Origin of the sequence: Peribacillus sp. B-H-3 (assembly GCF_048572925.1) — a bacterium.
Taxonomy (GTDB): domain Bacteria; phylum Bacillota; class Bacilli; order Bacillales; family DSM-1321; genus Peribacillus.
Map to the genome: position 1 here is coordinate 3,237,017 of NZ_CP183879.1, position 115,343 is coordinate 3,352,359.

Below are 115,343 nucleotides of genomic sequence, written 5' to 3' on the forward strand. Positions count from 1 at the left end.
TGCTTCAGAAGGGGGAATATTCATTGCCGCCATCACCCTTACATCCGTTCTGATGCTTTTGCTTCCTCCAATTCTACGTACCATGCCGTCTTCCAGCACCCTCAAAAGTTTGGCCTGCAGGGCAACAGGCATGGATTGAAGTTCATCCAGAAAAAGTGTCCCCCCGTTTGCAAGTTCAAATAATCCCCCGCGTTCCACAGCGCCGGTATAGCTGCCTTTCGCAGTTCCAAACAACAGGCTTTCAAGCAGCGCTTCAGGGAGAGCGGCGCAATTTTGGGCAATAAATGGCCCGTTTTTTCTTTTCGATGCATTATGGATGCTCTGCACAAACAGCTCTTTGCCTGTGCCGCTTTCTCCATAAATAAGCACAGGTGAATCGGCTTGTGCTGCCTTTTTGGCCTGTTCGATTTTTTTTCTGAACTCAGTGTTTTCTGTAAGAATATCCTTAAAAGTGAAGAATGCTCCGCTTGTTCCTGTTTTTATCGCCGGTTTTGTTATTAGTGTATGCTCCAAATCCAAAAGCCGCTCAGAAAGGACTTTCAGCTTGGTGAAATCCTTTGCAATTTCAACGGCACCGATGAGTTCTTCACCTACCTTTATAGGAAGGGTTGTGTTCATGGTTTCTATTTTCCTTCCATGCAGGTTCAGGTAAGTCTGGCTTTTGTGAATAATGGGCTCTCCTGTTTGTAAAACTTGAAGCAGGGTGGAGGAATGCCTGGTCAGGGAAGGAAAAACCGACAATAACGGCTTCCCCAAGACCTCGTTTGCCTTCAGCCCATCATGGTTTGCTGCCACTTCATTATAAAATATCGTCCGCCCGTCTGTGCCGACAACATGTATTCCTTCGTCTATGCTTTTTAATATGGCTTCCAGTACTTCATTCGTATTAAAATCCCCCTGCATGCATGGCCTCCTATCTCTCTTTTTACCAATATATGAGACGATGCCGGAAACTTGCCAATAACATGCCGGATTTTTGGCAGCTATGCTAAATTCTTCACCCAAACATTCATATCTTCCAGCTTGTCAAAAATGTAACAGTTGTTGGCCATTCTTCCTCTATATGTATAATCAAGCTGGTGAAAGGCCGCATTCATACCAAACGAAAGAGAACGCGCTATTGAATACACACAAAAATTCCCGTTTTCAAATAGATGCTTTTCAAGCCTTGAAAGCAATATTTTCATAAGTCCAAATTGCCGATGATCCGGCAGGGTTGCGCAATCTGTCAGTTCCGCATTATGGTACACAGTGCTGCATTCTGCAGAAGCAGCACTGACAATCTTTCCGCCAAATGTGCAAATAAAGAAAACCGTGTCTTTGCCCATGCACTTTTTGATATATTCCGGGTCATTCATAGGGACAGGATATATTTCGAATACAGAAGAATAAAGGAGAGCTAATTCATCGGCATCTTCCATGACGGCTCTTCTTGCGCCATAGCCAGCTGGAAGACTGACAGTTTCAGGCTTCCTTTTAAGCTTTGTTACTTCTTCTAGTATAGAATCCTCCTTTGCCCAGAATCCGCTGTTTCTTCTTTGATCGCTAAAGTACTTGGAGAACAGATAACAGTCACTGCCAAGAAAGTATCCCGGTATACACGCTTCCAGCACGAAACCCTTTTCCAGCAGGTGCTCTGCCTGTTCTTTCCTTGCTTTAAATATAAGTTTTTCAGCGCTCATTTCACGGGCTATCCTGATGGACTCCCCGGATATTGCCGCTATCTGGCCCAGGCAGTCATCTGTTCTTGCTCTTTTGTTAAAAGCGTCTAATGTTATGGAAAGGGAGAATCCAGGTTTCATTATCGTTTTTTCTTCCGGCTGCATCGACAAATCACTCCTTAGTACAGCTTTATTCATCTCTTTGCAGGATTAATCAGATTTTATACCACACCAGTTAATGATCGTAAGCGCAATAACTTCAGCGGCCTGTATCAATTTGTCCACCTCAATATATTCATTCGCTTCATGGGCCTTTTCCGTTACTCCGGGACCAAAAACAATGACAGGCGTTTCCCCCACATTGGAAAGATATCCTCCATCAGTTCCCCACGGCGAAGCCTCTAAAACAGGTTCAGAGCCTAAGGCGCGCCTGTATTCATTCGATATCGCCTGCAATAAGGGATGTTCGAGATCCAAGTTACCCGGAAGCCATCTTGCCCCGAACCATTCCAATTCCACTGGCTTCTTTTGAAACCATTCATGGCTGGCATTGATTTCTGAAACAAAGCGCTCAAGAGCCTGTTCAGCGCTTTCAACCGTTTCCCAGGGAGAAATTCCAAATCTTCCTTCAATCACTGCTTTATCAGGTACAGACGAAGGCCATTCACCGGCAGAAATTTTCCCGATATTGATTGGTATAGGAATAGGTATATTTTCGTACAGACGGCTTTTAATATTTCCATTCCTTTTCTCTTCCAATCTTTTAATCTCCGCCAGTACCTCAGAAGCTAAATCTACGGCGCTCACTCCCTCGTACCTTGTCCCGCCATGCGCTGATTTTCCTTTAATGGTCAGCCTGAACCACATGGATCCCTGCTGTAACGGAAATATTTTCATATTAGTCGGCTCAGGGATGATTGCCCCGTCCGCCTTATATCCTCTCAGCACAGCAGCAAGAGTCCCTGCTCCGCCGCTCTCTTCTTCTATCACACTTTGGAATATTACATCGCCTTTAAGTGGAATATTGAGAGCTGCCAATGCTTCAAGAGCCAGAAGCAAAGAAACCGTTCCTCCCTTCATATCTGATGCTCCCCTGCCATATATCCTTCCTTCATGGAAGTTTCCGCTGTATGGGTCTTCGTCCCAGTCTTCTTCATTTCCTTCAGGCACTACATCAATATGGCCATTCAAAATCAGGGATCTTCCGCCTCCGCTTCCTTTTTTAACGGCTATTAAATTCGGATTCTCACTAAAATCCGTTCGATCACAATAAAAGCGCGGATGATTTCTAAGGGTTTCATCCCCAATTTCCCATAAATCAATTTCAAGCCCCAGTTCCCTGCACTTTTCTACGATGATTGCCTGCGCCTTCCCTTCATTCCCTCTCTTGCTTGGCTCCTGGATGAGCCTTTGAAGAAGTTTAATGGCATTTTTTTTACTGCCGCTCAGCCACCTGCTGATCTCTTTTTGGTATGTCATCAGGCACCCTCCCCTAAATGATCTTTAGTTCTGATGAAACGGTAAATCTGGCTGATGTTTTTTGAACAACATCCGAGACGGAAAATGGCCTGAATAGATCACTTAAAACCAGACCTGCATCATTCACAGAGAAAACACCCATTTCAGTGATGACCATATGTACGCAGCGCTTTGATGTAAGCGGCAGGGTGCAGGTTTCGACAAGTTTGGGAGCCCCCCATTTATCGGTATGGTTCATCAATACAATGACCTTTTTGGCTTTTGAGGCAAGCTCCATTGCCCCACCCATGCCAGGCACTTTTTTTCCCGGAACAATCCAATTTGCAAGATCGCCCTTTTCACTCACCTGAAGGGCGCCGAGTACAGTCACGTCAACTTTCCCCCTCCTGATCATTCCAAAAGCTACTGTACTATCAAAATAGGAAGCACCGTTTCTCACAGATACAGGAAAGCCTCCTGCATTGCATAGATGAGGATCTTCTTCTCCTTTTTTTGGCGTCTGGCCCATGCCTGCTATGCCATTTTCAGCATGAAACATGACTGTGTGATTTTCAGGAAGAAAATCAGGGACCAGGGATGGTATGCCGATTCCTAAGTTCACAAGCATTCCATTTTTAATTTCTTCTGCCGCCCTTTTTGCAAGCTTTTTTCTTATATCTTCTCCCAGGCCCATTTCCAGCTTACCCCCTTGCTTTCAATGATATGGTCGATAAAAACACCCGGTGAAACAATTTCTTCCGGATCCAGGGAGCCCAGCGGAACGATTTCACGTACCTCTGCAATGGTCCTGCTTCCTGCCATGGCAACCAGGGGATTGTTGTTGCGCGCGCTTTTATCATACACAAGATTTCCATAGGGATCCGCTTTTTCGGCATACACAATGGCCACATCAGCCGTTATGGCGGGCTCGACCAAAAATTTTTTACTGTCCACGGTGATCACATCTTTTTCTCTTTTTACAAAATCATCTTCAAGCCCAATATCCGTTAATATCCCTCCGAGCCCCATGCCTCCTGCCCTTATTCTTTCAGCAAGTGTCCCTTGTGGGGAGAATTCAATTTCCATTTCACCGGATGTCATAAATCCTCCCGCATTCGGATTGGAGCCGATATGGGAAACAATCATTTTTTTCACCCTCCTGGCCGTAACGGCCCTGCCGATCCCAATATCGGGGAAGCCCGCGTCATTTCCTATGACAGTAAGATTTTTCACTCCGCACTGTAGGATTAAATCAATCAGGCCAGGCGGGGTTCCAATACCGCCGAATCCTCCGAATAAAATCGTCATTCCATCCTTGAAAACATGTTTGATATCTTCCATGCTGCATATTTTGTTATAAGCATTACTCATTTATACACCCCCCTTAATTGGATTCCATGAATCCCGGCAATGCTGCTTTCGTAAAATCAGAGTATGTCAAATCCAGCCTGAAAAGCAGGTCGTTCATTTCTGCTTCCGTGATGGTTAACGGAGGTGCAATCATGACGGCAGATCCTGTAATCCCATCATGTCCGGATGCGGCCGGATAAAGAAGCAAACCGTTTTTCTGTGCCAGAGAAATAAATGTATTAGTTACCTCTATCGAACGGAGGAACGGCTCTTTCGTTTGCTTGTTCTTCACAAATTCCATCCCTAAGAGCAGGCCTTTCCCCCTGACATCTCCAATAAAAGAATGATCTTCAGCCGTTTTTTTTAATGCCTGTTTCAAAAAAATCCCTGAAGCTGCTGCTTTGGAAGCTACATCATGTTTTTCAACATATTCGAGCACCGCCAATGAAACGGCGCAGGATTGGGGATTAGCACTGAATGTATGTCCGCCCATTATAGATTTAGAACCCTTTAAAATAGGCTGTATAACATGTTCTGCCATCACCGCCGCTGCGATTGGGGTGTATCCGCCGCTCATCCCTTTTCCGAAAACCATGATATCGGGACAGGCATCCCAGTGATCACAGGCCAGTATCTTTCCTGTCCTGCCAAATCCTGTCATCACTTCATCAGCAATAAATAAAATGTTATATTTTTTGCAAATCCTTTTAATTTCCTGGAAATATCCTTCTGGCGGAGAGATCGCCCCGCCAGCTGCACCGATAACCGGCTCTGCAATGAAAGCTGCAACATGATCCTCCCCTATTCTCCTAATAGATGACTCCAGTTCTTTTGCACAGGCCATCCCGCATGTGCCAGGTTCCATTCCGAGCGGGCATCTGTAGCAATATGGAGGAGGCACGGAGGGAAAGGACTCCAGATATTCTGTAAATCGCTCGCGGCGCTGCTGATATCCTGACATGGATAAAGCCCCCATCGTTATGCCATGATAGCTCATCCAGCGTGATATAATCCTGCTCTTTTGCGGTTTCCCTTTTTCCTGCCAGTGCTGAATTGCGATTTTCATGGCCGTTTCAGTTGCCTCTGAACCGCTGTTGACAAAAAAACTCCAGGGCATTTTTCCATCCGTCATCTCCTTGATTTTCGATGCCAGATTTTCGGCTGCATCACTTGTAAATTGCGAGCGGTATACAAACGATACTTTTTTAGCCTGCTCTGCCATGGCTGCTTCTATTTCTTCGACTCCGTGGCCGATATTTGCCGTCACTGCCCCAGAGGAAGCATCCAAATAATCCTTTCCTACATGGTCATACAAATACACGCCTTTTCCATGGCTGATTGTCGGATAGCCGGCATCTAGCACTGGCTTTATCAATGAAGATTGCTGTTTCACCTGGCCCACTCCTTTTCTCTCTTAAAAAACATACCTATAGTGAATTGTATGTGGGTGCTGCGGCAATCTTTCACAGGAAATAAATGAAAGAAACCTTTTTCCTGCTGACATAAAGGGCCAGCCTTTTTATATGAAGCCATAAAAAATAGGAGGTGTCCGCAATGGCCCTCCTTGCTGCTGCAGTTCTATTTTTTGATTAACTGTTAAATATCCCCTTTTATTTCAGGTACATCCAGACGCAAGAACCCTGTGATCGTTAGGTGACTCCCTATAAAGCCTTCCTTAAAAGATAACACCTTGTTATCAATTGATGATTCCATGCTGAATGATGTTCACCTTAATATCGGGGGTAATTTTCACATTGGGATAATCTTTGTCCCAAGTCAGTCGGCTCCATGCATCATAATGAAAAGCATGAAGCTTCTGGCCAATCCCCAAAGCATCACAGTTGGCTTTTTGCAGTTTTTCAATCGTAGTGTAAGCAAGGTCATTCATTTTAGCACTCATTTTTTTAGAAAGTGCATCAACCGTCTTTTTTTCTGTCAGATGGTTTGGAGGGTATTGGCTGATTTCCATATCTACTTTGTAGCTGATCTTTACATGTGCTCCTTGAATTTCATTATATTGGATGTTCATTTTTCCTTTGATTTTTTTCACTCTTGCATTCAAAGCTCTTTCTCCTGCTGATGTTTGCTTTCCAATAATAAATGAAAAATAAGGAGATTTGGTTTTTTTCATTTTTTTCAATAGTGTCAGCATGGATGATTCTTCATAATTAAGCTGCCCTGTCATTTTCTTATGGTGAAACAAAGCTGTACCAATGATGTCTGCCCTGCCTTCTTTTTTCCTTAGCTTAATGAAGGGCAAAACAATGTCTTTTCCTTCCGTGAATATCGCTGTGCATAATGATTGGACGTTATCCAATCGATACATACCCAATTCATTTCCGCTTTGGATCAGCTCTTCATAATTCAGGGAGCCTTTGGGATCACGGTAAATGACATCAAGGCTGTTGTATACATTCTCCTTCGCCAAAGCATCACCATATAAGAAAACCTTTACCTTTGAAGAATCGTAAGTCTGTACCACTTTCCGGTCCATAGCAAGCCTTGCATCCCTTGGAGAATAGTTTATTGTCGAATTAATATTGCTTTGGGGCTGTACGGCAGATAATTCTCCATGTGCCACGACAGGATACCCTACTGACTCCCTAAGCTTATGGTTTTTTTCTTTGTCATAGCCTACGATGCGTATTAAATTGCTTTCTTTAATCAGACGCTGATCCCAGCAGCCTGACAGGATAACGGCAGCTGCCATTATAATCAACAGAGAGCGCTTCATATGGTTATTCCTTTCTCTTTAAGACCAAAGCAAAAATGAGCAGAATCACAGGCAGGATCACAATTAGATAAAGGGACGATACCGAGATAAATTGAGCTGTAGCAGCCAGATCATATTCTCAGTCCGGAATCAGAGATAGACAGTAATCAGCTCGAGCTTTAACGACTTAGACCAAATGATCAATACGCTCAATACACTTAAACAGGCTAACAGCAAGACTAGGAACTCTGAAGCAATGTAACGGAAACAACAGGCCAGAAAAAGCCCCCGCTGCCCGCATAAAGGACATTTCCTTTTGCGGGCAGCAGGGGCTTTTATGGCACTAGATATTTCGTGAATCATGCTGATACATAAAATAAAAGGCTTATCAAATATCTAACTATAACAAAGCAAAAAAGAGAAAAGCAACTCGCACTGCGAACTGCTTCTCCAATTCTTTATTATAATCATTTGAGAATAAGGTGTCCGGTAATAATCAGTGCCTTATCTCTTATTCCGCTTCCTCTAAACCATACATTGTATCAGTGCGCTTAATGCGACAAGGCAGGTTCGGCATTGACTTCTTTTATGCCTGCCAAGAAATCTGCATCTTTTAGGATAGCAAGGGTATCTCTGTAAAATGCCTCTTTATTTATCATTTGTGTGTGGACATATTCGTATTTTTTTAATGATGAGTGGCGCAACACTTTTTGGACACAAGGAATGCAAACACTTTTAGTGCCCAGTTTATAATATTGATTGCCGTTCTCGCCATTTTCAGTATGAGAAAGAGCTGCTGAAGTATCCTGGCCGCATACAAAACATGTATGGCTTACCCTTCCCTTTTTCTTATATGAATCAAGTACTCCTGTTAAACGGATTGAAGCTGGTATTCTTAACAACACGTAATCACCTTTTCTAATTTTTCTCTTCTATTAGTATATCAAAAAAATAATTATAATGTACAATAAGCCAAGTAATGGTTCAATTTCATATATTCTGAATTTTCCCGTCATGTACTTTCAAACAGTTCATGCTGCAATCCGGCACCCAGTCAGCCCGTTGATTTAATGAGAGAAAATTTTTATCACCGCATTATTATTAATATTAATCCGCATTGAACACTTGGCTCCAATTGGGATGGTTGCAAATGGATGCACATGGCCAAAGCTTGCATTTGAAATGACGGGCAGTCCGTGCAATTCTTTCTTGCTGTCTATAATTTTCTGAAGCGCATAATCAGTCATGCCGGATTCTTTTTGAAAGCGTCCAATCACCAGCCCTTTCAAGCCGGATGATTCATGATGCTGCAGAAGAGATTGCAGCCCCCGGTCAAAAGCAGGCGGATGCATTTCTTCGTTTTCTTCAAGAAATAAAATACTATTTGAAAGAGAAGGCATGTATTCTGTTCCCTGCAGTGAGTTTATTCCACTTAAGCTTCCGGCAATAATCACACCCTCTCCTTCTCCAGCACATATAGCATGATACCCGGGATTTTCATGCATTACCCTCTGTTCGTCCTCCAAAAGCCAGGATTCATCATTCCAGATGTCACTTGGATCAAGTTCAAATTCTTCTTGGATCATAATAGCTTTTGCGAAATGCTTCACTGTATAGTCAAAATAAGATTTCATGCCAAACGAAGAAAAATCCGGTCCAGAATATGTGATCATCCCTGTCTTCTTGTAAATAGCCAAGCTCAGCGCTGTAGAATCTCCATATCCGCAGAATACTTTAGGATTGCTTCTTATAAGGTCAAAGTCGAGATATCCCAGCAGCTGATTCGCATTATATCCGCCAGCTGCAGACAGGATTCCTTTTACATTAGGATCTTTGAAGGCATCATGCAAATCTGCTATCCTATCTTCAATAGAATTCGAGAAAAATTCATCGTGATGTAAGGAATTCTTTCCAAACGTTACGGCGAATCCCATTTTATTTAATCTTTCTTCAGCAATTCTCCGCTGTTCGCCTTTAATAATGGCAAGACTCCTGGAGGGAGCTATAATCCTGATTTCATCTCCGACCTTTAATTTTGTCATTGCAATCTCCCTTATCCCTCTTAATAGCTTTCATATATAGCTGCATTATTTTAACAGAACAGCACTCCAAAATAAAGAGGATGGAAATAGTCCCACCCTCTTTTCAATATATTAGTTCCGCATTCAATGGCTCAGCACCGTACGTCTATGGCTTTTTTCACTTTGTGATTTTTCGATAATGTCCCTTGCTATCCAGACACCGCAGGCACTTGCCTGGGCAAGCCCCCTTGTTATCCCTGCACCATCACCGCCAACATATAATCCGGAAATTTCTGTTTCAAAACGATCATTTAATTTAGGACGGGCAGAATAAAATTTCGCTTCCACTCCATAAAACAGGGTATGTTCAGAAGCAAGTCCCGGAGATACCTTATTTAATGCTTCAGTCATTTCAATCAGGCTCTTCATCGTATTATAAGGCAACACCAGTCCTAGATCGCCAGGTACCGCTTCTTTTAATGTCGGTTCAAGAAAACCTTCCTTAATTCTCTTTGCAGTAGACCGCCTGCCTTTAAGGATGTCTCCATACTTTTGGACAATCAGACCTCCGCTCGAAAGCGCATTTGCTAGGCGTGAAACTTCATGTGCATATTCATTTGGCTTATCGAAGGGTTCAGCAAAAGTATGTGATACAAGAAGGGCAAAATTCGTATTTCTGCTGCCGAGCTTCGGATCTTTGTATGCATGGCCGTTGGCAAGCATGATTCCTGAATGATTTTCCACAACCACATGTCCGGACGGATTGCTGCAGAAGGTCCGGACTGTAGTGCCGACAGATGTGTTGAAAATGAACTTTCCTTCGTAAAGGTTTTCATTGATTTCTTCCATGACAATATCTGACGTCTCTACGCGGACACCGATATCCACCTGGTTGTTAATCATTTTAAGACGTCTTTTTTTCAGCATCCTGCTCAGCCATGTCGACCCATCACGGCCAGGAGTGATAACAACCTTGCCTGCGGTAATGCTTTCTCCTGACTTAAGCTGTATGCCTGTTACAAAATGGTTTCCTTCGCTGTTCTTTTCTGTGATCAAATCTTCTACTTCCGTTTTAAACACCATTTCAATTTTTTCATTTAAGTATTCGTATATGCTCTGCATGATTTTCAAGTTTTGCTCTGTACCCAGATGCCTAACCTGTGCGCGAAGCAGCTTCAATCCTGCAGCATATCCCCGCTTTTCAATTTCCTTTACCTTATCTGTAAGCGGATCGGTAATAGTATGTGTGGCTCCATGGCTTAAGTTAATTTCATCGACATATTTTATTAAATTGACGACCTCTGAATCTGGCAAATAATCTGTCATCCAGCCGCCAAATTCGCTTGTGATGTTAAATTTTCCGTCAGAATAGGCACCGGCACCGCCAAAACCATTCGTGATCGAACATGCTGGCAGGCACCCTGCAAATTCCTTTCTTCCAATTGCAGGTGGGCATTTCTCAATTTTATGCTCAAGTATCGGGCAATTTCTTCTATATATATTATGGCCCTTATCTATCAGCAAAATATTTGCTTCGGGCATTTTCAATGTTAGCTCATAGCAGGTGAATATCCCTGCAGGACCTGCTCCTACCACGATTACATCATAATTGGTTTTCATTATAAATTCCTCCCAGGAGAAAATGGATCTTATTTCCCGCTCTCACGGGCAGTAAAGTTTGCGTTTTCATACTTCAAGCTGAACGAAGAAGTATAGCGGATGGTTAACGGCTTTAAAAGCCTGATTTTCCCAAATGATTATCAGTGAATGTTTTTAAACTCACAACTGATGGATGATTGCTTTATCCCTCGGTAAATATATCAAACTTCTCAAGAGAGGTCAAGAAAAAAACGAACTATAATATGTATTAAAATTAAATTGTTCGTATTTTTCGTTATACAAACTATAAATATAGAACGTATTTATAAAAAAATGATTTTATCTCTTCTTTTCAGATTTTTCCGCAGATTAATAGGGCAACTGCAAAGGATATGATTGGTACATGTAGAAACCAGCCTTCGTAAAAAGGCTGGTGTACATTTTTGTTATTACAAACCGTTAAGGACAGCAAAAGGATGCTCCGATAATGATTAAAAGAATGAACAATACTACAATCAATGCAAAGTTCGCACCAAATCCGCTTCCTCCATATCCATATCCGCAGCCGCCATATCCATATCCGTACATGAAAATCACTCCTTTTTTATTCTCAACCTCTCTACATCCTTACCATATGTATATTCGCCCTTTCTGGACTGTGCGAATGCCTATTTTTCATTAAGGTTAAAAAAACATTACATTTTTCTTTCAGGTTGGCGAGATTTGAGATATAATAATGAACTCGAAAGGCAAATCAGCAAAAATATACCAGCTGTAACCTTATTACTTTTATATGGGGGCAAAGAGTGAATTGAAAAAAAGGGCGATTCTGGTTCCTTTTATTATTATGAGTTTGCTGGCACTATTAACAGGTTCCTTGTTTTTTCAAAAAGAGCAAAAAACCTACGGATTTCAAGAAAAAGAGAATGTGTATGAAAAATACAATCATCACACACCTATCCGCTATCTTGTAATAGGCGACAGCATCGGACGGGGTTCTGGAGCTGATCATGCATCACAAAGATGGTTTAAGCTAATGGAAAAAAAGATGTATAAAGAGCGGCATATTGACATGAAAGGCGATTACATTGTTCAAAGCGGTTCAACTGCCTTTGAAGGTTTATATAAACTTAGCAGCCAGCCTGCTGTATCCAAACCAGATCTTATTTTTATTGTGTTTGGGGAGAATGACAGGAAATATATGAATGGGGATGATTTCGGAAAGATATATGAATCCCTGATCAGAAGAGCGAAAAAGGATTATCCATCAGCTGAGATTATTACACTAACAGAAAGCTGTTTAGCTTATGAAGATTTTGCACGGCAGATAGCACTTGTATCAAAGCATTACCAAGCAGTCAATATAGATATGAGACCAGTATTCAAACAAACCGGCCTTCCTGCAGAAAAGCTGACGAGGGACCTTGTACACCCAAATGCCCGAGGATACAGGTTATATGCTGACAGCATCTGTCAGGTAATTAAATTAAATGCGGCCAAACATAAAAAAATAGCTGTCCTTTCTTCTTCCATTTATAAAAATCCTGATCTTCTATTTTCAACGAAAAAGCAAATAATAAATAAAAAGGGATTTATCAAGAATGGTCGCTATTATATAAGCGGCAAAAAGGGAGATTTTCTGGAGTATTCATTCACAGGAAATATGCTGGGTGTTAATCTTCTGAGAAGCCCTGACGGCGGTGAGATAAAAGTATTCATTGACGGCAAGCCTGTCACAGTAATGAGCACCTGGTGGCCCTTCCAAAGAAACAGACCGCTTTATATCACAAGCCAATTATCAAACGGACACCATACAGTCAGATTTGAAACCACCGGCAGCAAAACAGCCAACAACAAAACCAAAAACAGCATAATCAGGATTTCCTCAATAATAACCAATAAAAACACGTATTAACAAAAAGCGGAAGCGCCTGGTCAGCCCGCAAAGCAAATAGGATTTTGCACAGCGGGCTAGGCGCTGCAGCTAGATTAAACAAAAAGCGGAAGCGCCTTGCAGAGGATCAAAGACTAAAAACGCCGCTTCCTGCCGCAACGTCTTTGTGACCCCCATCCTGGGGGCCTAAGCAAATAGGGTTTTGGCCTTGGAAGGCGCTCTTTGCCTTCTGAGGACAAAACATCTTTTGCACAGCGGGCTAGGCGCTGCAGCTGGATTAAACAAAAAGCGGAAGCGCCTTGCAGAGGATCAAAGTCTAAGAAGACCGCGTCCTGCAATATCCTTTTGAATCATGGTCATAGAGACGATATAAAAAAGCCAAATCCCTAAAATAAAAGGAATCTGGCTTTTTTATTTAGTTAATGATAGTGGTTTAATAGCTTAAGGCTGATTGAAACAAAAGGTGCGAGACTCCCGCGGGATCAGCGGGGACAGGTAAAACCATGCGGAAAGCAAAGCATCCTGCAGTGCAAATCAACCGCACATTTTAACACAGGCTACCCTTTAAAGACACTTTTCGGGTCCCATTACCAGACAGTTTTTTTGTCTCATTTCATCGTTACGGTTAAAAAGGAAGTTTCATTGCTCACAACTGCCGCCTGGCTGGTTTTCTCGATGTTCTGAACCATTTCTCCATTGGTGATAATGATGGGAATGACCGTACTTGCCGCTTTTTCTCTTATCAAGCTGGTGTCAAAGCTTACAAGCTTTTGGCCCCTTTTAACGGTATCTCCCTCTTTCACGAATGCTTCAAAGCCTTCGCCCCTCATATTCACAGTATCCAGCCCTATATGAATCAGGATTTCTGCACCATTTTTAGTTTTAAGGCCTATTGCATGCTTAGTCGGGAAAACTTGAATAACAGCTGCGTCACAAGGGGCCCTTACTTCCCCTTCATCAGGATCAACAGCAAGTCCGTCTCCCATCATCTTTTCAGAAAAAACAGGATCGTTTACTTCTTCAAGAGGTATCACTTTTCCGCTCACTGGAGCAAATAAAACAATTTCTTTCTCTTCTTTGTCCTTCTTTCCAAATAAGTTCCTTAACATACAATTTCCCTCCTCAAAACAGCTTAAAGCAACAGGCTAAATTTCATCCGCATCCATTACTGAAACAATTTTTTGTATTCCCCGTATCCTTCTTTCTCGATATCCGCGGCTGGTACAAAGCGAAGTGCCGCTGAATTGATGCAGTATCGAAGCCCTGAAGGACCAGGGCCATCATTAAATACATGGCCCAAATGTGAATCAGCCGTTTTAGAACGCACTTCTGTACGAATCATTCCATAGCTCGTATCATTTTTTTCGATTACTTCTTCATCTTGAAGCGGCTTAGTGAAGCTTGGCCAGCCGCAGCTGGAATCAAATTTATCTCTTGACGTGAATAAAGGATTTCCGGAAACGATATCCACATACAGACCTTCTTCTTTATGGTTCCAAAACTCATTTCTGAAAGCTGGCTCTGTTCCGCTATTTTGTGTTACTTCATATTGAATTGGCGTTAATTTCTTTTTTAGCTCTTCTTTATTTTTCATTGATATCCCTCCATTTATTTTCCAAGAATGTTTGCCTGCCCGAGCCAAAACGGTAAGATGCATAATGCTGAGGCTGCTTTTTATAATAATTTTGATGATATTCCTCCGCAGGATAGAATTCTTTAGCTGGTATAATAGGTGTTACGACCGGCTTTGAAAAGCGTCTGCTTTTATCCAGCTTTTCCTTTGAGCGCAGCGCGATTTCCTTTTGCTCCTCTGAATGGTAAAAGACCGCAGTCTGATAAGAGCTGCCCCGGTCAAAGAATTGGCCGCCTGCGTCTGTAGGGTCAATTTGCTGCCAGAATAATTCTACGAGCTTTTCATATGGAAAAACTTCAGGATCAAATGTAATCTGTACAGCTTCATAGTGGCCTGTTGTTTCAGAACACACTTCTTGATAGGTCGGATTTTCCTTTGTTCCTCCTGTATATCCTGAAATGACTGATTGAATACCAGGCTGCTCATCAAATGGCTTGACCATGCACCAGAAACAGCCCCCCGCAAATGTTGCCTTTTCAAAAGATCCTGTCATTAATATCCTCCTTGCGTCGATCAGATCTAAACTGCAAACTACATGTTTATCCTTAAGATTTTATCCTCTTTTTATGAGTATGTAAAACAATATGCGTGCTGCTCATGGATTTTGCATGACACCAGCCTACCGCAAGCCGCATATGCTGAGTACGTAAAGGCCATATGAATTGGAGTGAAAAAGTTATGCAGAATAATAAGTATCTATATAATGCAGTGCTGTATGATCAGCTGTCACAATTTTATAAATACAGCAACCCGGATCTTTTTGTGCACTATTATTATAAACATTTAAAAAGTATGAATCAGGCAGCATCCCATATACGTGCCTTACAGGGTGCAAAGCCAGACAGTATACCTGCGAGAGTCCGGGTATTGCATGCTTCCCCCGATGCACCGAATGTAGATGTATATGTGAATGAAACCCGGATCCTTCAAAACTTCCCATATAGGGATATCAGTAATTACATGTCGCTTCCAGAAGGAACCTACCAGATTGATATTTATCCCACAGGACAGCAGGTACAAACCGTATTAAGCCAAAAAGTGAGCCCGCAAAGCGGCAAGCTTTATACACTTGCAGCCACAGGGCAAGCAAAAACGTTGAAATTGACAGTGATCGAAGATGACCCGCACGTGCCGAATGATGAAACTAAATTGAGGGTGATCCATCTTTCTCCAGATTCTCCGAAGGTTGACATAGCCGTGAAAGGCAGGGATGTCATTTTTTCAAATGCTGCCTACCGCAAGCCTACAAAGTACTTAGGGCTGACTCCGATGACAGTGGATCTCGAGGTCAGGGCTGCAGGCTCCAAGGAACCAATTTTGCCACTTGATGGAATTACGCTAATTAAAAATACGCCGTATTCTCTCTACCTTATTGGTCTGAGCCAAGGATCGCCTGGTTTAGAGCCGCTTTTCCTGGCTCCTTAAATGGAAAAGAACCGGAGAGCATCCGGTTCTTTTATGGATTTATAGAAGGTACATTGAGAAGAAATGATATTCTGTTGTGCTTTAAATCAAAGGTTTTTGCCTTAACATGTACATCGCTTTTTAATTTCATATCATTTAAGGAGACGTATATCATTTCATTGTTAGGCTGGATATTGACCCAATCCGGGGTTTTGTAGCTTTCATTAATGAAATTCATTACATAAGAAACCGGCAGATTCAGCTGTCCGACAGAGATGGATTTTTGCTTCAGCACCAAGTCCCCGTTTTTTTGTGCCAGCGGTTCAAATGCAAGCTTCATCTGAAGTTCCCTACCGAAAAAAGGGAGTTTTCCGTATAACTCCACATCATCATTCAAATAAACTTCATAGTGAAGGGGGCCATCACTCAGACCTTCCTTTTCAAGGTATTGATTAATCAGTCTATTCATATCTTGTTTATTGGTATCAATCTGAAACTGAATGTCTTTTTCCCTGCTATAGCTTTTAGGGGGCTGTTCATCTTTAGCAGGCAGATTGATGGCAATCAGCAGCCAGATGACCACTGCTGCATTAATCGATAATAATGTAATAAATAAAATCTTCCACTTCTTGCTCTTCATGTTCAGTTATTCCTCATTCCCTTTGGCACTTGCTTCTAATGTATTCTCGCCTAAAGAGTTTTCTTCCATATTCTGATAGATCCTGGAAGCGATTTTTTCATATCCCCTGTCGTTTGGATGGAAATTATCGTCCTTGAACAATAATTTTTCTCCATGCTTGCTGAAAATATCCTCAATTTCAACAAAATGGCTGTCAGGGAATTTCTGCAGCACTTTTCTGCTGCTGTTATTCCAGTCTTCACTGATAACATCGAGTTCCTTGAAAGATGTCAGATAATCAGAAAAAGGATTGTAAACTCCGACTAAATAAATCTGTGCATGCTGATTTTCATCTTTGACTTTACTGATGATTTTCCCCAGTCTTTTTTCATACCCTATTCTTGCTTGTTCAAACTGCTCCATTTGTAAATCCGAAAAATGATTGCGGACTACCTTCATGATATCATTGCCGCCGATCGTAATAACGACACTGTCAGCTTTTTTGATATCACGCTTTGTCTCAGACTGCTCGAGCCTTTTTAGCAATTGGTCTGTCCGGCTGCCCCGTACACCGTGATTGATGATATTAACTGCGGTGATGGAAGGCTCTTTTTCCAGCTGTCTTTGCAGATAAGGAACATACCCCCCTTTATCTGTACTGTCGCCAACCCCTTCAGTCAATGAATCGCCGATTGAAACTATTTGGACCGGATCCGGAAAAAAGGATGCCGGAATATCTTCTTTTTTATCCAGCGTGAGGCTGTTTTTTTGTCCTTCGCTATTTGCAGCAGCAGGAGTTTCTGCTTCACGTGAACAAGCTGATAACCATAGCAGGCATATTAAAAGACAGGTGAATTTTTTGCTCATAACTCCACCTTCCTTTTTTTGCAGAATCTTTATAAGTCTTCTTTTTATTATAACACGGAAAAAGAATAAAAAACTTCCTAACTGATTTCGGTAAAATATCATTATCTGCAATCGTTATCAGGATTATTGTATATTTTTTTGGTGTCATGAATCAAAGTAAAACCCTCGGAAAGAAGTGGGATTTGAAAATTTTTTTTGCTGTCTTGGCAGTATGAGCTTGAAGGCATTTCAGCGGAAAAATTGTACTACAGGCATATTTAACTACATGGACAGTTGCTTTACTAATCCCTTTTTCATATTGACCGCTTTGGGTAAGTGTGTGAAAATGATAATCGTTATCAATTAGATTTATTTTGAAGGAGGATTTATATGTTTATTGAGTTTTTAAGGAACAACCGTTATGTCTCTTATGTCCTTGCCATTATACGCTTGTATCTCGGGGTACAATGGATGAAAGCAGGCTGGGGGAAAATCATCAGCGGAAATTTTGATGCAGCAGGTTTTATGCAAGGAGCTTTAAAACAGGTTTCTGGCGAACATCCAGTGGTACAGCCCTGGTGGGGGGACTTTTTAAAAGAACTGGCCTTGCCAAACATAGAACTTTTTAACACACTTGTCCCATGGGGGGAGTTTTTAGTAGGGATTAGCCTGATTTTAGGTTTATTAACTTCTTTTTCTGTGTTTATGGGGCTCACTATGAATTTTGCTTATATGTTTTCAGGTGCGGTAAGCACCAATCCGCAAATGATTATTATCGGGATTTTCATCCTCATAGCTGGCATGAATGCAGGAAAAGTTGGAGCAGACCGCTGGGTACTACATAGATTATTCCCCGGAAGAAAACACGTGGAGTATATGGCAAAAAGTGCTTAGACATCTTTATGATAATTGCTCTGCCTAAAATTCTTACAATTAAAATCTAAACGGTTAACTGCATTTGTTTGAAAAACCACTGCTGTGAGACAGGCTAACCCCTTTTCCCTCGTCTGAATTTTTGGAATAGGGGTTAGCCTGTCTCAGTTGCTGTCTTGCAATATTTTGATATGCTTTACAATGTCATCAAATGGTGTTCCTTTCACACCATTGTAATACTGAATGACTTTACCTTTTTGATCTATAAGGTAAAAATTGATTCCATGCATGACTTGATCCATATTTTCCGGTTTTTGCACAATGGTATGAAAGCTGTCTTTTGCAAAGGATTCAATCTGGGATTGTTTGTACCCCGTAAGAAAATTCCAGCTTTCAAAATCTGCCTTAAACCTTTGTCCGAATTCCTTCAGAACAGCTGGCTTATCTGTTTTTGGATCTACTGAAAAGGAAACGAATTCCACATTCCTGATTCCTTTCTCCTTTAGCATTTGCTGGAGCTTCACCATATTGGCTGTCATCGGCAGACATACATCCTGGCAGCTCGTGAACATAAAATCAGCAATCCAAACGTTCCCTTTTAAATCATGCTTGGAAATTGTATTTCCATCCTGGTTCGTAAATGCAAAGGATTCAACATCCCAGTTCTTGGCCCCTGGCACACCCTCCGTGCCGCAAGCTGATAAAAGCAGTACAGCAAAAATTCCCATGAGGATGAAAACGGCCTGCAGCTTTTTCATTATACCCCGCCTTTATGTATACAACTGTTAATACAAGCCAAATGTCCGGCTGCATAATTTTGGCTTGTTTTTATTATTTTAACAGATAATAAAAGATGAGGTTATCATTTAAAAGACTTTTTTCATTTTGCACTTCTGTTGCTTCCTTTGATAAATGTTTCTGCAAAGGAATTAACAAAACATGCATAGTCGGCACGGACTGCAATTTTATGAACAGGATATAACGCCTTCTCCCTGATCTTTCTAAAGTCTGCAATACTTTGGCCAAATGCGTCTCCTTCCTCAGTTATCACTTTTACAGGAGCATCAGCGAATATAATGGATTGTTTATCTTTAATGGCCCACATGGTCATTAAATCATGAAGCGGGGTTCCCTGGATGGAAGGAATCTGTTTTTTGTAGGCATTGAAGTAGAAGTCATACATTGGTTTTAGTATTTTTGCCGGTTCCATTTTTCCGCTGTTCATTTCAGAAATAACATAATTCATCACATAAGGTGTGATGATGCTGTTTTGGGTTACATTTAGTGGAAGTATCCTGACTTTTCTGGGAGCTCTGGATAATACGATATTAGCTGCAAGCGGATCTCCATGAAAGTTCGCTTCTGCTACCGGGGTAACATTTCCGGGATAATTGAAGGCGCCGCCCATAATATAAAAATCTTTGATTTTTTTCATTGTTTCAGGAAAAAACACAAATGCCGAGGCCAGGGATGTCAGCCTGCCCACGTTGATTAAAGTCAAATTCCCTGCATACTTATCAATCAGAGGTGCAACTTCAAAGAAATTTTCAAACGTTGAGTTAGGCTCATCCGCTATCGACAAAGGCCCAAGTCCTTCAAGACCATGGATTTCCGGATAATACTCCGGCTCTTTTCCTGTCAGGGGTATCCTGGCCCCTCCCATAACAGGCACATCCATTTTAAAGATTTTTTGAAGGTAGCGGGCATTTTTAACGGCTTCATCTTTCGAAACATTTCCATAATCTGCAACCACACCGACCACTTCAATATTTTCTGAATAGTACGCATAAAAAAGCGCAAATATATCATCGATGCCCAAATCGCCGAAAAAAAGTACTTTTTCACTCAGCCTGCCCACCGCCTTATCTCGAGTTCCTCCTAATATATGTATGTCATACTTAACGTTTAATGATTTATCCCAGTTGAGGGCTACCAGGTGCAAGGAATATGTGAAGCGGGCTCCTATACCTTTTTTCGATCCGCGAGTGACGATCAGCACCATGATGAATGCCCTAAAGGTAAATCAGGAGGTAATTGAGGAAAAGTAAAATTATACGGAATTCAGGGAGGGTGTAAAATGAGTGATTTTGACTTACAAACAACTAATTTGCCATGGCTTGAAGAAAGAACAATCATTCTTTCCCCTGCTGGAAGCTATGCGTATGGAACTAACACAGATACATCAGACAAGGACTTCAAAGGCGTGTGCATTCCGCCTCCTGAGTACTACTTAGGTTTAGAATCTTTTAATGAATATAATACAAGCGGCGGAAAGAATTTTAAAAATACCAAAGATGATGTTGATGTGAATATCATTCATATCAATAAGTTTGTTAAAGATGCTATGGGTGGTGTACCAAATAATATTGATATCCTCTTTGTGAAACAAAGTGATTATTTAAAAGTAACACCATTGGGGCAGATATTAATTGATAACCGGCATTTGTTTTTATCAAAGCATATTCAGAAAAAATTCGGAGGCTATGCTTATTCTCAAATTCAAAAATTGAAAAATAAAAAATTCACTGGTTCTGGAAGGCAGGATTTGATAGAGGATTATGGCTATGATACAAAATTTTTCATGCATAGCATCAGGCTTCTTACAAGTGCTATAGAAATCCTTGAAACCGGCGACTACAGTACATTTAGAACAAATAGGCATTTACTTCTCGACTGCCGCAATGGAAAGTTTTCTTTTGAGCAAGCATTAGAAATGGTTGGGATGTATGATGGCCATTTAAAAGCTGCATTAGAAAAATCACAGCTTCCGGAATTCCCTGACTATAAAAAAATCAATCAGTTATTAATAGGAATCAATAAACAAGGATTGAACCTTTAGTTATCTTAAAATAGCTCTTTTCTTAAAGAATTGTTGTTTTTAATTCGTTCGGTGAGGCGTTCCCATTGTTAATCGGTTTGATTGGAGCGTAAGGTGCGAGACTCCGCGGAACGCGAGCATTCTGGAGCGTAAATCAGCCACCATGTTCCATAGCAGCAAAGTATACGAAAACAGCAAAAAAATAAACCTCCTATCTTCTATTCCTGTAAAAAGTTCCAGAATAGATTAGAAGGAGGTTCATTGAATTATTGAATTATTTAATCCCAATAGTACATGAGTGCCATTGCACCCTCTCCTGTGTGTGTGCTGATTACAGGAGTAGTACCTTCAATAGTGATCGTTTCCAGACCAGTAATGCTGCAAATGGCATCTTTAACTTTAGCAGCGAGCTGATAGCCATTGGCATGCACGATACCAACTCCTGACAGCTTTTTGCCTTCAGTATCGGCTTTAAATCGGCTGACAAGGCATTTAATCGCCTGAGATTGGCTTCTCACCTTTGTAATCGGATTCAAAACTCCTGATTCAAGCTCCGCAATTGGCTTAATATTCAGCAATGATCCAATGAATGCTGCTGTTTTCCCGATTCTTCCGCCCTTTACCAGATTTTCCAGTGTATCAATAACAATGATCAGGCTTGAATTTTTTCTGATTTGGTCTAGCCTGTCCACTATTTCAGCTGCAGTATTTCCAGCGTTGGCCATTTCCGCAGCTTCTATCACCTGAAAAGACAGTGATTTTGAAATGAAACTTGAGTCGATGACCGTTACTTTCGAATCTGACATGGCTGCGGCACTTTCAGCTGTTTTCACTGTTCCGCTCATTCCGCCAGTCATATGGATTGAAACGATTTCACTGCCATCTTCGCCCAGCTTATTATAAACATCCAAAAAAACTCCTGCTGAAGGCTGGGAGCTTTTAGGAAGGTCCTTAGCATTTCTCATTCGCATCAAAAATTCTTCTTGTTCTATTTCAATTTTGTCCAAAAAGGTTTCCCCATCTATGGAAATTGATAAGGGAATCATTGTGATCCCGTATTTTTCAAATTCTGCTGGTGCCATATCTGCTGTTGAATCAGTGACAATTTTGACTTTTTTCAATGTTTCACATCCTTCGGGTGGCAATTCTATTGTATTATACCTTTTCGGCAAGTGCTTTCAAACTGTATTTTATGGTGTAATGGCTGTTTTATTTTTATAATTCACGAATTAGACTTATTTCCAATAATTACAGCGGTGATATAGACAGTCTCCTATATATATAAGAAAAAAAGACCGTCTCCGGCCAGCAGAAGACCGTCCGGAATCTGGCAGCTCAGGAATATTGAATAAGCTGTTTCTTCTGGGCTATTCTGCTGGTCAAGACAGTCTTTTAGTATTAGGCATTGCTTTTCAAGTGTTCCTCTAAAAACATTTTTTGATAATCCGGCCATCTTAAAACGGCAGCTAAATAGTCCTTAAAGGAACAATTCACTGGGCTATCCGTTTTGCGATAAACATGATTCATGAGCATCTCCAGCCTGGCGGTGACCATAAAATAATTGGGGTCGCCTGGCAATAAGACGGGGATATCTGTTATTTTCACCTTATGTCCAATACCATTTTTGAACTCCAGGTTTTTAAAAAGCAAAATATCAATCCTCATTTTCCACCGATTATTATTATTATACACAAAAAAAGAAAAAAATGTATTTCTTTTGCAAAAAATAACTTTTCACTTACCTGTTTCCCGATAATAATGGCTGCCGGCAGTTGGCCCGGTTACCCTCCCATACTGGACTAATAGTCAAGTGAGTTCATGTGAACACTAAACCGGGATTATTAAGAAGTTTGAGTATTGTTCTTCATCCCCGATAGATTAATCATTCAATCCCTTGCCATCAAGAATTTGCTGTATATTTTTTTCAATCCGTGACTGGCGGGTTTTGGATTGTTTGGGATTGGAGAAATAAAGAATATAGGCTCTTTGCCGGCCAGGAGTCAATTGTTCAAAGGCGGTTTTCAAAGCCGGGATTTCACTGAATGTAGTTTTTAGTTCATCCGGTATTATTTCAGTATTCTTTTTAACCACTTCCAATCCGGCTTTTTCCACTTCAATGGCATCCCTTATATAGTCTTTCAAAATGATCTCCATTTTGGCTATTTCTTGAACATCACTGAAACGGATCTGGCGCGCTGCCTGTACATTTTCCGTTTGCTGAACTAAAATCCCGTGCGCATCCTGCAGCAAGGCGCCTTTGTGAAACAGAAGTGCACAATATTCTTTGAAACCATGTATTAACACTATATTTTTTCCCCCGTAAGTGTAACAAGGATGTTTCCATTTATATTCTTCACTTAATCCGCAATCAAGAACGATTTTTCTCATTGCCTCATATTCTGCCTTCCACTTTTTTGCTTTACTTAAAAACTCATCAACCTGAGGATTTATCATGCCATTTCCCATTATGCAGCACCTCTCTCCCATACTTCGCTGGCTTGTGTTTTAAAAAGGCTCTTTTCTTAAAGATTGTTGTTTTTTTAATGTTCTGTGAGGCGATTCCATTGTTTAGTCAGGTTGTGGAGCGTAAGGTGCGAGACTCCTGCTTAGATGTGCGGAACAGGTGAGACTCCGCAGGCTCAAGGGAGTCTCACCGCCCGTCCCGTGGATAGCGAGCATCCTGGAGCGGGAATCAACCACCTTGTTCCATAAGCAACAAAGTTTGAAAGGCTATAATTGAATATTCGCCAAACATGAAGCAATTTCCTTGCAGCTTTTAAAGATTACTTGAAACAGTAAGGGCAGAAAGCCTACTCTGATTTCCAATAATGAAAATGGTGCAAAGCCGCGCTTTGGTGTTAAGTTAACTAGAAATGCAGACGCTCCTGCCGGCCATAAACACACCTCTAATACTATTGTCTTTCTTAATTAAGAGCTTTTTACAAACTGCATTTTTTCGGTAAGCGTCAAGCTGGTATCAGCTTTGCAGAAGGGAATAGTACGGGCTGCCGGGGGAATACATTGAAAGCAAACAGGCAAAAAAGGAGGGCTGCAAAAAGTGAAAATACATGTTGTGCAGGAAGGCGATACGTTATGGCACATTTCACAGCAATACCGTGTGAGTGCAAGCAAAATTGCAGAAGTAAATGCGCTTGAATATCCGGATAAGCTGTTAATTGGCATGGCACTGCTTATTCCAGAACGATATCTTACCTACAAAGTTATGCCAGGAAACACCCTTTATGGTATTGCAGATTATTTCAGCACTACACCCCAGGAAATTCTGCAAATCAACTCACTGTCATCTTTATCAAAGGTTTATCCCGGCCAGAAGCTTAGCATACCGGCAGTTTTTCACAGGGTGAAAAAAGCTGATTCTATCCACAAAATAGCAGGTATGTATGGAACAAGCGTAAAATCGCTTTTGCAGGCCAACAAACTTTCAAGCTCTTCTGTGCTATCAGAAGGTCAAATCATCAAAATTCCACGAAAACCCAAACCCCGGATCGAGGTGAATGCATTTACAAATAGGTATGGCCAAGCCGGCGCAAGGGACGTGAGAGAAGCTGCATACGATTTGACATTTGTTTGCCCGTTTGCCTATCTGATGCGAAGAGATGGGAGCCTCGGGCCGCTTGATGATGTTCCTACTGTTGAGGCTGCACTGTCAAATGGGGTTGTCCCGGTCATGTCCATCACAAATTTTTCTTCTTCTGAAGCAGGTACCGAGCTGGCGCATGCCATCTTATCTGATATGCAATTAACGGAAAAGCTTTTAGTAAATATTCTTGCTGTGATGAAAAAGAAAGGCTACAGGGGTTTGAATATTGATTTCGAAAATACCGCGGCTAAAGACCGGGATTTCTATAATCGTTTTCTCAAGCTTGCTGCTGATAAATTGCATCAGGAAGGCTACTTTGTCAGTTCTTCACTCGCCCCGAAGACCAGCTCGGAACAAAAGGGGCCTTTAGTTGAAGCACATGATTATGCTGCACATGGGAAAATTCTCGATTTTACCGTGCTCATGACCTATGAATGGGGGTACCGAAAAGGGCCTCCGCAGGCCATATCACCGCTGGATCAAATGAAGCGTGTATTGGATTATGCCGTAACAGTCATGCCCGGAAAAAAGATATTAATGGGATTTCAGCTTTATGCCAGAGACTGGCTTATTCCCCATAAAGAAGGACAGGAGGCCGAAACATTTGATATGCAGGAAGCAATCCGCAGGGCCGTAAAATATAATGCAGCAATAAAGTATAATCCAGTCGCCCAATCTCCCTATTTCAACTACCAGGACAGCTCTGGCAGGAGCCATGAAGTCTGGTTTGAAGATGCAAGAAGTGCCAAAGCAAAGTTCGATCTGGTAAAAACCTATGGATTAAGGGGAGTCAGCTATTGGGTACTAGGCTATCCTTTTCCGCAAAACTGGGCATTATTATCAGATACCTTCATTATTGAAAAACGCTGAATGTCTATAAGGGGAAGAAAGCAAAATCGAGTAGAGGGAAAATAAGTCATTTATTTTCGCCCCTCTCACAACACCGTACGTACGGATCGCGTATACGGCGTTTCAATTTATATCACAGTGTGTACTTTTAGAAAATGTTCTAAAGCAGAGGGGACTCCCCTCTGCTTTAGTCTTTTGTTTGAGATTGCTCTTTGGACGACTTTTGATAATCCTATGAATCGGTAACCTTTTCGACAGTAGGTTAATCCTTTCGCTTCTTCCTCCGGAATCCCTAGTTGAATAAGCGATTTGATTTGTTTCTTCGTTACTTTCCATTGTTTCCAGATGATGACCCTAATTCTGGAGCGAAGCTTTTGGTCTATTCGTTTAGTCACCTTTTTCATATTTGCCACTCTGAAGTAGTTTACCCATCCAAGTATCACTTGTTTTAGTTTCAATATTCGGTAGTCTAGTGGAACACTCCAGCTCCGTTTTGTCAGTAGTCGAAGCTTCCTTTGAAACTTCTGTACCGAACTTAGATGAGGTTTCACTTGATATCTCTTGTTTTTAATGTCGTAATAATACCCAAATCCTAAGAATTTTAATTCTTTTGGACGTGAGATTCTACTCTTCTCTACGTTGACTATAAGACCTAATTTCTCTTCTATAAATCTCACGATTGAGTTCATTACTCGGTTCGCTGCTTTTTCACTTTTCACAAAGATAAGGGCATCATCTGCGTACCTCACGAACCTTAGTCCTCTTATCTCTAGTTCCTTATCAAGTTCATTTAACATAATATTACTCAATAGTGGACTGAGGTTTCCTCCTTGCGGAGTACCGACAGGTGTGTCTTCATATTTTCCATTCACCATGACTCCACTGACTAAGTATTTTCTGATTAACGAGATGACATCTCCGTCTTTTATTGTGTTGGATATAATTCGCATGAGTTTATCGTGATGGACGGTATCGAAGAATCTTTCAAGGTCAATGTCGACTACCCAATCATGACTATCATTCAAAAATTCCAGGCTTTTAATAATCGCCATTTCACAACTTCTTTTTGGTCTGAAACCGTAACTGAATTCGCTGAACTGTTCTTCAAATATCGGACTGAGAACTTGATGAATGGCTTGTTGAACGACTCTGTCCACTACTGTTGGTATTCCCAATTTGCGCATCTTTCCGTTTTCTTTTGGGATTTCCACTCTTAAGGCAGCTTGTGGTTGGTATTTTCTTGTTCTGATGCGCTGACGCAGTTCATCCTTTTTCTCTTTCAGATATTGCTTTAGTTCGTCGACTGTCACTCCATCGATCCCACTTGTACCTTTATTTTTATAGACACGTAAGTAGGCTTCATTCATATTTTGATTACTTAGAATTTGTTCTAAAAGTTCCACACTCGTTTCTCCTTCCCTCTCACGTAGTGAGTGCTAACTCCCTTTTAGTTATCTTTTGAGATACGCTCATATTTTCACCATTAACACATTCGGAGTTTTCGTCACTCACGCATTCGTGGTGTTGAAACACTATAAATTGTTCAGCCCTTCATGAGTGTACTCATTACTATGGCTTCTGCTGACTTCTTGCGGCTAACCTTTTTCGACTGTACTTCTGTACATCCGCAAGACCTCCCAGGGTAAGACAACTATCTTTCCTCTTTTGCTCGCCTGATTTACCCTACAAAGTTACGCACATCTTTTGGACTTTAACTTGTTTGGGAGTCTCGTCCCTTTATAGAGCCTTAGTATCAGGTTTCTGTTCGTCGAGTCAAGATTTTATTCCACGCTTCCTCCAGCCCTTACCTCACGATAAGTACCTTGCGCTTCCTTAGTGGTTGGTCGATGTGTACCCCCACAGTGGACTTTCACCACCTAGATAGTTGCCATGCCTGGCACACCAAAAAAAGCATGAGGAGATTTCCTTCATGCTTTGAGGTTTGCTGACAGTGTGTTAAGCAAGCCCTGTTAATTTTTCTGTTATTTCCTGCTCAAAACCTTCTTCCAGCTCTTTAGACATAGTCCTGCATTTCACTTCAATGATTGACAGGTCGTCCTTTACCCTGACATGTGCCAGTTCCTCTTCATAGGAAAAATCAAACAAGACAAACCCCTTTTCTTCCTTAATATTTTTCGCAAAATCTACATGAGTCACTACGGTTTCTGCTGTGATATTCATTTGTTAGATATCTCCCTCACATGATGTTTTATTTATATTCCCTATTTCAGCCGGGGAAAAACACGTTAAATTCAATAGCAGACCCTATTACACTGAATTTTTTATATGCACTGTAAATCTTGTTTGTCGATAATTCCTTATTTTCAAGTCCTGACCGCAGACAGGTGACGTTGCCAAATCCCGTTTTCTATAAACACGATTGTACGAAGACGAGCTTTAAGCCTTAGAGGATTTTTCCATAAAAAAAAGAGGTGCTTTAAAAAAGCCCCCTCTCATGTCTTTAATGGTTTTGCAGACTAAATTCCTGCATGGCTTCCCTTTTTTGTTTCCGCTTGAAGACAATCTTAGAAAGCGAGATGCTGATTTCATATAAAAACAGCAAAGGAAGTGTCACAATGAAGTCTGACATAAAATCCGGCGGTGTAATCACCACAGCGATGATAACTAACACAAAATAAGCATATTTCCTCAGTTTTTGCAGCACAAATGGATTAATGATCCCTATTGACGTCAAAAACATGGTGACCACCGGAAGCTCAAATAAAACCCCAAATGGAAGGGTCATATTCAGAACAAAACGGAAGTACCTTTCTGCTGTGAAAGCAGCGGTGAACATATCTCCCCCTATGTTGAGGAGAAATTTAAAAACCATTGGCAGAATGATGAAATACCCGAAAGCGAGGCCACCAGCAAAAAGAAGAAAAAGGGCCGGAATATATGCTAATGTTGCCCTGAGTTCATTCGGCATAAGTGCAGGCTTCACAAATAGCCATATTTGAAAGGCCAGCACTGGAATGGTTCCAGCTATTGCGATAACTGCCGCAAGAGTGAAGTATATCCAAATAATATCGCTTGGCCCCAGTACGAGCAGTTTCATATGAAGATCCCGGATAAACCACTTATAGATATCTTCCACATAAATGAAAGCCAATATAAAAAAAACAAAAAAAGCAGCAACAGAGATAATGAGCCTTTTTCTCAGTTCCTCCAGGTGTTCAATGATGTGTAAATCCTGGTCTGCCAAAGTTCATCACGCCTTCTCTATTGAATTCAAGTTTCGAATAAAACCAAGGCCCTGATGAGCCCTTACTGCTAAAAAGGTGCAAGATGGCCACATCCCGCACCTATTTTAACCTTCATAGACATGCAGTAATCCCCCTGCAAAATAAGTGAATATTTGCGGTAAAAACACGGGGCCCTTCAATTAACCATCAGCTGGGAGTAAGAACTCCTGCAGCTGGCAGTTTCACTTTATTTCATGATATTTTTCTTTTCTTCGATTTCCTCTTTGCTGTCACTAGTCAATTCACGTGCAGAGTTCTTGAATTCCTTTAGTGTTTGTCCCGCAGCACGGCCGATTTCCGGCAGCTTCTTCGGTCCAAATACAATTAGTGCTAATATAAGAATAATAAATAGGCCCGGCAAGCCAATATTTGAAAGCATAAACACATCTCCTTTGATGTTAAAGCCTCTTATAGGCTTTGCATAATTTCCTCATACTCGTAATTGCGAACGTTAAAAAAATCTTAACTACCTATTCATTTTAACTCAATACACCCTTGTCTTCCATATAAAATTAAAATTTCGGAATAATTAGACCATATTTTAGATTAAAAGGTGAAATAGATTGCTGTCTTTATTCACTTCCACAAAAGGAAATGCCTTTTTCTTCATCCTCTGAATCAGCCCTTCGTAATCATGCCGGCTTTTAAGCTCTACACCCACAAGAGCAGGTCCGCTTTCCTTATTATTTTTCTTTGTATACTCAAATCTGGAAATATCATCATCCGGCCCGAGAACTTCATCAAGGAATTCCCTCAATGCCCCTGCCCTTTGCGGGAAATTCACAATAAAATAATAAAGCAGGCCCTCATACAGCAAAGATTTTTCTTTAATTTCCTGCATCCTGCCTATATCGTTATTGCCTCCGCTGATGACACAGACGACTGTTTTTCCTTTTATCTGCTCTCTGCAGAAATCGAGAGCAGCAACAGGCAAAGCTCCGGCAGGCTCTGCGATGATGGCATGCTCGTTGTACAGTTCCAGGATGGCCGTGCACACTTTCCCTTCCGGAACCTTCAGGATATCAGCGACATTTTCCCTGCATATCTCAAAGGTCTTCCGGCCCACGCACTTCACTGCAGCACCATCAACAAATGTATCAATTTCCGCTAATTCTCTTACTTCTTCCTGTTCAAAAGAAAACTTCATTGAGGCCGCACCTGCAGGCTCTGCCCCCATGCATTTTGTCTCTGGTGAAAGAGCGGAAAAGTATGAAGATAACCCTGCCATCAGGCCCCCTCCGCCTATACTTGCAAAAAGATAATCAATTTTTTCTTCGCAATCGTTTAATATCTCAACGGCAGCAGTTCCCTGTCCTGCAATGACCCATTCATCGTCAAAGGGATGAATAAAGCTTCTTTCTTCTTTATCCGCACAAAGCTTTGCTTCGGCAAATGCATCATCAAATGTGTCGCCAGAAAGAATAATTTGTATTTTATCCCGGCCAAAAAGTTCAACCTGCTTTACTTTTTGCCTTGGGGTGGTGGCAGGCATGAAAATTTTTCCGTGTATACCAAGCTGGCTGCAGGAAAAAGCAACTCCTTGAGCATGGTTGCCTGCACTTGCACAGACTACTCCGTTTTTCGTTTCTTCTTTCCGGAGGCTTTTCATTTTGTAGTAGGCTCCCCTAAGCTTAAAAGAGCGCACATGCTGAATATTTCACGTTTCAAATAAAGGCTGCATTCATATTTCTCTGACAGTCTTTCACTTTTTTGCAGCGGGGTATGTACCACAACCTCTTTTAATTCTTTGTTTGCTATAAGTATTTCTTCAATTCCTATCCGTTTTTTTAAGGATGCTGTCCCGGCCATCATATCCCTGCTTTCCTTTTAATATAATTTTTAAATTATAACACTTCAACGCGATAAATCAATTGATTTTTCTAAAAATTCAAATATTTTTACATATCACTCTTTGCTTCAAATATATCTCTTTAAGAATCTATGATGCTGATTTATATTATTTCTATTTTAAAAAAGGAATGGAAATTCGCACTCATTCTTCACTCTCGTAAGGCAAAAGATAAAAACCCGTACTTAATGGTACCGACCCCCGAAAGTTAGAGTGAAAAAATCTAACTTTCGGGGGTGTTTTTATGGCTAAATATAGTGAAGAATTTAAAATAAAGCTTGTCACCGAGTATTTAGATGGAAATCTTGGCTATAAATCATTGGCAAAAAAATATAATTTGGGCAGCCAGACACCAATCGTGGAATGGGTAAAAGCCTATAAGTCTCAGGGGCTGGAAGGATTAAAACGAAGAAAGACGAAGAAGGAGTATTCTGTTCAATTTAAATTAGATACGATACAATTTATGTTACGTACAGGTGCTTCTTATTTAGAAACTGCTGTTCAATTCAATTTGAACCACCCTTCCTTGACTAGACGCTGGATGAAAACATTTCAAGAACAGGGAGTAGAAGGCCTGAAACTAAAATCAAAGGGGCGGCCTTCTATGTCTAAGAAACCCAATAATCAGAAGAAAAAAGAAGAAAAAAAGGGAACACGAGAAGAAGAGTTAGAACGTGAGAATGAACTACTAAGACTGGAGAATGCGTATCTAAAAAAGCTAAAAGCTTTTCGCGAGAATCCGAACGCCTTTCACGAAAAGCACAAACTAAGATGGCATTCGAACTTAAAGAAGAAGGATTTCGATTAAAAGATATTCTCTTTGTTGTAGGAATTCCAGAAGCAACTTATCACTATCATGTGAAAAGTTTTGGTAAAGAAGGCCCGGATATAAAATTAAAAGAACTCATTGCACACCTATTTAAAAAGTTTTATGAACGCTACGGTTATAAACGTATTTCTACGGAATTAAAGAAACTAGGACACCTTGTCAATCATAAAAAAGTCTATCGTATTATGCGGGAGCTAGGATTAAAATGTGTGAAATTCATGCGAAAATCTCGTACTTATAATTCCTATAAGGGGACGATTGGAAAGGTAGCGAAAAATCGATTATCTCGCCGTTTTAGCACACCTGTCCCTCTCCAAAAATTAGTCACCGATATTACAGAATTCAAATGTCTGGGCGGAAGAAATTATATGTAAATCCGATTCTTGACCTTTATAACGGAGAAATTGTTGCGTTTGAAATGGGGAAACGTCCAACGTTAGATCTTGTCATGAAACCTTTGAAAGAAACATTAGAGGTACTAAAGAATCATGCGACCTATCGCACCACGATCCATTCCGATCAAGGCTGGCACTATCAACACAACAAATGGGTGAGGACGTTAAAAGAGAATAAAATATTTCAGAGTATGTCACGTAAAGCAACCTGCGCAGACAACGCTTCGATGGAGAATTTCTTTGGCATTTTAAAGCAAGAAATGTATTATGGGGAAAAGCAAGTAAGTTATGAAGAATTAAAAAGTGGAATAGAAGAATATATCCACTGGTATAACAATGAACGATCAAAAACAAAATTAGCTGGATTGAGTCCAGTCGAATACCGAACTCAATCTAGCCAATCAGCTGCATAATAAAACTCTAACTTTTGGGGGTAACCACCAATCCGAAATATGGAATAAATACGGGTTTTTATAATAGGCTCTTTTATTAAAATTGTTGTTTTTAATGTTTTTCGTGAGGCAAACTCATTGTTAAATGCTTATTGGAGTGTAGGTGCGCGCATGTTCGGCCCACAGCCTGTCCCGCCTAAAAAGAGAATCCTGGAGCGTAAAACAGCCACCTGTTCCATAGCAGCAAAGCTTAAGAAAACAGTTTTATAAAAAGGTCTGCCGAGAGTTCAAAAAATAGTGATATTCATCGAACGCTTTCCTAATCAGAAAATTTTAAAAGATTCAGCTTTATTTTTTCTCATAAACAGCAAAGTCGAATGGATATTTGTTCTTTTCATCCTGTTCGCCTGGAGTCAATGATATTCTCGTCCACTTCTCTTCTGCTACTTCCGGGAAAAAAACATCGCCTTCAAAGGCATGGTGAATGTGGGTGATATACAGCCGATTTGAAATAGGCAGCATCTCCTTGAATATCTCGGCTCCCCCTATTACAAAAATTTCACTGTCCTCTCTTTCTGCCATTTTCTTCAGTTCAAGTATGTTATGGTAAACTTCGGCTCCTTCTGCCTCGAAAGATTTATTTTTCGTAAGAATGATATTCTTTCGGCCGGGCAGGAGTCTACCTATTGAATCAAAGGTTTTCCTGCCCATAATTACAGAATGGCCAGTGGTCATTTTTTTAAAGTACTGAAGATATGCCGGCAGGTGCCAGGGAAGTTTATTATCCTTTCCAATCACCCTATTTTCGTCCATCGCAAGCATCAATGAAATCATACACTGACCGCTCCTTTTATATGAGGATGCGCTTCATAATTTTCCAGCTCGAAGTCTTCATAAGAAAAACCGAAAATATCCTTTACTTCGGGATTCAATTTCATTATCGGCAGGGCTTTGGGTTCGCGGGAAAGCTGCAATTTCACCTGCTCCACATGATTGGAGTAAATATGTACATCACCAAATGTATGCACAAATTCTCCTGGCTTCAAGCCGCATACCTGGGCAATCATTAAAGTCAGGAGTGCATATGACGCAATATTAAACGGCACCCCAAGGAACACGTCTGCTGAACGCTGATAAAGCTGGCAGGAAAGTTTTCCTTCCGACACATAAAATTGAAAAAGTGCGTGGCACGGAGGAAGTGCCATCTTACTTATTTCCCCGGGATTCCATGCGCTGACAATCAGGCGCCTTGAATCAGGATCTTTTTTAATCATTTCAATAACTTCTGTGATTTGATCAATACTGCTTCCATCAGCAGCACTCCATGAACGCCATTGATGTCCATATACCGGTCCAAGTTCCCCATTTTCGTCCGCCCACTCATTCCAGATGCGGACACCATTATCCTGAAGATATTTTACATTTGTATCTCCTTTTAAAAACCAAAGAAGCTCATGGATGATGGCCTTCAGGCTTAACTTTTTTGTAGTAAGCAGCGGAAATCCATCCTGCAAATCAAATCTCATCTGATATCCAAATGTGCTGATGGTTCCGGTTCCTGTTCTGTCGCTTTTTATTGTGCCGTTGTCTAATACGTGTTTGCATAAATCAAGATATTGTTTCATTGTGACCAGCCTTTCATGGAATCTCATTATCATTCTAACACATGAATGTCTTATTTCCGGTATTCTCTTATAGGAAGTAACCATTTTCGTTTTTCTACATAATTTATTATTAATCTGATTCCTATGTTGTACATTAATTATCAGTTCTGCAGCGTCTGAAGAAAATCATGTTTGATGTATATACAGCACACTGATTCATCCTCTTTCATGACAAACTGCGCTTTTTAACGAATGACTTATTCAAAACTACAAGGTGATAGATATGAGAACTTACAGCAAAAAAGCAATTCTGCAAAGCAAGCCAGAAATCACAGAAGAAGTGATTGAAATCATGAATCTTGAAATATTCGTGTATCTTGATTTAATATTTTTTTCCATTTTCCTTGGTTTTATCCTCATGCCGCTTGTTCACTCTGTTTCCTTATCTGTTATGATTCCAGTCCTCTTTTTCCTATTATTTTTGGGCATATTCCGCTTATTTTTCAGGCAAAGGAGCAGGAATGTGTGACATTTGAGCATGCACAAGTCGCTCATGATCATAAGAAAGGCTGTTTTCGTAAACTTTGCTGCCATGGAACAAGTGGCTGATTTCATAATGAGATCGCCTCACAGAACTCATAAAAACAACAATCTTTAAGAATAGAGCCTAAGAAAAAAAGCTGACGCAGCCGCCAGCTCTTTTTCTTGTCCATATTTTTATTGTTCTTTCAGATTCTTGCTTTTGCGGAAATGCAGGATGAAAGTCAAGCCAAATGTAATGACGATCAGCAAGAAGAAAATTGTTGATGATATTTCGATATGGAAGACTGATAGAAACATTTTAATGGAAATAATGGCAATCAGCACATATGCGGCTGTTTCCAGTTCTGGAATTCTATCAATCAGATTCAGGAATACTCCTGCCACTCCCCGCATCATCAGAACGCCGATCATTCCGCCCAGAAGAAGGACCCAGACTTTGTTGCTGACCCCAAAGGCTGCCAGTACACTATCAACGGAAAATGCGATATCCATCAGTTCAACCGCTACGACAGTACCCCAGAGAGTCCCGAACATACGGATAAGCAAGCTCTCTTTTGACATGCCCTTCACTTCATCCTCTTCAGAATCGCCTTTGCGTTTATCAAGGAAGTATTTAATGGAAAGCCACGCAAGATAAGCTGCGCCCAGAACTTTGATCCACCAGAGCTTGATAAGGAAAATTCCAAGCCCAATGGCTACAAATCGAAACGCGTATGCACCAAGCAAACCATAGAATAATGCTTTTTTGCGCTTGTTTTTTGGCAGATGGCGGACCATTACCGCGAGCACAAGGGCATTATCGGCTGATAAAAGTCCCTCAAGTATAATTAATGTCCCGATCAAACCCCAACTTACCGGATCTGTCAGTATTTTACCCCACATTTCCCAATCAAAGAATTGTGCATAGGTATCCAAGATATGATTCAGCATTACAGGATGTTCCTCCTAAAAATTTTAATATGAGTTGTATATGAAGACAATGGAAAAGGAACCTGCGGCCGAAGGTTCCAAATACCAGATTATATTATACTAGTGTACGCTTTTCCAAAATTTTTTTCAATAAAAATCCCTGTTTCCGTCTCACGAAAGCATACCTTGTGATGACCATTTTGGCGGTGTGTTTTTATCCCAGTAAATCCTGCCCAAATCATGGTGGGCAGCAAATTGATCATGATAGGTGTGATAATGGAAATTAAACCAATAGCCTTCTTGAGGAGGATTTTCCTGCCTGACATGAAATCTCATAATATCTTCCCCATTGTTTTCATTATAAATATTAAAGATTTTTTCTCCGCGCCCTGAAGCAGGATTTTCTGAAATGGCGAGCTGCTGCAGTTCATGCTCTTGATGGCTGGAAGCCATTACGGCAATGGCTTCTTCCATTTTCGGAAGAATTACAGCTTTGAATTCAGCTTGAATTCTCGGTTTTATTTTGCCGCCGAATTTACAATACGCATTCTCTTCTCCCTTGCAGACAATATACTGGATGAAATCATTTTGGCTGAATAATTCCTCTTCTATGTTTTTATTGACGTTCTGGACGGAGGCACCGTATCTGGCTGAATTGGCTTCCTGTAAATCCTTTTCCGGATGCTTGGCAGAATCTGCTTCACCAAGCCAGTTAAAATCAGATGGCGTAACAAGCCCAAATGTCAGGGCTGAAACTAAAACAATCAGACTTTTTTTGAACCATTTAGCACCTTTCATGACATATCTCCTTACTCATCAGTATCAGTGTCAAACATTCAAGAATCCTTAACAGCCCAGTGGCTGTCTTTTATAATTCCAGTATACTTTGGTTCAGGAGATATTACGAATATTAATTTCAGCATTTTACCAGATACCCAGTTTTGCAGATGCCCCCGCGGCTCCATCCCCCCTTTTTCTTAATCCCCGCTATTTTCCAGTCAGCTTCAGGTTTTAAATTCATCAAAAAAGGATATTGATTGTTTTAAAGGCCTCTTTAAAGCCTCAGGCACTATTTTATTTAAAACCACATAGAAGGACAAGCGCGCGGATATACTTAATGAATAGATTTTTCCAAGGAGGGGCTTCAATGGAATGGTCAGCTGTATTTATGATTCTAAGCATATTGATGTTAATGTATTTCATTTACCTCGAAATTGCCGATTGACTATAAATAAAATATCAGCTATTTTCATGTGCCTTGCCTAAAACTTTGGCAGGGTTTTCTTTTTTAGCTCTTTCTGTTCCATTTAGTAATATTCTGCAGCAAAAATAATTGAGGGGGATCACATATGACAGAAAACAGCAAGGCCTACATGGGCCGTTCTAAATATCACTCGTATGAAAGAGAAACATCAGAAGGAAATGCAGGGATGGTTGTTACTGCCCATCCAATCGCGACGGATATCGGCAAACAAATTCTAAAAGAAGGGGGAAATGCAGTAGATGCTGCTATAGCTATCCAGTTTGCATTAAACATTGTAGAACCGATGATGACTGGCATTGGCGGCAGCGGGTTTATGATGGTATACAATAAGGAAGAAGATGCAGTGAAAATTTTTGACGGGCATGTGCGGGCCCCGAAAGCGGCTCATCCTGACATGTTTTTAGATGAAAACGGAGAAGTGATTCCATTTAAGAAGAGATCGACCGCTGCCACTGCAGTAGGCATACCAGGCATTTTGAAGGCCATGGAAGAAGCGCGCCTGAAATATGGATCCATGCCTCTTGCAGATTTGATTGAGCCTTCCATTGAATTTTGTGAAAAGGGAGTGGCGGTCAATTGGGTGTTCACGGAGGCACTTGAAAACTTTAATTATCGTCTTGGAGATGAAGCGCAGAAATTGTTCATACCGGATGGCAAAAAGCTGCAAGAAGGAGAAATCCTGAAAAAAGAGCATTTGGCACATACCTACCGGATTCTGCAGCGTGAAGGAATTTCAGCTTTTTATGAGGGGGAAATCGGCGAAGCAATCATTTCTGCCATTAAGGAATTAGGCGGTTTTATGGAACTGTCGGATTTAAAGGATTATAAAATCACTGTTGATGAGCCTATGCGGGCAACTTATAAAGGCTATGAAATTGTTTCCTCCTTCGCCCCAAGTGCTGGCGGATCAACAGTCCTGCAAATTCTTAAAATACTTGAAGATTTTCATATTGAGCAATATGGCCCTCGTTCATGGGAAAAGTATTATCTGATTGCCGAAGCCATGAGACTCGCTTTTACAGATAAAAAAGCGTTCCTTGCCGACCCGGAATTTGCAGAGCTGCCGCTGAAAGGTCTTTTTGACGAAAAATACCTGAAAGAACGTAAAGCATTCATTAATTTTAAAGAACGCAATAATGAAATTGATTTCGGCAATCCATGGGTGTATGACCAGGTACCGAAAAGGGAAGTTGTAAGACAGCCGGAGCTGGATGAATTGAGTGAAACAACCCATTTTACGGTCGCAGACCGGTGGGGAAACATTGTTGCCTGTACATCAACAGTCGAGCATCCTTTCGGCTCTGGTGTTATGGTGCCGAAATACGGGTTTATGCTGAATAACGAGCTGACCGATTTCGATTCCATGCCTGGAGGAATGAATCAGGCTGAGCCGGGAAAACGCCCGGTAAGCTGTAAAAGCCCGACTATTATTTTCAAGGATAAAAAGCCTGTACTTACGCTTGGTTCTCCTGGCGGGCCAACCATCATCAGCTCTGTATCCCAAACAATACTGAATGTCCTTGATTTCAACATGGACCTGAAATCCGCCATTGAAGAGCCGCGTATTTTTACACCGATGGGCCCGCATATTGAGTGGGAAGCAGGCATGGATATGATTAGCAAGGGACATCTCGAAGGAATGGGATTTGCCTTCAACGATGTTCCTCATCCTATAGGCAATGTTCAGGGCATAAGCTTCCGTGAAGGCAAAATGTTCGGGGCAGCTGATTCAAGCAGGGAAGGAAAAGCAAGCGGCCTGAACGAAGAAGATTATCTCAATTAATGCTCAAGAAACAGGAAAGAGGCAAAAATAATTTTTGCCTCTTTCTTTTTATTGGGTTCATTCCTTGATATCCATAAAGCCGAAATGAAATTTAGATGTTTTTCGTTGAACAGTTTGAAATCCAAATTCGTTAAATCGGCTGCTTTTATAATGGTCCTTTAAAACCACACGTTTTCTGGCGACCCTTTTTGCCTCCCAGACCGTTTCCCGGGTCAGGCCATGCCTGGATGCGAAAAAGGCTAACGCCTGTATGCCGCTGGACTCTTTAATGGCTACCTCAAACATTGGATCAAAATAAACAACATCATAGCTATTATCCGGAAGCGCCTCAAGCACCTTCAAATGCGGCGCTGTTTTAACCTCTATTCTCTTCATTGCTTGATCCATTTTTTCACTGCCCGTTTTCCACTCCGAAAGTCCCTTCTCTACAAGAAGTGACAGATAAGGATTTTCTTCAATGGCCGTTATACGGCCCTTAGCACCTGCAGCATAGCTTGCGACAATTGCATCTGAGCCAAGGCCCAGAGTGCAGTCGAGGACCTCACTTCCCTCAGCTATTCCGGCCGCAGCCAGATAAGCATCCTGTTCCCCTTTTTCCAGTCTCTTGATTCGAATCGATGCCAGATTCGGGTGAAAAAAGAATGGCTCCCTTTCGTTCAGCCTATAAAGTTCGTATCTTTCTTTACCAAGAACAAGACAGTCGCTACTTGTAATTTCCTGCAGTTTTCTGATAGATTGTTTATTTCTTGGCACATATGACAAGCCCATCTCCGCAGCAAATAACTTTGCCTGGGCTATGCTCTCTTCGTCTGTTCTTCCCGGGGTGGTCACAAACATAAAAATCTCCTCTAAAAAAGGGAATGCTGTGAGCATGCCCTTTTGGTTTGTTTTATTTTAAGCGGTCAAAAGATAAAATCAGGCTTTCCATGATTTCTTCCATCGGATGGCCTTCAATTTCGTGGCGCGGAATGAAGTGAAGCACTTCTTTTCCTTTCATTAAAGCCATGGACGGAGAAGATGGTTCAATGCCCTTAAAGTATTCACGCATTTTTTCTGTTGCTTCTTTATCTTGTCCTGCAAAGACAGTCACAAGCTTTTCAGGCTTGGTTTCTGCACGGAGTACAGCTTGGGTCGCAGCTGGACGCGCAAGCCCTGCGGCACAGCCGCAAACAGAATTAATGACAACAAGAGCCGTGCCTTCATTACTTTCCATAAAATTTTCGACTGCTTCATCTGTAGTTAACTCTTCAAACCCTGCCTGAACAAGCTCGGCACGCATCGGCTTGACCATTTGTTTCATATATTCTTCATATGCCATAGACATTATGATAACCCCCTGTAGTTAAATGATTTCTTTTAGCATACTATATTCACGATAAGATATGCAAAACCTGTGCTCCATGCCAGATTAGTCTCCATCCAAAAACATGATTTCAATTAAAAAAATGGAACGGGAGATTCAAACATTCCCGTTCCATTTTTTTCTCACTTTGTCATAGCTGGCGCTTTTATTTCTTCGTCTTCAAATAAGTCTGTTACAGCGCCTTTTGAAGCAGATGAAACCAGTCTGGCGTACTTGGCAAGTGTCCCTTTTTTCACAAGCGGCGGAGCCTGCCATTGCAATTTTCTTTCCTGCAGTTCATCGTCTGATACATGCACCTTCAGCACCTGGGAGTTTGTATCAATTGTGATGACATCACCTGTTTTGATCAAGGCAATTGGCCCTCCAACCTGTGCTTCTGGTGCAATATGCCCGATGACAAGCCCATGTGTGCCTCCTGAGAAGCGGCCATCCGTCAGAAGTGCGACAGATTCTCCAAGGCCTTTGCCCACAAGCATTCCTGAGATAGAAAGCATTTCAGGCATTCCCGGCCCGCCTTTTGGACCCTCATACCGAATGACCAAAACGTCCCCTGCTTCTATTTCTCCATTCAATATCGCTTCTGTCGCACTAGGTTCATCATTATATACTTTAGCTGCCCCTGTCATTTCCCGTACCTTTAGGCCTGAAACCTTTGCTACTGCACCATCCGGGGCTAGATTCCCCTTCAGGATGACCAAAGGCCCTTCTTTGCTTAACGGCTTGTCAACAGGAAAAATGATTGTTTGCCCTTCTTCAAAATCAGGCCATTCCTCAAGATTTTCCGCGACAGTTTTACCAGTAACGGTCAGGCACTCCCCGTGAAGCAGGCCTGCTTTTAATAAATGCTTCATCAAAGCAGGGATACCGCCAATTTCATGAAGATCCTGCATCACGTATTTGCCGCTTGGCCTTAAGTCAGCTATGTGCGGCACCTTTTTCTGCATAGCATTAAAATCTTCAAGTGATAAATTGACTCCCGCTGAGTTGGCTATAGCCATAAGGTGCAGGACTGCATTTGTTGATCCTCCCAGAGCCATTACGACCGCTATGGCATTTTCAAATGCTTCTTTAGTCAAAATATCCCTTGGATAGATGTCTTCCTCAAGCAAATGGTAAACAGCCTGTCCCGCCTTATAACAATCTTCGTGCTTCTCGGCCGTTTCAGCTGGATTTGATGAACTGCCCGGAAGGCTCATCCCAAGCGCCTCAATCGCACTCGCCATCGTATTAGCTGTGTACATGCCGCCGCAGGATCCCGAACCCGGGCATGCATTGCATTCAATTTTATGGAGGCCTTCTTCATCCAGTTTGCCTGCATTGTACGCCCCTACTCCTTCAAAAGCAGAAACGATATCAATATTTTTACCATCCAATTTTCCTGGCTGAATGGTTCCCCCATAAACAAAAACAGAAGGAAGATTAATTCTTGCTATGGCCATCATGCAGCCTGGAATATTTTTATCGCATCCTCCGATCGCCACATACCCGTCAAGGCTTTCCCCTTCAACTACCGTTTCAATGGAATCTGCAATCAAGTCTCTGCTCGGAAGCGAGTACCTCATGCCTTCGGTTCCCATTGAGATGCCATCAGATACGGTAATTGTATTAAAAATCATTGGCGCTCCGCCTGCATCCCCCGCTCCTTGCTTCGCTTTTCTGGCTAGCTCATCAATATGTATATTGCAGGGTGTCACCTCGCTCCATGTGCTGGCGATCCCAATCATCGGTTTCTTGAAATCTTCATCCGTAAAACCTACAGCCCGAAGCATGGCCCGGTTTGGAACCCGTGTTGGCCCCCCTTCGCTGATTACTTTACTTTTAATCCTCAAATCTTTTTTCATGTTTTGTCCCTCCAGTTGTTTTCTTTTCAATATAGAGAACTTTTCTGATAATTTCAATAATTTATTCAATATTTTTCTCTATTATTTTTTTGAAAGGGTTTACATATTAAGACAAGCTAAAGTAATCCTATCTGCTGGTTTACTCTTCTAATTTGTTGCACACACTTACGGCGGAACCAGCACCTTTTTCCATTTTAAAATTCTCCAAATAACTTTTGCAGAGCATAATAAAACTGCAGCTCAATTGTCCGGATGCCTGACAATTGAGCTGCAGTTCAAAATTTCTATAGTACTGGCTTATTTTCTCCGTTCTGCCTGGATTCTGTCATTTGCTTCCAGACTGAACCTTTTGCTTCTTCGCCATTCTCAATCCTGCTGATAGCCATCTTAACCTGCATGGCCACCTCAAATTCAGGATCATTTTCCGCTTCTTTAAGGGCAGGCAATATCCGCTCATCACCGGACTCATACAAAAACATCGCTGCTCTCCATCTCACAAGCTTGCTTTTATCCTTGAGTGCATGTGCCATTTGATCCATAGCATCGTCGAATCCTAAATCTGATAAGCAGTCACCCGCCGTCCTTCTTACTGCAGCACTTTTATCCCTAAGCCCTTTATACAGGCCCGGCAGCACGGCACGATCTTCAATCATGCCCAAATAAACAACTGCAAGCCTGCGGATCGATACTTTATCGTCATCAAGCGCTTTTTCGAGCAGCGGGATATCTTCAGTGGAGGGGCTGGCCATCTGTTCCAGCACCTGATATCTTTTTTCCCAATTTTCGCAAGCAAGTACCTCTTCGGTTAGCTTTGCCTGAGGTCTTTTTGCCAAAATCTCCTTACCCTTTTTGCTTGCTTGTGCATTATTCGCAAGCTGCTCCAGGCGTTCCTTTGGGTAGGCAGCCATGATTTCTTCACTTACTTCAGCGCCGATTGCGTCCATATCACCATAACGCACTCCGTACTCTTTCCACTTTCTCAGCATAACGACATTGTCGTCCGACTTTTGGGCTCTCGCCACTGCATCGGAAAAAATCGCAGGAAGCCCAAACCGTTTTTCCTGTTCTCCGTCATTCAATTTTATCTGCATGGGAATTCCTTTGAATTGCTGTATTGAAACAGCCACTTCACCATAATGATCAAGAATGGTGCTGCCAGAGGATTCTGAGGATGTATCTTCCCCGAATGTCTGGCGGACTTTAATTAAAATATCCTTCCAATCATATTTGGCATTCCTTTCAACAGCAAGGAAATCAGCCACATGGTAGACACCTTTGATACCCTCAATGTTTAAAATGTCCTGAATCAGCATGGGTGCATGTTCTGCCTGGTCTTTTTTGTAATTATTGCTTCGGCCTGCCGGCAGTTCCTCTGTGAGGATGATTTTCATGGTATTTGGGCTTGGCGTAGGTTCTATATTTTTTATATTCAAATGACACACTCCTTTATATCTAATAAAACTTGCCTGATTACTTCATTTTAATTATAAAGCTTCCCGGACAAGTATCCGTTAGGTTCAATTAATCATTTTTATGCTGTTTAATCTTCCAGCTTTTCAGCTAAGTATTCCCAGCGCTCCAGCATGTGCTCCAGTTTTTCATTCAGCTCTGTTTCTTCAATTAGAAGCAGCCTGACTTTTTCAAATTCACTTCCGGCCGCTGCCATTTCAGCTGAGATCGCTTTTAGGCGCTCTTCAGCTTCTTCCATTTTCCCCTCAATTTCTTCCCATTCCTTGCTTTCCTGATAGGTATGCTTTTTCTTTTTCTTCTCTGTACGCGGCTGCGGGGATGCAGCCTGACTTTTAACTTCAAGTGGTGAAGTCTCTTCTTTTTCCTCCAGAAACTCAGAATATCTTCCATAATAAAAATCAACTTTCCCTAAGTCTTTAAAAACAAGAAGCTGCTGGCAGGTTTTATCAAGAAAATACCTATCATGCGATACAGTTATCACAACTCCAGAGAAATGCTCCAAGTAATCTTCCAGAATGGTCAGTGTCTGAGTGTCAAGGTCATTGGTCGGCTCATCAAGCAGCAGTACATTCGGCGCTGACATCAGGATTTTAAGCAGATACAGCCGGCGCCTTTCTCCTCCGGAAAGCTTCCTGATAGGAGTGCCATGCGTGCCCATCGGAAATAAAAACCGCTCAAGCATGGAAGCAGCCGATATAATGCTTCCATCCTTTAATGTGATGCTTTCTGCCGTTTCCCGGATATATTCGACCATTCTCATGTTTTCGTCCATATCAGAATTTTCCTGGGTATAATAACCGATCTTTACTGTTTGCCCTTTTTCGAGTTCACCGGAATCAATATCCGTGCGTCCTCCAAGAATATTTAACAAAGTCGATTTCCCAGTGCCGTTTCTTCCTACAATTCCGATTCGGTCGCCCGGCTTAAATAAGAATGAAAAATCTTTTAGGATGATTTTATCAGAGTAGTCCTTTGAGACATTGATCAGCTCCAGAACCTTTTTCCCCAGTCTGCTGCCGCTCAATTCTATTTCGAGGCTTGCGGTTGTTGATTTATCCCTGACTTTCTCCTCCAGGTCATCAAACCGCTGAATCCTTGCTTTTTGCTTTGTAGACCGCGCCTTTGCCCCTCTTCTGATCCAAGCCAATTCCTTCTTGAAAAGACTCTCTTTTTTAGACCGGTCAGCCGCTTCATTTTCTTCGCGAATGGCTTTTGCTTCTAGAAAATCAGCATAGTTTCCTTTGTATTCAAAAAGGCTGCCCTGGGCAATTTCCCAAATTTTGCTTGATACATGGTCCAGAAAATACCTGTCATGGGTAACAAAGATTACGGAACGGGAATATTTAGCCGTATACTCTTCCAGCCACTTAATGCTTTCATAATCCAGATGGTTTGTCGGTTCATCCAGAATCAGAAGATCCGGAGTCTCAATAAGGGCTTTTGCAAGGGCAGCCCGTTTTTTTTGTCCTCCAGACAAAACAGAAATACTTTTTGAAAAATCCGGAAGACCAAGTTTTGTCAAAATGGTTTTAGCATTGGCACTGGTTTCCCAGGCATTAAGCTCATCCATTTGCTGCTGGTGTTTTAAAAGCTTTTCCTGGATATCCTGATTTTCAGGATTTTCCTGAAGAAGCAGCAGCGTTTTTTCATATTGTTTAATTGCAGTAAATACAGGCGTATTACTTTCATATAGATATTCCATGATCGTCAGGCTATCGTCAAAATCAGGATCCTGGGGCAGGTACGAAATTGTATAATCATTTGGATGATCCTTTGTGCCTTCATCAATATCTTCCATTCCGGCAATGATATTCAAAAGAGTGGACTTTCCTGTTCCGTTTATGCCAAGAATCCCAATTTTATCTCCTTCGGTTATTGAAAAGGAAATATCTTTAAATAGTGTTTTTTCTCCATGCGTTTTGGTCAGGTTCTCCATGCTGAAAACTTTCATAAGCTTACATCCCATTCTTTATAAAATTGCTTTAAAAAGCTCTCCATATAGTCATGGCGCTCTTTTGCTATTACTTTTGCAGTATCTGTATTAAGCTTGCTTGCCAGGGTCAGCAGTTTTTCATGAAAATGATTAATGGACGAGCTTTTGCCGCTGCGGTATTCTTCTTTCGACCACATTTCCCTGACTGCAATGGAAGGATCATACATTGGCTGCCCTTTTGCCCCTCCATATGCAAATGTCCTGGCTATGCCTATTGCCCCTATCGCATCAAGCCGGTCTCCATCTTGTACGATCATTGCTTCAATGGAGGGAAGTGTGTCTTTTTTGGCACTGAAAGATATGGATGAAATAATTTCTTCCACCTTCTGTATGGTATCTCCGTCAAGTTGAGCTTGGGCAAACCAGCTGCGGAGCTTCTTCCATCCAATTTCTTCAGTATCATTTAATTTCCCATCCGGGATATCGTGCAGTAGTGCACCAAGTTCAATAATGGTTTTGTTTCCTTTTGCCTCTTTGCCGGCAATAAAAAGAGATAGCTTTCTGACCCTGTCGATATGGTGCCAGTCATGTCCGCTTTTGTCTTCACCCAGCTGCTCTTTCACGAACGCCTCTGCTGATTTTATATAATAATTTTCCATGGTATTCTCCTCTATTCAGATCCCTTCCATTTTACCATGGTTATCATGTTTTTTCAGGTAAAGAGGACAGGTCCATACGTGAATTCCTGACGATTGCACATGCTGATTCAGCATTCCGCTCATATACAGGACGGAATTATTCCTTTTAAAGGTTTGGAAAGTACCTGGGTGTTTTTTTATGACTCCCGTAAGACGAACCCCTTGTTAAATCGGGTTGTGCAGCATAAAGTGCGGGATTAGCGGGACAGCTGAGATTACGGAGGCGCATCTGAGTCCGCCAGCATCCTGGAGCGGAAATCAGCTACCTTGTTCAGTAACAGCACAGTATACGAAAACAGCCATATAAAAAAAAGCCTCTGGATATGCAGCTCCAGGAGACTTTTTGGCATTCCGTTTTATTTTTTGTTCTCCAGCAGCTTTTGGATATCGTTTTCTATTTCCATAGGCTTAGTGCTTGGTGAATAACGTTTTACAATGGTGCCGTCACTATCAATGAGGAACTTCGTGAAATTCCACTTAATGGCTTTGGAACCCATGACTCCTGGAGCATGATCTGTCAAATATTTGAAAAGAGGGTGAGCATTTTTCCCGTTCACATCAACTTTTGAAAACATGGGAAATGTTACACCATAGTTAAGCCGGCAAAATGAATCGATTTCAAGATTGTCGCCAGGCTCCTGTGCAAGAAACTGGTTGCACGGAAAACCCAAGACAGAAAACCGGTCATCACCGTGCCTTTTATATAATTCTTCCAGCTCTCCATATTGCGGTGTAAATCCGCATTTACTGGCTGTATTCACGATCAGGAGAACTTTACCTTCATACTCTTTCATTGATAACTGTTCACCATTAATTTTCTCTGCTTCAAATTCATAAATTGACATACTTGCTTCCCCCATTCGCATTACGTTACAACCATTTTATCCTACCATGAAAGGAAATTGCCAATATCAGCATTCTCCTGATGCTCTAGAGGGAGACAGCAAGGAAGGAATGGATTTTTTTTAGAGAACTTATTAAATAGTCAATCATATCCAGAAGGTCATCCAGCTGGTCTTCTCCAACAAGCCTCCCGAAGGAAATGGAGGCATTTGTAAGAAATTCATGAGCTTCTGATTGGCTTCCGGTTACCTTTGAAGAGGTGGTTATTTCAATCAGCCGTTCTTCACCCCATATATCTGACAGCAGCGCCATCAACCCGCCGATTTCCTGCTGCTTGAGCTGATAGGGAAAAGAAATAAAGATACGGACAGAGCACCCTGCCTGACTTTCATTCAGTATCGGGTGCAAAAGCTCGGAGCCCAGATTTTCCAGGCTTGCCTCAATCATCATGCCGCCTTTTAGGGTTCGTATTTGCATGTGTTCTTTGAGTTCCATTTCAATCGAGAATTTCCTTGAAAGGTCGGCAAGGTTCATGATATCCTGCCTGCCTGTTACAGCTATTTCCCCTTCAAGATCTCTATCGTAAAAAGCTCCCTCAATAACTACCTTCATGTTTTCATATGCAGTTGGATCAAACAAAGTCTGGCTTCACCTCTTTCATGTTTATTTATCAAACTTCCATTATTGCCAGGTTTCTCTCTTCCCTGCTCATGGTTAAACTTCTTCAACTGAGTTTTTTCTAAAAAAGCCCTTTTGCCTGCCCGAATTCATCTACATCCATATTCAGGGCAGCGGGCCGCTTCGGCAAGCCAGGCATGGTCATAATCTTTCCCGTCAGCACAACGATGAAACCCGCTCCTATAGAAGGTTTGAGCTCGCGCACATTCAAAGTGAAATTTTCAGGGCGGCCGATTTTACCGGGATCGTCAGAGAGCGAGTATTGCGTTTTTGCGATGCAGACAGGCAGATTTCCCCAGCCCTCTGCCTCAAACTGCTGAAGCTGTTTCCTGGCTGATGAACTAAAATCAACATCTTTTGCTCCATAAACCTCTATGGCAACTGTCTTGATTTTTTCTTCAAGGGTTTGTGAAAGCTCGTATAAAGGCTTAAAGTTCCTGTCTTCGTTCATGATTTCCAGCAATTTTCCAGCAAGCTCAGCGCCGCCTTCCCCGCCTCTTTCCCAAACCTCTGTCAAAGAGAAGGGCATTTGATGATCACTGCACAGCTGTGAAAAAACTTTCAGTTCATTTTCAGTATCTGCTGTGAAACGATTCAAGGCCACCACAAATGGCAGGCCAAACGCCGAAATCGTTTCTGCGTGTTTGCGCAGATTTTCAAATCCGGCTGTTAATGCCGGCAGATTTTCCTCTGTCAAGCCATCTTTATCAAGTCCGCCATGAAGTTTTAATGCCCTGATTGTGCATACAATGACGACAGCTGAAGGCTTAATGCCTGCACTCCTGGCTTTGATATGCAGGAATTTTTCTGCGCCTAAATCTGCTCCGAATCCTGCCTCTGTCACTGTATAGTCCGCTAATTTCAGTGCCGCCTTTGTAGCGATAACACTATTGCAGCCATGGGCAATATTAGCAAAAGGACCGCCGTGAATGAGAGCTGGAGTATGTTCAATGGTTTGAACAAGATTCGGTTTTGCGGCATCCCTGAGGAGCAGGGAAAGAACGCCCTGTGCCTCCAGGTCTTTTACGGTAACTGGCCCGCCGGACAAATTATAGGCTACAACCATCCTTGAAAGTCTTTCTTTTAAATCTTTCAAGTCTTCTGCCAAACATAAAACAGCCATTATTTCAGATGCAACTGTAATATCAAAGCCATCTTCTCTTGGCACTCCATTCGCCGGCCCGCCTAAACCCACAACAATATTGCGCAGGACACGGTCATTCATATCCAGCGCTCTTTTCCATAATATTTTCCTGGAATCTATATTCAGGGAGTTTCCCTGCTGCAGGTGATTATCCACAATCGCTGCAAGAGCATTGTTGGCTGCTGTGATGGCGTGGATATCCCCTGTGAAATGAAGATTGATTTCATCCATGGGAAGCACCTGAGAATATCCCCCTCCAGTTGCTCCCCCTTTCAGTCCCATAACAGGCCCGAGAGACGGCTCTCTCATGGCAATCATCGTTTTCTTTCCGATTCTCTGGAGGGCATCAGCGAGGCCGACTGTAACGGTTGATTTGCCTTCCCCCGCCCTGGTAGGGTTGACAGATGTCACCAGGATAAGCTTTCCATTAGGATTTTTCTCAAGCTCCCCCAGTTTATCAAAAGATATTTTCGCTTTATATTTTCCGTACAGTTCTAAATCATCTTCACGTAAGCCAATTTTTTCGGCAATGATTTTTATTTCTTCCATTTGTGCTTCCAGGGCTATTTCTATGTCAGTTTTCACGGCTTTCGCTGAATTCAATCTAAATTCCTCCATTTTCTAATTATGTATAGGTTCAGCAGGATAAAAAAATTCAGCTGCAATTGTCTGCAGACGAATATAAAAGAACAAATTTTATATAATATTCGCATTTCCCTTTTCGTCTGTCAATTTTATTTGTCACCTAAAAAAAATATAAAACGTGTGATGTTCACCTCTTTTTTCTATATAATGAATCTATTATATTTTAACTATTCACACAAAAAGGAGGACATTATGCCAATAAAAATACCAGGACAGCTGCCGGCCAAAGAAATACTGGAAAGAGAAAATATCTTTGTAATGGACGAGGCACGTGCACAAACCCAGGATATCAGACCACTGAAAATCCTGATCTTAAATTTAATGCCGGAAAAAGAAAAAACAGAGGCCCAATTGCTGAGGTTTTTAGGCAATTCTCCTATACAGGTGCATATTTCATTTTTAAGGCTGGTTTCCCATGAAGCCAAAACCACAAACAAGCTTCATCTGGACCAATTCTACGAGCCTTTTTCAGAGGTTCAGGATAAGAAGTTTGATGGAATGATCATTACAGGCGCCCCTGTGGAAAAGCTGCCCTATACAGACGTGGACTATTGGGACGAATTAAATGACATCATGGAATGGACCAAAAGCCATGTGACCTCCACTTTGCATATTTGCTGGGGTGCGCAGGCAGCTTTGTATTATCATTATGGCATTGAGAAATATGAGCTTCAAAAAAAGTGCTTCGGAGTATATCCGCATAAAATACTAAAAGCTCATGAAAAACTTGTCAGGGGATTTGATGATATATTCCTTGCCCCGCATTCAAGGTACACCGATATTGATCTTGAAAAAATGAAAAAACATCCTGACTTGGATATCCTTGCACAATCAGACAAAGCAGGTGTGCTGCTTGCATCTTCAAAGGATGGGAAAAACATCATGGTTACCGGGCACCTCGAATATGATGCTCAAACTCTCGCAGATGAATATTACCGTGATCTAGAGAGAGGACAGAACACACAGATTCCCGAGAATTATTTCCCTGAGGATGATCCAAAGAGAGCTCCCCTGCACCGCTGGAAAAGCCATTGCAGCCTTTTATTCTCTAATTGGCTTAATTATTATGTTTACCAGGAAACTCCTTATGAATGGGATTAGCATAAAAAGGCTGCACCTGAATTCCAGTGCAGCCTCAATTGGCTGAGAAGCCTTGCCGCATATATGTATATAACACCCGCGCATCAGCTTTTATCGGTAGTGTATATTTCTTCAAACGGCTGGACGACCACAAATCCATTTCCCTCAAATTTCATCTGGATGGACTCTCCGCTGCCTCTTCCAAAAAATGTTTTAAGAGAAACATCTGTCACAAACTCCGGCTGCAGATGGCCAGACCAGGCTACTGTGGCATTGGGATCGGTATAAACCGGCTTCCCGGGTTCCACGGCCAAAGTCAGGGGCTCATGATGAGTGGTGAAAGCTACCATCCCTGTTCCTTCCATTTTGATATTGAAAAGGCCGCCAGAAAGAAGTCCAGCCACTCTGCGCATCAATTTAATATCCCAATTCAGCTGTTTCTCAAAAGCCAGCAAGTCATTTCCGTTAATTGAAATTGCTTCACCCCGCAATTGAAGGATTTTTATGGTTTTCCCCTGATCTGCCAGATATAGCTTGCCTTTTCCAGTCACTTTCATCAGGGAAGTCCCCTCACCGGACAATGCCTTTTTAAATACTTTTCCGATACCATGCTCAAGCAGGCCTTCTCTTTTGAATTTCATATCACCTAAATACGAAATCATAGAACCCATTTTCGCCCATACCTGATCTTCTAGGTTTATTTCCAGAATCCTTGGGGTTTCAAGCTCAAACAGCCCCTCTCCTTTATCTTCCTGTTTTGTTTCGCTGATGAATTGATCCATATTGTACTTATTCACTTTTTTCATCTCCACTGCATTTTTTTAAGATGAACAGCCACATAAATGAAACCGCCTGTTTCAGTTCTTTTGGCAGATGGGCTATTTTCTCAGTTTCTGCCCCCTTTTTTGTTACAGCCATTTCGTCCACAAGCTTCCACCCGTTTTCCTGGGATAGACGTTCAAATTCCCATGGCATCATGGAATTCATGATGGTCTTTTCTCCATATAGCCTCCGGTAGCTGTGAGCTTTCCTTGGGGCAGCTGCTGGGCCAAGAATTCCAATGCAGGCAAGAGCGTCCTTCTTTAAAATCCGATTCATTTCCTTTAAAGCCATAAGAGGTGATTCAGTCCATTCAATGGAGTTTATCGCCATCGCCGCATCGAACTGTTCATCATGAAATGGCATGGCTGCGAGATCTCCCTGAATAAATCCCGGGTTCTCAAGGCCTTGTGCAAGCTCCTTGGCAGCTGTAATCATGTCTTTGGAAAAATCCATTCCGGTAACCTTAAAACCCGCCTCAGCAAGCTTTAGTGAACCATATCCATCCCCGCAGCCAAGGTCACAGATTTCGGCACCTTTTGGAACATGCTTTGTGATGAGGGGAAGTATATCCTTCCTGCTCCCCTTCTCCCACATATTTCCCGAATTGCTTTTCCACTGATCTGAATATGAATTCCATAATTTTTCTGCTTCCCCATGCCAGCTATCCTGATTCACCCAACCCTCTCCTTCCGTCGATTTATGTTTATTTTAACAGGAAAAATCTTCTTTTTAACGAGTTTTCTGAACGATTTGCAGAATACTATACAGAAACATTATACAAGAAACTGATTTTTTAGTTTTTTATATATTTAAATCTCACCTAAAATAAAAAAAGCCGCTATCGCAGCTTTATTCTTCAGGTTCTTCATTTTGTTTTTGAATGGCTCTTAATTCATCCAGACGTATAGGAGATTCATCAAAGTACTGGACAAGATCGCTGATTCTGTCAATTGCATCCCAGCTGAGATGATGCTCGATTCCTTCAACATCTCTATAGATATTCTCTTCTTTCACTCCAAGCTGCCTTAGCATCTGCTCTAATAATTCATGGCGGAAAACCAGTCTTTTTCCAATTTTTTTGCCATTGGCGGTTAATACAAGACCACGGTATTTTTCATATACCAGGTACTTTTCCTGGTCCAGCTTTTGAACCATTTTAGTGACGGAGGAAGGGTGTACTGACAGGTTTTCTGCTATATCAGAAACCCGCGCGTAACCTTTTTCTTCGATTAGTATGTATATTTGCTCGATATAATCCTCCATGCTCGGTGTAGGCATCCTGTATCCTCCCATTCAACACATATCAATCAAATTTTACTATAAATACTTCAATGAAACAAGAAAGTGCTTTGGCCCAAATAGCAGCCAAAGCAAATTATGATTGTTTTGAAGGAAATTTGAAGGAAATCTTCTTTGCCCCTTCATCCCAGAATAAAAAGGCGTCAAAGGCTTTCTCTCCCTTTTTAAAGCCGCTTATCAATTCTGTTTCTCCTGTATCCAAAAGTTTTTTTAAGTTTGCTTTAGTTATCTTGATAGTTAGGATTTTTTTGGATAATGTGAAAGAACACTTGGTTTTGCTGTAATTTGAACAGCCATAAAATTCCCCTTTATCCACGACATTGCCGCCGCAGAGTTTGCATTTTCCGATGGAACCACTGCTTCTTTTTGTGGTTTTGCGCTGGATGGAATCAGTATCCAGACCGTTAAAATCCCATGATTTGGACAAATCCACTGCATCGGCAATAATTTTGGAGGAGAGTTTTTTTACAGCCTCCATAAAAACGGTTGGAGATGCTTTGCCTTCACCGATTTCGTGAAGGCGCTGTTCCCACTTGGCCGTCATTTCAGGAGAAGCAAGAATTTTATCTCCAATGGCAGTGATGAGGACTTTTCCTTTATCAGTGGCAAATACCTGATTTTTTTTCACATCAATATACTTGCGGTCTTTCAGCATGGTTATGATGCCTGCCCGGGTCGCTTCTGTCCCAAGGCCTTCAGTCTTCATCAGGACCTTCTCCAGTTCTTCATTGTCCAGATGCTTTCCTGCCGTTTTCATTAAAGTAATAAGCTGTCCCTCTGTATAGCGCTTAGGAGGCTGGGTTTTTCCTTCTTTCACCTTAATTTTGCTGACAGTTCCCTCTTCACCCTCACTGAGCAGCGGGAGCAGGATATCATCATCTTCCTTATCAAGGGCAAAGATGACCTTCCGCCATCCTTCCTGTATTTGCTGTTTTCCTTTTGAAATGAATTCAGCCCTTTTATCCACCATGGTTTTAACTGTTGTGTAATCAAATATAGCCTGATCATAATGGGCTGCAATCAGGCGCCTTATGATAAGGTCATAAATCTTCCTTTCATCCTCTGATAGTCTCTCGGGATTTGTTACTTGTTCAGTCGGGATTATGGCATAGTGATCGGTTACCTTTTTTTCATTCACAAAACGTTTATTATTTATAATAGAAGCATTGGGCACGGGAAAAAGAGATTCATAGGCTGGCAGGCTGCTCAGCTTTTGCAGAATGTCAGGAAAAGCCTCAGCTTCCCCCTTCGTTACATAGCTTGAATCTGAGCGGGGATAAGAGACGATCCCTTTCTGATACAGGCTTTGGACAACATCAAGAGTCTTTTTAGGAGAAAACTTATACAACTTGTTCACTGTTGCCTGAAGGGAAGAAAGATTAAAGAGCAATGGCGGCTGATATTCCTTTCTTTCTGTGTTCAGTTCAGCAATCTCGGCCGTTTTCCCTTTGCAGAATCCTGCAATTTTCTCTGCAAGCTCTTTCGTTTTTATTCTGGATTCATTATTTTGCTGCCATTTGCCTTCGTATTTTTTTCCATTCATGGAAAACCCGGCAATCACTTCCCAAAATGGCTCTGAAACAAATTCCTCGATTTCTTTTTCCCTTTTTACAATCAAGGCGAGCGTAGGTGTTTGGACACGGCCTGCTGAAAAGACGTCTGACATGCCCTGCTTTTTCAGCAAAATGCTGTAAATTCTTGATGCATTCATGCCTACTATCCAATCCGCGCAGGCTCTTGTATAGGCTTCATGGTACAAACTCCTTGTATCCTCTTCCAGAAGCAGGCTGCTGAAGCCTTCATAAATCGATTTGGGTGTGAGAGAAGATATCCATAAGCGCTTCATCGGTTTATTTACACCGCTTAAATTCACGACATTCCGGACAATCAGCTCTCCTTCCCGCCCCGCATCACCTGCATGGATAATTTCTTTCACTTCGGGTTTTCTGATTAGAGACTTAACTATATTAAATTGCTTGGCTTTTGATTTTGTCACTTCATATTGAAATCTTTCCGGAATGATAGGAAGTGTATCAAGGGACCATTTTTTCCACTCCGAATGATACTTTTCAGGAGCAGCAAGCTGGCACAAATGTCCCACTGCCCACGTTACAAGGGCACCTTCGCCAAAAAGGTCATTGGGCAGAATTTCAATATATCCTAAATGTTTTTTTGTTTTAAACTGTTTTGATAACGTCAAACCTTGATCAGGTTTTTCAGCGATTATTAATTTCATCCACATTCACCTGAGCTTTATAAAATAGTCGTTTCTGCTTGCCTTAAGCTGGCCGCCCTATCGATAGTGGTTACAACCGCGTGTTCTTGGTCTTTGTTCCGCTAAACAGGAGCTTCCGCTTTTTCTATTATTATACCTTTTTTTCATGAAAAAAGCCTGCACCTATTGGCAGGTGCAAGCTTTTTGTCACATATTAATAGCTGGTTTTTTTTATTTTTCATCCGTAATAACGAGTATTTTCCCGTTTTTCACATCGTCTTCATAAGACTTTGCTTCTTTTTCTTCGACTCCCATGTCCTGTAAAGTATCTGCCAATCCGCCTGATTTTGCAGCAAGTCCTGCTGCAGCTCCTCCAAGTGTGGCGAATATAGGACCCGCTGCAAGAAGTGGCCCAATGCCGGTCATTAAAAAGGTGTCCATTCCTACAAAAAATCCCGTTAAGCCGATGGCACCTCCAGCTGCGACTCCTGTCATCATCCCGTCCTTCCCTTTTGCAGAGACCTTTTCCGCTTCAGGTTCAAGTTCGTCTAACTTTTTCATATCTTTTGCAACGACTGATATTTCATCCTCTGTATATCCGGAATTTTTTAATTTTTCAATAGCAGCAATTGCCTGCTCTTCATTTTCATATGCCCCAATAATTTTTTTTACCATGACTTTCTCTCCTTTGATTGTGTAATCTACTATGTTATTACCCTGTTGGAGTTGGTATTAATCACTAAAAGCCATCCATTCTGCTGCTGTACAAAAAATAGACCCTTTTCTTCCAGAAAAGGGTCTTTGTGCTGTTTATTTTGCCAGAAATATTTTTACGCTTCAGTTTCAAGATTCATCGCAGGACCGAAAAATTCAAAATGAATTTTTTCTCCTAGAACGCCAATCTGTTTTAAATTAGAAATCATTGCGCGCAAGAAAGGAACCGGGCCGCAAATATAATAATCGGCTTCTTCTAAGAACGCATTTTCCTTTAGCCAGGCTGCATCAATATAACCCTGTTTGCTGAAGAATCTGTTTTGCTTATCTTCTTCAGAAGGATTTTCGTAAACGTAGGACAAGGAAACATGATCCATTGTTTCAGAAAGAGACTGTAACTCCTCTGTAAATGCTTGCAATTTACCGCTTCTTGATGCATGGACAAATGCAGTTTCACGGCCTGGGGCATTCTTGGCAATGCTGTTTATCATACTCATGAAAGGTGTGATTCCAACTCCGCCGCTTAAAAGTACAACTGGAGTCTGCTGATCATTTAAAGTAAAATCGCCTGCTGGAGCCGTTATTTCAATGGTATCGCCAATATTCCTGTTTTTATGCAATTCATTTGAAACCATTCCTTCAGGTGTGTTCGGCTCACTTTCTTTTTTTACAGAAATGCGGAAATACGGAAGCCCGGGTGCAGCAGATAAGCTATATTGACGGTTAAACTGATATTGTTCTCCCGGAATGGAGATTCTGATAGTAATATATTGTCCCGGCTTGAACACAGGCAATTGTGAGCCATCTGCAGGCTGCAGGTAAAATGATGTAATTACATCGCTTTCCTTCACTTTTTCGATGATTTTGAATTCCTTATACTCTTTCCATCCGCCAGGCTGCTCAGCGGCTTCTTTATACATATTATCTTCGATGTCAATGAATACCTGGGCAATGACGCCATATGCCTCACCCCATGCACCGATGATTTCATCAGTTGCTGCGTCTCCAAGCACTTCTTTAATAGCCCCAAGCAAATGCTCTCCTACAATCGGATAGTGCTCAGGTTTTATTGCTAAACTGCGGTGTTTTTGGGAAATCTGTTTAACTACAGGAATGATTGTATCTAATTTATCAATATATTTCGCAGCCGCTAGTACTGTATTTGCCAAAGCGGTTTGCTGGCGTCCTTGTTTCTGGTTTGTTCCATTAAAAATGTTTAAAAGCTCTGGGTGTGCCTCAAAAAGATTTTTATAAAACGCAGTCGTAATTGCTGTACCGTGAACTTCTAACACGGGAACAGTGGATTTGATGATGTCAATGGTTTTTTGGGTTAGCATATACAATCCCTCTTTTTTAATAAGTATTTAAAATACATGTTTATGATAGCTTTTAAATATTTGAAAAGCAATATTATAAATACATCTTTTTACCCTTTGAACATCAACGTTTAAAATTTGTTCATATTTATGCTATGATTATGATAATAGAGATTGTGAGGGAACATTATGCGCTTAACGAACTACTCGGATTACTCCATACGGGTATTAATATATTTAGCGACAAACCAGAACCATAAACTTGTAAATATCAAAGAAATAGCTGAGGTATACGGCATTTCAAAAAATCATTTAATGAAAATCATCTACAATCTTGGGAAGCTCGGTTATATAGAAACCATCCGGGGCAGAAATGGCGGCATCAGACTGGCAAAGTCACCTGCCGAGATCAATATCGGCGAGATCATCCGTAAAACAGAGGAAGACTTTTATTTAGTGGAATGTTTTCAAAACCATAGCGAAAATTGTGCCATAGCACCTGTCTGCTCCTTAAAATATGTGTTTAATAAGGCGCTTGAGTCCTTCCTGCAGGTGCTCGACGGATATAGCCTTGAAGATGTCACAGAAAACAGTCCGATGCTCCGCGATTACTTTGAAATGTACGGAGCGAATAGCCCAGGCCGTACTGATTTATCCACATAACCTGAATGGAGATCCTCAAGAAAAATCGCTTTTTTGAAATTCTTTTATTTTGACATAAACAAAAAAAGCCAGAAGCCGGGGTTTCCCGGATTCTGGCTTTTCTTTGGGCATTATTCACTCAGTACCTTTTCAATTTTAATTTCCCTCTCCCTATTCAGGTCAATGATGTCCTCGCCGGCCTTTACCAGGGAATGAATGGGATCATAAGGATTGATCATAATAATCTGGCCCTCGATCTTATTGCTTAGCATGACTTGCTTTCCTACAAGAGATTCCATGATTTTATTCAAAAATACAAGGAGGATGGACGGGTCGAACTTGCCGAACGCATCCTCATTCATCTGCCTGATAACATTATAAAAAGGAATGGCTTCATGATATACACGGTCAGAAGACATCGCATGAAACACATCAGCCACCGCAACGATCTTGGCGAAATAATTTGTATTTTCTCCTTTTAGCCGGAATGGATACCCTTCCCCGTTTTCCCGTTCATGGTGCGATAAAGCTGTAAGAGGTATCGATGGCGGGAGGCCTGGAACCTTTTTAAGCAGCTCATAGCCGTAGACGGTATGAAGCTTTACTTCTTCGTATTCCTTTTCCGAAAGTTTGCCTGGTTTATGAAGGATATGGCTTTTAATCTTGGTTTTACCGATATCATGCAGGGTAGAAGCAAGCGTAAGTTCTGTCAGTGCTTCTCCTGTTAATCCCAGCCATTTTCCGATATAGGTTGAAATGATGCCTACACAAATATTATGCCTGTAAGTGTATTCATCCTTCTCCAGCATCTCCTTGAAAAGGTAATAAATATGCGGAATTTCTGCTGCCTTCGTGATGGTAGGAATGATGGCATGGTTTATTTCCTGCAGAGGAACAGTTTGGGTACGCTGTACATAATGAAAAATTTCACTGATTTGCTTTGAAGCTGATTCAATTTCCATTGATATTTCTGCAATTTTCTCTTTCACATTTCTGTTATCCATTTTTGTATCTAATAATGGATAATAACTGTACTCTTTATTTTTCTTAAGCTGCAGAATCATTGTATCAATATCCGGTATAGTAAGAGGCGGATTCATTCGGTTAAATTCGGATGCCATCTTCATTCCCAACCCTTTTCCATATAATTCTCTTTTTTACAATAATAACAAATTTTATTATTTATTGTAAGGAAAATTATAGGAAGCTGTAACGATTAAAGATTATTTTTCAGCCTGCTTCCTGCCTTTTGAAGTTGTTCTCCTACCGTGCATTGTGAAATGCAGAATTTATGGGCATAGCCCCTGCCTCTTTCTTTTCTGAACTGTTTATATACAAAACAATCCTTGCAGTAAGAAACAAGGATTTCATCCACATCGTCAAACACTTTTTTTCTATCCATACCGCTTCTCCTTTTTATTTTTTTGCTCTGTTTTGCCTGCTGATTTTAAAGCGCTCTTGTTCGCAATTCATGCCTTCCCCTCTGCTTCCATGGTACATTCAGCTTATGCCTTAACAGGGCCTTATTATAAAGCGAGCCTGGAACTAATGCTCTCTCCTTTAAGTGCAAGAGCTGCAAGTTTATCAGCCTCATGATTTTCTTTTCTTGGAATATGTTCATACTCTGGCTTAATGCCGAGCTTGTTTAATTTATCTTCAATTCTGTCAAACCACTTGCCTATAACGTCATCAAAGCAAGGCCATTCTCCTTTAAGCTGATTGATTACTACCTGGGAGTCTCCTTTTATGGTGCACTTCTGATGGTGCACCCCGAGCTCCTCAAGCATGTTAACGGCTTCCATCAGCGCTGCCGATTCGGCTTCATTGTTCGATTGCAGTTCATGAAAAAGACGGTTTGAACGCAGCCTCATTTCTTTTTTTCCTTGTGTATAATATATCACCACACCGATTCCGGATAACCCATTTTCTTTTTGAAATCCTCCATCAAAATAGACCGTGGCATCCTGCGGCTCTGCTGCTGTTTCTTCAAGAAGCTTTGTAAGCTCTTTCCTGGTCCAGACCGTCCCGATTTCATCCTGGAACTCGATATGCTTCAGCCTGCCGGCTTTTTCAAGATCCATCGCGATTATTAAAGCCTGCTTTGCATCCACCCAGTCTGAAGTAAATGAGGTGGAGGGCTTTTTTGCCGCACCGTAAGTCCATTGCATAATGACCTTCATGATTTTTCATCTCCATTTCCCTTTACGGATGAAATGCCCGTTTTGGAATGTGATTCCTCTAAAGGCGGATTTATAAACTTTTTATATTTTATCCCCATTTTGCAGATTAAAGTCTATAATTTACATGTGGATCTGCAATCCTCTTAGGGAGCTGTTTTTAATGGCATGTAAGTTTACCGCAAACTGGCAAAAAGCAGCTAAAGGATGCTCCACTTTATTTTCTCATAGTTATATGGATTCTTTCCAACAATATAATCACAAAAGAAGGCTTAATAGAGGATTAAGGAAGGAGAAAAGCATGATAGAAGTATACATAGACGGAGCAAGCGCTGGCAACCCGGGCCCAAGCGGTGCCGGAATCTTTATAAACAATAATGGAACAATTGAAAGGCATTCCATCCCGCTTGGCGAAATGGAAAATCACGAGGCAGAATACCATGCACTCATAGAGGGGTTAAAAATCTGCTGTTCAAAAGGATTCCGCACTGTTTCGTTCCGGACTGATTCGCAACTGATAAACAGCGCGATGGAAAAGGAATTTGCAAAAAACAAACGATATGCACCACTGCTGGAGGAAGCTTTGAAATTGTCCAGGGAGCTGGATTTATTTTTTATAAAATGGATACCAAGCATAGAAAATAAATCTGCTGATGAACTGGCAAGAAGAGCCATCCGCCTTAATCCGAGGGATAGGAAAAATGAATAAAAATACGCTTGCAGATATGGTTTTATTATTTGTTGTACTTGTTTGGGGCGCCACTTTTGTTATGGTCCGGAACGCCATTTCTTTTCTGGATCCTTTCACTTTTAACAGCATCCGTTTTTTTGCGGCATTTATCATCCTCCTAATAAGCTATCTTGCGCTGTATAGAAAACGGCCTGCGGTCTGGACGAAATCATTATTCTTCTCAGGCAGCAAAATAGGCATCTGGCTTTTTTTAGGTTACGCATTTCAAACATATGGCCTGCTTTATACAACACCCTCAAAAGCAGGGTTTCTTACAGGGCTTAGCGTTATCATGGTGCCGGTCTTTTCTCTTTTGCTGCTAAAGCAAAGGCTCTCCAGAAAAACAGTTATTGGTGCTGTTTCAGCTGCAGCAGGTCTATATTTTATGACTGCATCAGGACAATCATCCTTTAATGCTGGGGATTTCCTGGTTGTTCTCTGTGCAGTAAGCTTTGCCATGCAAATCATTGCCACAGCCAAGTTTGCCAGACTTCATCCGGCGCTTCCGCTTACAATCATACAAGTATTAACAACGGCTTTTCTGTCAGCTCTATCCAGCCTGGTGTTTAGAGGGTCATCACATGCTTTAAATCCCTCTATTTTCTTAAAAACAGAGGTATGGACGGCATTGATGGTTTGCGCGATACTTGCCACTGCTTTTGCTTTTTTTGCACAGACATATTTCCAGGCCTATACATCGCCAACCCGTGTGGCACTTATCTTTGCCATGGAGCCAGTTTTTGCCGCAGCCACATCACTCATTGTGACAGGAGAGAAATTAACCGTCATTTCCCTTCTTGGCTGCATCCTTATCCTGCTAGGAATGGTCGTCGCAGAACTCCCCGCCAAAACACCAGCCTCAAAAGCGGTATAAAAAGCGATAGTGCCTAGTCAGCTTGCGAAGCAAATAGGGTTTTGGCCTGGAAGGCGTCGTTTGCCTTCTAAGGACAAAACATCTTTTGCACAGCAAGCTAGGCGCTGGAGCTGGATTGATAAAAAGCGGTAGTGCCTGGTCAGCTTGCGAAGCAACTATGAATCTCTAGTCGTACCAAAATATACTAGATAGCATGGATCATTGACCCTGCTTAGTTTACCGCTGTTAATGAAGTGCTTGAAGATGTTGTCAAATAATGGCGTGATGGACGGCAAAAACACTGTAAAAAGTATGAAGATATAAAAAACGGAGAACTTATTCTAAATGGATAGAATAAATTCTCCGTTTGTCATGCCTGCCAATAAATTCTTCAGATCTTTAGTTGTCTTCACGGGGCATATGGATTTTTTCAGGCCAGCAGGCCGCACTTTCTCGCATAACTTTCGGCAGCTGCACGACTATGTATATTCTGCTGCTTCAGATTCTCAAGGAGTGATATATAAAAACTTCCATCAAATGTTTTTTGGGCTTTCAGGGTTACTTCAATCGCTGCATTCACCAGAAAATCTTCTGCATTGGTATACCGCTTGCCGAAGTAAATAAAGCCGATTGCATCCTCGCCAAATGCAAAACCTTTAGCTTCGAGAAATTTCACATATTCTTCAACTGACTTTTCCACAGGCTCATCCTCTCTGCGACTTTCCATTTTCATCCTACATATTACCCTATTTCCTTTGATTTGACTATCCGTAATTCGACATAAGCTGCAAGGGTTATGGAAATCATATTGCTGGGAGGTGTAATGATGAGCAAACACAGTAATCGCGGTGCTAAAGCATTCAGCGGTGTCAGCCCGCAAGGAAATAATATTGAAGATGGCAGGGATAACAGCCCTAAGTCAAAGCTAGAACAGGCACAAAAAAAAATAAATAAAAAATAGCCAATCATTTTTGCAATGACCAGCCTTTTCATTAAACTAATTTTAATTCTTTTTTTTAGTTTGGTGTTGATTGAGGCGGGAGATGAGATTCCTTTGGGATGAGCAGTACAAGAACATTCCTGGCTCAACAAAGTGGACTCCGGGCCTTCCGCAGAAAATAAGCGAATAAAAAAAACTGCAATCATTGGCAGGATTAAAATAAAACCGTTCCTGAATAGGTGGTTACCCCAAAAAGTTAGAGTGAAAATCTAACTTTCGGGGGTCGGTACCTTAGGGAACGGTTTTATTAAAGCAGGCGGTGCAGTCCTTTAAATTCATGATTCTGGGCCATATATTTTACTTTTTCCCTGTCATATTGAAAGGCAGCTTCTTCCAATGAACATGAAACGGGGACATCGCATTTGATTTCTGCAAGCTGTCTTGAAAGATGAAGCATATCAACCGCACTTTCAATCTTGGCTTTCTGTGTTTTAGTAAGCGAATCCAGGTTTTCTAGTATTCCTTCAATGCTTCCAAATTGGATAAGCAGTTTTAATGCCGTTTTTTCGCCAATGCCCTTCACACCCGGATAATTATCGGCTGTATCACCCATTAGCGCCTTTAAGTCAATCATCTGGCTTGGAGTAATTCCCTTCCATTCATAAAAGGTATCAGGATTATGCACTTCATAATTGCCAAACCCCTTCTTTAAAAGAATGACAGAGATATTATTTTCAATCAGCTGAAGCATGTCCTGATCTCCTGTGAGAATGGACACGGAAGAAGCTGTACTGGATGCTTTGGCAATGGTTCCTATGCAATCATCCGCTTCAAAACCTGACAGCCCAATATTAGGAATATCAAAAGCTTCCACAGCTTCCTTAACGAGGTCAAACTGCGGGACCATTTCAATAGGGGCGCTTGAGCGATTGGCTTTATATCCTTCAAAGAGCTCATTGCGGAACGTGGCACTGCCCATGTCCCAGCAAACAGCCATATGAGTGGGAGAGAAGTAGTTAACTGCTGTAAGCATATGCTTCAAAAAACCCTGAACCGCATTTGTCGGCATGCCCTTTGAATTAATCATAAACTGTCCTGTAGCTGCAGTTGCATAAAATGCTCTAAATAAAAGAGCCATCCCGTCTACCAGCAAAAAGGATGGCATCTGTTTCACGCTGTTTGTATCCAAAAAAATCACCTCTAAAATTAAATACTATATCATGATTATACCATATTTCATGTATGTATTTAAGCGGTACTCAGTGCCAATCCACTTATTCGCTTCCGCATTCAACTGGATTATCTTCATAAGATATCCAATCGCTGTAACTGCCGGTATATATCTTCACATTTTCAAAGCCTGCTTCCTTTAAAGCAATGAAATTGGCTGCAGCAGTAACACCTGATCCGCAGTACACAATAATTTGCTTTTTGGGATCATAGCTCCGGAACCTGTTTTTCTGTTTATCGGGCTCAAGGTATTTCCCGTCTTCAAGGGAGTGTGTCCAGACTTCGTTCAATGCTCCTGGTATCCTTCCAGCTTTTTTATCAATCGGCTCTTCTTTTCCTAAAAAACGCCTTTCTTCACGGGAATCCAGCAATATAACATCCTCTCTTGCCTTCCCTGCTATTTCTTTTACTTCTTCATAGCTTGCAGCGATTTCATGGTTTAAATGAATACGATAGACAGATTTACCGTAAACAGGAATTTTTGTTTCTGCAGGCTGCCCTTTTGCTCTCCATTCCCGGTAGCCTCCGTTTAATAGATATACTTCCTTGTGCCCTATATATAAAAGGATATGAACGAAACGGGCTGCATACTGGCCATCTCCAGAATCATAAGCAATGATAGGAGTGCTATTGCTTATTCCGTACTCTTCAAGCTTACCCTTGACTGCCATTGGATCAGGAAGGGGATGCCTTCCTCCATGTTTTTGCACTCCACCAGACAAATCCCGCTCAAGATCGAAGTATACAGCTCCCGGTATATGATCTTTGTTATACTCCCCTCTTCCAAAAGCAGGGTCGCCAAGCTTAAACCGGCAGTCGGCAAATCTTGCATGTTTTTGCTCCATTAATTTAATTGCATCTGCTATTTTGATTACATATCCCAGCTTAATCTCCTCCTAAATATTCTTGTACCTAGCAATTTTCCACATCAGCATGATCATTTCCTGCTGTTATTGTACCTTCTGGAAATTCACCTGATGAAACAAGGCAGATTATCAGCAGTTTCACCTTTTTTCGAAATGGTTCTTTTTTATCAGGCATTTTGCTTCAAAGGATATTGCCTTTATTTTAAGCTCTTTTCTTAAAGATTGTTGTTTATCAATCCTTTGAGAGATTCCGGCAATACCGAAGCAGAGGTTCTATTTTCTTATAAAAGCTAAGTTTATCCCTGGTTTTTTATGGCTAAATAATTTACAGAAAGGGGTGAAAATATGACCAATTCAACTACTTTAGAGATTCAGTGTTCAGAATGCAAAACTTGGTTTCCTTCACCTGAACCGATGGATGTTATGGAAGGAAATAGAGTAAGATGCCCTGAATGCCAAGAAATGATCAATGGTGATCACAATATAAGAAAAACGGATTAAAAAAGAAATTAATTTGGCCTTTCAGACCCAAGGCCAGTGAAACATATTAAAACGGTCTGCAGCGCCTTTCCGTTGTACAAAAAACGGAAAAGCGCTTTTTTTCACTCAGATTATCGAGCTTAAACGTTTCTTTGTGTTTTCTCAGGTTGTTTTAATTGTTCAAAATGTATGTAGTGTTTGCCCCTTCTTTTCAGTCATACATTTATATATCAAAACTGAAGGGACTTTGTAAGCTGTTTCCCTGTTATCCTCCAGGGTCCTCTTTACCAGCTTCTTTTAAAGTTATCTTTCATTATGGCTGTAAAAAAATGGCTGCAGTTTCAGCAGCCATCAAAAAAGTGAAGATTAATCGTTAACTAATGCTAAAATCAAATAACTGTCTTTTCTGTGTACCTTGATTTTTTGTACAGTAATCAAGAAAGCATACTCTGAATATTTTCAATCTTAGATTCGTATTGAGTGATATCTACTTTTTCCTCCAAAGCAGCAAGCAAGCCAGTAAATATTTCCTTTAGTTCTTTTTGGCACTCCACATAAAGTGCTTCAAGTTCAAGATTCAGAGTCCCTGAAAACTCAGTGAAAATCCTTTCAGATTGTTCTTTTGCATATGCCTCAGAAGGTGCATCCAATGCCTTCATGAGCGCATCATTCATCTTCACTTTTTCATTTTTTTCAAAAAAGGACTTTGTATTTTTAAAGAGGGCAAGCTCTTTTTTAAAATGCTGCACATCCAGATCCAAAAAGGCAGGCAAGAATTCAGCTGTTGCCTGTTTTGCTGGCTCATATGCCTGAAGCTGCAAACCGGGACGTATTTTCTCAAGCTGCTGCTCCAGTGACATTTGCCTTTCTTTCACCAGCTTCACCATGTAATTTTCAGTCCGCAATGCCGTTGCACGCATTTCCTGGGCCAGATCAAATCCCAGATCTTTAAGCAGCCCCTTTAAGGCATTTTTTAAAACCAGCTTATGATCCTGGCCATCATCTTTAATGACTGCAGGATTAAAGGACTCCTTGAAGAAACTGCTGAATCTTAAGAATACGCGCTGTCTGCTGTAAAATACAAGCTCTTCAATTTCCTTTCTCAGCTTTTCAATCTCTGTCACTCCCTGATTTGCCAAGAATAAACGGTCTATTGCTTTCCATTGGCCAGCAAGTGCATCAGCGGCAGCTTTTTTAGCTTTGTGGTCCTGCTTCGAGGCTTTGACTACTTCCTGAAGAAGAACAACAGCTCTGTTCAAGGCATTTTTTGCTGATTCGATGGCGAGGCCTGACAGCTCATTTTCGATAAAATCATTAAATAGCGCCTGAAAATGATTGATCCCGCTGTCTGGAAGAAACGCATGAGAAAATGGTTCTTTTCCCAGTTTTTCTTTCAGGGCGCCTTTGCTCGAAACAGGCATAAGCTTTGGAAACCGGATGCCAAATCCGTTCAGCTCACCGCGTACATATTCCAGAACATCCTCGAGTTCTTCCTTTTCTGCAGCAAGATCTGCGGCGTTAACAAGAAAAAACATCTTATCCATGGCAAACGATTCTTTCACGCGGCCCAGCTGTATAAGAAATTCCCTGTCAGCTTTGGAAAATGGATGATTATAATAGGTGATGAATAAAATCGCATCAGAGTTTTTAATATATTCGAAAGCGGCTCCTGTGTGCCTGGCATTGATAGAATCAGCTCCAGGGGTATCAACAAGGACGATCCCCTGCTTCGTCAGCCCGCAGTCATAGTAAAGTTCTATCATGTCAACAAGGCAGGACTTTTCCTCCCTTGCAGCAAACTCCCTGAATCCTGCAAGATCTACTGAAAGAAGCTGTCCCAGCATTTCCCTATTTTCCTGATAGCCTTCACAAAAAGCCTTTAGGAAAGACAGCTGGGTTTTTCCCGTTTCCGCCTGATCGGCATCTCTCACAATTTCTTTAGAAGAATGATAGGCTTCCTCGAGTGTTTTAGGATAATGGTTAAAAACAGCTAATGCTAGCTTCACATCCTCCAAAAGCATGACAGGAGTTTTAAGCCGGACAGAGGCCGTTCCATGCTTATGCTCATGATCAGAAGCCATGATTTTGCTGATGGCTGCGGTTGTCGGATTAGGCGACACAGGCAAAATGCTTTCACCCATCAAGGCATTGGCAAATGATGACTTGCCTGCACTGAAAGCGCCGAACAGCGCCACTGTAAACGTTTGGGCCTCCATACGTGATGCTTTTTCATTTAGCTCCCTATATAGCGATTGAAAGCCCTTTAAGGATTGGATGGACTGTGCTGCAGCTTTCAGTTTCTTTGACATGCTTTCCAGTTTTTCCTTGCCGCTCATGCCCGCTGCTGGATGCACTGGCTGCTGGAGTTTGCTCCTCTTCCGCTCTGCCGGCGGCGCTGTTATCACGTTCTGCTTTATTTCACTGCTCCCGCCATTATTCACTTTAATAGACTCTTTCTCTTTTCTCAGCCATTCCTCCACGAGCAGCTCCGGGCTGCCGAAAATACCTGGTTCCGATTTGCCATCAAGTATACCTGTCAGCATGTCTTCCTGCTCTGCTAACTTGGCGCTGATACTCGAGGCACTTTGAATGGCTTTCTCAAAATCTCTGTGATTTTCCAGTTCAGCTTCAATTTCCCAGATCCTGCCGGCAGTTCTTTCTTCAGTAACCTCCAGCAGCTTTTCCATAAATTGGTCTGCAACGTGTTTAGCTTCTTTTTTTATGGCAGCTGCCACCCCGCTTGTATAATTCAGTACATATTCCCCGGTAATGTTCACCTGTGATTTGGTCAAGGAAGCAAGCATATCCTCCGTAACGTCAATATGGATTTTTTGTGCGGCCTCTTCAAGTTCCCCATTATGAATATGATTTTCCCTTAGTGTTTTGGAGGCAAGCTCCTTCAAGTGCCATTCCAGCTGGGTTTTGGTTTTCTCTTTTAAATCGGACAGAAAACTCTGAAGCCTAAGTTCTCTTTCTGCCTCCGTTTTTTTCCTGGAAAACAAAAGCCCCATTTTGAAGTCAGGCATGGATGATTCCAGGTATTTCTCCGCAAGCTCTCTCGTTCCGGACGGCATGATATATGCATTGTCCAGCAGGGTATCCAGGCTGTCTGAAAAGGATTTCTCCAGTTTGTCCTTTCCAGTGTGTAATTCTTCCATTTCACTGTAAAGAACCGAAAGGCGGTTTAGGAGATTTCCCTTTGCTCCTTCATCCAGTTCATCGAGCTTTGCAAGGCTTTCTGACTGTTCAGCCTCGAGCTTTTCTTTAAGCCATGTATGGTGATGTGAAATCAGCCTTTTGGCAGCCTGCATATTAGCAGGTGCTCCTCCAGAGTTTTTCTTGGCCTGTTCAAATAAGAATGTCTGCATCTTCCCGATTTCATTTTCCGGGTTTTCCAAATCTCTGACTGAAGTAAAGAAAATACCATCAGGATATACGTTCCAATTTGCAAATGCCTCGATAACAGAGCTTTTAAAGCTGCTGAAGCTTAACTCCTTTTCATCATGTTTATCGATTTGGTTAACGATCAGATAAACAGGCTTTCCGCCATCAATTAATTCTTTGGTGAACAGGAAATTCACTTCTGATTGGACATGATTATAATCCATCACATAAAAAACCATATCAGCAAGATGCAGGGCAGATTCTGTCGAAACCCTATGGGCATCATCGGTCGAATCAATTCCCGGTGTATCCATGAAGGCACAGGTTTCCGGAAGAGGGAACCTTGGGGAACTGATGGTAATGGATTCAATGATGTCTCCATTTTTCGCGTAATTTTTTATCGTTTTAATGTCATATGGAGCGGGAAAAAGGACCGGCTCTTCATTTTTAAAGCGGACAAGCGCAAAATCCTCCCCTTTTTGGACTTTAACTGTATTGGCACTTGTAGGTATGGGACTGGAAGGCAGAATCTGATCCTTCAGGAGATAATTTATCATCGTTGATTTTCCGGCAGAAAAGTGGCCGCAAAAGGCAATCGTAAATTCCCCTCTATACATCTTAATCAAAAGCTGCTTCATTTTTTCAGCCTGTGAAAAGTCGCCCGCCTCTTCAAACATCTTATATAGTGCAGACAAAACCGGCAATGGAGCATTAATCTTCGTCGATATTTCGGTCATGACATATTCCCCTTAATTGAATATCTTTATTTATCTTTATTTTTACTAACATTGTAAACGATTTTACACGTCTTTCCTATATTATAATTGCATGTTGCTTAAAACGTTTGTTTAACGCTTACAAATGCAGTCACGCAAGATTCAGCTTGCGTGCCTATCGTGGATAATAAAAAAACAGCCAGGCGCTATCACCTGGCTGCTGCTGCAGCAAACCGTTCATTTTCATTGCTGTTTTTTTCAATTATATTATCCTGGTGCCGAATATTTTTGAGCACATATTTCATAACCATGCTATATGTAATGACAGTCAATAGAAGGAAAAACCAGATCATTCATAATCACCATCCCTTTTAAGATACACTGTGCGTTTAAATGAGAATAATTTTCATCTTCAATTAAAGTGTAACACGGGAGTATATCAATTTCAAGAAGTTTCAGGGTAATTGTTTTCTCTCCGATTTTATCCTTGTTTAACAGTAGGGGCCAGTGTCTTGTATCGGTTTCAGCTATTTGGGCTTTTAAATACAGCTTCATATTCTGTTAATGACTTTAATGCCTTTTCCTCCAGCGGAATCCGCACCCTCATCATAAAATAATTCAGTACAGTAAATACAATGGCTGTTAAATAAGCATTAAACAAGAGAGAAATCACGATGATTTCCGCCGCTACAATTACATAATTTGGATGTTTCATCCATTTGTACGGCCCTTTGGCAACTACCCTGGCATTCGGAAGCACAATGATTTTAGTGTTCCAGAATTTCCCGAGGGAAGACAGAGCCCAAATCCTTCCTGCCTGGGCTGCGAAAAATAGGCCGAGCCATAATGGCCACAAATCCGATACACCTCTATTTAAAAAAACGTTTTCCAGTATAAGAGCAGCAAAAAAACCTATGTGCATGGCAACCATCCAGGGATAGTGGGAAGCACCAAATTCAACTCCTCCGCGGCTTTTCATCCATTGCTCATTGCGTTTGGCAATAAATAGTTCCGTCAGCCTCTGCACTCCGACAACAATGATAAAAATAAGAAAAACCATCATTGCCACCTCATAAGCAGAAGTTCAGATGAAAACCCAGGCCCAAGTGCTGCTGCCAATGCATTCTCTCCTTTTGGAATCTGTTTTTCCATAAACCTTTCTAATACATAAAGAATCGTGGCAGAAGACATATTTCCAAACTTCTTTAAAATATCCATTGAGGTTTCAGTCATTTCTTCTGTAAAATCCAATGACTCTTTATAGGCTGAAATGACTTTTTTACCGCCCGGATGGGCAATGAAATGGCTGATATCGTGCAATTCTGTTTTTGATCCGGATAAAAATTCCTCGACATTTGGCTTTAGCCAGTTTTTGATAATGGAAGGAATATCCCTTGAAAAAACTACATGAAGACCCTCATTTTTCATTTCCCAGCCCATCACATCTAAGGATCGCGGCATTAAAGTCGATTGTGTGCCAAGGATCTCAGGGACAGCTGGAAGCAGGGAAACCTCCCTGCCGCCTGATTCGTCTCCACATACCAAAGCACATGCGGTTCCATCTGCAAATAGGGAGGTGCCGATCAAATTACTTTTGGAAATATCATTTTTTTGAAAAGTCAGGCTGCAGAGCTCCACTGTCAGCACCAATGCCTTTGCTTCAGGAAAAGCCTTGCAGTACTCAAATGCCCGGGATAGGCCTGATGCCCCTCCAGCGCAGCCCAATCCCCAGATGGGTATTCTTTTTGTGTGAGGAGAAAAAGGAAGCTGATTCATAATGATAGCGTCTACCGATGGTGTTGAAATGCCAGTGCTGGATATAAAGAAAAAGGCATCAATTTCTTCTATATTAATCCCTTCACTTAAAAACAATGGATTATCCAGGCATTTTTGAATGGCTTGAGCCCCGTATTCAGCAGCAAGTTCAATATATTTCTCGTTCTTTTCCTGAAAGGTATGATCACTATTGAACCAATCTAAATCACATGCAAAATAACGGTTTTCTATTTCTCCATTTTTGAATGCCTTCAGCAATCGCTCAATATCTTTAAATGCTGATCCAAAGATGCTGCGCGAAAAGTCCATGACGGTATCCTGTGCAATGCTGTTTGGAAGATTACTGTGTGCGCTTGAGAGAATATATGGCATAATTCCACACCTTTATGCATTATTTTAAAGCTTCCATTATGATGGCCGTTTTCGTGCCTCTTCAAACATTTCTTTCCAAAGCTGTTTTCGTAAACTTTGGACCTATGGAACAAGGCGGCAGATTTCCGCTCCAGGATGCTCGCTCCATTCAACCCGATTAAACATCGGTATCGCCTCACAGAACTCATTAAAAATAACAATCTTTAAGAAAGGCTGTTTTCGTAAAGTTTGTTGCTAAGGAACAAGGGGTTGATTTCCGCTCCAGGATGCTCGCTTTCCGTGGGGCGGATGGTGAGCCTCCTCAGCTGCGCTTGCGGGGTCTCACCTTCCCGCTAATCCCACAGGAGTCTCGCACCTTACACTCCAATCAACCCGGTTTAACAACAGGATCGCTTCACAGAACATATTAAAAAACAACAATCTTTAAGAAAAGAGCCATTCACAAAAATGCTGAAGTTACAGAAAAAACAAGACTTTCAAGCCAAAACCTAAGAGTGTTATCCATATTTTTGTTTTTCTTCCAAAATATTTTGGTTTTCCGGGACCAAACCCTCTATTTTTTGCTATTATTATTTATATATATAAATGGGGGAATTTCGATGGCAGTTACAGCACATGCAGCAAGCGTATTAAATGGGACAATTTCAGCAGTAAAATCAGTGATTCCTGCAGGGATTTCATTTGGGGATCCATTTTTATTGAGACAGCCGCTCGAGCAAGCTTCCTTAAGTGTTCTAATAGGAATGACCGGTGATGTACGAGGCAGGCTTATTATTGAAGCCAATGAGGAAATCATGAGTAAAATTGCTGAGCTGATGTTCGGCATGCCTCTTCAGGGTGAAATGCTTGAATCATTTTCTGCAGAGCTGGGCAACATGATTGCGGGCAATTTAGCAACACATACAGCAGCCAACAGCATGGAAATGGATATTACTCCTCCGACAGTCCTTGTCGGGACCACAAAAATGTATGGATTTGAAAAGGCAATTGTTCTCCCTGTCAATATTGAACATACAGGTAGCCTTGACATTGTGCTGATTATTGAAACAGAAGAAGCAGCCTGAACCATCCGCGGCAAGAATGCCTTACACTCCATAATCCGTTCACAAAGTGGTTGATATCCGCTCCAGGAGTCTCGCACCTTATGCTCCAATCAACCTGTTTTAATATTGAAATCGCCTTACAGAACTCATTTAAAATACTAACGTTAAAGAGCCTATATAAAAAAGAAGCTGCAGCAGCGCAGCTTCTTTTTTATATGGCTCTATTAAAGTACTATAACTTTACATTTTATTATAAGTTAAAAACCATGAATGGTCATTCCGCCGTCTACAAATAATGTCTGCCCGGTAATATAGCTTGCTGCATCACTGGAGAAAAACACGGCAGGCCCTATTAATTCCGGCAGCTCCCCAATCCTTTTTAATGGTGTTACAGCAAGTATTTCCTCTACATACTGCTTATCGTTTAAAAGCTTTTCAGTAAGCGGTGTTTTGAAATACCATGGTCCTATGCTGTTGACACGGATATTGTCGCTTCCCCATTCCATGGCAAGCACCTTTGTCATTTGAATGAGTGCTGCTTTAGTTGCCGCATAAACCACGCCTGTACGCAATGCCACAAGGCCGCCTACTGAAGCAATAGAGAGAATGCTTCCTCCCGTTTCCTGCTGTTTCATGATTTTGCCTGCTTCCTGTGACATCATGAACGCAGATTTTAAGTTCGTGTCCATAATCGTCTGCCATTCATCATCTGTTACATCAAATGCTTTAGAACGAATATTCATTCCAGCATTGTTGACAAGTATATCTATCTTCGGTACTGACTCCAGTATTTTTTCAAACGCATGCTGTACCTGTCCCCGGTCTGTTACATCTGTTACAACAGGTATCGCCTTCCTTCCAGCTTGCCTGATTAATTCGGCTGTATCTAAAAGGTCTTCTTCAGTTCTTGATAATATAGCTACATCTGCACCTGCTTTGGCAAATCCTGCTGCAAGGGCTTTTCCTATTCCTCTCCCTGCCCCTGTAATGACTGCCGTTTTGCCATCTAAACGAAATGAAGGAACATGCATGTTAAATAACCTCCCTATGGAATAATGTGTATACTCCATTTAACCATTAACTGCCCCACCTCGTACACAAAACATTACCCCGGTAGACGTTTTTAACACGCAATTACCCCTTTTCTCCGATCTACTCTATTTCCTTAGCAGAAGAGGAGCCATTTTGAACCTCTATGATGATTTTCTGAAAGTCTGCTTTGCCGCAAACATGGCAATATTGTTCATCGTTCAAAAGCGTTTTGCAGTGTCTGCAGTATTTTTTCTCCATTCTCTTCACTCTCATTTCTTAGATATTCTTTTATTATATTCAGCACTTTAATAGCCGTTGCCATATTGTGTGAAATTTTTACTGATTTCCGAAAACTGTGCATAAAAAAATTCCTGCCTAATCTAGTTAGGCGGGAATTTTTTTTAAATAGAGCCAGATATTAAGAAGCCTTGCGTTCTGCAAATTGTATTTGTTTCAATTTTACCCCTGATGGAATAATATTGAATATGATATTCAGGAGGATTGCAGTCAGGCTTCCTGCAACAATTCCGTTACCAGTGAGGATTTTAAGGCTCTCTGGAAGCTTTGCGAATAAATCAGGTACAGCTGTAACTCCCATTCCCATAGCAATGGCGCATGCAACAATCAATAGATTTTCCTGTGAAGCAAATTCAATTTTACTTAGCATTTTAATGCCTGAAGCCACAACCATTCCAAACATGGCAATCATTGCACCGCCCAGGACTGATGATGGGATGATGGTAGTCAGAGCTCCGATTTTCGGTACAAAGCCAATAAGTATCAGCATTGTTCCCATTGTATAAATCACATTTTTGCTTCGGACACCGGATAGCTGAAGTAATCCGACATTTTGGGAATATGCCGTATAAGGAAATGCGTTAAACAATCCCCCAAGCATGATCGCAAGGCCTTCTGCCCGGTATCCTTTTGCCAAATCTTCTTGTTTGACCTGACTCCCGCATATATCGCCTACTGCGTAATATACGCCTGTAGATTCCACTAGGCTAACCAGCGCAACTAAAATCATTGTCAGGATAGCTGTTGCATCAAAAGTGGGCATTCCAAAATAAAATGGTTTAGGATAGTGCAGGATAGATGCTTGTCCTATAGCTGAAAAATCCACTTTCCCCATAAAGAAGGCCGCAAAAGTCCCTGCTGCAAGACCAAGCAAAATGGAAATCGAACGAATGAATCCTGTGAAGAATTTGTAAAGAATAATGATAAAAAGTAAAGTGCAAAAAGCCAGGGCAATATTATCAAGTGCACCAAAATCAGGAGCACCCTGTCCGCCCGCCGCATTATTCATCGCAACAGGAATCAAGGTGATGCCGATGATTGTCACCACTGAACCTGTGACGACCGGTGGAAAGAATCTGGCAAGCTTTCCAAAAAATTTGCTTATTATAAAGACAAATGCTCCTGAAACAAGGATGGCTCCATAGACGGAACTGATTCCATACTGTCCTCCTATAGCAATGATCGGCCCCACCGCAGTAAAAGTACAGCCGAGAACAACTGGCAGGCCAATTCCAAAGAACCGGTTTTTTATAATTTGCAGAAGTGTGGCTGCCCCGCACATCATAATATCAATTGACACAAGATAGGTGAGCTGCTCAGGCGTAAGCTTTAGCGCTGCACCGACTATCAGGGGAACGATGACGGCACCTGCATACATCGCTAAAACGTGCTGAAGCCCAAGGGATGCGATTTTCATTTTTTGATTCATCATGCTTTATGCATCTCCTTTTCTGATTCAAATAAAATTTCCCCAACATTTAATTGTCCTATCCTTGCCAGTGATTCCACTTGATAGCCCCCTTCTCTAAGACGCTTCCCGCCATCTTGAAAGGATTTTTCAATTACGATTCCAATACCGGCAACTATCGCGCCAGCTTTTTCACAAACCTCTATTAAACCAAGCGCGGCCTGTCCGTTTGCCAGGAAGTCATCAATGATGAGCACCTTGTCATTTTTCTTTATATACTTTGAAGATACCGTAATATCATTGGTTTCATTTTTTGTATAAGAATGCACACTGGCTGTAAGCAGATCATCTGTCAATGTAAGGGACTTTCTTTTCCTGGCAAAGATCATAGGGACGCCAAGCTCCAAAGCGGCCATAAGTCCAGGGCCAATTCCAGAAGATTCGATTGTCAGCACCTTTGTGATCTCTCGTCCCTGAAACCTGCTGGCAAATTCCTGGCCAATTTCCTTCATCAGCACAGGATCCATTTGATGATTTAAAAAAGAATCTACTTTCAGTATATTTTCTGAAAGTGCCTGTCCCTCTTTTTCGATTTTCTTTCTTAGTGCTTCCATGCAAAAAACCTCCCGTGATGAATTCAATTTCTCATATAGCAAAAAAGCTCAAGAAGCATTTGCACCACTGCGTGAGTGGCGCAATACTTCTTGAGCTCTAAAAACAGCATGCCCCATCAGGGCTGCTTTAGCTGCAGAGATATTACCCACCCATAGTCGGATTATTTACGGCAATCCGGTAGAAACTCGCAGGCCATATCCCTGCTATTATATGAGTGAAACTATACGAATAGATTAACAATGTAGTTGATTATATCAGCAAATATTCGCTTTGAAAAGAGCTTTTGATGAAAATTCCTGCCATCTGGCTTTTCCACTGCGGGAAACCCTATAATTTTCCGCATGCCTGATAACAGTCATTATGCGGAGACTTACTATTGCCTGTCAGCTGCCATCCTTCTTATTCATCCATATGAAACTCCCTTGCCTTGCCTCTCACTCATCACTTGGCCGGCACAAAGACAATCCAAACTGCCCGGTTAAGAGGATGTGACTTGCCCTCCATTCACATGGAGAGTCTGGCCAGTGACGAATCTCGAATCATCACAGGCCAGATACACATAGGTAGGCGCAAGTTCAAACGGCTGGCCTTGGCGGTCCATCGGATTTCCCGAGAGCGGGACTTGGTCTGCAGAAAAACTGGAAGGAATCAGTGGCGTCCAAATACGGCCAGGTGCAACCGCATTTACCCTGATGCCTTTTTTGACTAAATTATTGGCCAATGACCTGGTAAAACCGACGATGGCTGCTTTAGTCGCTGTGTAATCTATCAATTGTTCATGACCATAATAGGCGACAACTGAAGCAGTATTTATGATGGAACTTCCTGCCCTCATATAAGGCAGGGCTGCCCTGGTTGTATAGAAATGAGAATAAATATTCACTTTGAATGTATCGTCAAATTGCTCGTCAGTTATGTCTGTGAGGCTTGTTTGCTGAAACTGGATTCCCGCATGGTTGCATAGGACATCAAGCCTCCCGAATGCTTCAATGGTTTTCTCCGCGATATCGATGCATTGCTTTTTTTCCCTTAAGTCCCCTGGCAGCAGCAGGCACTTCTGTCCAAGCTCTTCGATCCTGTTTTTCGTCCTGTCCGCATCTTCCTGTTCATCCAAATATGAAATGGCTACATCACAGCCCTCCTTTGCAAAGGCAATGGCTGCAGCGGCTCCAATTCCGCTGTCGCCGCCCGTGATCAGAGCCGCCCTTCCCTTCAGTTTGCCGGCTGAAACGTAATTAGGGTTTTCAATAATTGGCCTCGGCACCATAAGACCTTCACTTCCAGGCTGCCTCATCTGCCGCTGCTCCGGCACAGTAAGCGCAACATCTTCATATCGGGTTATTTTCCCGTAATTAGGATACAAGGGATAACCATGATTCTCCTTTTTATTTTCTTTAGACATCCTATCCCTCCAGGTTAACGCCCAATTTGGGATAACATATGCAGACTGAGAGTTTTGCGTGACTGCGGCATTTATTATATTTTCATTTTTAACTAGAGAGAAAATGAGAATTTCAGGCGTTCTTATCTTTTTGTAAGGCTGTTTTCGTAAACGCTGCTGCTAATGAACCATGTGGTTGTTTTACTCTCCAGGATGCTCGCTTTCCGCGGGGCGGGCGGTGAGCATCCCTCAGGAGACTCGTACCTTACGCTCCAATCAACCTGACTTAACAATGGTTCCGGTATACATAACAAAGAAGGATCCTATCTCCAGCAGCAGAATAATATGAATGGAGAAATTACTTTCCGGGGAGGAAATTGTATGCAGCACTATTTCAGCCGAGAGGTGAAATTATTATTAATCAATCAATCAACAGAAAAAGAAATAATCTTATATATTGATAATGCCCATTCATGGACAATACCAAAAATCGGCAAAAGGCCGCCTTTCTTCACTAATCCAAGATATGAGCAATATTACCCTGTCATCTAGCTTTAAAGGATGTAAAAAAGTGCAGAAATCAATTCTGCACTTTTCTCTCTCTCTTAATTCAGCTTGTAAACTTGTCCGTACTTTTCTTCTAAATAATCAATCAGATATTGGACATTTAGTCCTTCTCCTGTCACAGAACTCAAAATTTCCAGAGGTTTTTTTGTTTTTCCATATTGATGTACTTTTTCATTCAGCCATTTTTTTATTGGGGCAATGCTGCCTTGTTCCAATAGCTCATCAAAATTTGGAATGTCCTTCAGCATAGCATGTTTGAATTGGGCTGCATACATATACCCAAGTGCATAAGACGGAAAATATCCAAAGCTTCCGTCAGACCAATGAACATCCTGAAGGACGCCCATGGCATCATTTTCTGGTGTAATTCCAAGGTATTCTTTATATTTTTCATTCCAGACGCCAGGCAGATCCTTTACTTCCAGTTCTCCATTGAACAAAGCTTTTTCAATTTCATATCGGATCATGATGTGCAGAGGATATGTCAGTTCATCTGCTTCGATACGGATGAAAGAAGGCTTTGACTCATTTATGCCACGATAGAAAACATCAAGCTCTATAGCATCGAATTGTTCCCCGGCATACTGCTTAAGCAAGGAGTACTGTTTTTTCCAAAAGTGCAGGTTCCGTCCAATAAAGTTTTCAAAGAATAGGGACTGTGATTCATGAATCCCCATGGATGTCCCCGAATCAAGCAGTGTCCCGGTTAATTCCTCTGAAATATTCTGTTCGTAAATGGCATGCCCGCACTCGTGGATGGTTCCAAATATGGCACCCCTGAAGTCATTTTCATCATAGCGTGTTGTAACACGGACATCACCTGTATTTATGCCAGTTGCAAAAGGATGTACGGTTTCATCAAGACGGCCGGCTTCAAAGTCATACCCAAGCTGTTTTAAAATCTCAATGTTGAATTTTTCCTGTTTTTCTTTAGGAAAATGCTTATACAGGAATTCGATTTCCGGCTGATTTGTGCTTTCAGAGATTTTCTTGACCAGCGGGACAATCCGCTCCCGAAGCTCCCCAAATACTTTATCGAGTACTTCTACAGTCATTCCTGGTTCATATATATCTAATAAAGTATTATAAGGATTTCCTTCGTATCCCCAGTATTGAACAAATCTGCGTGTATATTGAACAATTTTTTCAAGATATGGCTGGAACATCGCAAAGTCCGAGGTTTCCCTTGCTTCTTCCCACACACTGGCTGATTTTGATTGAAGGATGACAAATTCCCTATACTCATCTGATGGAATTTTTTTGTTTTTTTCATAATCTTTTTTGCATTCTTCAACCATTTTATTGACAGTATCCGATAGCTGCCCCTTCGCCTCTTCAGAAGAAAGGTTTGCGATGAAATGAGCCATCTCCTTGCTTGTAGTCATGCTGAATACTTCAGAAGATAGCATGCCGATAACCTCTGACCGCTGTTCAACCCCTTTTTTCGGTGCTCCTGTACGAAGGTCCCAATAAATGAGGGCAAGTGCTTCATTATAAGCGGAAATTTTTTTTATGTATGCCAAAAACTCTTTTTTCGTATGTTCGATTGCCAGTGACATTGATTTTCCCCCTTTTGCTTTCAACCTGTATTTTAACATATAATAGAACAATAATTGCCATTTTTGTTTTTGTTCAGAAAAATCAGATAAGGGAGGGGTTTTTCAATGATTGAGTTTATTGGTTTGTGCACCCGGTGCGGAGAAAAGATATTTTGCAGAAACGGTTTTTTGGATGGCATATTGTTTAATAAAAATCTGATTTGCTTCTCCTGTGCCGAATTGGAGGAAGAGAACGAAGACGAAACAAGATTATCCTGAACAAGCAACTTTAAAATCAAGGGGGAAAAAATGAAAATCGAACGCATTGAGGAAAATCAATTTATGGAGGCCATACAGCTTTCGGAGTATGCCTTTCAATATACTGTAAATAAAGATCAAATTGCCGGGCAAATTGAAACAATGAAGAAACATCATCTGGTATACGGAATAAACGAAAATAACCAGCTTGCGGCAAAATTTCATTTTTTGCCTCTTGAAGTATTTTTAGGGGACAGAACATTGAAAATGGGCGGCCTGGCAGGTGTGGCCACATACCCTGAATATAGAAGGCAAGGATATGTCAATGAGCTTCTCCGCTTTATTTTAGAGAAAATGCAAAGCGAGGGATATGCCCTCTCCATGCTGCATCCCTTTTCTGTTCCTTTTTACAGAAAATATGGCTGGGAGCTTTTCTCGAACCGGCTCAAAATCACTTTATCCAAAGGTGACCTTGTGCGGAAGAAGCAAGAGGCAGGAGAAATTAAACGGTATACAAAAGATAGCCACCCTCAGGAAATAGAGCATATATACAATCAGTATGCAAAGCAGCACCCCGGCATGCTGGTCCGCACTACATCTTGGTGGCTTCGTTCTGTATATGATACACAGCATGCCGCCGTTTTTTATGATAATCACAATGAACCTCTTGGATACCTATTGTACCGCATTGGTGAACATAAAATGAATGTGTCTGAATTTGTCTCCTTAACCCCAGAAGCACGGGTTGGGTTATGGAATTTTATCTGCCAGCATGACTCAATGGTTGATGAGGTCTCCATTACAGCTCATGAAAACGAACCTCTTTTTCATATCCTTCCTGAACCGAGGGTTCCTGCAAAACTGACTCCCTATTTCATGGCAAGGATCATTCATGCAGAATCATTTTTAAGGCAATACCCTTTTCAGTGGAGCAGCGGACAAAAAGAAATCGCCCTTCATTTAAAGGATTCTATTCTTGACGGCAATCAAAAATCTTTTGTTATCAAAAAAGACCATATAGAAACCAAAAATGGGGATATGGAGGGAATATCCCTCTCCATCAATGAGCTTACTGCCATTCTGCTGGGCTATAAAACTCCCTTAGAGCTTTTTGATGCTGGCCTTGTTTCAGGATCTCAACAGACCGTACAGGATTTTCAGGATATTCTTCCAGATTATAAGCCATTTTTCTATGACTTTTTTTAACAGCTTTATGCTTATCTAGATTTTGGCATGCTGGCGTTGTAATTAGTGTTTCCGAAACCCCTGCAGAAAAAGTTTACTAGCAGAAATCAGCAGATACCATTAACGTGTTTTTAAAAAGCTAGGCATCCCATTTGGTCTCTGGAAGGCCGAAATACATAAAAGCCGCAATTGTTCCATATTTAGGAATAACTGCGGCTTTTGTTCATGTTAACAATTCTTATTTTTCATCAGCTTCAATTGAAGTTAATTATGCTCATGGCTCATGGGAATCCCCCACTGTCCCGGAGATCCCGCTGGAGTCTGGCATACCCGCTCCAATCAGCCTGGTTCTAAAATATTTATCAACTTCACAAGGTCAAATCCTTTTTAAGGCATCTGGCTTTTTTAAAAAAATGGAGATAATCTATTAATCCCACTGTTAAAAATCTAAAAAAACACCGGGAAATCCCGGTGTTAAAGTGAAATCGGCAAAACAGCTTTTACTTGGTTAAGTACAATTTCCGGCAGGCTGTTTTCAGTTAAAATATGAACGGTTCCTGAATCTTCCGATGTCCTGATCAATCTTCCCATACCCTGTCTTAGTCGCAGCAGCATGTAAGGCATGTCCACTTCTTCAAAAGGATTTCCGGCAGCTTTTCGTTTTGCCTGGAAAACAGGATCATGAGGAGGGAACGGAAGTGAAAAAATCACAACATTCTTCAATGAATCGCCAGGGATATCAAGCCCTTCCCAAAGATGGTAAGAAAACAGTACAGATGCTTCATTTTCCTGGAACCTTTTCACAAGTTCGCTGATTTCCGAATCACCCTCGAAATAAAAAGGATAGGCGCCTTCTTCACTATGCTCTTTAAACCATTGAAGATCTTCCTTTGATTTGAATAACACAAGCGTCCTGCCCCCTGCTGCTTCAATGCTGTCAAGGGTATATTCCATTTTGGCGGTATTGTCCCCTGCATCTGCAGAAGAAATGGAAATTTCCATGACCTCATCGTAATCAAAAGGAGATTCAACAGAAAAACTTGAATATTGTTTTATGCCAAGACTGTCAGCAATATAATCAAATGATTTATTATCCGAAAGTGTTGCTGATGAAAAGATATACGGCATGCTTTTTGAAAAAACTTCTTCTGCCAGTATTTCCTGTACGAGCCTTGGCATAATAACAAGCGTTTTTGTGCTGTCATGATCTTCAAACCATGTTACAGCCTGTCTGTTATTCAAGAAAAGAGAAAGCGAATATCCAAGCTGCTCCAGGTATTCTTCTGTCACTTTTAAATCATATTCATTGATTGTATACAATTCAGCTTCAAAGACCAGGCTTTCTTCCAGTTCTTCCACCTTTTTGTGAAGCCTTCCTGCAAATTCCGTGATTGCCTCTGATTCCGGAAGCTCATAACGGTTGGAGCCAGGTACTTGAATGGCTGCCGACTCAAGCAGGATAAAGAATTCTTCATTAAGGTCGATCAGATCTTCAATTACATACAATGTTTCTTCACGTACTTCATTAGCTATCAGCGATTGAAGTACTGTGGATAGTGTAGATTCCCCAATTTTATAGGTCAATGCTTTTTGTGCCGAAAATTCAAGCAAATGCCCTTCATCAAAAACCACACAGCTGTGTTCTGGAAGAAGCGGCAGCTGTCCTTCACGCTTGCGTTTCTCCTTAGTCCAGACATGCTCCATAAAGAAATCATGGGAACAAATGATCAAATCAGCAGATTTGCGGTAATGATCTCTTGATAATGTCTGGCCGCACCGTTGGCGTTTATCGCAGGTAAAGCAATTCTGCAGCTGGTCCCAGCCGACTTTTCCCCAATCTTCATCACTCATGTAAGGATACTGCTTACGGTCGCCATAAGGAGTATAAGAAGCCATAGAAGAACCATTTAGAACGAATTTGGGCAGTTCATCATATAATTGATCAATTGCTTCGGAGTCTTCATGTGTGACAGCATGATCAAGCTTTTTGAGGCATAAGTATTGATCATGGTATTTGGCAAGCCGCACATCCACCTCAAGATTCAATGCTTCCTTCAGTTTTTGGATGTCTCCTTCTTCTTTGACCAATTGTTCAATCAGCGTTTCATCTGCACAGGAAATAATGGCAGGCTTATTGGTGTAACGTGCATAACAAATGGCATAAAGCAAATAGGCAAGCGTTTTTCCTGTGCCTACTCCTGCTTCTGAGAATATGACACCTTTTTCTTTAAAAGCTTTTTCAAGCTGAAATGCCATAAAAACCTGTTCATCACGTAGTTCAAACCCTTTTTCAGGCAGAATATCGTAAAAAACGTCTCCGATCCACTCTGATAGCTTGTCATAAAATGAATCTTCTTTTGTTACCTGAAAAGGCAGTGTTTGCAGCATTGCGTTCTCCCCTTCTATCTCAATCGGAACATAGTCCAAAAATGTACGAATAAATATAAACAAAAGTAAATTATCCTTTATTTTTGTGTCTCCGTCAACTATTTAGAAACATACCCTGCATGGACTACAGGCTCATCCATTGATTTGGGCATCGCTATTTCTAGCCAAAAGAAAAAAGCCTACCAGCATGCAGAAGCAATATGCCTGCGCAGCCAATAGCCCATATTCCGAGGCACTGTCCATTCAGCTTGTTTGATTTCCGCAGAAGAACCAAGCTTAAACAAAACTTTAAGCTAATCTTCTATTTTTCCATCATTTTGAAGATGAAAAGTTAAAGCCTGAAACATATTTTTTTCAGCTTCTATTAATTTTGTCAGCCCCAATGAGTTTTTTTGATCTACCTTTATGTTTTCATACGAAGATGACAAAGCCTTCGAAATCATTTCAAAATTATTGATATTATTCCAGTTATTCATAAGTCCGTACACTCTCCCCTATAGCACAGTCATACATATATCATATGCATCAATGCGCCATTTTATACGGTATGTATCTAAGGAAAGTGGATATAGGACATATATGGATCCCAGCCTGGTTTTACGGGCAGCCAAAAAAACAGACCCTAGAAAGGGCCTGTTTTGGAATACTATTATTAAGCTTTACGTACGTTAGATGCTTGAGGTCCGCGTTGGCCTTGTTCAACATCAAATGTAACGTCTTGACCTTCGTCAAGAGATTTGAAGCCTTCGCCTTGGATAGCTGAGAAATGTACGAATACATCGTCTCCGCCTTCGCGTTCGATGAAACCAAAACCTTTTTCTGCGTTAAACCATTTTACTTTACCTTGTTCCATTGTTGTTGCCTCCTAGTGTGATAACCACACATTGTATTAATATCCTTGCTCAAAATGATATTAAGGTAAGAAAGTTATAATAACTTATTTTCCTAATACCGAACAAAAATAATTCTTATTAAGAATAACAGAAAAGGAAAAGATAAGCAAGTGCGCGGCCCTGCGGCTAAGCGGAAAATCACAGACTAAAAAGGAACGCGAACATGATTTTCAATGATAGTAAACCATAACTTCCTTAAAGGAAGGACCATTGTCCTGCCGATACAAGAAAATGTCCTCTTTTGATGTTTCATAAAAGACTAATCTGCTTCTTTTCTCCTGTTTTTCCTATAATTTGCTAAATCATTTTCGAGAAGGGCGCTTTCCCCAATACTGATAGTAATCTGTCCGGATGAATCCATCAAGTGTATTGCTGACACATTCGATATATCCCCTATTCTTCAATCTCAGTAACGCATGATTTGCATTCGTTTGTGGCTGCTAAATGGCTATAGAACATCACTGCAATGTGATCCCTTAATAATGCTTCTCTAACGCCTCTATAATGGCCTTATCTCTTGCTCTCATTGTTATCACCCTCAATGAAGAATAGTGGTTGTTCAGGCAGTGGGGACGTGCAGAGGAGATTAAAGGGAAGGGTAGGATTAAACTGCGGATTACCAAACTGGAAAAGATCCAGTCACCATTATAAGAGGTTGAAGAGACCAAGAAGATATTAAATCCTTTTATGTAAGCGATAATAACGCATCAGGTCAAGCTCGGATACGTTTTAAGTTCTGGAGGCTTCTCAGTTTGAAAAAAGGTGACAAGAATATTCCTTGAATACGTAATCCTTCTTCATGATTTCCTTGCAGTCCATTCCATTACGTAAAGTGAAGACAATTTCTGTCTTGTTTCGGTCCCACGCCTGCTTTATTGAATGGATAATCGAAAAAAAATACTCCGTTTTATTTCCTCGTTGAATCTTGGTGTATTGCCCTGCTGACCTGAAACAATCCAGAAGCTTAGAGCGCATTTTTACGTTTTAGAAGTATTGTTTAAGTTTACTATTTTCTCACTCCTGCATCTCGAATTCGCACCCGCCTTCCGAAACCTTCATAACTTCCGAAAGGGTTCCGACAACCTTCCGAAACTTACTGAAGTTAAAGCGCAGTCCCCCGGGGGACTGCGCTTTATTATTGATTTACATTATGGCTGTGTTTTTTCCGGCTCATAATCAACCTTGTATTTTTTGGTGATTTTCTCCATATCAGCATGATATTCTGCAATCATATCCTGATATTCTTTCATCTTGGCATTGGACTTTTGAATGATTCCCTTATCACTTTTCTCCAGTGCTTCTTTCTCGAGCTGAAGAGCTTTATAGAAGGTTTCAGAAGCCTTGACAATTTTATTTGTCGGGCGCTCAAGCTCCTTCAACCTGGGCTTGATCTCCTTAGCTGCATCGACGGCCTTTTTATAAGCAGGCATGGTTTTGTTTACAAGCTCATCATAGAGGGTTTTATCGTTTGTATAGTTTTCACCTGATACTGATCCGAGGGATTGAAACGCCTCTACTTCATAATCGGACGCCTTCTTTGTATCTTTATTGACGAATTCAAGTATGATTTCCTGTTTTTCTTTTTTAGTCAGTTCTTTTTTCTTTTCAGTACTCGACCCTGCACGGCTGCATCCTGCAAGCAGCAGGCCAATGATAAGTAAAAATGATAAGTATTTCACGATGAATAGTCCTTTCTGGCTCAGTAATATGTGCAGAAGGCTCACAGCCTGCTATCGGTTAATCAAATCCGGGTCGCCTTTGATGAAAGCGTCCCTTCTCGATAAATACCTGTTCTTGTAGACCGCCTTTGCCAGAAGCATCATGGGGATGGAAATGACCCAGATGCCAAATCCGTACCAATTCCCCATAACGAGGGATATGACCGGATAAATGATGGCTGCTGCCAGAAAAACGGAAAATAAGATGATAAATGCCAGGTTAAATGTGATCAGCTGTCCAATTCGCTGCTTTTCTTCATCGGTCCCGCCCTGCCTCTTCCGGCCGGCCAGAAGCCTCATTTCTGATGCGGCTGTAGTATACGGGTCTATAAACCATTTAACAAATGCATTCATCTTGATTCGTTAAAAATGGCATTAAGCTGCTGTCTCAGTGCCTTTTCGCCTTCAGTCTCAAAACCCCTGAAGACAACTTTGCCAATCTGGTCATGATTCAAGAATACATTGGTTTCCTCACCTATATGTCCCTGGGGGTACGGGCATGCCACATAATCCCAGACTGTCTTCTTGTCTGCCTGCTGCTGCTTCCGTCCGTAAATCATCAATGCCTGAGGAACAATCTCTGTCTCGACGATACTTCCTATCGGAAGAAGCGCTTTCCCAATCTCAAGTTCTAATGAGTTAAAATCCTTTGACATAATCTATGTGCTCCTCTCGTGCTTAAATTAACTCCTTATTTCTGCCATTCGAAACCAATACCGACCTTAACACCAAGCAAGGCCCTTAAGTCCACTACGATTTCTTTGCCAACCTTAATCTCCCCGCCGACACTTCCGGCAATCCTCCGACAGTTCCCTTTATGTTCAGATTAGTCCATGGTACGCCGAAAATACCGGATACTTCACCCTCTGCCAGCGCCGCTTTGGCGCTTATACCCACTGAGCCGGAATCGACGCCTGCACTGGCACTTGCAGTCAGCACCTTCCCGTTAGCTTCTGCACCGGAACGGCTAACGCAACCCGAGCCTTTTATTCAAACAACTACATGCATTTATGGAAAAATGTGATAATCAAACTATCACCTCACCTATTACCTATATATTTTCATGGCATATATCACCAGTAACACACCTAAGACCTACCCATCATTCTAATTATTCAAACCCTTTTTTATCGGGAAATAGGGGCCCATCCCCCTTTCCCTGCAACTCACAGCAAAAAAGCCGGGATGATGTGATCCGCGGCTTTTTTCAGGTGTTTACAGCTATATCATCTCAGATTTGGTCGGTGCGGATGAGTCAGTTCAGGGCTTGGTGCCTTACGAGGACGCCCCCGGGGTCGAGTCCCCTTGGGATTTCCCCTTCATTTATCTGCACATCCCGGACGGCCCTGTGCAGCCTTGGAATCAAGTCTGCCTCATCGTCTATCACTTTTTGGGACCGCAGAACCGCATCCCCAACGAACTGTTCTGCAGTCCGCTCGGAAAGCTGTGTAACCCCGAACGGAACATCACAAATCGAATCTGGCTACCCGAGCTTCGTATACCCAAACACCCATAGCAGCAGCCTTCATACCTCCAAGTGAATTGAATGCGGTCATGCCCGCTCGGAGGGATCTTCTATGAAGGCTCTTTCTTCCTTAGATTGATGACCGCAAATGTCATACCGCTCTACCAGCCCTTCCACGCCTTCCCGTTTAACTCCCTCCCCCTTACTTGCCTCTGTTGAAATGAAGAAGATAATTAGCATTCTATTTCTAGTTGGTAAACACTCTCCGTATTTATAACCTTTACGTTCCCAAAACTTAATAAGCAGCTTACTTCATCATCTGAAGGAACCTCAATTCTAACAATTTCCTTTGATTGCCTAAATTTTTAGTAGGATTATCTTCAATAATCTCTTCGTCAACCCAATAATTAAAAAGTGCTTTGAGAATACGGTTTTTTTTATTAATTGTTGAATTAATATATCCCGACTCTGCTTGTCAATGTATTAGAAATTTGCTTAACATGTTGTTTTGTGACTTCTTTCGTATGGATGACTGATTGATCTAAACAGTAATTTAAAACATCCTTAAGTTTCTTGAATAATTGTCCAAGGTGTATTTAGATAAATTCCTGAATTTCTTTTCTTCCATGAAGTCCTTTATAGCTTTAAGCAACAAAAAACCACACCCCTATTTAAAATAAAGAGTGTGGTCAACAAAATATTGCTAATAGCCAACTACAGAATACTTTTTTGGTCCTTAAGCCTTATCAATACTGGATTTTCTAAAAGGGCGCTTTCCCCAATACTGATAGTAATCTGTCCGGATGAATCCATTGAAAAGCTTGCGTTTTTTTGTTGCCTGCTTACCATAAAACTTTTCGAAATCAGGATGCGAAGTAATCATATAAATGGACCAAGTATCAAGCTTAGAAAGAGCCTGTCCCATTTCTTTGTACATTTGTTCAACAGCCCTTTGTTCCCCGATCCTTTCACCATATGGAGGATTTCCGACAATCACGCCAAATTCCTTTTTAGTTGTAAGGTCTCTTACCTGCATTTGTTTGAAAGAAATCAAATCGGCAAATCCTGCTTCAAAGCTGTTTACTTTGGCTATTTCTACCATTTTATGGTCAATATCATATCCGGAAATATCAAGGTGCTGATCATACTTTGCAAGATCTTCCGCTTCCTGCCTTGCTTCTTCCCATACCTCAGCCCCAAAAATCGGCCACTCTTCAGAGACAAACTCCCTGTTGAAGCCTGGTGCGATATTTTGCCCGATCATGGCTGCTTCTATAGGTATCGTTCCTGAACCGCAGAATGGATCTATGAAAGGCTTATCAGGGTTCCAGTTGGTCAGCATGATTAATGCAGCAGCAAGGGTTTCTTTAAGAGGGGCCTCCCCCTGCCCTGACCTGTAGCCGCGTTTATGCAATCCAGCGCCGCTTGTGTCGAGTGTGATGACCGCGATATCTTTATGTATGCTAACTTCAATTTTATATAATGGGCCATTTTCTTCAAACCATGAAACATGATTATATTGCTTCTTCATTCTTTCGACAATGGCCTTTTTCACGATTGCCTGGCAATCCGGAACACTGTATAGAGCCGATTTCACGGATTTTCCGCTGACTGGAAATTCGGCATCAGCAGTCAGAAAGTCTTCCCACCTTAAAGCCTTTGTTTTCTCAAATAATTCATCAAAAGATGTGGCTTTAAACTCTCCAACCTTAATTTTGACGCGGTCTGCACTTCGCAGCCACATGTTTGAGCGTGCGATCGTCTTAGCATCACCCTTGTACATGATTTTCCCGTTTTCCACCTGGCAATCATAGCCAAGATCTCGTACTTCTTTTGCCACTACTGATTCCAGGCCCATTGCTGAAGTCGCGATAATATCGTATTGTTTCATTTCAGCACCTTCTCTCTTCAATAAATATTACTATCCATTTTCCAGTCTATATTGTCATATATCATAGTATATCCTTTTTTGAGTCTTAATCATGCTGTTTCAAGCCTGCAATTATGCATCGCACATCTTTTCGATATTTTGCTCATGCAGCAGACAGCAAAACAAAAACCCTCCTTGCACCAAGGAGAGTTATTATTCGTTGTTTTGATATGAAAACGTTCTGTAAGCCATGTTTTGTTCCTCAGTACTGCAAGCGACCTTCGTCTCGTACTTCGGCGGTAATCATCTATCTACAGAAGCATGCGCTTCTGTCCTTCTCCTCGTTCATTTCCAAGAAAGAAAGCGCCCCTACCATAATTTGGGTTTCTCGCTCGTGGGGTTTACCTCGTTCCACCCTTTCCATTTCTGGAAAGGCTACGTCACTGTGGCACTTTTATAGGTATTCATGCCATATTCCAGAGAACTTAGGCATTTTCCCGGCCGTCAGCAGTCGCCTGCTGCCCTGGCTTATTTTTTCACCAGGCACGAACACTACAGGCATCTCAGCCTGTGCGAGCATGGACTTTCCTCTACAGCATTAAATGCTGCAGCAATTACCCGAACGTTTAACATAACAGAAATCATTATAGCAATTAAAAATGCGAACATCAATGGTAAATAAAAAATAATTCCTCAAAAAAAAGAATTATTCGTAAAGCTTGCTTCCAAATACATGTTTTTCCAGGTTGGATAACCGTTTAAGGATATCGAAATTGGTTGTCCCTGGAGCAGCACCTGGAGATGTCTGTGGCGGCGGCTGCCTCCTTGAAACATCATCGGCCTGTTTTTTCAGTTTGGCATTTTCCTGTTTTAAATCTTCAATTTCCTGATAGAACATTTCATAATCTTTTATAATCATGTCCAGAAATTGATCAACATCTTCAGGCTTATAACCTCTCATTGCCGTTTTAAAATCTTTCTCCAATATATCCTTTGCAGTCAGCTTTATCTTATCAGACAGCATTAGAATCACCTCAATACTTTCGCCATACATCGACTTTTTATTATTTTTTCAAATCTCTTAAGATTTGTCAACGATACTTCTCTAATTCTTCCCAAATGTTCGCAGAAAATCACTCATTCCAGTTTAAATCCTCTGCCGCCTGCTGCAGATCGTCAAACGTGAGCTGGATAATCTCATAGCTGCTGGCATCCTGGTGCTTCCTTGCTTCCTGAAAGGCGTACTTAGGGGAACCGTCTCTTTCTTCATCATAAATAATCAGCATGCCCTCGCTTTTTCTTACCATAAACAGATTTTTCGCCTTGAGCTGCTGCGGCCCTTCATATTCTGTCCTGTATATGCTGTCAACAAAATCAGCTTTCGATAAAATTTGTCCGTAATATTCCTGGTTCTTTTCATTCCACTTATCTTCTTGCTTTAAAAAAGGGGTAATAACACCTAGTTTTAGATTTTCATACTCCTCCTGCAGTTCAAAAACAACTTCTGCTGCCCACAGCTCCGTTCCGAGTGTTCCGGAAATAATCACCCATTCCAGGCCTTCATCTGCAAGGGGAAGCAATCGATTCATAATTGCTTTCTTTATATATCTTACACCTTCATGATCATTTTTAAAAATCCCATATTCAAACGGCTTATAGCCTGTTATGTATAATACCTTCACCGGAATCCCCCTATCAAAAGAAACAAGGGCAATTAAGCCCTTGCAGCATTAGCAGCCAAATGGACGTGGCGGCGGGCACGGATTGCCGCAGATCATTTGCTGGTTATAGCATTCGTTTACTACTGAAGCCGTATGCGGGAAATAATGCTGATGCTGGAAAAGATGCTTGTTGACCGTTGTAGTGTGGCTTGGATGAATGTGAGGCACAACAGTCTTGTAAACATTTGTATTTACAAAATTCTGTGTCGGTGAGACCATTGGCGGCTGTACATTAGTAGGTCCAATATTCGCCGGGCTCACAGCTTGCGGACCCATTGGGCCTGGGCCATATCCTGCCGGGCTTACTGCTTGAGGTCCCATCGGACCTGGGCCCATACCTCCAGGCATCATCGGGCCGGGCATCATTGGGCCTGGGCCATATTCCGCCGGACTTACTGCTTGGGGTCCCATTGGGCCTGGACCGTACGGTGCACCTTTGAACGGTTTATTAGCGCCGCTATTTCGATTGAAAAAACTCATATAATTTTTCCCCTTTCGTCTTAATTCGATTACAATAACAGACTATGAGAAAAGGGGTACATCTGAACTGGTCAAAAACCTAATAATTTATAAAAAGGAATAAAAGCTGTCTTTCATCGATGAAAAGACGATAGCCGTCAGGCATATTACAACAAAAAATAAAACCAAAATAGCTTTGTACATGTTTTTCCGTCCTTATATTTTAGTAATTTATATACCATACAATTTTCCATTTTACACATAAAATTAAGCGCCTTCAACAAAAATATCAGGCAGAATATCAGGAAAATTTTTCATAAGCATGGAACATAAAAAAGAGCGGATCAGCTTTCGGGCAGTGTCCGCTTTTTAAATAAAAAATATGGAGATTAAGACATGCAGTTCAGGAAGATAACTGACGTTTTTTTGTTTTCAGCCTGTCCAGTCTTTTTTCAATTTTGGCACGATGGACAGCTTCCATTTTCATATCCGCTGTTTCCTTCAGGGCTTTCAGCGCCAATTCGGCAAAGCCTATCGCTTCGGCAGGATTTTTGAACTGATGTTCAAGAAGCTTCGAGCATTCAATGGCAGCTTCAATTTTTTGTCGCGTTTTCCCCTTTAGAGCTACCTCAGACCACTTTTCAAAGGCCGAGTCATAGCTTTTCTTTCTTTTTTCCTGATAAGCAATCGCATGCTGGGCTGTAATCCGTTCCTCATTGCTTCCTTTTTCAATCACCTGCTGATACGTGTGGAGGGCGTCCTTCTTTTCACCAAGATGATCGAGCCAACGTGCAATTTCCAGAGATTCCTCGCCATACCCGTCCAATTGCAGGATCTGGCGGGACAATTGTATATAAAGCGTAATCAGAGAAAGCACGTCCAGTTCATTATGCTTCATAATCCCGAATAAAATATCAGGGTCCTTTCTTTCAACAAAATCAAAATAAATCATGGGAGCCAGGTATCCTGGTATGTCGTTTTCCCGCTCAAATCCAAGGATTTCTGTTTCTACTGCGGATAGCTTGACTCTTTCCAGTTTATTTTTCCAAAGCCTTCTGGAAGCATGGTACAGATCGAAATGGCCAAATTCGGGAAGCTTGGGAACGTGCTCCCTGATCAGCGTGTGCCTGGTTTTCAATTGCGGCCAGTCAAAAGCTTTGCCATTATACGTAACAAGGGTTTCATAATTAATGTTTTCAAGGAAGCTGTTATATAGCGGTATTTCGCTTCCTGGCTCAGGCAGTATATGCTGGCGGACGATCACTTCATTGTCCCGGATATACGCATAACCCAGAAGGAAAATGGTATTACCGGCACCTCCCCCAAGGCCTGTTGTTTCTGTATCAAAGAAAAACAAATCCTCCATACTTAAACCCTTTGTTGAAAGCGGATGTTCCAGAACACTAGAATTCCATTCTTTTATTACGCTTTCCAGTTCGAAGAAGGTGCGGTTGCCATGTTTATGGGTTAGCGGATACCTGACTTCACGGATAAAGCAGTAATTTCCGTCCAATGTGTAAAGCTCTGTGCTGTTATTCTTCCATTTTTCTAAAAAGGGGATGTCTGTATTTTCCGGGAGCATTTGTGGCTGAATCCTTTTTTCGCTATGCACTGCCTGATTTTGATTTTGCTCCAGGTTCAAATGACTCTTCATCATATTCAATTTATTTTTAAGGTTCATGCTTATCACCTCTTAAGCGGGAAAGCTGCACGTTTGTTTCCTTTAAAAAGCATCCAGAAGCTGAATGCTTTTTTTCTTTGCAGTGATCCCTTCAATTTCCGTGCCGATGCATGACGGACAACCGTCATTACATGGGCAATTTACAATTAAATTCTTAGCAGCGGCTTTTATTTCGTCAAAACGCTTGTAGACGTCTTCTGCCAGTCCAATGCCTCCTGGATAATGATCATACAAAAAAATGGTCGGCAATTGGCTGTGGGAAGCCTTAATCTGCGAGACAACATGAATGTCATTCCGGTCGCACATGACAAGGATGGGTACGACGTGCCTGAGAACATTTGAAATTCCAAGCAGGAGCTGTTCCATGGTTTTTTCCCCTAACCCAGGATCTATTTCCTCAAGCTCAAGCCATGCTGCACTCGTATGCAGTTCCTCCTCCGGCAGGGAAATCGGGCCAGACCCAATATTCTCGAAGGTGGTAAGCTTGATTTTTTTGAAAATGGTCGGCATGGCATTTACCGTTACATCACCATAATGGACTGCCGTTTTTTCCCTTTGAACCGTTTTGTCGATTTCCAGTACCTTTAGCTGCACCGCCAGATTTGCATCTGTATAGTACTCTACGTCCACTTCCGTAACATAGGCTTTTTTATGATTCCAGTCCAGCTTTTCCACCTGGTATTGGACGCCCTCATGCAGATATATGGCTTCATCGTGCAATAATGTCATGGCACTGAAGCGATCCATTTCACCAATAATTTTCACATCATTCGTTACCGTGCGGTCTATGATCACAACATTTTCCTGTGATGCTGAACGCAGACTGATATTTGATGCGGGGAAAGACTGGTTAGCCCAATAAAAGGCTTCGCCATTATGGTGAAGAACTCTTTCTTCAACCAGGTATTCCAAAATATCGGCTACATCCATCGGCCCAAATCCCTCTCCTTCTTTAAAAGGAAGTTCATATGCGGCGCATTTTAAGTGATCCACTAAAATAATCAGGTTTTCCGGATTGATTCTTGCTGATTCTGGTGACCGGTCAAAAAAGTATTCCGGATTTTGCACAATATACTGGTCAATCGGCGATGAGCCCGCGACCATCAAAATAAGAGCTTCACCGTGGCGCCTTCCTGCACGGCCAGCCTGCTGCCATGTGCTGGCGACGCTTCCGGGATACCCTGTCATAACACAAACCTGGAGCTGCCCGATATCAACCCCTAATTCCAGTGCATTCGTGCTGACGACGCCAAGGATTTCTCCATCCCTTAAACCCCGTTCAATTTCGCGCCGCTGCTTCGGAAGATAGCCTCCGCGGTAGCCTCTAATGGATTTTGAGCCGAGCTGGTCCTTAACCAGTTCCTGTATATGGCTTAAAATAATTTCGACGCGCACCCTGCTTCTGGCGAAAACGATCGTCTGTATTTTATTTTTCAAAAAGTTTTTTGCCAGATTGTTAACTTCTGCCGTAGCACTTCTTCGAATATTTAATGGCTTATTGACTACAGGCGGATTATAAAACACGAAATGCTTTCTTCCTCTTGGAGCACCATTATCATCTATCAGCCTCATAGGATTTCCTGTCAGCTGTTCGGCCAGTTCCTTCGGGTTTGCTATTGTGGCGGATGTGCAAATGAAAATAGGGCTGCTGCCATAAAAGCTGCATATTCTTTTCAGCCTGCGTATCACATTTGCCACATGGCTGCCAAAAACTCCCCGGTACGTATGAAGCTCGTCTATCACAATGTACTTCAGGTTTTCAAAAAGGCTTACCCATTTTGTATGATGCGGGAGGATAGCTGAATGAAGCATATCAGGATTAGTAATAACAATATGTCCTGCCTTCCTGACAGCCTGTCTGATAGCAGGTGAAGTGTCGCCGTCATAGGTATAGCTTTTTATGTCTATTCCCATTTCATCAATAATCTCATTCAGCTCACTTTTCTGATCCTGTGCCAGTGCTTTAGTCGGGAATATATATAGGGCCCTATTTGCATCATTGTCCGCAATGGACTGCAATACAGGAAGATTATAGCAAAGTGTTTTTCCTGATGCCGTTGGAGTTACAGCGACAATATTTTCGCCATTTTGAAGTGTTTCATAGGCAGTATGCTGGTGGCTGTATAATTCGCTTATTCCCCTCTTTTGCAGGGCATTCTTGATCCTGCTGTCTATACTTCGGGGCATCGGCCGGCTTTTCGCTTCCTGCGGCTCGATTTCATGCCAATTTATAATATTTTCATTATGTCTTAGTTCTTCAATTAACTCTGAAAGTGATTTCTTTTTTATCATATTGGAGCCACCTCTATAAATAGTGTACCGAATATTTGTTTGGCTGCCTAGCGGTTTGTTTTAACATAACGCTGTTTTCGTAAACTTTGCTGCTATGAAACAAGGTGGCTGATTTCCGCTCCAGGATGCTCGTTTTCTGCGGTGCGGGCGGTGAGCAACCTCGCCTGCGCCTGCGGGGTATCACCTCCCCGCTAATCTAAGCAGTAGTCTCGCATATTACGCTCCAACCAGCCTGTTGGCCTCACAGAGCTCATTAAAAAACAACAAGCTTTAAGAAAAGAGCCTAACTTAATAAAAAGCGCCTTTCCCTGCGGCTGCCTGGCCCGGCAATCCCGCTGCAATTGACAGCCGTTTTAAAATCAGCATTATAAATTTATAAAATCAAAGAACTGATTCACTTTTTCGGCACCTGTGCATAGGCTATTGTAGAGAAATTTTTAGAAAGGGGCGTTTGTTTTGTCATCTTCTGAAAAAAAAGAACCTAAGGAGCCTCTGCATAGGGAAATGGTTACAGGCTTTGTTAATTCAATGGATCGGCTTTTTACAGAAAGGCCAATTAAAGGATTTTTGCAGTCCATGGATGAATTTTTCGCCTCAGATCGTTCTTTTCCAGTAGAAGTAGCGGAAACAGATACCGAATATAAAATTTCTGCCACACTTCCCGGGGTTAAGAGACAGGATATTGACATAGAAATACTTTCACAGGCAGTCGTGATTTCTGTAAAAAACCAACAGAGCCTGACTGAGCATAATGAAACACAGGGATTATTCCGTAAAAGACAAAGCTTTAACAGAATGTCTAAAACCGTAAATTTGCCTCTTCCTCTCGATGAAACCAAAATAAGTGCAAACCATAGAGATGGAATCCTCATCATAAATGTTCCAAAAATAAAGGGAAACCGCATCAGCATTAACGATTAAGAGTAAGTGCTGGAGTTTTTTTCAAGGGCATTGCCTATTAGAATGATAAAGAAAAAGGGAAAGCAGGATTTCACACTGCTTTCCCTTTCAATTATCGGACTGTATTTTCCGCTGCTAACAGCCCTGCCTGCCGTGACAGCGCCTTAAACCCAGGACGCTATTTATGGCGCTGGCTGGTTATTTATACTTTAAAAATGCTGCCGACTCCTTTAACCATGGATGATACCTGGTTCATAGTGCTCATCATCTGACCGGCAGTATTCATCATTTTATTAATATCGATGGAACCATCCTGTGTTTTAAACTGATTCAGCACCGAACCTATCCCGGAAGATTGTGGTTTTTGCATGAACTGCTGTTTGGGATAAGGATTGGGATTGAAAGCCTGCTGCAGGCTTGATGGAGCTTTTTTTGCTCCCTGCTGCAGGGGGTTTGTAAATGGGCTGAAGGACTGTCCTGCATTATGCATCGGGAAATTGTTCTGCTGATATGGGGCTGCATGGCCATTTACAGGCATCGCTGGCTGTGCCTGCTGCATAAAGGGATGATAGCTTCCGTATTGCTCCCCCATGCCATACGGCCCCGGCATATGCTGATAAGGGCTATAATAGTGATGATTTCCTGGCTGGTAATAAGGCATAGCTTGCTGCTGCGGTTCATTCCAGTAACCAGGATTGGGCATATACGCACTGCTGTTTCTTTGATCCATAATATTCATGGATCCATCCTCCTTCTTATGGCATTAGCTGATATACTATATGACATTAGAAGAGGAATGGTGAGCAGCAAAAAATTCCGGTCAAGAACCGGAAAGTTTTGCGTTTATCTCGGATAATGTGTTATTAAGGATGAACAGGATCGATTGGACATGGCTTTTAAATCTTTTATAGCTGGTTTTCGGAAAAAATGCCTGTACAGCTACATCTGATAAATTGTCTGCGGTTTGTTCAATCTGCTGGGGATAGAGGTGTGTAAAGGACTCGGATTTCATCCATTCCTTCATTTGTATGACCCATTCTTTTGCCGCTTGATGTACTTTATCAGCAAAGGGCTTAACCTCCCCGTAAAAATCTTTTTCTGCCCCTTCTTCCCGGACCGAGTCATAAATTTTGTCGGCGGCCTGGCAAAAGCCTATTAGCTGCTGTGTCAGCTCCTGGATTTCTCTTTTATTCTGCATACTTGCTCCTCTGTTTTTATTAAAGTATAATCTTTTCGCGCAAAAAAAAACACCCTGGAAGGATAACAATTGCGGAATCCCCTTTTAAAGGTGCAAAGATTTTTTAAGGATTAAGGAAAAGCTTCGAAACCTTAGGCTGGTCATCATTATCCCCATCCCCACCATGGTTTTAAAATCCTAATTTTGGATTAGCAAGCAATGGGTGATTGCCTGATTTTTCCGCCTTCATTAAATATGACTGGCTGGTATCCCCTTTTGTATTCCATTTTTCCTCTATTCTTTCTAATTGCTGCTGAGCTGAATGAACCATCTTATACTGATTGCTCCACAGCCTGCAGCGTTCTGTATTAATTGTTTCGTCAATGCTTTGCTCAAGCTCATCCAGGCTATCTGAAATGGCAGCGATCAGACACAAAATTTCTTCAGCGGACGCTTTATTGTTCATGCCCATGCCTCCCTTAGTCTTTACATGTATTATTCTTGCCTGGGCTCCTCACCCCTTCCAAGATGACAAAACTAGTATCTAATCGGCAAAGAAAGTAACATCAGCATAAATTTTTCGCTGTTTCGACAAACCTGAAGAATGGACGTCGACAGATTTACTTAAACTACTTTATAGGAGGTGTGTAAAAATGAATAAAACAAACAGCAAGCAAGAAGAAATTAAAAAGAATCAGCCTGAAAAAAATAGCCAAAAGGGCTATGGTGATAAAAAGCTGAACGGTCCAGACCGTCCATCAACCTAAGCAGCATCAATCATTATAGTTTCGGGCCGCTTTTCTTACAGCAGAAAATTGCCAAAAGCCATCGCGGCCTGAAGCTGCTTTTGCTTCTCTTTGTACCAGCTGGTTAATAGAACTTCCTCTGTTATAGAAGGAGGAGAAAACCAGCTTTTCTTTATTTTCCTTTTTTGGTCCCATTGGCCGATGCTTCTATTTTTGTGGCTGATTAGCGGATAGGCTAATCTTAAAAAAGGGGTCTCCCTCAGCTTGTAATAAGGAAAAAAACGTTCATAATCATATCTTGATCCAGTCGGTTCCGTTTTCAAGGAAAATAGATAAAAATCCTGAAATAAATCTTTTGAAAATAAAATAGATGCAAGCCTTTTTCCCAGTTCAATTCTTGCATCAGCCCTCCGGAAGTTAGAAACTGATGCCCCGTACAATTCTCCGTTTACAGTAGGAAAAAGAACGGTGCTGTAATGGAAATGATCCTGGATATTGAATAACAGCGAACGAAAAACCGGAATCTTAAAATTCTTATTTTTTATAACAGGCTCTTCTATCAAGTTTTGTTCGTTTATAATTTGGGAATACATGAGGCGCGTGCCGTCTCTCTCCCTCCAGTATCGGAACCATTCTTCTTCCATGAATCTTGAAATGCAGAAATATCTGCTTAAATGAAACAAAGGCACCCTGAGCTTCGTCGAATAATGATAAAGAAGCAATTGCGGAAATGCGTCCCGGAAAATGAGCCAGTTCGCTTCTTCGTAGGCCATAAATAAAGAATGCCTGTACTCAGGCGACAGTATTCTAGGCATCCAGTATCCCTGAAGGTCACAAATATTCCATCCTGCATTCCTAGAAACCATAGAAGCCAAAAAGGCCCATTTTATTTCAGGATGAACGGAAAAAAATGTACTATAGGCTTTGGTCCTTGAGATATTATCACTATTCCCTTTTTCTGTTCTCTCTTTTATTCTATAAAGGATCTTCATTTCATCGTCCAAAAGATCGGGCGGAAGGCTGCGGCCATTCATTGTATAGCACCTCACAATCGCACATTTCAGGCAGTAAACCCGCTTTCCAGATATTTCTCATACTTATCTTTTTAAGTTGCGGGTAGAATTATTCACTATCCCCCCTATTTTTTTGCTATCATAGAACAGTGAAAAAAGGAGGGGCATTCATGGCATTTCATTATCCAAACGGGCGAAGGTTCACTCCCGGGCCAGATAAAACAGCGGTCAACCCAATGAAGAAGGCGAATTACAGCAACAGGGGAATGACATTGGAGGATGATTTAAATGACACAAATGAATTCTATCTCGCTAATGGAATAGCTGTTGTCCATAAAAAACCCACACCTGTACAGATTGTTGATGTTCATTATCCAAAAAGAAGCGCAGCCGTCATCAAAGAGGCCTATTTCAAGCAGGCATCAACTACAGACTATAATGGTGTGTATAAAGGGAGATATATTGATTTTGAAGCTAAGGAAACACAAAGCCTCACTTCCTTTCCGCTTAAAAATTTTCACGAACATCAAATCAGGCATATGAAAAGCGTCACAGACCAAGGAGGCATTGCTTTTGTCATTATCAGGTTTTCCTCCAGCGATGAAATCTATATGATGGATGCACCGCAGCTCGTGATTTTCTGGGAACGCATGGAATCAGGAGGCAGAAAGTCTATATCCAAGGAAGAGGTACAAAATAGCTCAATTAAGATTCCGCTTGGCTTTCAGCCGAGAATTGACTATATTAAAGTAATAGATTCTTTCCTTAACGGAAAAATTTAGATTTGTTGTACTAAGAAAGGCAGGTAGCTGTAATGGCTGAACAATATAATTCGAGACAAGAGCGCCGTAAACAGGCCCAGTCGCAGAAAAAAGGCAAAAAAAAATCCGGGGGCCTTTTCAAACGGATTTTTCTCATCCTTATCACACTGGGGATAATTGGCATGATAGCAGGCGGTGCAACATTCGCCTATTTCGTCAGCGGTGCGCCTAAGCTCGATGAAAAGCTTTTAAGAGATCCAATTTCGTCCAAGATTTATGACAAAGACAATAAGTTAATTAAAGAAGTCGGGGTTGAGAAACGCGACTATGTAACCTACGACCAGATACCGAAGCAAGTAGAGGACGCTGTTTTGGCTACAGAGGATGCACGCTTTTACAAGCATCACGGCATTGACTTCCTGCGCCTTGGCAAAGCGGTCATCGCCAACTTCACCAACGGCTTCGGTTCACAGGGTGCGAGTACCCTGACACAGCAGGTAGTGAAACGCTCTTATCTGACAGCAGATAAGACCATCAAAAGGAAAGTCCAGGAAATGTGGCTATCCTTCCAGCTCGAGCAAAAATATACTAAGCATGAAATTTTTGAAATGTATGTGAATAAAATCTATTATTCCGAAAAGGCAAATGGAATTGAAACAGCATCCAAAACCTATTACGGCAAAGATCTGAAGCATTTAAAGCTTAATGAAATTGCCCTTCTTGTAGGACTTCCGCAAAGCCCGAACAGATTCAATCCTTATGAACACCCGGATCTTGCAGAGAAGCGGCGGAATGTCGTCCTGTACCTGATGAATAAGCATGGCTATATCACCAAAGATCAAATGGTGAAAGCACAAGCTATTCCTGTTGCAAAAGGACTTAAGAAAAAGAGTGAAACATCAAAAAACACAAAACCATATGATGCTTACATCGATCAGGTTATTAAAGAAGTAGAAAAAATGGGAGATTATAATGTCGCTACAGACGGTTTGGAAATCCATACCACCCTGGACCGCGATGCCCAGAAATATCTATATAAAATGCTGAATACTAATGAAATCATCCAATTTCCAAATGAAAAACTGCAGGCAGGCGTCACCCTCCTTGACACGAAAACTGGAGAAATCCAAGCAATCGGCGGAGGCAGAAACACCAAAGTGGCACGCGGGTTTAATTACGCGACAGATGCCCAGCGCCAGCCAGGATCCACCATTAAGCCGATCCTAGATTACGGGCCTGCTGTGGAATATCTGAACTGGTCCACTTACCAGCAAATAACGGATGAGCCTTACCATTTTTCTAATGGCACTCCATTGAAAAATGCTTCAGGCACATATCATGGCACAATGACCATCCGCGAAGCGCTGGCACGTTCATTGAACATCCCTGCGGTTAAAACAATCCAGCAGGTTGGCTTGAAAAAAGCGCAAAGCTTTGCAACAGGCCTTGGGATCCCGCTTCCTGAAATATATGAATCCTATGCAATCGGCGGCATGAATAAAGGTATTTCTTCCATGCAGCTGGCAGGTGCTTACAGCGCATTCGGAAACGGCGGCATTTATAACAAACCGCATACTGTAACAAAAATTGTACTGAGAGATCATACTACAATTAAAAATAAAATCACATCAAAACCAGTGATGAAGGATTCTACTGCTTTCATCATCTCAGACATGCTGAAAAGCGTCTTAAAAGAAAGCTACGGTACGGGCGTCCTCGCCAATGTGCCTGGCATGGATGTCGCAGGCAAAACAGGTTCAACCAACTTTGAGGCCAGCGACCGCCAAAAGTATAATATCCCTTCTGACGGTGTCCCTGACAGCTGGATGGCCGGATATTCGACCAACTATACAATTGCCGTATGGGAAGGCTACGATACTGACACATCAAGCAAAACAAAGGATTATGTAGGAAGGCAATCACAGACGATTCCAAAGAAAATCTTTAAGAATCTGATGGAGCATGTTTCACAGAATAAGGAAACAAAGGATTTCAAACAGCCAAACAGCGTGGTTAAGGTTCCTGTTGTTAAAGGAACAAATCCGCCAATGCTGGCTAGCGATTATACGCCTAGCGATAAAATCAGCTATGAGTACTTCGTAAAAGGCCATCAGCCTACTCAAGTTACCAAACAGTATGACAAAATTTCTGCTCCTTCTGGTTTAAGTGCATCATTTGACCAGACAGCGAACGAGATTAGCCTTAATTGGGGCTATGATTCTGGCAAAAATGCCGATTTTGAAGTGAAGGTTTCAATAGACGGCGGATCAGATCAGGTATTATCACAATCCGGGGACAAAGGATTGAAAATACCTAATCCTACACCAGGAAGCAAATATACGTTTACTGTGACAGCCATTGCGGACGGACAAAGAAGCGATCCAGCTTCAACCTCTGTTAAAATCCCGGATGCCGCCCAAACGGAACCTGGGACAGATAATGGAACCACCCCTCCTGGAGAAGATAATAACCAGGGCGGAGATAATAATGGTACAGGTGACGGTACCGGAACCGGAACCGGAGACGGATCTGGCACTGACAATGGAACCGGCGGTACTGGTGACGGTACCGGAACCGGAAATGGTTCTGATAATGGAACCGGCGGTGGTACTGGATCTGGATCTGGCAATGGAACCGGTGATGGTTCAGGAACCGGCGATGGATCTGGAACCGGAACTGGTTCTGATAATGGAACCGGCGGCGGAACTGGTTCTGACAAAGGCTCCGGCGACGGTTCTGGCGGGACGACTCCACCCGGAGATACTAATCCTAAGCCTGGAGACACTAAACCAAAACCTGGAGACACTAAACCAAAGCCTGGAGATACTAATCCTAAGCCTAAACCTGGAAAAGGACCTGACAGCCAGCCAGATGCTGCTGCCGGAAACTAAGAGACTTCATGAACTAAAAGAAAAAGCATCGGCATATGAAACATGCCGATGCTTTTTCTTTATTTCCCCTATTTAAACGTGCCCAAACAGCTCATTTTTAAAAAAGCACGGCAGACAATTAAATGTCTGCCGTGCTTTTTTTCTCCGTTCAACTTCGTATATTTTTAAGAGCCAGAGTTTTATAAAATTGCTTTTCTAGCTCCTGCATCAATTCACTGAGCTGAATAAATGAAGAAAAGTGTGAAGGGCTGCTGAGGATGAATTCAAGCCTTTCTATAGCATTTACCGGTTTCACCGCAAATCCCCCAGCTTCCCTCTGCAAGCCCTTAAGATTAACAGGGATTCCATTCAGCCAAAATAGAGAGCTCAGCAGCCAGGACATTGCCTGCTTCATTGGTTCATGTGCTTCTTTGGCATAACGCCCTGCAAATAGTAACCTGATGCTTTGTTCTGATTTCTTCCACTCTTTCAGCATATCTTTTATCGGAATCTCCGGCGAGCTCCAAGGCTGATATCCCTCTACCCCGTTGCCATACAGCATTTCATAGGGAAATGGAACTGCTGCATCAGGAAACCTCCAAATCTGAAAATCCTGCACCTCAATACTCTTTGAATCATGATCATACAGCGGATGAAAGAGAGCTTCCGGAACACAAAGAAGCTGTTTGCCGTTCATATAATGGCCTTCCCTTTCATCCTTTTCTTCCCCTCGCGGCACAGCTCAAGCAAAGGGCATGTCTCACATTTTGGAGACTGTGCCTTGCAATGGTACCTTCCAAAAAATATCATCCGGTGATGTGTCAGTGACCACTCTTCTTTTGGCACCTTGTTCATCAAGGTTTTTTCGACCTCTAGGACACTGTCTTTCCACCTGCAGATCCCAAGTCTTTTACTGACTCTCTCAACATGTGTATCAACGGCAATGGCAGGGACGTTATATGCTACCGAAACCACCACATTTGCCGTCTTCCTTCCCACTCCCGGCAAGTTAGTCAGCTCATCTCTGTCTCTTGGAACCACATGATTGTACTGCTCAATAAGCATTCTTGAAAGCTTTTGAATATTTTTGGCTTTGTTTCTGTAAAGCCCGATGGAGCGTATGTCATTTTCAAGCTCCTCCACAGGGACATTCAAGTAGTCCTCTGGGGTTTTATATTTCATAAAAAGATCTTTAGTCACCTTATTGACAAGAACATCTGTACATTGCGCCGACAGGGCAACGGCAATCACCAATTCAAACGGATTGGAATGATTGAGCTCGCAATGTGCATCAGGAAACATTTCCCCCATCGCGTCAAGGCAAATGCGGATTTGAGCTTTGTTCAGCATAAAAGACTCCTTTGAATCAAAATATCATTTTATCTTCACTGTTCAAGCCAATTATAAAACGGGACATCTTTGTCAGCAGCATATGGCTCTGTTTTTTTATCCTTTTTTTGGTAGGACCTGAATTTCTGCCCCTGCGACTTGGCCTGATCCAGTGTCTTCACACCATTTTTCTTCCATTCAAACAATATCCGGTCTATGTACCGAAAGTTGAGTTTACCGGAAATGACTGACTCCCTGAGAGCCGCCTTAATAATATCAGGATGATGTTCATCCTCCATCCACATAGCAAGCGTTTCACATTCAAATGGAGACAGTGGGCGGCCGAATTCCTGCTCGAACACCGTATATAGGTTGTCGCTTTTTTCCTGCTCCTGCCCCGTCTCCTGCTGTTTAATCGTCATCAGGAAGCACTCCAGCATTTTTTCGTAAAATGGCTCTAACGAATAGCTTTCATGTCCGACTGATTGATTATTTTCTTCTTCAATCTTTATGAAGCCCCTCTGCATCAGCCGCTGAATTAAGAAAAGACATTCCGATTCCTGAAATGTCATCCTTTCTGAAAGCTGTGATGGAGTAGGAAAGCCGTTTCCGCTCTCTATAAAGTTTTGAAGCTGCATCAGCAGCATAACATCCTGTTCATTTAGCCCCATGGTTTTATAATGAGAAAAAAGAAATGAAGGAAATGTAACCGTTCCTTCTTTAAACCAAGCGTATAACTTTTCCATTATCATTTAAGACACCTCTTCATAAGTATAACATGAATACATCTGTTTGGAGTATCCATCATGGGAGGGAAACTTTTTACATTGCCGGAATTTTAAGCCCTCCAAAAACAGTCAAAGGCAGGAAAAAGCGGCATCTGCCAAGAGGCAAATACCGCTTTATGATTATGGATAAAGTCTGTTTAAAAGCCTTGGGAATGGAATGGTTTCACGAACATGTTCAACGCCGCTGAGCCAGGCAACTGTGCGTTCAAGGCCTAAACCAAAGCCCGAGTGAGGCACAGAGCCAAACTTCCTGAGTTCTGTATACCATTTATAGGCGTCCTTGCTTAATTTATGCTCTTCAATGCGCTGTTCGAGCAAATCATAATCATGGATCCGCTCAGATCCCCCAATGATTTCCCCGTACCCTTCTGGAGCTATCATATCTGCACACAGCACAACTTCAGGCCGGTTAGGGTCAGGCTGCATATAAAACGGCTTGAGTGATGTTGGATAATGGGTAATGAAAACAGGGCTGTCAAAACTTTCAGCGATGGCTGTTTCATGCGGCGAACCAAAATCGTCTCCCCACTGGATATCCTCAAAGCCTTTTTCATGAAGGAACTTTAAAGCATCATCATAGGTAATGCGCGGAAACGGCGCTTTGATTTTTTCAAGCTTAGAAATATCGCGTCCAAGCGTATTCAGTTCCAGCTGGCAATTTTTTAGAACAGACTGAATGATGTAAGCTACATATTCTTCCTGAACCTTAAGATTATCTTCAAATTCATAAAAAGCCATTTCTGGTTCGATCATCCAAAACTCGATTAAATGGCGGCGGGTCTTGGACTTTTCTGCCCGGAAAGTCGGGCCGAAGGAGAATACTTTACCAAGGGCCATAGCAGTGGCTTCCATATAAAGCTGTCCGCTCTGTGACAGGAAGGCATCTTCTTCGAAGTATTTGGTTGCAAACAGCTCTGTGGTTCCTTCTGGTGCGCTTCCAGTGAGAATTGGCGGATCCACCTTGACGAATCCTTCGTTATTGAAGAACTCATATGTAGCACGGATAATTTCATTTCTAATCTTCATCACAGCATGCTGGCGCTTTGAACGAAGCCATAAATGGCGGTTATCCAGCAAAAATTCCGGTCCATGGGCTTTAGGAGTGATCGGATAATCGACAGCCTCATGAATCACTTCTACATCATTTACCTGCAGCTCAAATCCGAATGGTGAACGCTCGTCTTTTTGCACGGTTCCTGTAACATACAGGGAAGTTTCCTGGGTCAGCGATTTTGCTTTTGCAAAAATTTCTTCCCCGACTTCCTCTTTCACTACGACTCCTTGAATGAAGCCGGAGCCATCACGCAGCTGAAGAAATGCTATCTTCCCGCTCGAACGTTTATTGGCCAGCCAGCATCCAATTGTTACCTGCTGATCTACATATTTACTTGCTTCTTTTATAGTAATTTTCACGTTCAATTTCCCTCCAAATTGCTTTCCGATAAGGAATTAACCTACTTCATTATACATTTCACAAATAGTACAGGCAAATATTATTTGAATATATCCCCATCTGGGCATTTTGCCTATAAAAATGCCTGTGCAGGCTGCTGCGCCCAAAACGGGTTTGGCCTGCACAAGCGGTTGTTTTACTCAAGCATTAATCATTTTAGATTCAACAAAGGAATGGATCCTTTCAACTGCTTTCTCAAGGGCATCAAGGGAGGTCGCATACGATAGCCTGATATAATCCGGCGCTCCAAATCCAGAGCCAGGTATAACAGCTACAAGAGCTTCTTCCAGCAGCCCCCGGGCAAAGTCATCAACATTTTCAAAACCGGTGCGCTCTGCGGCTTCCTTCACATTCGGAAATAGGTAAAATGCTCCCTGAGGCTTTAAGCAATGAAATCCGGGAATGGAAGTTAATTTGCCGTAAATGGCATTAAGGCGGCTTTCAAAGGCCTTGCGCATTTCTTCGACGGCATCCTGGGAGCCTTCATACGCTGCGATGGCTCCATACTGGGCAGTTGTAGTAGGATTAGAGGTACTATGGCTTGCCAGGTTTGTCATAGCCTTGATTAGTTCCTCATCACCTGCTGCGTACCCTATCCTCCAGCCTGTCATTGAATGGGACTTGGAAACCCCATTGATGATGATGCTTTGCTTTTTCAATTCCGGTGATACTTGTGCAATGGAAACATGGCCATTGCCATCATAAACAAGCTTTTCATAAATTTCGTCCGAAACGATCATGATATCATGCAATAGGCAGACTTCACCTAGTTCCCTAAGCTCTTCCTCTGTATAAATCATGCCAGTCGGATTGCTTGGTGAATTAATAATGATAGCTTTCGTTTTTCCGGTTATGGCTTCTTCAAGCTGCTTTTTTGTGATTTTAAAGGAATTATCCTCATGTCCCTCCACATATACAGGTGTTCCGCCAGCAAGCTTAATCTGCTCTGGATAGCTTACCCAGTAAGGGATGGGAACGATAACCTCATCGCCTTCATCAAGGATTGCCTGAAATAATGTATAAAGAACATGCTTGGCCCCGGAACCGACAATGATTTCAGAACTTGTGTACTCAAGCCCCTGATCTTTTTTCAGTTTTGAGATGATGGCCTGTTTAAGCTTTGGAAGCCCTGCAGAAGGAGTATATTTCGTATGGCCTTCTTCCATGGATCGGGCTGCAGCTTTGATGATATGTTCCGGAGTATTGAAATCCGGTTCTCCTGCACCGAGCCCGATGATGTCAAGCCCTTGAGATTTAAGCTCTTTGGCTTTAGCCGTAATGGCCAACGTTGTAGATGGTGCCAGTGCCTTTACACGATTCGCTAATTTCATGGATTTATCCCCCAATTTTATATGCTTCGGTAATATTTCAGCCATTCACCTGTCTTGAAGTCATAATAATTATAATTATAACGGCTTGATTCATCTAAATAAGTGACCTCCCATAGAGGCACATTATTTTCCATTCCAAGCTTAACGGAAATGATTTTTTGCGGATTCAGCTGCTTCTTGACAATGGATAGTATTTCTCCCCGGGTTTTCCCCGATTTGCTGTCTTCTATCACTGGCTTTTCCTTTTTATTGTCCGGAAGCCAGATTACTTTCTTTTTGCCGCTTTTTGTTTTGCCGACTACAACTGAATATGAGTCATTCCCATGATATAGATAGTAGTCATCCATCGTTACAAATCCGCCTTCTTTTTGGGCTTTTTTAAAGGCTTCAGTTTCGGCTTCTTTTTTTGGGCCCATTGCTTTAATGTAAGCACCTGCTGTAAAACCCGCAATACAAAGGATTAATATAACTGCCAGTATCATTGCTTTTTTCAATTTCAGCCACTCTTTCTATGTACGATAAATCGTAAATATCGCTTTTTCTTGATTTTCAGAATCGAGTGCAAGACCGAACATTAAATCTTTTTCCTTTAACGTCCGGTTCAGTGAATCGACAACTTTATACAAATCCGGTGAATTTTGAATCGTTAATGTAGATAAAACTTCTATTTTGCTTTCCATTTTAAATTCCTCCCAGTTTCCGCTTGCTGTTTGGACAGGCAAAGCTGCCTTCCTTATTAACACATTATATCAGGACGGGCTGTATTTCGATAATAAATTTCTTTAATAAAACCGAATTTATCAATTGTTTTCAAATCCATTTTTCTATTGTCTGAATCATTTCTTCCTGGGTGACTTCAAGCCATTGTGCAGGCGGAAGTGATTGCTGAAATTCCCTGCCATAGCGGGAGGTCATAACCCTTTTATCAAGAATCAGCAAAATGCCGCGGTCTGTGCTTGTCCTGATCAGCCTGCCAAAGCCCTGCCGGAACCTAAGAATGGCCTGTGGAAGTGAATAGGCGGAAAAGGCATTGATTCCTCTTTTCTCCAAAAGAGAACACCTTGCTGCAGTAACCGGCTCATCAGGAGGCGAAAAAGGCAGCCTGACGATAGCCAGGCAGGAAAGGCTTTCCCCTGGTATATCCACACCCTCCCAAAGGCTTGTTGTCCCAAAAAGGAGCGCTTTGTCAAAGGTTTGGAAGTTCCTGATAAGCTTCATTTTGCTTCCGCCGCTGATACCTTGGGCAAATAAAGTGAATTCCTGGAGACTTCCTGAGTCTTTTACCTTTTGATAAACACTCCTTAGCATATCATGCGAAGTAAACAAGACCATCATCCTGCCCTTTGCCGCTTTAGCAGCGTGAATAATTGAATTTGCCGCGGCCTCCGCAAATTCATCCTTAGAGCATGATGCTACATCTGGCATCGCAGACGGCACAAGGATTTTGACTTTTTCCTTATAATTGAACGGAGAAGGATATGACACCGTAAGGATCGGTTTATCCTCAATACCGAGCTGCGCCTTAAAGAATGCAAATGACTGTTTGACTGATAATGTGGCAGATGTCATGATGACGCTTTGCTGCCGGGAAAAATATTCATCCCACAGGATCTTGCTCCCAGAGATGGGCTGTGAGGAAAGCGATATCCCCTGATGGGGGCCGGCTTTGGTATAATCCAGCCAATAAATGGAGTCTTCATTTCTTTTTATAAAAAATTCATGCAGCGTTTGTTTGATATCCTCGATTCCTTTTAAAAGTACCTCCGCGTCATTCAAATAAAACAGGCTGTTCTTTCCTGCAGGATTTTCGCTGTTTTTTACAAGGTTAATACGGTTTTCCAGCTCGAACATGACGGAATTCAAATTTTGGATCAGGCGTTCTGTTAGAAATGATGCCTGCTTCCAATTCTCATTGGAATCAATGGGCAGCCTGTCAGGGCTTCCATTTTTCGTCAATTTTTCCGCCTGCCTGGCAAGAAAGTAAAAAAGCTGTTCAAATTCGTAAAAAAAGTCACTGATGTGCGCATTGAAGGTTTTTATAAGCGGCAGGTCAGTTTTTCTCCGTTTGCTGGCCATTTTTTCTATTTTATAAAAAAGCTGTTTTTGTTCATACGTTCCGAGCCTGTTGAGCATCGTTTTAACAGTAATGTAATCCAGTCTCCTGCCCAGGTGCCGGGAAGCAGCTTTTTCAAAATGATGCGCTTCGTCCAGGATCAGATAACCGTCGCCGGCAACACCGCTGTTTTTTGAGATAAGGTCTGCCATTAAAAACGAATGATTGGTAATAATAATATCTGCTTTCTCTGCAATCGCCCTTGCTCTTGTGTAAAAGTCCCTTTTTTGCCAAGGAAGCTGAAGTCCCTGATAGGTAAATTCATCGCTTTGAAGCCTTTCCCAAAAAAGCTGCCCGCCGCTGGTTAAATGGAGCTCGTCACGGTCGCCGGTTTCAGTTTCTGTAAGCCACACTAAAATCTGCATTTTAGTCAGCGATGTTTCATAGTTATCATCCTTTTGCCTCAATGACCTCTCAAATTTAGCAAGAGACAAGTAATTTCCCCTTCCTTTTAATAAAACCGCATGAATGGGGAAAGGCAGGATCTTCTTCAGCTGCGGCAGCTCCTTATGCAGAAGCTGCTCCTGCAGCTGAAGAGTGTAGGTGGAGACGATGATATTTTTACGGCGGCTCTTGGCAAAATAAGCCGCAGGAAGCAAATAGCCAAGGGACTTTCCAATTCCTGTTCCTGCTTCTATGATGCAATGCCGGGAGGATTGAAAAGACTGATAAATATTATCCATCATATTCAGCTGCCCATTTCTTTTTTCAAAAAGCGGAAAAGCACGGGCAATCAGTTTCACTTTTTCTTCTTCATTCATTGGATAATCCGGTATTTCACTTTCAGCATGGCTTTCACCATCTATTTTTCGAAATGCCAATCCCCTAAAGGTTTCAAGATCGGGATTATGCTTTTCAGGCTGTGCCAGCTTAAAGGACAGGCATTCATCTATCATTTCTGAAATCTCGCTTTTTAGTGAAAATGAATGTTTATACAGCTGTTTTAATGTCATGACTGGCAATGATTTCAGCTTTTTCTTGAACTCCAGCAGCAAAAGAGCTGTCACATAAGCGTCACTGTCTGCTCTATGCGGCCTTGCATGCTCAAGCTTTTCTTCCCTGGCAAGCTGATTAAGTTTATATCCATCTGACGTAGGTTTCAGGATTTTCGCAAGCTCCACGGTGTCAATGGCTGATCCGTAAAAAGGTTCATATCCCGAACGCACCAATTCTTCCTTAAGAAAAGACAAATCAAATAATACATTATGGGCGACAAACACAGAGTCTTCAAGAATACTGAAAATCTTTCCGGCAACTTCTTCAAATACCGGAGCATCCTTCACCATATCGTTGTCGATTCCAGTCAGCTCTTCAATGAACAGGGAAATGCTCTGTTCCGGACGGATATATGTCGAATATTCATCTACAATATTGTCATCCTCTATGATAACAGCCGCAAACTGAATAATCCGATCTCCCTTTTTGGGCGAATTGCCTGTAGTTTCTAAATCTATAACTGCATATCGCTGCGTCATTATTATGTACACCTCAAAATTCACTTCATACCAAAATTGTTCGTACTCTCTCACTTTTTATACCATACCAGACAAAATAAATAAAATGAAAGAATTTCAAATAAAAAGCGGAAGCGCCTTGTTCAGCCCGCGAAGCAAATAGGGTTTTGTCCTTGGAAGGCGTTTTTTGCCTTCTGAGGACGAAACGTCTTTTGCACAGCGGGCTAGGCGCTGCAGCTGGATTGAATAAAAAGCGAAAGCGCCTGTTCATAGGAACAAAGACTAAAACGCCGCGTCCTGCGGCAACGTCTTTGTGACCCCCATCCTGGGGGCCCTCGACTAGCATAAGACGCATAAGAATAGAAGGCGCTCTTTGCCTTCAATTCTTATGTGGCTTATGACCTCGAGAGGCTAGGTGCTGCAGCTGGATTGAATAAAAAGCGGAAGTGCCTGTTTTTAGAAACAAAGAGACTCCGCGTCCAGCGGCAACTTCTTTTTGACTCCCATCCTTGGGGCCTAAGCAAATTAATTATGTTTTTGGCAGGCGTTCGTCCTTGCAAGGTTTTCCTTTCCTTCAGGAGATTCCCGCCTTACGCTCCGACCACCTCAAGGATAAGGTCCCAAGGGGCTTAAAGCTTAGCCAAAAAGAAAAAGCCTGTTTTTCCCTGCCGAAGCTGCATAGCTGTATCGAAGACAGCGCAGATTTGGCAGGAAGAAAACAGACCCAAGTTTTTAAAAAATCATGGTTGCTTCCGGTTCATGTGAAATCATTTCAGCGATTTCATTTTTTTCATTCATAATAGCAATTTTAGGTGAATGGCTCCTGATTTTCTCTTCAGGCACCTGTACATATGAGATGATAATCACGATATCATCTGGCTGGACAAGCCTTGCAGCTGCTCCATTCAAACAGATTACGCCGCTCCCTCTTTCACCTGCAATCACATACGTTTCAAGTCTGGCTCCATTGTTGTTATTAACAATGGCGACCTTTTCGTTTGGCAGGATGTCTACAGCATCAAGAATATCCTGGTCAATCGTAATGCTTCCTACATAATTCAAGTTGGCCTCTGTTACCCGGGCACGATGGATCTTTCCGTTCATCATAGTGCGATACATGCTAAATCCTCCTCAGGTGCGGTTTATTTAAATGGTTATTGTAATGTTATCAATCAGCCTTGCACGTTCAAACTTGACTGCAATGGCAATCAAAACCTTGCCGGACAGTTTATCAAGCGGTTTTAAAGCTGGATATGAATAAACCTCTGCATAATCAATAATTCCGCTGGTATGGCTTTCAATATGTTGTCTGATCATTGAAGAAAGGACAGCAGGATCCCTTTCCCCTGCTTCGGCTGCTTTTTGTGCAAGCTGCAGGCTTTTATACAATTGGCTTGCCTGACTCCGCTCTTCATCAGAGAGGAACACATTGCGGGAGCTTTTGGCAAGTCCGTCTTCCTCGCGTACAGTTGGGACAGGAACCAGCTCAATATCAAAATTAAAGTCCTTTATCAGGCTGCTCACTACAGCAACCTGCTGGGCATCCTTCATTCCAAAATACGCTCTGTCGGGGCTTACGATATTGAACAGCTTTGTCAGTACAGTGGCAACACCGTCAAAATGGCCTGGCCTTTGTCTGCCGCAAAGCACGTCTGTACGTTCCTTGACAATTGCTGTAACAGAAACGTCTGAACCATACATCTCTTCTACTGACGGATAAAATAGGTAATCAGCGCCATCTTCTCTTGCTGTTATTTCATCCCGCTCTATATCACGGGGATATGTCTCAAGATCTTCATTCGGGCCGAATTGCAGCGGATTGACAAAAATGCTGAGCACTACAATTTCATTATCTCTTCTGGCATTTTCAATCAGGGTTCGATGTCCTTGATGCAAGAAGCCCATGGTGGGTACAAAGCCAACACTTTTTCCGGAAGACTTTTCCTCACGGACATGCTTTTGCATTTCTCTCACAGTTGTTATTATCTTCATGCTTATGCTTTCCCTCCGTATAAGGATGAAACTTCGTCTTCCTTCATAGTAAATGAATGGTCAATAGAAGGAAATTCCTTCGTTTTTACTTCTGCCACATAATCTTCAATCGCTTTAGCAACAAGCTGATTGGCATCTCCGTACCTCTTGACGAACTTTGGAACTCTGTCAACTCCAAAGTTCACAACATCATGGAATACGAGAACCTGTCCGTCTGTACCGCTTCCTGCCCCAATACCGATTGTCGGGATGGAGAGCTCATTTGTCACAAGCTCTGCAACTTGATATGGCACACATTCAAGCACAACCCCAATAGCTCCAGCCTCTTCACACTTCTTTGCATCTTCAATAAGCTTTTTCGCAGCTTCGGCATTTTTCCCCTGGACCTTATACCCTCCAAGGACTCCAACCGATTGCGGCGTTAAGCCCAGATGGGCCACTACCGGAATGCCAGCCTCTGTCAAAGCTTTAATTTTAGGGAGTACATCTCCCGCTCCCTCAAGCTTTAAGGCATTGGCCTGCCCTTCCTGAAAAATTCTTGCAGCATTCTTGAGGGTATCCTCCATCGAAATATGGTAGCTCATAAACGGCATGTCTGTCACAACAAAAGTGTTCGGGGCTCCCCGTTTGACTGCCTTTGTGTGGTGGATCATATCATCTACTGTGACTGGAATCGTTGAATCATAGCCAAGCACCACCATACCAAGTGAGTCTCCGACTAAGATCATGTCCACTTCCGCTTTTTCGGCAAGCTTGGCAGCAGGAAAATCATAGGCTGTAATCATCGCAATTTTTTCGCCCTTGCTCTTCATTTTCAAAAAGTCTCCAGAAAGCTTCATCCTTTATCCTCCTTTTTCATAGAGGAGATGAAAACATCAGCAACAATCTGTTCTGTGTTTTAAACCAAAAAAAGAGGCATACTGCTCCACTGCTGTACCTTGTAAAAAAAGCATCGCTTCCTGCAAGGCGCAGCAGTTCATTTGTTCAGTAAACCTCTTTATTGCTATTAGTCTTTTCATCCCTCCGTCCCCGTCCATTTCAATGGATCAAGGCAGAAATTTTTTTTGTTTGGCCGAGCATTTTTGGGTGCAGCTCTAATTTGATACTGCCCACATGCATTATAACAATATCAAACAAAAATTTCTATTATTATCATTATCTTAACCATCTTAAAAAATTTTACCTGGAAGAATAGTAAAAAATATCAGGTGATTTCCACATCTGCCGAATAAATGCGGCGGATTTCTCCGTCTTGGCTCCTGACAAGGAGCACTCCCTCATCTGTGATGCCAAGCGCCCTTCCCTTGATGGTTTCATTCAAGGTTGTTGCAGTGATTTCCTTGCCAAGGCTGATGGCATAGCTTTCCCACATAATCTTCACAGGAGCAAATCCTTTTGTTAAATATAAATCATAAAGCTTTTCCAATTTAAGCAAGACCTGCTGTATCAATCCGGCCCTCGAGATATTTTTCCCTTCTTCCATGGAGAGAGATGAAGCTTTCTTTTGCAGCTCCTCAGGGAAGTCCCCAAGCTGCTGATTGACATTGATGCCAATCCCGATAATGACCGAGTGGATGCGATCCGCCTCAGCCTGCAGCTCTGTCAGGATCCCAGTCACTTTCTTTTTATTTATCAGTACATCATTGGGCCATTTAATTTCCGGCTTAAGTTCTGTCATTTCCTCAATAGCCTGGACAACGGCCACCGCTGCAAGAAGGGTTAGCTGGGGAGCTTCATGGAAGGGAATGTTTGGACGCAGAATCAGGCTCATCCAGACACCCGAATATTTAGGGGAATGCCAGTTTCTAAGAAGCCTTCCCTTTCCCCCTGTTTGCTCTTCCGCAACAATCAAAGTTCCTTCTGCCGCTCCCTCATTTGCCAGGCGGTGAGCAATTTTCTGTGTGGAATCCACTGTTTCCTCATAATGGATAACCTTTCCAAAACGGCTTGTCCTCATGCCAAGCTGGATTTCATCAGCTGTTACCTTTTCAGGGGTGCTGACAATTTTATAGCCTTTTTTCCTGACAGCCTCAAGCACGTAACCCTCGCCTCTCAAGCTTTCGATGTGCTTCCAGACAGCTGTGCGCGAGCATCCCATATGTTCTGCGATTTCCTGCCCGGAGATGAATTCGCCATCTGCTTTGGTAAATGCTTCAATTAATTTCCCTCTTAAATCAGATTGCATGAAGAAAGCCACTCCTTAATTGCTTCCCGGTCATTTTCCGTCTGCTTTTCCAGCACGGCCAATATGATGGAATCAAGATATTCTTTCATCCATGGACCTGGCTTTTGATTTCTCCACTCGAGAAGATCGTTTCCCGTAATGGCTAAATCAGACGATTTTTTGACCGGAAGACTTGAGAATTTCTTTATAGTCATAGTTTCAGAAATGTGTACATCCTGACGTTTAATAACCGCTCTTACCCTGCCCGCTTTTATGCTAATGTCCTGACCTGCCTGAAATAATTGAAAAGTGCTGATTTCATCTTCCTGATTTACCAGTGCAAGGATTTTTTGTATTTCACGAATTTGCTTAACGGGCATCTTCCAATTCCGCAAAAACGGCTCCGCTGCTGATATACCGTTTGTAAAAAGCAGCAGTGACCATTTTTCAGCCAAGGATGGAAGACACGGCAGTTCATATTGGCAGTATTTCTTTAAACCTGTCTTAAACGGCTCCAGGCCAGGAAGGTATTGAAACATTTCACTTTTTATCAGGAGTTCAATTGCATTTTTGTTGAAGCTGCCTTTTAGCAGCTTTTCGAATTCTGAAAAAATCCTCTCTGTGGCAATGTTTCCAAGAAGAGGTGCATGCTTTTTCAGCGATTGAAAGGTATGCTCCTCAAGCTTAAAACCTAAGGTGCCGGCAAACCGGATTGCCCGCAGCATCCTTAATGCATCTTCATGGAATCGTTCCTTTGGATCGCCCACTGTAACGATTATTTTTTCTTCGATGGCCTTTCTGCCTTCAAAAGGATCGTGCAAAATGCCCATTTTATCCATGGCAATGGCGTTCATCGTAAAGTCTCGCCTTTTCAGATCTTCCAGCAGCGATCTGACAAAGTCGACTTTATCGGGTCTTCTGAAGTCTGTATATCCGCTTTCTGTCCGAAATGTAGTCACTTCATAATGTTCATTTTCATGTATCACCAAGAGTGTCCCATGTTCAATTCCAATATCTGCTGTGACAGGAAAAATGGACTTTATTTCATTAGGGGTCGCAGAG

At 41.9% G+C, this 115,343-nt stretch carries 112 protein-coding genes, 1 other RNA gene, 1 pseudogene and 1 riboswitch (2 of these 115 running past the window's edge); of the genes and pseudogenes, 22 read left to right on the forward strand and 92 right to left on the reverse strand.

Annotation, left to right across the window (positions count from 1 at the left end; all coding sequences use genetic code 11):
- The 11 genes from ACN6MY_RS16075 to ACN6MY_RS16125 form a co-directional block, all read right to left on the reverse strand.
- Positions 1 to 903 carry the 5' portion of a sigma-54 interaction domain-containing protein gene (locus ACN6MY_RS16075; protein ID WP_419881095.1) on the reverse strand. 483 nt of this gene lie to the left of the window's left edge, so only the first 903 of its 1,386 coding nucleotides appear in the window; its start codon is at positions 901 to 903; its stop codon lies off the left edge, out of view.
- 80 nt (positions 904 to 983) lie between these two features.
- Complete coding sequence (gene ablB / locus ACN6MY_RS16080; protein WP_419881096.1) at positions 984 to 1,826, reverse strand: putative beta-lysine N-acetyltransferase; 843 nt, start codon at positions 1,824 to 1,826, stop codon at positions 984 to 986.
- A gap of 45 nt (positions 1,827 to 1,871) precedes the next feature.
- Complete coding sequence (locus ACN6MY_RS16085) at positions 1,872 to 3,140, reverse strand: peptidase (protein ID WP_419881097.1); 1,269 nt, start codon at positions 3,138 to 3,140, stop codon at positions 1,872 to 1,874.
- Between the two features lie 13 nt (positions 3,141 to 3,153).
- A complete protein-coding gene (locus tag ACN6MY_RS16090) occupies positions 3,154 to 3,813 on the reverse strand; it encodes a 3-oxoacid CoA-transferase subunit B (protein ID WP_419881098.1) in 660 nt (219 codons plus the stop codon).
- Positions 3,792 to 4,490: a CoA transferase subunit A gene (locus ACN6MY_RS16095; RefSeq protein WP_419881099.1), complete on the reverse strand. Its 699-nt coding sequence runs from the start codon at positions 4,488 to 4,490 to the stop codon at positions 3,792 to 3,794. The genes ACN6MY_RS16090 and ACN6MY_RS16095 overlap by 22 nt, the downstream gene beginning before the upstream one ends.
- Positions 4,491 to 4,503: 13 nt before the next feature.
- Positions 4,504 to 5,862 (reverse strand): aspartate aminotransferase family protein, encoded by a 1,359-nt coding sequence (locus tag ACN6MY_RS16100; RefSeq protein ID WP_419881100.1) that lies wholly within the window; start codon positions 5,860 to 5,862, stop codon positions 4,504 to 4,506.
- Between the two features lie 303 nt (positions 5,863 to 6,165).
- Positions 6,166 to 7,203, reverse strand: a complete 1,038-nt coding sequence (locus ACN6MY_RS16105) for a Ger(x)C family spore germination protein (protein ID WP_419881101.1) — start codon at positions 7,201 to 7,203, stop codon at positions 6,166 to 6,168.
- A 530-nt stretch (positions 7,204 to 7,733) separates the two neighbouring features.
- Positions 7,734 to 8,084, reverse strand: a complete 351-nt coding sequence (locus ACN6MY_RS16110) for a hypothetical protein (protein WP_419881102.1) — start codon at positions 8,082 to 8,084, stop codon at positions 7,734 to 7,736.
- 165 nt (positions 8,085 to 8,249) lie between these two features.
- On the reverse strand, positions 8,250 to 9,224 hold the full coding sequence (locus ACN6MY_RS16115) for a S66 family peptidase (protein ID WP_419881103.1): 975 nt from the start codon (positions 9,222 to 9,224) through the stop codon (positions 8,250 to 8,252).
- A gap of 123 nt (positions 9,225 to 9,347) precedes the next feature.
- Entirely contained in the window at positions 9,348 to 10,823 is a 1,476-nt protein-coding gene (locus ACN6MY_RS16120; protein WP_419881104.1) for an NAD(P)/FAD-dependent oxidoreductase, read from the reverse strand.
- Positions 10,824 to 11,261: 438 nt separating this feature from the next.
- Positions 11,262 to 11,390 carry a YjcZ family sporulation protein gene (locus ACN6MY_RS16125; protein ID WP_419881105.1) on the reverse strand — a complete coding sequence of 43 codons (129 nt, stop codon included), beginning with the start codon at positions 11,388 to 11,390 and terminating at the stop codon, positions 11,262 to 11,264.
- 223 nt (positions 11,391 to 11,613) lie between these two features.
- Between ACN6MY_RS16125 and ACN6MY_RS16130 the strand changes: the two genes are divergently transcribed.
- Complete coding sequence (locus ACN6MY_RS16130) at positions 11,614 to 12,717, forward strand: GDSL-type esterase/lipase family protein (protein WP_419881106.1); 1,104 nt, start codon at positions 11,614 to 11,616, stop codon at positions 12,715 to 12,717.
- Between the two features lie 587 nt (positions 12,718 to 13,304).
- Here the strand turns inward: ACN6MY_RS16130 and ACN6MY_RS16135 are convergent.
- From ACN6MY_RS16135 to msrA, 3 genes are read right to left on the reverse strand one after another with little or no spacing between them, the layout of a single operon-like run.
- Positions 13,305 to 13,805, reverse strand: a complete 501-nt coding sequence (locus tag ACN6MY_RS16135; protein WP_419881107.1) for a PTS sugar transporter subunit IIA — start codon at positions 13,803 to 13,805, stop codon at positions 13,305 to 13,307.
- 56 nt (positions 13,806 to 13,861) lie between these two features.
- Positions 13,862 to 14,290 (reverse strand): peptide-methionine (R)-S-oxide reductase MsrB, encoded by a 429-nt coding sequence (msrB, locus tag ACN6MY_RS16140; RefSeq protein WP_419881108.1) that lies wholly within the window; start codon positions 14,288 to 14,290, stop codon positions 13,862 to 13,864.
- Positions 14,280 to 14,822, reverse strand: a complete 543-nt coding sequence (gene msrA / locus ACN6MY_RS16145) for a peptide-methionine (S)-S-oxide reductase MsrA (RefSeq protein ID WP_419881109.1) — start codon at positions 14,820 to 14,822, stop codon at positions 14,280 to 14,282. Before msrA ends, msrB begins: the two co-directional genes overlap by 11 nt.
- 185 nt (positions 14,823 to 15,007) lie before the next feature.
- Here msrA and ACN6MY_RS16150 point away from each other — a divergent pair, with 185 nt between their 5' ends.
- Positions 15,008 to 15,754, forward strand: coding sequence for a DUF4397 domain-containing protein (locus tag ACN6MY_RS16150; protein WP_419881110.1), 747 nt, complete (start codon positions 15,008 to 15,010; stop codon positions 15,752 to 15,754).
- Positions 15,755 to 15,785: 31 nt separating this feature from the next.
- On the opposite strand, the gene ACN6MY_RS16155 is transcribed toward ACN6MY_RS16150, so the two are convergent.
- Both ACN6MY_RS16155 and ACN6MY_RS16160 read right to left on the reverse strand, forming a co-directional pair.
- Entirely contained in the window at positions 15,786 to 16,373 is a 588-nt protein-coding gene (locus tag ACN6MY_RS16155) for a YpmS family protein (protein WP_419881111.1), read from the reverse strand.
- A 6-nt stretch (positions 16,374 to 16,379) separates the two neighbouring features.
- The gene (locus ACN6MY_RS16160; protein ID WP_419881112.1) at positions 16,380 to 17,219 is read right to left on the reverse strand and encodes an SGNH/GDSL hydrolase family protein; all 840 of its coding nucleotides are present in this window, start codon (positions 17,217 to 17,219) and stop codon (positions 16,380 to 16,382) included.
- A 369-nt stretch (positions 17,220 to 17,588) separates the two neighbouring features.
- On the opposite strand from ACN6MY_RS16160, the gene ACN6MY_RS16165 reads away from it, so the two are divergent.
- Positions 17,589 to 18,092, forward strand: coding sequence for a DoxX family protein (locus tag ACN6MY_RS16165; protein WP_419881113.1), 504 nt, complete (start codon positions 17,589 to 17,591; stop codon positions 18,090 to 18,092).
- A gap of 143 nt (positions 18,093 to 18,235) precedes the next feature.
- Here the strand turns inward: ACN6MY_RS16165 and ACN6MY_RS16170 are convergent, their stop codons facing one another.
- Both ACN6MY_RS16170 and ACN6MY_RS16175 read right to left on the reverse strand, forming a co-directional pair.
- Positions 18,236 to 18,829: an SCO family protein gene (locus tag ACN6MY_RS16170; protein ID WP_419881114.1), complete on the reverse strand. Its 594-nt coding sequence runs from the start codon at positions 18,827 to 18,829 to the stop codon at positions 18,236 to 18,238.
- 122 nt (positions 18,830 to 18,951) lie between these two features.
- Entirely contained in the window at positions 18,952 to 20,073 is a 1,122-nt protein-coding gene (locus tag ACN6MY_RS16175) for a nucleoside hydrolase (protein ID WP_419881115.1), read from the reverse strand.
- Positions 20,074 to 20,148: 75 nt separating this feature from the next.
- Here ACN6MY_RS16175 and ACN6MY_RS16180 point away from each other — a divergent pair, with 75 nt between their 5' ends.
- Positions 20,149 to 20,910 (forward strand): DNA polymerase beta superfamily protein, encoded by a 762-nt coding sequence (locus ACN6MY_RS16180; RefSeq protein ID WP_419881116.1) that lies wholly within the window; start codon positions 20,149 to 20,151, stop codon positions 20,908 to 20,910.
- Between the two features lie 257 nt (positions 20,911 to 21,167).
- Here the strand turns inward: ACN6MY_RS16180 and ACN6MY_RS16185 are convergent, their stop codons facing one another.
- From ACN6MY_RS16185 to ACN6MY_RS16195, 3 genes are all read right to left on the reverse strand, one after another.
- The gene (locus tag ACN6MY_RS16185; protein ID WP_419881117.1) at positions 21,168 to 22,010 is read right to left on the reverse strand and encodes a DegV family protein; all 843 of its coding nucleotides are present in this window, start codon (positions 22,008 to 22,010) and stop codon (positions 21,168 to 21,170) included.
- 277 nt (positions 22,011 to 22,287) lie between these two features.
- Positions 22,288 to 22,539, reverse strand: coding sequence for a DUF2535 family protein (locus tag ACN6MY_RS16190; RefSeq protein ID WP_419881118.1), 252 nt, complete (start codon positions 22,537 to 22,539; stop codon positions 22,288 to 22,290).
- Between the two features lie 228 nt (positions 22,540 to 22,767).
- Entirely contained in the window at positions 22,768 to 23,355 is a 588-nt protein-coding gene (locus tag ACN6MY_RS16195; protein ID WP_419881119.1) for a YdeI/OmpD-associated family protein, read from the reverse strand.
- 592 nt (positions 23,356 to 23,947) lie between these two features.
- Between ACN6MY_RS16195 and ACN6MY_RS16200 the strand changes: the two genes are divergently transcribed.
- Positions 23,948 to 25,360 (forward strand): LysM peptidoglycan-binding domain-containing protein, encoded by a 1,413-nt coding sequence (locus ACN6MY_RS16200; protein WP_419881120.1) that lies wholly within the window; start codon positions 23,948 to 23,950, stop codon positions 25,358 to 25,360.
- Positions 25,361 to 25,467: 107 nt separating this feature from the next.
- Here the strand turns inward: ACN6MY_RS16200 and ltrA are convergent, their stop codons facing one another.
- The 5 genes and pseudogenes from ltrA to ilvA all read right to left on the reverse strand — a co-directional run bounded on the left by ltrA (position 25,468) and on the right by ilvA (position 30,393).
- On the reverse strand, positions 25,468 to 26,742 hold the full coding sequence (gene ltrA, locus ACN6MY_RS16205) for a group II intron reverse transcriptase/maturase (RefSeq protein ID WP_419881121.1): 1,275 nt from the start codon (positions 26,740 to 26,742) through the stop codon (positions 25,468 to 25,470).
- A 553-nt stretch (positions 26,743 to 27,295) separates the two neighbouring features.
- Positions 27,296 to 27,520: a hypothetical protein gene (locus tag ACN6MY_RS16210; protein WP_419881122.1), complete on the reverse strand. Its 225-nt coding sequence runs from the start codon at positions 27,518 to 27,520 to the stop codon at positions 27,296 to 27,298.
- Positions 27,521 to 27,800: 280 nt separating this feature from the next.
- Complete coding sequence (tatC, locus tag ACN6MY_RS16215) at positions 27,801 to 28,544, reverse strand: twin-arginine translocase subunit TatC (RefSeq protein ID WP_071351134.1); 744 nt, start codon at positions 28,542 to 28,544, stop codon at positions 27,801 to 27,803.
- 227 nt (positions 28,545 to 28,771) lie between these two features.
- Complete coding sequence (locus tag ACN6MY_RS16220) at positions 28,772 to 28,963, reverse strand: twin-arginine translocase TatA/TatE family subunit (RefSeq protein WP_090990344.1); 192 nt, start codon at positions 28,961 to 28,963, stop codon at positions 28,772 to 28,774.
- Between the two features lie 162 nt (positions 28,964 to 29,125).
- Positions 29,126 to 30,393: pseudogene (gene ilvA, locus ACN6MY_RS16225) on the reverse strand (threonine ammonia-lyase IlvA).
- A 284-nt stretch (positions 30,394 to 30,677) separates the two neighbouring features.
- Between ilvA and ACN6MY_RS16230 the strand changes: the two are divergent.
- From ACN6MY_RS16230 to ACN6MY_RS16240, 3 genes are read left to right on the forward strand one after another with little or no spacing between them, the layout of a single operon-like run.
- Complete coding sequence (locus tag ACN6MY_RS16230) at positions 30,678 to 31,241, forward strand: transposase (RefSeq protein WP_419881123.1); 564 nt, start codon at positions 30,678 to 30,680, stop codon at positions 31,239 to 31,241.
- The gene (locus tag ACN6MY_RS16235; protein ID WP_419881124.1) at positions 31,205 to 31,636 is read left to right on the forward strand and encodes an IS3 family transposase; all 432 of its coding nucleotides are present in this window, start codon (positions 31,205 to 31,207) and stop codon (positions 31,634 to 31,636) included. Before ACN6MY_RS16230 ends, ACN6MY_RS16235 begins: the two co-directional genes overlap by 37 nt.
- Positions 31,609 to 32,070, forward strand: coding sequence for an IS3 family transposase (locus ACN6MY_RS16240; RefSeq protein WP_419881125.1), 462 nt, complete (start codon positions 31,609 to 31,611; stop codon positions 32,068 to 32,070). The genes ACN6MY_RS16235 and ACN6MY_RS16240 overlap by 28 nt, the downstream gene beginning before the upstream one ends.
- Positions 32,071 to 32,397: 327 nt before the next feature.
- Here the strand turns inward: ACN6MY_RS16240 and ACN6MY_RS16245 are convergent, their stop codons facing one another.
- Complete coding sequence (locus tag ACN6MY_RS16245; RefSeq protein ID WP_419881126.1) at positions 32,398 to 32,883, reverse strand: dihydrofolate reductase; 486 nt, start codon at positions 32,881 to 32,883, stop codon at positions 32,398 to 32,400.
- Positions 32,880 to 33,674 (reverse strand): thymidylate synthase, encoded by a 795-nt coding sequence (locus ACN6MY_RS16250; RefSeq protein WP_419881127.1) that lies wholly within the window; start codon positions 33,672 to 33,674, stop codon positions 32,880 to 32,882. Before ACN6MY_RS16250 ends, ACN6MY_RS16245 begins: the two co-directional genes overlap by 4 nt.
- 262 nt (positions 33,675 to 33,936) lie before the next feature.
- On the opposite strand from ACN6MY_RS16250, the gene ACN6MY_RS16255 reads away from it, so the two are divergent.
- Positions 33,937 to 34,182 carry a hypothetical protein gene (locus tag ACN6MY_RS16255; protein WP_419881128.1) on the forward strand — a complete coding sequence of 82 codons (246 nt, stop codon included), beginning with the start codon at positions 33,937 to 33,939 and terminating at the stop codon, positions 34,180 to 34,182.
- 188 nt (positions 34,183 to 34,370) lie between these two features.
- Here ACN6MY_RS16255 and ACN6MY_RS16260 read toward each other — a convergent pair whose 3' ends face one another.
- The gene (locus ACN6MY_RS16260) at positions 34,371 to 35,126 is read right to left on the reverse strand and encodes a TerC family protein (protein ID WP_419881129.1); all 756 of its coding nucleotides are present in this window, start codon (positions 35,124 to 35,126) and stop codon (positions 34,371 to 34,373) included.
- A gap of 150 nt (positions 35,127 to 35,276) precedes the next feature.
- Positions 35,277 to 35,903, reverse strand: a complete 627-nt coding sequence (locus ACN6MY_RS16265) for a YpjP family protein (RefSeq protein WP_419881130.1) — start codon at positions 35,901 to 35,903, stop codon at positions 35,277 to 35,279.
- Between the two features lie 551 nt (positions 35,904 to 36,454).
- On the opposite strand from ACN6MY_RS16265, the gene ggt reads away from it, so the two are divergent.
- Positions 36,455 to 38,152: a gamma-glutamyltransferase gene (gene ggt / locus ACN6MY_RS16270; protein WP_419881131.1), complete on the forward strand. Its 1,698-nt coding sequence runs from the start codon at positions 36,455 to 36,457 to the stop codon at positions 38,150 to 38,152.
- Between the two features lie 57 nt (positions 38,153 to 38,209).
- Here the strand turns inward: ggt and ACN6MY_RS16275 are convergent, their stop codons facing one another.
- The 9 genes from ACN6MY_RS16275 to ACN6MY_RS16315 form a co-directional block, all read right to left on the reverse strand.
- Positions 38,210 to 38,989, reverse strand: a complete 780-nt coding sequence (locus ACN6MY_RS16275) for a class I SAM-dependent methyltransferase (RefSeq protein WP_419881132.1) — start codon at positions 38,987 to 38,989, stop codon at positions 38,210 to 38,212.
- Between the two features lie 52 nt (positions 38,990 to 39,041).
- Entirely contained in the window at positions 39,042 to 39,476 is a 435-nt protein-coding gene (locus tag ACN6MY_RS16280) for a BrxA/BrxB family bacilliredoxin (RefSeq protein ID WP_419881133.1), read from the reverse strand.
- Positions 39,477 to 39,637: 161 nt separating this feature from the next.
- The gene (gene ilvD, locus ACN6MY_RS16285; RefSeq protein WP_419881134.1) at positions 39,638 to 41,356 is read right to left on the reverse strand and encodes a dihydroxy-acid dehydratase; all 1,719 of its coding nucleotides are present in this window, start codon (positions 41,354 to 41,356) and stop codon (positions 39,638 to 39,640) included.
- Positions 41,357 to 41,640: 284 nt separating this feature from the next.
- Positions 41,641 to 42,789: a conserved virulence factor C family protein gene (locus ACN6MY_RS16290; protein ID WP_419881135.1), complete on the reverse strand. Its 1,149-nt coding sequence runs from the start codon at positions 42,787 to 42,789 to the stop codon at positions 41,641 to 41,643.
- A 107-nt stretch (positions 42,790 to 42,896) separates the two neighbouring features.
- The gene (locus tag ACN6MY_RS16295; protein WP_419881136.1) at positions 42,897 to 44,777 is read right to left on the reverse strand and encodes an ABC-F family ATP-binding cassette domain-containing protein; all 1,881 of its coding nucleotides are present in this window, start codon (positions 44,775 to 44,777) and stop codon (positions 42,897 to 42,899) included.
- Positions 44,774 to 45,418 (reverse strand): HD domain-containing protein, encoded by a 645-nt coding sequence (locus ACN6MY_RS16300; protein WP_419881137.1) that lies wholly within the window; start codon positions 45,416 to 45,418, stop codon positions 44,774 to 44,776. Before ACN6MY_RS16300 ends, ACN6MY_RS16295 begins: the two co-directional genes overlap by 4 nt.
- A 395-nt stretch (positions 45,419 to 45,813) precedes the next feature.
- Positions 45,814 to 46,302 carry a glutathione peroxidase gene (locus tag ACN6MY_RS16305; protein WP_419881138.1) on the reverse strand — a complete coding sequence of 163 codons (489 nt, stop codon included), beginning with the start codon at positions 46,300 to 46,302 and terminating at the stop codon, positions 45,814 to 45,816.
- Positions 46,303 to 46,387: 85 nt separating this feature from the next.
- Positions 46,388 to 46,939, reverse strand: coding sequence for a hypothetical protein (locus ACN6MY_RS16310; protein ID WP_419881139.1), 552 nt, complete (start codon positions 46,937 to 46,939; stop codon positions 46,388 to 46,390).
- A gap of 100 nt (positions 46,940 to 47,039) precedes the next feature.
- Entirely contained in the window at positions 47,040 to 48,671 is a 1,632-nt protein-coding gene (locus ACN6MY_RS16315; protein WP_419884187.1) for a formate--tetrahydrofolate ligase, read from the reverse strand.
- A 288-nt stretch (positions 48,672 to 48,959) separates the two neighbouring features.
- Here ACN6MY_RS16315 and metA point away from each other — a divergent pair, with 288 nt between their 5' ends.
- Positions 48,960 to 49,868, forward strand: coding sequence for a homoserine O-acetyltransferase MetA (metA, locus tag ACN6MY_RS16320; RefSeq protein WP_419881140.1), 909 nt, complete (start codon positions 48,960 to 48,962; stop codon positions 49,866 to 49,868).
- Positions 49,869 to 49,951: 83 nt separating this feature from the next.
- Here the strand turns inward: metA and ACN6MY_RS16325 are convergent, their stop codons facing one another.
- The 6 genes from ACN6MY_RS16325 to hmpA form a co-directional block, all read right to left on the reverse strand.
- A complete protein-coding gene (locus ACN6MY_RS16325; protein ID WP_419884188.1) occupies positions 49,952 to 50,629 on the reverse strand; it encodes an AIM24 family protein in 678 nt (225 codons plus the stop codon).
- Between the two features lie 7 nt (positions 50,630 to 50,636).
- Positions 50,637 to 51,344, reverse strand: a complete 708-nt coding sequence (locus tag ACN6MY_RS16330; protein ID WP_419881141.1) for a class I SAM-dependent methyltransferase — start codon at positions 51,342 to 51,344, stop codon at positions 50,637 to 50,639.
- 174 nt (positions 51,345 to 51,518) lie between these two features.
- Positions 51,519 to 51,947, reverse strand: a complete 429-nt coding sequence (gene mntR / locus ACN6MY_RS16335; RefSeq protein ID WP_071353408.1) for a transcriptional regulator MntR — start codon at positions 51,945 to 51,947, stop codon at positions 51,519 to 51,521.
- 97 nt (positions 51,948 to 52,044) lie between these two features.
- On the reverse strand, positions 52,045 to 54,204 hold the full coding sequence (locus ACN6MY_RS16340; protein WP_419881142.1) for a DNA topoisomerase III: 2,160 nt from the start codon (positions 54,202 to 54,204) through the stop codon (positions 52,045 to 52,047).
- A 210-nt stretch (positions 54,205 to 54,414) separates the two neighbouring features.
- Positions 54,415 to 54,858 carry a general stress protein gene (locus tag ACN6MY_RS16345; RefSeq protein ID WP_419881143.1) on the reverse strand — a complete coding sequence of 148 codons (444 nt, stop codon included), beginning with the start codon at positions 54,856 to 54,858 and terminating at the stop codon, positions 54,415 to 54,417.
- A gap of 155 nt (positions 54,859 to 55,013) precedes the next feature.
- Entirely contained in the window at positions 55,014 to 56,234 is a 1,221-nt protein-coding gene (gene hmpA, locus ACN6MY_RS16350) for an NO-inducible flavohemoprotein (RefSeq protein ID WP_419881144.1), read from the reverse strand.
- A gap of 168 nt (positions 56,235 to 56,402) precedes the next feature.
- On the opposite strand from hmpA, the gene ACN6MY_RS16355 reads away from it, so the two are divergent.
- A complete protein-coding gene (locus ACN6MY_RS16355; protein ID WP_419881145.1) occupies positions 56,403 to 56,876 on the forward strand; it encodes an Rrf2 family transcriptional regulator in 474 nt (157 codons plus the stop codon).
- 110 nt (positions 56,877 to 56,986) lie between these two features.
- Here ACN6MY_RS16355 and ACN6MY_RS16360 read toward each other — a convergent pair whose 3' ends face one another.
- The 3 genes from ACN6MY_RS16360 to ACN6MY_RS16370 all read right to left on the reverse strand — a co-directional run bounded on the left by ACN6MY_RS16360 (position 56,987) and on the right by ACN6MY_RS16370 (position 59,035).
- Positions 56,987 to 57,976 (reverse strand): HD-GYP domain-containing protein, encoded by a 990-nt coding sequence (locus ACN6MY_RS16360; protein ID WP_419881146.1) that lies wholly within the window; start codon positions 57,974 to 57,976, stop codon positions 56,987 to 56,989.
- 95 nt (positions 57,977 to 58,071) lie between these two features.
- Positions 58,072 to 58,257 (reverse strand): zinc-finger domain-containing protein, encoded by a 186-nt coding sequence (locus ACN6MY_RS16365; RefSeq protein WP_071353401.1) that lies wholly within the window; start codon positions 58,255 to 58,257, stop codon positions 58,072 to 58,074.
- Positions 58,258 to 58,381: 124 nt separating this feature from the next.
- Positions 58,382 to 59,035 (reverse strand): reverse transcriptase-like protein, encoded by a 654-nt coding sequence (locus ACN6MY_RS16370; RefSeq protein ID WP_419881147.1) that lies wholly within the window; start codon positions 59,033 to 59,035, stop codon positions 58,382 to 58,384.
- Between the two features lie 298 nt (positions 59,036 to 59,333).
- Here ACN6MY_RS16370 and ACN6MY_RS16375 point away from each other — a divergent pair, with 298 nt between their 5' ends.
- Together ACN6MY_RS16375 and ACN6MY_RS16380 are read left to right on the forward strand one after the other, a co-directional pair.
- Entirely contained in the window at positions 59,334 to 59,741 is a 408-nt protein-coding gene (locus ACN6MY_RS16375; RefSeq protein ID WP_419881148.1) for a reverse transcriptase-like protein, read from the forward strand.
- On the forward strand, positions 59,734 to 60,636 hold the full coding sequence (locus tag ACN6MY_RS16380) for a DMT family transporter (protein WP_419881149.1): 903 nt from the start codon (positions 59,734 to 59,736) through the stop codon (positions 60,634 to 60,636). The genes ACN6MY_RS16375 and ACN6MY_RS16380 overlap by 8 nt, the downstream gene beginning before the upstream one ends.
- Positions 60,637 to 61,045: 409 nt before the next feature.
- On the opposite strand, the gene ACN6MY_RS16385 is transcribed toward ACN6MY_RS16380, so the two are convergent.
- The gene (locus ACN6MY_RS16385) at positions 61,046 to 61,342 is read right to left on the reverse strand and encodes a DUF6123 family protein (protein ID WP_419884189.1); all 297 of its coding nucleotides are present in this window, start codon (positions 61,340 to 61,342) and stop codon (positions 61,046 to 61,048) included.
- Positions 61,343 to 61,438: 96 nt separating this feature from the next.
- Here ACN6MY_RS16385 and ACN6MY_RS16390 point away from each other — a divergent pair, with 96 nt between their 5' ends.
- The gene (locus tag ACN6MY_RS16390; protein WP_419881150.1) at positions 61,439 to 61,576 is read left to right on the forward strand and encodes a small, acid-soluble spore protein L; all 138 of its coding nucleotides are present in this window, start codon (positions 61,439 to 61,441) and stop codon (positions 61,574 to 61,576) included.
- 286 nt (positions 61,577 to 61,862) lie between these two features.
- Here ACN6MY_RS16390 and ACN6MY_RS16395 read toward each other — a convergent pair whose 3' ends face one another.
- From ACN6MY_RS16395 to ACN6MY_RS16420, 6 genes are all read right to left on the reverse strand, one after another.
- Entirely contained in the window at positions 61,863 to 62,720 is an 858-nt protein-coding gene (locus tag ACN6MY_RS16395) for a 5'-3' exonuclease (protein WP_419884190.1), read from the reverse strand.
- A 109-nt stretch (positions 62,721 to 62,829) separates the two neighbouring features.
- On the reverse strand, positions 62,830 to 63,630 hold the full coding sequence (locus ACN6MY_RS16400; protein ID WP_419881151.1) for a sulfurtransferase: 801 nt from the start codon (positions 63,628 to 63,630) through the stop codon (positions 62,830 to 62,832).
- A 935-nt stretch (positions 63,631 to 64,565) separates the two neighbouring features.
- Positions 64,566 to 68,252, reverse strand: a complete 3,687-nt coding sequence (locus tag ACN6MY_RS16405) for a dynamin family protein (protein ID WP_419881152.1) — start codon at positions 68,250 to 68,252, stop codon at positions 64,566 to 64,568.
- 188 nt (positions 68,253 to 68,440) lie between these two features.
- Positions 68,441 to 68,584 carry a hypothetical protein gene (locus ACN6MY_RS16410; RefSeq protein ID WP_419881153.1) on the reverse strand — a complete coding sequence of 48 codons (144 nt, stop codon included), beginning with the start codon at positions 68,582 to 68,584 and terminating at the stop codon, positions 68,441 to 68,443.
- A gap of 170 nt (positions 68,585 to 68,754) precedes the next feature.
- Positions 68,755 to 69,291: an isoprenylcysteine carboxyl methyltransferase family protein gene (locus ACN6MY_RS16415; RefSeq protein WP_419884191.1), complete on the reverse strand. Its 537-nt coding sequence runs from the start codon at positions 69,289 to 69,291 to the stop codon at positions 68,755 to 68,757.
- Complete coding sequence (locus tag ACN6MY_RS16420) at positions 69,291 to 70,379, reverse strand: type III polyketide synthase (RefSeq protein WP_419881154.1); 1,089 nt, start codon at positions 70,377 to 70,379, stop codon at positions 69,291 to 69,293. Before ACN6MY_RS16420 ends, ACN6MY_RS16415 begins: the two co-directional genes overlap by 1 nt.
- Positions 70,380 to 70,978: 599 nt before the next feature.
- Between ACN6MY_RS16420 and ACN6MY_RS16425 the strand changes: the two genes are divergently transcribed.
- Positions 70,979 to 71,443 (forward strand): chemotaxis protein CheX, encoded by a 465-nt coding sequence (locus ACN6MY_RS16425; protein ID WP_419881155.1) that lies wholly within the window; start codon positions 70,979 to 70,981, stop codon positions 71,441 to 71,443.
- 236 nt (positions 71,444 to 71,679) lie between these two features.
- Here the strand turns inward: ACN6MY_RS16425 and ACN6MY_RS16430 are convergent, their stop codons facing one another.
- The 5 genes from ACN6MY_RS16430 to ACN6MY_RS16450 form a co-directional block, all read right to left on the reverse strand.
- Positions 71,680 to 72,453 carry an SDR family NAD(P)-dependent oxidoreductase gene (locus ACN6MY_RS16430; RefSeq protein ID WP_419881156.1) on the reverse strand — a complete coding sequence of 258 codons (774 nt, stop codon included), beginning with the start codon at positions 72,451 to 72,453 and terminating at the stop codon, positions 71,680 to 71,682.
- Between the two features lie 121 nt (positions 72,454 to 72,574).
- On the reverse strand, positions 72,575 to 72,712 hold the full coding sequence (locus tag ACN6MY_RS16435; RefSeq protein ID WP_170846119.1) for a hypothetical protein: 138 nt from the start codon (positions 72,710 to 72,712) through the stop codon (positions 72,575 to 72,577).
- Positions 72,713 to 72,872: 160 nt separating this feature from the next.
- Positions 72,873 to 74,183, reverse strand: coding sequence for a nucleobase:cation symporter-2 family protein (locus ACN6MY_RS16440; RefSeq protein WP_419881157.1), 1,311 nt, complete (start codon positions 74,181 to 74,183; stop codon positions 72,873 to 72,875).
- Positions 74,180 to 74,773: a xanthine phosphoribosyltransferase gene (locus ACN6MY_RS16445; RefSeq protein ID WP_419881158.1), complete on the reverse strand. Its 594-nt coding sequence runs from the start codon at positions 74,771 to 74,773 to the stop codon at positions 74,180 to 74,182. The genes ACN6MY_RS16440 and ACN6MY_RS16445 overlap by 4 nt, the downstream gene beginning before the upstream one ends.
- A 133-nt stretch (positions 74,774 to 74,906) precedes the next feature.
- Positions 74,907 to 75,008, reverse strand: a riboswitch (purine riboswitch).
- Positions 75,009 to 75,252: 244 nt separating this feature from the next.
- Entirely contained in the window at positions 75,253 to 76,176 is a 924-nt protein-coding gene (locus ACN6MY_RS16450; RefSeq protein ID WP_419881159.1) for an SDR family oxidoreductase, read from the reverse strand.
- 360 nt (positions 76,177 to 76,536) lie between these two features.
- On the opposite strand from ACN6MY_RS16450, the gene ACN6MY_RS16455 reads away from it, so the two are divergent.
- Positions 76,537 to 76,707, forward strand: a complete 171-nt coding sequence (locus ACN6MY_RS16455; RefSeq protein WP_419881160.1) for a hypothetical protein — start codon at positions 76,537 to 76,539, stop codon at positions 76,705 to 76,707.
- Between the two features lie 53 nt (positions 76,708 to 76,760).
- On the opposite strand, the gene ACN6MY_RS16460 is transcribed toward ACN6MY_RS16455, so the two are convergent.
- Positions 76,761 to 78,281, reverse strand: coding sequence for a carboxypeptidase M32 (locus ACN6MY_RS16460; protein ID WP_419881161.1), 1,521 nt, complete (start codon positions 78,279 to 78,281; stop codon positions 76,761 to 76,763).
- A 105-nt stretch (positions 78,282 to 78,386) separates the two neighbouring features.
- On the opposite strand from ACN6MY_RS16460, the gene ACN6MY_RS16465 reads away from it, so the two are divergent.
- Both ACN6MY_RS16465 and ACN6MY_RS16470 read left to right on the forward strand, forming a co-directional pair.
- Entirely contained in the window at positions 78,387 to 78,539 is a 153-nt protein-coding gene (locus ACN6MY_RS16465) for a hypothetical protein (protein ID WP_419881162.1), read from the forward strand.
- Between the two features lie 30 nt (positions 78,540 to 78,569).
- Positions 78,570 to 79,724 carry a GNAT family N-acetyltransferase gene (locus ACN6MY_RS16470; protein ID WP_419881163.1) on the forward strand — a complete coding sequence of 385 codons (1,155 nt, stop codon included), beginning with the start codon at positions 78,570 to 78,572 and terminating at the stop codon, positions 79,722 to 79,724.
- Between the two features lie 453 nt (positions 79,725 to 80,177).
- Here the strand turns inward: ACN6MY_RS16470 and ACN6MY_RS16475 are convergent, their stop codons facing one another.
- From ACN6MY_RS16475 to ACN6MY_RS16540, 14 genes are all read right to left on the reverse strand, one after another.
- The gene (locus ACN6MY_RS16475) at positions 80,178 to 82,091 is read right to left on the reverse strand and encodes an ATP-dependent DNA helicase (protein WP_419881164.1); all 1,914 of its coding nucleotides are present in this window, start codon (positions 82,089 to 82,091) and stop codon (positions 80,178 to 80,180) included.
- Between the two features lie 293 nt (positions 82,092 to 82,384).
- Entirely contained in the window at positions 82,385 to 82,567 is a 183-nt protein-coding gene (locus tag ACN6MY_RS16480) for a hypothetical protein (RefSeq protein ID WP_419881165.1), read from the reverse strand.
- 176 nt (positions 82,568 to 82,743) lie between these two features.
- Positions 82,744 to 82,944, reverse strand: coding sequence for a cold-shock protein (locus tag ACN6MY_RS16485; protein WP_071351225.1), 201 nt, complete (start codon positions 82,942 to 82,944; stop codon positions 82,744 to 82,746).
- Positions 82,945 to 84,132: 1,188 nt separating this feature from the next.
- Positions 84,133 to 84,663: a hypothetical protein gene (locus ACN6MY_RS16490; RefSeq protein ID WP_419881166.1), complete on the reverse strand. Its 531-nt coding sequence runs from the start codon at positions 84,661 to 84,663 to the stop codon at positions 84,133 to 84,135.
- A 51-nt stretch (positions 84,664 to 84,714) separates the two neighbouring features.
- Positions 84,715 to 85,056, reverse strand: coding sequence for a hypothetical protein (locus ACN6MY_RS16495; protein WP_419881167.1), 342 nt, complete (start codon positions 85,054 to 85,056; stop codon positions 84,715 to 84,717).
- Complete coding sequence (locus ACN6MY_RS16500) at positions 85,053 to 85,358, reverse strand: DUF4176 domain-containing protein (protein WP_419881168.1); 306 nt, start codon at positions 85,356 to 85,358, stop codon at positions 85,053 to 85,055. Before ACN6MY_RS16500 ends, ACN6MY_RS16495 begins: the two co-directional genes overlap by 4 nt.
- A gap of 599 nt (positions 85,359 to 85,957) precedes the next feature.
- Positions 85,958 to 86,176 carry a DUF4272 domain-containing protein gene (locus ACN6MY_RS16505; RefSeq protein ID WP_419884192.1) on the reverse strand — a complete coding sequence of 73 codons (219 nt, stop codon included), beginning with the start codon at positions 86,174 to 86,176 and terminating at the stop codon, positions 85,958 to 85,960.
- Positions 86,177 to 86,903: 727 nt separating this feature from the next.
- Positions 86,904 to 88,058: a THUMP domain-containing class I SAM-dependent RNA methyltransferase gene (locus ACN6MY_RS16510; RefSeq protein WP_419881169.1), complete on the reverse strand. Its 1,155-nt coding sequence runs from the start codon at positions 88,056 to 88,058 to the stop codon at positions 86,904 to 86,906.
- 218 nt (positions 88,059 to 88,276) lie between these two features.
- Positions 88,277 to 88,663: RNase P RNA component class B (gene rnpB, locus ACN6MY_RS16515), an RNA gene on the reverse strand.
- 80 nt (positions 88,664 to 88,743) lie between these two features.
- On the reverse strand, positions 88,744 to 89,061 hold the full coding sequence (gene gpsB / locus ACN6MY_RS16520) for a cell division regulator GpsB (protein WP_419881170.1): 318 nt from the start codon (positions 89,059 to 89,061) through the stop codon (positions 88,744 to 88,746).
- A gap of 109 nt (positions 89,062 to 89,170) precedes the next feature.
- A complete protein-coding gene (locus tag ACN6MY_RS16525; RefSeq protein WP_419881171.1) occupies positions 89,171 to 89,719 on the reverse strand; it encodes an SLOG family protein in 549 nt (182 codons plus the stop codon).
- A 48-nt stretch (positions 89,720 to 89,767) separates the two neighbouring features.
- Entirely contained in the window at positions 89,768 to 90,238 is a 471-nt protein-coding gene (locus ACN6MY_RS16530) for a CotD family spore coat protein (RefSeq protein ID WP_419881172.1), read from the reverse strand.
- Positions 90,239 to 90,620: 382 nt separating this feature from the next.
- Complete coding sequence (locus ACN6MY_RS16535; RefSeq protein WP_419881173.1) at positions 90,621 to 91,898, reverse strand: ribonuclease H-like domain-containing protein; 1,278 nt, start codon at positions 91,896 to 91,898, stop codon at positions 90,621 to 90,623.
- Between the two features lie 42 nt (positions 91,899 to 91,940).
- Positions 91,941 to 94,187, reverse strand: a complete 2,247-nt coding sequence (locus ACN6MY_RS16540) for a DEAD/DEAH box helicase (RefSeq protein WP_419884193.1) — start codon at positions 94,185 to 94,187, stop codon at positions 91,941 to 91,943.
- A gap of 459 nt (positions 94,188 to 94,646) precedes the next feature.
- Here ACN6MY_RS16540 and ACN6MY_RS16545 point away from each other — a divergent pair, with 459 nt between their 5' ends.
- Positions 94,647 to 95,111, forward strand: a complete 465-nt coding sequence (locus ACN6MY_RS16545; RefSeq protein ID WP_419881174.1) for an Hsp20/alpha crystallin family protein — start codon at positions 94,647 to 94,649, stop codon at positions 95,109 to 95,111.
- A gap of 181 nt (positions 95,112 to 95,292) precedes the next feature.
- On the opposite strand, the gene ACN6MY_RS16550 is transcribed toward ACN6MY_RS16545, so the two are convergent.
- From ACN6MY_RS16550 to ACN6MY_RS16565, 4 genes are all read right to left on the reverse strand, one after another.
- Positions 95,293 to 95,829, reverse strand: coding sequence for a YppG family protein (locus ACN6MY_RS16550; protein WP_419881175.1), 537 nt, complete (start codon positions 95,827 to 95,829; stop codon positions 95,293 to 95,295).
- An 81-nt stretch (positions 95,830 to 95,910) separates the two neighbouring features.
- Complete coding sequence (locus tag ACN6MY_RS16555; protein WP_419881176.1) at positions 95,911 to 96,288, reverse strand: YppE family protein; 378 nt, start codon at positions 96,286 to 96,288, stop codon at positions 95,911 to 95,913.
- Between the two features lie 169 nt (positions 96,289 to 96,457).
- Entirely contained in the window at positions 96,458 to 96,733 is a 276-nt protein-coding gene (locus ACN6MY_RS16560; protein ID WP_419881177.1) for a hypothetical protein, read from the reverse strand.
- A 336-nt stretch (positions 96,734 to 97,069) separates the two neighbouring features.
- Entirely contained in the window at positions 97,070 to 98,047 is a 978-nt protein-coding gene (locus tag ACN6MY_RS16565; RefSeq protein ID WP_419881178.1) for a DUF2515 family protein, read from the reverse strand.
- Positions 98,048 to 98,196: 149 nt separating this feature from the next.
- On the opposite strand from ACN6MY_RS16565, the gene recU reads away from it, so the two are divergent.
- Together recU and ACN6MY_RS16575 are read left to right on the forward strand one after the other, a co-directional pair.
- Positions 98,197 to 98,808, forward strand: a complete 612-nt coding sequence (recU, locus tag ACN6MY_RS16570; protein ID WP_419881179.1) for a Holliday junction resolvase RecU — start codon at positions 98,197 to 98,199, stop codon at positions 98,806 to 98,808.
- Between the two features lie 32 nt (positions 98,809 to 98,840).
- A complete protein-coding gene (locus ACN6MY_RS16575; RefSeq protein ID WP_419881180.1) occupies positions 98,841 to 101,678 on the forward strand; it encodes a PBP1A family penicillin-binding protein in 2,838 nt (945 codons plus the stop codon).
- A 148-nt stretch (positions 101,679 to 101,826) separates the two neighbouring features.
- On the opposite strand, the gene ACN6MY_RS16580 is transcribed toward ACN6MY_RS16575, so the two are convergent.
- The 13 genes from ACN6MY_RS16580 to ACN6MY_RS16640 all read right to left on the reverse strand — a co-directional run.
- On the reverse strand, positions 101,827 to 102,354 hold the full coding sequence (locus tag ACN6MY_RS16580; RefSeq protein ID WP_419881181.1) for a YpoC family protein: 528 nt from the start codon (positions 102,352 to 102,354) through the stop codon (positions 101,827 to 101,829).
- Positions 102,351 to 103,007 (reverse strand): endonuclease III, encoded by a 657-nt coding sequence (gene nth, locus ACN6MY_RS16585; RefSeq protein ID WP_419881182.1) that lies wholly within the window; start codon positions 103,005 to 103,007, stop codon positions 102,351 to 102,353. Before nth ends, ACN6MY_RS16580 begins: the two co-directional genes overlap by 4 nt.
- Before the next feature lie 35 nt (positions 103,008 to 103,042).
- Positions 103,043 to 103,738, reverse strand: coding sequence for a DnaD domain protein (locus tag ACN6MY_RS16590; RefSeq protein WP_419881183.1), 696 nt, complete (start codon positions 103,736 to 103,738; stop codon positions 103,043 to 103,045).
- 156 nt (positions 103,739 to 103,894) lie between these two features.
- On the reverse strand, positions 103,895 to 105,187 hold the full coding sequence (gene asnS / locus ACN6MY_RS16595) for an asparagine--tRNA ligase (RefSeq protein WP_419881184.1): 1,293 nt from the start codon (positions 105,185 to 105,187) through the stop codon (positions 103,895 to 103,897).
- A 180-nt stretch (positions 105,188 to 105,367) separates the two neighbouring features.
- Positions 105,368 to 106,558: a pyridoxal phosphate-dependent aminotransferase gene (locus ACN6MY_RS16600; protein ID WP_419881185.1), complete on the reverse strand. Its 1,191-nt coding sequence runs from the start codon at positions 106,556 to 106,558 to the stop codon at positions 105,368 to 105,370.
- Positions 106,559 to 106,575: 17 nt separating this feature from the next.
- Positions 106,576 to 107,052, reverse strand: a complete 477-nt coding sequence (locus ACN6MY_RS16605; protein WP_419881186.1) for a DUF5590 domain-containing protein — start codon at positions 107,050 to 107,052, stop codon at positions 106,576 to 106,578.
- Between the two features lie 15 nt (positions 107,053 to 107,067).
- Positions 107,068 to 107,238 (reverse strand): YpmA family protein, encoded by a 171-nt coding sequence (locus tag ACN6MY_RS16610; protein ID WP_419881187.1) that lies wholly within the window; start codon positions 107,236 to 107,238, stop codon positions 107,068 to 107,070.
- Positions 107,239 to 107,368: 130 nt separating this feature from the next.
- Positions 107,369 to 110,146: an ATP-dependent DNA helicase DinG gene (gene dinG, locus ACN6MY_RS16615; RefSeq protein ID WP_419881188.1), complete on the reverse strand. Its 2,778-nt coding sequence runs from the start codon at positions 110,144 to 110,146 to the stop codon at positions 107,369 to 107,371.
- Positions 110,147 to 110,857: 711 nt separating this feature from the next.
- The gene (gene panD, locus ACN6MY_RS16620) at positions 110,858 to 111,244 is read right to left on the reverse strand and encodes an aspartate 1-decarboxylase (protein ID WP_419881189.1); all 387 of its coding nucleotides are present in this window, start codon (positions 111,242 to 111,244) and stop codon (positions 110,858 to 110,860) included.
- Between the two features lie 27 nt (positions 111,245 to 111,271).
- Entirely contained in the window at positions 111,272 to 112,117 is an 846-nt protein-coding gene (gene panC, locus ACN6MY_RS16625; RefSeq protein WP_419881190.1) for a pantoate--beta-alanine ligase, read from the reverse strand.
- Positions 112,118 to 112,119: 2 nt separating this feature from the next.
- A complete protein-coding gene (gene panB, locus ACN6MY_RS16630; protein WP_419881191.1) occupies positions 112,120 to 112,956 on the reverse strand; it encodes a 3-methyl-2-oxobutanoate hydroxymethyltransferase in 837 nt (278 codons plus the stop codon).
- A 365-nt stretch (positions 112,957 to 113,321) separates the two neighbouring features.
- Positions 113,322 to 114,302, reverse strand: a complete 981-nt coding sequence (locus ACN6MY_RS16635) for a biotin--[acetyl-CoA-carboxylase] ligase (protein ID WP_419881192.1) — start codon at positions 114,300 to 114,302, stop codon at positions 113,322 to 113,324.
- On the reverse strand, positions 114,287 to 115,343 hold the 3' portion of the coding sequence (locus tag ACN6MY_RS16640; protein ID WP_419881193.1) for a CCA tRNA nucleotidyltransferase. The gene runs 134 nt beyond the window's last position; only the last 1,057 of its 1,191 coding nucleotides appear in the window; its start codon lies beyond the right edge, outside the window; its stop codon occupies positions 114,287 to 114,289. Before ACN6MY_RS16640 ends, ACN6MY_RS16635 begins: the two co-directional genes overlap by 16 nt.

What these genes read in the sequence shown, in the direction of transcription:
- ablB (WP_419881096.1), bottom strand. Translation starts at nt 1,826, where the DNA reads ATGCAGCCGGAAGAAAAAACGATAATGAAACCTGGATTCTCCCTTTCC.
- ACN6MY_RS16085 (WP_419881097.1), bottom strand. Translation starts at nt 3,140, where the DNA reads ATGACATACCAAAAAGAGATCAGCAGGTGGCTGAGCGGCAGTAAAAAA.
- ACN6MY_RS16090 (WP_419881098.1), bottom strand. Translation starts at nt 3,813, where the DNA reads ATGGGCCTGGGAGAAGATATAAGAAAAAAGCTTGCAAAAAGGGCGGCA.
- ACN6MY_RS16095 (WP_419881099.1), bottom strand. Translation starts at nt 4,490, where the DNA reads ATGAGTAATGCTTATAACAAAATATGCAGCATGGAAGATATCAAACAT.
- ACN6MY_RS16105 (WP_419881101.1), bottom strand. Translation starts at nt 7,203, where the DNA reads ATGAAGCGCTCTCTGTTGATTATAATGGCAGCTGCCGTTATCCTGTCA.
- ACN6MY_RS16115 (WP_419881103.1), bottom strand. Translation starts at nt 9,224, where the DNA reads ATGACAAAATTAAAGGTCGGAGATGAAATCAGGATTATAGCTCCCTCC.
- ACN6MY_RS16120 (WP_419881104.1), bottom strand. Translation starts at nt 10,823, where the DNA reads ATGAAAACCAATTATGATGTAATCGTGGTAGGAGCAGGTCCTGCAGGG.
- ACN6MY_RS16125 (WP_419881105.1), bottom strand. Translation starts at nt 11,390, where the DNA reads ATGTACGGATATGGATATGGCGGCTGCGGATATGGATATGGAGGAAGC.
- ACN6MY_RS16135 (WP_419881107.1), bottom strand. Translation starts at nt 13,805, where the DNA reads ATGTTAAGGAACTTATTTGGAAAGAAGGACAAAGAAGAGAAAGAAATT.
- msrB (WP_419881108.1), bottom strand. Translation starts at nt 14,290, where the DNA reads ATGAAAAATAAAGAAGAGCTAAAAAAGAAATTAACGCCAATTCAATAT.
- msrA (WP_419881109.1), bottom strand. Translation starts at nt 14,822, where the DNA reads ATGACAGGATCTTTTGAAAAGGCAACATTTGCGGGGGGCTGTTTCTGG.
- ACN6MY_RS16150 (WP_419881110.1), top strand. Translation starts at nt 15,008, where the DNA reads ATGCAGAATAATAAGTATCTATATAATGCAGTGCTGTATGATCAGCTG.
- ACN6MY_RS16155 (WP_419881111.1), bottom strand. Translation starts at nt 16,373, where the DNA reads ATGAAGAGCAAGAAGTGGAAGATTTTATTTATTACATTATTATCGATT.
- ACN6MY_RS16160 (WP_419881112.1), bottom strand. Translation starts at nt 17,219, where the DNA reads ATGAGCAAAAAATTCACCTGTCTTTTAATATGCCTGCTATGGTTATCA.
- ACN6MY_RS16165 (WP_419881113.1), top strand. Translation starts at nt 17,589, where the DNA reads ATGTTTATTGAGTTTTTAAGGAACAACCGTTATGTCTCTTATGTCCTT.
- ACN6MY_RS16170 (WP_419881114.1), bottom strand. Translation starts at nt 18,829, where the DNA reads ATGAAAAAGCTGCAGGCCGTTTTCATCCTCATGGGAATTTTTGCTGTA.
- ACN6MY_RS16175 (WP_419881115.1), bottom strand. Translation starts at nt 20,073, where the DNA reads ATGGTGCTGATCGTCACTCGCGGATCGAAAAAAGGTATAGGAGCCCGC.
- ACN6MY_RS16180 (WP_419881116.1), top strand. Translation starts at nt 20,149, where the DNA reads ATGAGTGATTTTGACTTACAAACAACTAATTTGCCATGGCTTGAAGAA.
- ACN6MY_RS16195 (WP_419881119.1), bottom strand. Translation starts at nt 23,355, where the DNA reads ATGGGAAATGGCATGATAAATCCTCAGGTTGATGAGTTTTTAAGTAAA.
- ACN6MY_RS16210 (WP_419881122.1), bottom strand. Translation starts at nt 27,520, where the DNA reads ATGAATATCACAGCAGAAACCGTAGTGACTCATGTAGATTTTGCGAAA.
- ACN6MY_RS16220 (WP_090990344.1), bottom strand. Translation starts at nt 28,963, where the DNA reads ATGCTTTCAAATATTGGCTTGCCGGGCCTATTTATTATTCTTATATTA.
- ACN6MY_RS16230 (WP_419881123.1), top strand. Translation starts at nt 30,678, where the DNA reads ATGGCTAAATATAGTGAAGAATTTAAAATAAAGCTTGTCACCGAGTAT.
- ACN6MY_RS16235 (WP_419881124.1), top strand. Translation starts at nt 31,205, where the DNA reads ATGGCATTCGAACTTAAAGAAGAAGGATTTCGATTAAAAGATATTCTC.
- ACN6MY_RS16240 (WP_419881125.1), top strand. Translation starts at nt 31,609, where the DNA reads ATGTCTGGGCGGAAGAAATTATATGTAAATCCGATTCTTGACCTTTAT.
- ACN6MY_RS16245 (WP_419881126.1), bottom strand. Translation starts at nt 32,883, where the DNA reads ATGATTTCATTGATGCTTGCGATGGACGAAAATAGGGTGATTGGAAAG.
- ACN6MY_RS16250 (WP_419881127.1), bottom strand. Translation starts at nt 33,674, where the DNA reads ATGAAACAATATCTTGATTTATGCAAACACGTATTAGACAACGGCACA.
- ACN6MY_RS16255 (WP_419881128.1), top strand. Translation starts at nt 33,937, where the DNA reads ATGAGAACTTACAGCAAAAAAGCAATTCTGCAAAGCAAGCCAGAAATC.
- ACN6MY_RS16260 (WP_419881129.1), bottom strand. Translation starts at nt 35,126, where the DNA reads ATGCTGAATCATATCTTGGATACCTATGCACAATTCTTTGATTGGGAA.
- ACN6MY_RS16265 (WP_419881130.1), bottom strand. Translation starts at nt 35,903, where the DNA reads ATGAAAGGTGCTAAATGGTTCAAAAAAAGTCTGATTGTTTTAGTTTCA.
- ggt (WP_419881131.1), top strand. Translation starts at nt 36,455, where the DNA reads ATGACAGAAAACAGCAAGGCCTACATGGGCCGTTCTAAATATCACTCG.
- ACN6MY_RS16275 (WP_419881132.1), bottom strand. Translation starts at nt 38,989, where the DNA reads ATGTTTGTGACCACCCCGGGAAGAACAGACGAAGAGAGCATAGCCCAG.
- ACN6MY_RS16280 (WP_419881133.1), bottom strand. Translation starts at nt 39,476, where the DNA reads ATGTCTATGGCATATGAAGAATATATGAAACAAATGGTCAAGCCGATG.
- ilvD (WP_419881134.1), bottom strand. Translation starts at nt 41,356, where the DNA reads ATGAAAAAAGATTTGAGGATTAAAAGTAAAGTAATCAGCGAAGGGGGG.
- ACN6MY_RS16295 (WP_419881136.1), bottom strand. Translation starts at nt 44,777, where the DNA reads ATGAAAGTTTTCAGCATGGAGAACCTGACCAAAACGCATGGAGAAAAA.
- ACN6MY_RS16300 (WP_419881137.1), bottom strand. Translation starts at nt 45,418, where the DNA reads ATGGAAAATTATTATATAAAATCAGCAGAGGCGTTCGTGAAAGAGCAG.
- ACN6MY_RS16305 (WP_419881138.1), bottom strand. Translation starts at nt 46,302, where the DNA reads ATGTCAATTTATGAATTTGAAGCAGAGAAAATTAATGGTGAACAGTTA.
- ACN6MY_RS16315 (WP_419884187.1), bottom strand. Translation starts at nt 48,671, where the DNA reads ATGGAAGAAATAAAAATCATTGCCGAAAAAATTGGCTTACGTGAAGAT.
- metA (WP_419881140.1), top strand. Translation starts at nt 48,960, where the DNA reads ATGCCAATAAAAATACCAGGACAGCTGCCGGCCAAAGAAATACTGGAA.
- ACN6MY_RS16325 (WP_419884188.1), bottom strand. Translation starts at nt 50,629, where the DNA reads ATGGATCAATTCATCAGCGAAACAAAACAGGAAGATAAAGGAGAGGGG.
- mntR (WP_071353408.1), bottom strand. Translation starts at nt 51,947, where the DNA reads ATGCCTACACCGAGCATGGAGGATTATATCGAGCAAATATACATACTA.
- ACN6MY_RS16340 (WP_419881142.1), bottom strand. Translation starts at nt 54,204, where the DNA reads ATGAAATTAATAATCGCTGAAAAACCTGATCAAGGTTTGACGTTATCA.
- ACN6MY_RS16345 (WP_419881143.1), bottom strand. Translation starts at nt 54,858, where the DNA reads ATGGTAAAAAAAATTATTGGGGCATATGAAAATGAAGAGCAGGCAATT.
- hmpA (WP_419881144.1), bottom strand. Translation starts at nt 56,234, where the DNA reads ATGCTAACCCAAAAAACCATTGACATCATCAAATCCACTGTTCCCGTG.
- ACN6MY_RS16355 (WP_419881145.1), top strand. Translation starts at nt 56,403, where the DNA reads ATGCGCTTAACGAACTACTCGGATTACTCCATACGGGTATTAATATAT.
- ACN6MY_RS16360 (WP_419881146.1), bottom strand. Translation starts at nt 57,976, where the DNA reads ATGGCATCCGAATTTAACCGAATGAATCCGCCTCTTACTATACCGGAT.
- ACN6MY_RS16365 (WP_071353401.1), bottom strand. Translation starts at nt 58,257, where the DNA reads ATGGATAGAAAAAAAGTGTTTGACGATGTGGATGAAATCCTTGTTTCT.
- ACN6MY_RS16370 (WP_419881147.1), bottom strand. Translation starts at nt 59,035, where the DNA reads ATGAAGGTCATTATGCAATGGACTTACGGTGCGGCAAAAAAGCCCTCC.
- ACN6MY_RS16375 (WP_419881148.1), top strand. Translation starts at nt 59,334, where the DNA reads ATGATAGAAGTATACATAGACGGAGCAAGCGCTGGCAACCCGGGCCCA.
- ACN6MY_RS16380 (WP_419881149.1), top strand. Translation starts at nt 59,734, where the DNA reads ATGAATAAAAATACGCTTGCAGATATGGTTTTATTATTTGTTGTACTT.
- ACN6MY_RS16385 (WP_419884189.1), bottom strand. Translation starts at nt 61,342, where the DNA reads ATGGAAAGTCGCAGAGAGGATGAGCCTGTGGAAAAGTCAGTTGAAGAA.
- ACN6MY_RS16390 (WP_419881150.1), top strand. Translation starts at nt 61,439, where the DNA reads ATGATGAGCAAACACAGTAATCGCGGTGCTAAAGCATTCAGCGGTGTC.
- ACN6MY_RS16395 (WP_419884190.1), bottom strand. Translation starts at nt 62,720, where the DNA reads ATGCCATCCTTTTTGCTGGTAGACGGGATGGCTCTTTTATTTAGAGCA.
- ACN6MY_RS16400 (WP_419881151.1), bottom strand. Translation starts at nt 63,630, where the DNA reads ATGGAGCAAAAACATGCAAGATTTGCCGACTGCCGGTTTAAGCTTGGC.
- ACN6MY_RS16405 (WP_419881152.1), bottom strand. Translation starts at nt 68,252, where the DNA reads ATGACCGAAATATCGACGAAGATTAATGCTCCATTGCCGGTTTTGTCT.
- ACN6MY_RS16410 (WP_419881153.1), bottom strand. Translation starts at nt 68,584, where the DNA reads ATGATCTGGTTTTTCCTTCTATTGACTGTCATTACATATAGCATGGTT.
- ACN6MY_RS16415 (WP_419884191.1), bottom strand. Translation starts at nt 69,291, where the DNA reads ATGGTTTTTCTTATTTTTATCATTGTTGTCGGAGTGCAGAGGCTGACG.
- ACN6MY_RS16420 (WP_419881154.1), bottom strand. Translation starts at nt 70,379, where the DNA reads ATGCCATATATTCTCTCAAGCGCACACAGTAATCTTCCAAACAGCATT.
- ACN6MY_RS16425 (WP_419881155.1), top strand. Translation starts at nt 70,979, where the DNA reads ATGGCAGTTACAGCACATGCAGCAAGCGTATTAAATGGGACAATTTCA.
- ACN6MY_RS16430 (WP_419881156.1), bottom strand. Translation starts at nt 72,453, where the DNA reads ATGCATGTTCCTTCATTTCGTTTAGATGGCAAAACGGCAGTCATTACA.
- ACN6MY_RS16435 (WP_170846119.1), bottom strand. Translation starts at nt 72,712, where the DNA reads ATGGAGAAAAAATACTGCAGACACTGCAAAACGCTTTTGAACGATGAA.
- ACN6MY_RS16440 (WP_419881157.1), bottom strand. Translation starts at nt 74,183, where the DNA reads ATGATGAATCAAAAAATGAAAATCGCATCCCTTGGGCTTCAGCACGTT.
- ACN6MY_RS16445 (WP_419881158.1), bottom strand. Translation starts at nt 74,773, where the DNA reads ATGGAAGCACTAAGAAAGAAAATCGAAAAAGAGGGACAGGCACTTTCA.
- ACN6MY_RS16450 (WP_419881159.1), bottom strand. Translation starts at nt 76,176, where the DNA reads ATGTCTAAAGAAAATAAAAAGGAGAATCATGGTTATCCCTTGTATCCT.
- ACN6MY_RS16455 (WP_419881160.1), top strand. Translation starts at nt 76,537, where the DNA reads ATGCAGCACTATTTCAGCCGAGAGGTGAAATTATTATTAATCAATCAA.
- ACN6MY_RS16460 (WP_419881161.1), bottom strand. Translation starts at nt 78,281, where the DNA reads ATGTCACTGGCAATCGAACATACGAAAAAAGAGTTTTTGGCATACATA.
- ACN6MY_RS16465 (WP_419881162.1), top strand. Translation starts at nt 78,387, where the DNA reads ATGATTGAGTTTATTGGTTTGTGCACCCGGTGCGGAGAAAAGATATTT.
- ACN6MY_RS16470 (WP_419881163.1), top strand. Translation starts at nt 78,570, where the DNA reads ATGAAAATCGAACGCATTGAGGAAAATCAATTTATGGAGGCCATACAG.
- ACN6MY_RS16475 (WP_419881164.1), bottom strand. Translation starts at nt 82,091, where the DNA reads ATGCTGCAAACACTGCCTTTTCAGGTAACAAAAGAAGATTCATTTTAT.
- ACN6MY_RS16480 (WP_419881165.1), bottom strand. Translation starts at nt 82,567, where the DNA reads ATGAATAACTGGAATAATATCAATAATTTTGAAATGATTTCGAAGGCT.
- ACN6MY_RS16485 (WP_071351225.1), bottom strand. Translation starts at nt 82,944, where the DNA reads ATGGAACAAGGTAAAGTAAAATGGTTTAACGCAGAAAAAGGTTTTGGT.
- ACN6MY_RS16495 (WP_419881167.1), bottom strand. Translation starts at nt 85,056, where the DNA reads ATGAATGCATTTGTTAAATGGTTTATAGACCCGTATACTACAGCCGCA.
- ACN6MY_RS16500 (WP_419881168.1), bottom strand. Translation starts at nt 85,358, where the DNA reads ATGTCAAAGGATTTTAACTCATTAGAACTTGAGATTGGGAAAGCGCTT.
- ACN6MY_RS16510 (WP_419881169.1), bottom strand. Translation starts at nt 88,058, where the DNA reads ATGAAACAATACGATATTATCGCGACTTCAGCAATGGGCCTGGAATCA.
- gpsB (WP_419881170.1), bottom strand. Translation starts at nt 89,061, where the DNA reads ATGCTGTCTGATAAGATAAAGCTGACTGCAAAGGATATATTGGAGAAA.
- ACN6MY_RS16530 (WP_419881172.1), bottom strand. Translation starts at nt 90,238, where the DNA reads ATGAGTTTTTTCAATCGAAATAGCGGCGCTAATAAACCGTTCAAAGGT.
- ACN6MY_RS16535 (WP_419881173.1), bottom strand. Translation starts at nt 91,898, where the DNA reads ATGAACCTTAAAAATAAATTGAATATGATGAAGAGTCATTTGAACCTG.
- ACN6MY_RS16550 (WP_419881175.1), bottom strand. Translation starts at nt 95,829, where the DNA reads ATGAATATTATGGATCAAAGAAACAGCAGTGCGTATATGCCCAATCCT.
- ACN6MY_RS16555 (WP_419881176.1), bottom strand. Translation starts at nt 96,288, where the DNA reads ATGCAGAATAAAAGAGAAATCCAGGAGCTGACACAGCAGCTAATAGGC.
- ACN6MY_RS16560 (WP_419881177.1), bottom strand. Translation starts at nt 96,733, where the DNA reads ATGAACAATAAAGCGTCCGCTGAAGAAATTTTGTGTCTGATCGCTGCC.
- ACN6MY_RS16565 (WP_419881178.1), bottom strand. Translation starts at nt 98,047, where the DNA reads ATGAATGGCCGCAGCCTTCCGCCCGATCTTTTGGACGATGAAATGAAG.
- recU (WP_419881179.1), top strand. Translation starts at nt 98,197, where the DNA reads ATGGCATTTCATTATCCAAACGGGCGAAGGTTCACTCCCGGGCCAGAT.
- ACN6MY_RS16575 (WP_419881180.1), top strand. Translation starts at nt 98,841, where the DNA reads ATGGCTGAACAATATAATTCGAGACAAGAGCGCCGTAAACAGGCCCAG.
- ACN6MY_RS16580 (WP_419881181.1), bottom strand. Translation starts at nt 102,354, where the DNA reads ATGAACGGCAAACAGCTTCTTTGTGTTCCGGAAGCTCTCTTTCATCCG.
- nth (WP_419881182.1), bottom strand. Translation starts at nt 103,007, where the DNA reads ATGCTGAACAAAGCTCAAATCCGCATTTGCCTTGACGCGATGGGGGAA.
- ACN6MY_RS16590 (WP_419881183.1), bottom strand. Translation starts at nt 103,738, where the DNA reads ATGATAATGGAAAAGTTATACGCTTGGTTTAAAGAAGGAACGGTTACA.
- ACN6MY_RS16600 (WP_419881185.1), bottom strand. Translation starts at nt 106,558, where the DNA reads ATGAAATTAGCGAATCGTGTAAAGGCACTGGCACCATCTACAACGTTG.
- ACN6MY_RS16610 (WP_419881187.1), bottom strand. Translation starts at nt 107,238, where the DNA reads ATGGAAAGCAAAATAGAAGTTTTATCTACATTAACGATTCAAAATTCA.
- dinG (WP_419881188.1), bottom strand. Translation starts at nt 110,146, where the DNA reads ATGACGCAGCGATATGCAGTTATAGATTTAGAAACTACAGGCAATTCG.
- panD (WP_419881189.1), bottom strand. Translation starts at nt 111,244, where the DNA reads ATGTATCGCACTATGATGAACGGAAAGATCCATCGTGCCCGGGTAACA.
- panC (WP_419881190.1), bottom strand. Translation starts at nt 112,117, where the DNA reads ATGAAGATAATAACAACTGTGAGAGAAATGCAAAAGCATGTCCGTGAG.
- panB (WP_419881191.1), bottom strand. Translation starts at nt 112,956, where the DNA reads ATGAAGCTTTCTGGAGACTTTTTGAAAATGAAGAGCAAGGGCGAAAAA.
- ACN6MY_RS16635 (WP_419881192.1), bottom strand. Translation starts at nt 114,302, where the DNA reads ATGCAATCTGATTTAAGAGGGAAATTAATTGAAGCATTTACCAAAGCA.